Origin of the sequence: Kineosporia sp. NBRC 101677 (assembly GCF_030269265.1) — a bacterium.
GTDB lineage: Bacteria > Actinomycetota > Actinomycetes > Actinomycetales > Kineosporiaceae > Kineosporia > Kineosporia rhizophila.
Genome location: NZ_BSTA01000006.1, coordinates 221172 through 334795, shown reverse-complemented (window position 1 = coordinate 334795; position 113624 = coordinate 221172). Strand labels below are relative to the sequence as shown.

Annotated in this window: 104 protein-coding genes and 1 pseudogene (2 of these 105 cut by a window edge); 62 read left to right on the top strand and 43 right to left on the bottom strand. The window is 70.7% G+C overall.

Going from position 1 to position 113624, the window contains the following annotated elements:
- The 4 genes from QSK18_RS19605 to QSK18_RS19590 all read left to right on the top strand — a co-directional run.
- A protein-coding gene (locus QSK18_RS19605; protein ID WP_285621452.1) for a glycosyltransferase family 4 protein crosses the window boundary here: on the top strand, positions 1-640 show its 3' portion. Its footprint begins 515 nt before the window's first position; only the last 640 of its 1155 coding nucleotides appear in the window; its start codon lies off the left edge, out of view; its stop codon occupies positions 638-640.
- A complete protein-coding gene (locus QSK18_RS19600; RefSeq protein ID WP_285621451.1) occupies positions 627-2414 on the top strand; it encodes an ABC transporter ATP-binding protein in 1788 nt (595 codons plus the stop codon). Before QSK18_RS19605 ends, QSK18_RS19600 begins: the two co-directional genes overlap by 14 nt.
- Positions 2407-3576, top strand: a complete 1170-nt coding sequence (locus tag QSK18_RS19595; RefSeq protein WP_285621449.1) for a phosphotransferase — start codon at positions 2407-2409, stop codon at positions 3574-3576. Before QSK18_RS19600 ends, QSK18_RS19595 begins: the two co-directional genes overlap by 8 nt.
- A 119-nt stretch (positions 3577-3695) precedes the next feature.
- Positions 3696-4574 carry a hypothetical protein gene (locus QSK18_RS19590; RefSeq protein ID WP_285621446.1) on the top strand — a complete coding sequence of 293 codons (879 nt, stop codon included), beginning with the start codon at positions 3696-3698 and terminating at the stop codon, positions 4572-4574.
- On the opposite strand, the gene QSK18_RS19585 is transcribed toward QSK18_RS19590, so the two are convergent.
- The 3 genes from QSK18_RS19585 to QSK18_RS19575 are packed head-to-tail and all read right to left on the bottom strand — an operon-like array spanning position 4571 to position 7270.
- Entirely contained in the window at positions 4571-5224 is a 654-nt protein-coding gene (locus QSK18_RS19585) for a methionine ABC transporter permease (protein ID WP_285621443.1), read from the bottom strand. The genes QSK18_RS19590 and QSK18_RS19585 overlap by 4 nt on opposite strands.
- On the bottom strand, positions 5221-6240 hold the full coding sequence (locus tag QSK18_RS19580) for a methionine ABC transporter ATP-binding protein (protein ID WP_232809555.1): 1020 nt from the start codon (positions 6238-6240) through the stop codon (positions 5221-5223). The genes QSK18_RS19585 and QSK18_RS19580 overlap by 4 nt, the downstream gene beginning before the upstream one ends.
- 22 nt (positions 6241-6262) lie before the next feature.
- Positions 6263-7270 carry a MetQ/NlpA family ABC transporter substrate-binding protein gene (locus tag QSK18_RS19575; protein WP_285621439.1) on the bottom strand — a complete coding sequence of 336 codons (1008 nt, stop codon included), beginning with the start codon at positions 7268-7270 and terminating at the stop codon, positions 6263-6265.
- Positions 7271-7435: 165 nt separating this feature from the next.
- Here QSK18_RS19575 and QSK18_RS19570 point away from each other — a divergent pair, with 165 nt between their 5' ends.
- Positions 7436-8803 carry an LLM class flavin-dependent oxidoreductase gene (locus QSK18_RS19570; RefSeq protein WP_232809557.1) on the top strand — a complete coding sequence of 456 codons (1368 nt, stop codon included), beginning with the start codon at positions 7436-7438 and terminating at the stop codon, positions 8801-8803.
- A gap of 48 nt (positions 8804-8851) precedes the next feature.
- On the opposite strand, the gene QSK18_RS19565 is transcribed toward QSK18_RS19570, so the two are convergent.
- Genes QSK18_RS19565 through QSK18_RS19555 form a run of 3 tightly spaced genes read right to left on the bottom strand, consistent with a single transcriptional unit; the run spans position 8852 to position 11497 of the window.
- Positions 8852-9715, bottom strand: coding sequence for a sulfurtransferase (locus QSK18_RS19565; protein WP_285621435.1), 864 nt, complete (start codon positions 9713-9715; stop codon positions 8852-8854).
- A 49-nt stretch (positions 9716-9764) separates the two neighbouring features.
- On the bottom strand, positions 9765-10781 hold the full coding sequence (locus QSK18_RS19560; RefSeq protein ID WP_285621432.1) for an LLM class flavin-dependent oxidoreductase: 1017 nt from the start codon (positions 10779-10781) through the stop codon (positions 9765-9767).
- The gene (locus QSK18_RS19555; protein WP_285621429.1) at positions 10778-11497 is read right to left on the bottom strand and encodes a GntR family transcriptional regulator; all 720 of its coding nucleotides are present in this window, start codon (positions 11495-11497) and stop codon (positions 10778-10780) included. Before QSK18_RS19555 ends, QSK18_RS19560 begins: the two co-directional genes overlap by 4 nt.
- 272 nt (positions 11498-11769) lie before the next feature.
- Between QSK18_RS19555 and QSK18_RS19550 the strand changes: the two genes are divergently transcribed.
- From QSK18_RS19550 to QSK18_RS19530, 5 genes are read left to right on the top strand one after another with little or no spacing between them, the layout of a single operon-like run.
- Positions 11770-12402 carry a uridine kinase family protein gene (locus tag QSK18_RS19550; protein ID WP_285621421.1) on the top strand — a complete coding sequence of 211 codons (633 nt, stop codon included), beginning with the start codon at positions 11770-11772 and terminating at the stop codon, positions 12400-12402.
- 11 nt (positions 12403-12413) lie between these two features.
- Positions 12414-13475, top strand: coding sequence for an ABC transporter substrate-binding protein (locus QSK18_RS19545; protein ID WP_285621418.1), 1062 nt, complete (start codon positions 12414-12416; stop codon positions 13473-13475).
- Positions 13475-14407: an ABC transporter substrate-binding protein gene (locus QSK18_RS19540; protein ID WP_285621415.1), complete on the top strand. Its 933-nt coding sequence runs from the start codon at positions 13475-13477 to the stop codon at positions 14405-14407. Before QSK18_RS19545 ends, QSK18_RS19540 begins: the two co-directional genes overlap by 1 nt.
- Positions 14404-15192 (top strand): ABC transporter permease, encoded by a 789-nt coding sequence (locus QSK18_RS19535; RefSeq protein ID WP_285621413.1) that lies wholly within the window; start codon positions 14404-14406, stop codon positions 15190-15192. The genes QSK18_RS19540 and QSK18_RS19535 overlap by 4 nt, the downstream gene beginning before the upstream one ends.
- Complete coding sequence (locus tag QSK18_RS19530; protein ID WP_232809565.1) at positions 15189-15929, top strand: ABC transporter ATP-binding protein; 741 nt, start codon at positions 15189-15191, stop codon at positions 15927-15929. The genes QSK18_RS19535 and QSK18_RS19530 overlap by 4 nt, the downstream gene beginning before the upstream one ends.
- On the opposite strand, the gene QSK18_RS19525 is transcribed toward QSK18_RS19530, so the two are convergent.
- Both QSK18_RS19525 and QSK18_RS19520 read right to left on the bottom strand, forming a co-directional pair.
- A complete protein-coding gene (locus QSK18_RS19525) occupies positions 15910-16053 on the bottom strand; it encodes a hypothetical protein (protein WP_285621410.1) in 144 nt (47 codons plus the stop codon). The two genes, QSK18_RS19530 and QSK18_RS19525, sit on opposite strands and share 20 nt — an antisense overlap.
- Before the next feature lie 4 nt (positions 16054-16057).
- Complete coding sequence (locus QSK18_RS19520; protein WP_285621407.1) at positions 16058-17128, bottom strand: LLM class flavin-dependent oxidoreductase; 1071 nt, start codon at positions 17126-17128, stop codon at positions 16058-16060.
- A gap of 390 nt (positions 17129-17518) precedes the next feature.
- Here QSK18_RS19520 and QSK18_RS19515 point away from each other — a divergent pair, with 390 nt between their 5' ends.
- The 12 genes from QSK18_RS19515 to QSK18_RS19460 all read left to right on the top strand — a co-directional run bounded on the left by QSK18_RS19515 (position 17519) and on the right by QSK18_RS19460 (position 31330).
- The gene (locus QSK18_RS19515; protein WP_232809568.1) at positions 17519-18358 is read left to right on the top strand and encodes an LLM class flavin-dependent oxidoreductase; all 840 of its coding nucleotides are present in this window, start codon (positions 17519-17521) and stop codon (positions 18356-18358) included.
- A 5-nt stretch (positions 18359-18363) separates the two neighbouring features.
- Positions 18364-19251, top strand: coding sequence for an LLM class flavin-dependent oxidoreductase (locus tag QSK18_RS19510; protein WP_232809569.1), 888 nt, complete (start codon positions 18364-18366; stop codon positions 19249-19251).
- Positions 19248-20330, top strand: coding sequence for an LLM class flavin-dependent oxidoreductase (locus QSK18_RS19505; RefSeq protein WP_285621401.1), 1083 nt, complete (start codon positions 19248-19250; stop codon positions 20328-20330). The genes QSK18_RS19510 and QSK18_RS19505 overlap by 4 nt, the downstream gene beginning before the upstream one ends.
- Entirely contained in the window at positions 20327-21457 is a 1131-nt protein-coding gene (locus QSK18_RS19500) for an LLM class flavin-dependent oxidoreductase (protein ID WP_232809571.1), read from the top strand. Before QSK18_RS19505 ends, QSK18_RS19500 begins: the two co-directional genes overlap by 4 nt.
- 55 nt (positions 21458-21512) lie before the next feature.
- Positions 21513-23150: an ABC transporter substrate-binding protein gene (locus QSK18_RS19495; RefSeq protein ID WP_285621397.1), complete on the top strand. Its 1638-nt coding sequence runs from the start codon at positions 21513-21515 to the stop codon at positions 23148-23150.
- A complete protein-coding gene (locus QSK18_RS19490; protein ID WP_285621394.1) occupies positions 23147-24121 on the top strand; it encodes an ABC transporter permease in 975 nt (324 codons plus the stop codon). The genes QSK18_RS19495 and QSK18_RS19490 overlap by 4 nt, the downstream gene beginning before the upstream one ends.
- Positions 24118-25026, top strand: coding sequence for an ABC transporter permease (locus QSK18_RS19485; RefSeq protein WP_232809574.1), 909 nt, complete (start codon positions 24118-24120; stop codon positions 25024-25026). Before QSK18_RS19490 ends, QSK18_RS19485 begins: the two co-directional genes overlap by 4 nt.
- Positions 25020-26648 carry an ABC transporter ATP-binding protein gene (locus tag QSK18_RS19480; protein ID WP_352396588.1) on the top strand — a complete coding sequence of 543 codons (1629 nt, stop codon included), beginning with the start codon at positions 25020-25022 and terminating at the stop codon, positions 26646-26648. Before QSK18_RS19485 ends, QSK18_RS19480 begins: the two co-directional genes overlap by 7 nt.
- Positions 26645-27457, top strand: a complete 813-nt coding sequence (locus QSK18_RS19475) for a DUF1684 domain-containing protein (protein WP_285621389.1) — start codon at positions 26645-26647, stop codon at positions 27455-27457. Before QSK18_RS19480 ends, QSK18_RS19475 begins: the two co-directional genes overlap by 4 nt.
- A gap of 7 nt (positions 27458-27464) precedes the next feature.
- Positions 27465-28670, top strand: coding sequence for an LLM class flavin-dependent oxidoreductase (locus QSK18_RS19470; protein WP_285621386.1), 1206 nt, complete (start codon positions 27465-27467; stop codon positions 28668-28670).
- Positions 28671-28681: 11 nt separating this feature from the next.
- Positions 28682-30022, top strand: coding sequence for an NtaA/DmoA family FMN-dependent monooxygenase (locus tag QSK18_RS19465; RefSeq protein ID WP_285621380.1), 1341 nt, complete (start codon positions 28682-28684; stop codon positions 30020-30022).
- A 99-nt stretch (positions 30023-30121) separates the two neighbouring features.
- Positions 30122-31330: a glycosyltransferase gene (locus QSK18_RS19460; protein ID WP_285621375.1), complete on the top strand. Its 1209-nt coding sequence runs from the start codon at positions 30122-30124 to the stop codon at positions 31328-31330.
- 11 nt (positions 31331-31341) lie between these two features.
- On the opposite strand, the gene QSK18_RS19455 is transcribed toward QSK18_RS19460, so the two are convergent.
- Genes QSK18_RS19455 through QSK18_RS19445 form a run of 3 tightly spaced genes read right to left on the bottom strand, consistent with a single transcriptional unit; the run spans position 31342 to position 33410 of the window.
- On the bottom strand, positions 31342-31941 hold the full coding sequence (locus tag QSK18_RS19455; protein WP_285621370.1) for a DUF4291 domain-containing protein: 600 nt from the start codon (positions 31939-31941) through the stop codon (positions 31342-31344).
- A gap of 44 nt (positions 31942-31985) precedes the next feature.
- Positions 31986-32501: a cupin domain-containing protein gene (locus QSK18_RS19450; RefSeq protein WP_285621367.1), complete on the bottom strand. Its 516-nt coding sequence runs from the start codon at positions 32499-32501 to the stop codon at positions 31986-31988.
- Positions 32502-33410, bottom strand: a complete 909-nt coding sequence (locus tag QSK18_RS19445; RefSeq protein WP_232809582.1) for a LysR family transcriptional regulator — start codon at positions 33408-33410, stop codon at positions 32502-32504. It lies immediately after the preceding gene.
- A 262-nt stretch (positions 33411-33672) separates the two neighbouring features.
- Here QSK18_RS19445 and QSK18_RS19440 point away from each other — a divergent pair, with 262 nt between their 5' ends.
- From QSK18_RS19440 to QSK18_RS19405, 8 genes are all read left to right on the top strand, one after another.
- A complete protein-coding gene (locus QSK18_RS19440) occupies positions 33673-35040 on the top strand; it encodes an LLM class flavin-dependent oxidoreductase (protein WP_232809583.1) in 1368 nt (455 codons plus the stop codon).
- A gap of 64 nt (positions 35041-35104) precedes the next feature.
- A complete protein-coding gene (locus tag QSK18_RS19435) occupies positions 35105-36637 on the top strand; it encodes an ABC transporter substrate-binding protein (protein WP_285621362.1) in 1533 nt (510 codons plus the stop codon).
- A gap of 50 nt (positions 36638-36687) precedes the next feature.
- A complete protein-coding gene (locus QSK18_RS19430; protein ID WP_352396596.1) occupies positions 36688-37668 on the top strand; it encodes an ABC transporter permease in 981 nt (326 codons plus the stop codon).
- On the top strand, positions 37668-38501 hold the full coding sequence (locus tag QSK18_RS19425; protein WP_232809586.1) for an ABC transporter permease: 834 nt from the start codon (positions 37668-37670) through the stop codon (positions 38499-38501). The genes QSK18_RS19430 and QSK18_RS19425 overlap by 1 nt, the downstream gene beginning before the upstream one ends.
- Positions 38498-39307 carry an ABC transporter ATP-binding protein gene (locus QSK18_RS19420; RefSeq protein ID WP_232809587.1) on the top strand — a complete coding sequence of 270 codons (810 nt, stop codon included), beginning with the start codon at positions 38498-38500 and terminating at the stop codon, positions 39305-39307. The genes QSK18_RS19425 and QSK18_RS19420 overlap by 4 nt, the downstream gene beginning before the upstream one ends.
- Entirely contained in the window at positions 39300-40118 is an 819-nt protein-coding gene (locus QSK18_RS19415; protein ID WP_232809588.1) for an ABC transporter ATP-binding protein, read from the top strand. The genes QSK18_RS19420 and QSK18_RS19415 overlap by 8 nt, the downstream gene beginning before the upstream one ends.
- A 23-nt stretch (positions 40119-40141) precedes the next feature.
- On the top strand, positions 40142-41473 hold the full coding sequence (locus QSK18_RS19410; RefSeq protein WP_285621353.1) for an LLM class flavin-dependent oxidoreductase: 1332 nt from the start codon (positions 40142-40144) through the stop codon (positions 41471-41473).
- Positions 41470-43131: an FAD-dependent oxidoreductase gene (locus QSK18_RS19405; RefSeq protein ID WP_285621351.1), complete on the top strand. Its 1662-nt coding sequence runs from the start codon at positions 41470-41472 to the stop codon at positions 43129-43131. The genes QSK18_RS19410 and QSK18_RS19405 overlap by 4 nt, the downstream gene beginning before the upstream one ends.
- Here the strand turns inward: QSK18_RS19405 and QSK18_RS19400 are convergent.
- Entirely contained in the window at positions 43128-43661 is a 534-nt protein-coding gene (locus QSK18_RS19400; protein WP_285621349.1) for a DUF4395 domain-containing protein, read from the bottom strand. The two genes, QSK18_RS19405 and QSK18_RS19400, sit on opposite strands and share 4 nt — an antisense overlap.
- A gap of 104 nt (positions 43662-43765) precedes the next feature.
- Between QSK18_RS19400 and QSK18_RS19395 the strand changes: the two genes are divergently transcribed.
- Complete coding sequence (locus QSK18_RS19395) at positions 43766-44665, top strand: tetratricopeptide repeat protein (protein ID WP_285621347.1); 900 nt, start codon at positions 43766-43768, stop codon at positions 44663-44665.
- Between the two features lie 94 nt (positions 44666-44759).
- On the opposite strand, the gene QSK18_RS19390 is transcribed toward QSK18_RS19395, so the two are convergent.
- Genes QSK18_RS19390 through QSK18_RS19375 form a run of 4 tightly spaced genes read right to left on the bottom strand, consistent with a single transcriptional unit; the run spans position 44760 to position 48202 of the window.
- Positions 44760-45155 carry a universal stress protein gene (locus tag QSK18_RS19390; protein WP_285621345.1) on the bottom strand — a complete coding sequence of 132 codons (396 nt, stop codon included), beginning with the start codon at positions 45153-45155 and terminating at the stop codon, positions 44760-44762.
- The gene (locus QSK18_RS19385) at positions 45152-46675 is read right to left on the bottom strand and encodes a tripartite tricarboxylate transporter permease (RefSeq protein WP_232809594.1); all 1524 of its coding nucleotides are present in this window, start codon (positions 46673-46675) and stop codon (positions 45152-45154) included. Before QSK18_RS19385 ends, QSK18_RS19390 begins: the two co-directional genes overlap by 4 nt.
- 1 nt (position 46676) lies before the next feature.
- Positions 46677-47207: a tripartite tricarboxylate transporter TctB family protein gene (locus QSK18_RS19380; protein WP_232809595.1), complete on the bottom strand. Its 531-nt coding sequence runs from the start codon at positions 47205-47207 to the stop codon at positions 46677-46679.
- The gene (locus tag QSK18_RS19375) at positions 47204-48202 is read right to left on the bottom strand and encodes a Bug family tripartite tricarboxylate transporter substrate binding protein (protein ID WP_232809596.1); all 999 of its coding nucleotides are present in this window, start codon (positions 48200-48202) and stop codon (positions 47204-47206) included. The genes QSK18_RS19380 and QSK18_RS19375 overlap by 4 nt, the downstream gene beginning before the upstream one ends.
- A gap of 175 nt (positions 48203-48377) precedes the next feature.
- Here QSK18_RS19375 and QSK18_RS19370 point away from each other — a divergent pair, with 175 nt between their 5' ends.
- The 3 genes from QSK18_RS19370 (at position 48378) to QSK18_RS19360 (ending at position 52463) form a co-directional block, all read left to right on the top strand.
- On the top strand, positions 48378-50903 hold the full coding sequence (locus tag QSK18_RS19370) for a WD40 repeat domain-containing protein (RefSeq protein ID WP_285621339.1): 2526 nt from the start codon (positions 48378-48380) through the stop codon (positions 50901-50903).
- Positions 50904-51022: 119 nt separating this feature from the next.
- On the top strand, positions 51023-51988 hold the full coding sequence (locus QSK18_RS19365) for an aromatic-ring hydroxylase C-terminal domain-containing protein (RefSeq protein ID WP_232809598.1): 966 nt from the start codon (positions 51023-51025) through the stop codon (positions 51986-51988).
- Between the two features lie 25 nt (positions 51989-52013).
- Positions 52014-52463, top strand: a complete 450-nt coding sequence (locus QSK18_RS19360) for a hypothetical protein (RefSeq protein WP_232809599.1) — start codon at positions 52014-52016, stop codon at positions 52461-52463.
- Between the two features lies 1 nt (position 52464).
- Here the strand turns inward: QSK18_RS19360 and QSK18_RS19355 are convergent, their stop codons facing one another.
- Positions 52465-53676 (bottom strand): pyridoxal phosphate-dependent aminotransferase, encoded by a 1212-nt coding sequence (locus tag QSK18_RS19355; protein ID WP_232809600.1) that lies wholly within the window; start codon positions 53674-53676, stop codon positions 52465-52467.
- A gap of 220 nt (positions 53677-53896) precedes the next feature.
- Between QSK18_RS19355 and QSK18_RS19350 the strand changes: the two genes are divergently transcribed.
- Positions 53897-54214, top strand: coding sequence for a hypothetical protein (locus QSK18_RS19350; protein ID WP_232809601.1), 318 nt, complete (start codon positions 53897-53899; stop codon positions 54212-54214).
- A 269-nt stretch (positions 54215-54483) separates the two neighbouring features.
- On the opposite strand, the gene QSK18_RS19345 is transcribed toward QSK18_RS19350, so the two are convergent.
- Positions 54484-55908 (bottom strand): IclR family transcriptional regulator domain-containing protein, encoded by a 1425-nt coding sequence (locus QSK18_RS19345; protein WP_232809602.1) that lies wholly within the window; start codon positions 55906-55908, stop codon positions 54484-54486.
- Positions 55909-56078: 170 nt separating this feature from the next.
- Between QSK18_RS19345 and solA the strand changes: the two genes are divergently transcribed.
- Genes solA through QSK18_RS19330 form a run of 3 tightly spaced genes read left to right on the top strand, consistent with a single transcriptional unit; the run spans position 56079 to position 59355 of the window.
- Positions 56079-57209, top strand: coding sequence for an N-methyl-L-tryptophan oxidase (solA, locus tag QSK18_RS19340; protein WP_232809603.1), 1131 nt, complete (start codon positions 56079-56081; stop codon positions 57207-57209).
- The gene (locus QSK18_RS19335) at positions 57206-58681 is read left to right on the top strand and encodes an amidohydrolase (RefSeq protein WP_232809604.1); all 1476 of its coding nucleotides are present in this window, start codon (positions 57206-57208) and stop codon (positions 58679-58681) included. The genes solA and QSK18_RS19335 overlap by 4 nt, the downstream gene beginning before the upstream one ends.
- Positions 58681-59355, top strand: coding sequence for an FMN-binding negative transcriptional regulator (locus tag QSK18_RS19330; protein WP_232809605.1), 675 nt, complete (start codon positions 58681-58683; stop codon positions 59353-59355). The genes QSK18_RS19335 and QSK18_RS19330 overlap by 1 nt, the downstream gene beginning before the upstream one ends.
- Positions 59356-59397: 42 nt before the next feature.
- Here the strand turns inward: QSK18_RS19330 and ocd are convergent, their stop codons facing one another.
- A complete protein-coding gene (ocd, locus tag QSK18_RS19325; RefSeq protein WP_285621325.1) occupies positions 59398-60420 on the bottom strand; it encodes an ornithine cyclodeaminase in 1023 nt (340 codons plus the stop codon).
- Positions 60421-60545: 125 nt separating this feature from the next.
- Here ocd and QSK18_RS19320 point away from each other — a divergent pair, with 125 nt between their 5' ends.
- From QSK18_RS19320 to QSK18_RS19295, 6 genes and pseudogenes are all read left to right on the top strand, one after another.
- Positions 60546-60965 (top strand): Lrp/AsnC family transcriptional regulator, encoded by a 420-nt coding sequence (locus QSK18_RS19320; protein ID WP_285621322.1) that lies wholly within the window; start codon positions 60546-60548, stop codon positions 60963-60965.
- 160 nt (positions 60966-61125) lie between these two features.
- The gene (locus QSK18_RS19315; RefSeq protein ID WP_285621318.1) at positions 61126-62733 is read left to right on the top strand and encodes an ABC transporter substrate-binding protein; all 1608 of its coding nucleotides are present in this window, start codon (positions 61126-61128) and stop codon (positions 62731-62733) included.
- On the top strand, positions 62730-63731 hold the full coding sequence (locus tag QSK18_RS19310; RefSeq protein ID WP_285621315.1) for an ABC transporter permease: 1002 nt from the start codon (positions 62730-62732) through the stop codon (positions 63729-63731). The genes QSK18_RS19315 and QSK18_RS19310 overlap by 4 nt, the downstream gene beginning before the upstream one ends.
- A gap of 3 nt (positions 63732-63734) precedes the next feature.
- Positions 63735-65447: a dipeptide/oligopeptide/nickel ABC transporter permease/ATP-binding protein gene (locus QSK18_RS19305; protein ID WP_285621312.1), complete on the top strand. Its 1713-nt coding sequence runs from the start codon at positions 63735-63737 to the stop codon at positions 65445-65447.
- Positions 65444-66166 (top strand): annotated as a pseudogene (locus tag QSK18_RS19300) (ABC transporter ATP-binding protein); the annotation flags it as partial. The gene QSK18_RS19305 and the pseudogene QSK18_RS19300, both read left to right, overlap by 4 nt.
- A 35-nt stretch (positions 66167-66201) precedes the next feature.
- On the top strand, positions 66202-67071 hold the full coding sequence (locus tag QSK18_RS19295; RefSeq protein ID WP_285621309.1) for an alpha/beta fold hydrolase: 870 nt from the start codon (positions 66202-66204) through the stop codon (positions 67069-67071).
- Here QSK18_RS19295 and QSK18_RS19290 read toward each other — a convergent pair.
- Entirely contained in the window at positions 67048-68526 is a 1479-nt protein-coding gene (locus QSK18_RS19290) for a PucR family transcriptional regulator (RefSeq protein WP_285621306.1), read from the bottom strand. The two genes, QSK18_RS19295 and QSK18_RS19290, sit on opposite strands and share 24 nt — an antisense overlap.
- 74 nt (positions 68527-68600) lie before the next feature.
- Between QSK18_RS19290 and QSK18_RS19285 the strand changes: the two genes are divergently transcribed.
- Genes QSK18_RS19285 through QSK18_RS19275 form a run of 3 tightly spaced genes read left to right on the top strand, consistent with a single transcriptional unit; the run spans position 68601 to position 72390 of the window.
- A complete protein-coding gene (locus tag QSK18_RS19285) occupies positions 68601-69683 on the top strand; it encodes an S-methyl thiohydantoin desulfurase family protein (RefSeq protein WP_285621304.1) in 1083 nt (360 codons plus the stop codon).
- Positions 69680-71248: a hydantoinase/oxoprolinase N-terminal domain-containing protein gene (locus QSK18_RS19280; RefSeq protein WP_232809615.1), complete on the top strand. Its 1569-nt coding sequence runs from the start codon at positions 69680-69682 to the stop codon at positions 71246-71248. The genes QSK18_RS19285 and QSK18_RS19280 overlap by 4 nt, the downstream gene beginning before the upstream one ends.
- Positions 71245-72390, top strand: coding sequence for a M20 metallopeptidase family protein (locus QSK18_RS19275; RefSeq protein ID WP_285621301.1), 1146 nt, complete (start codon positions 71245-71247; stop codon positions 72388-72390). Before QSK18_RS19280 ends, QSK18_RS19275 begins: the two co-directional genes overlap by 4 nt.
- Here the strand turns inward: QSK18_RS19275 and QSK18_RS19270 are convergent, their stop codons facing one another.
- From QSK18_RS19270 to QSK18_RS19260, 3 genes are all read right to left on the bottom strand, one after another.
- Entirely contained in the window at positions 72391-72951 is a 561-nt protein-coding gene (locus QSK18_RS19270) for a Uma2 family endonuclease (RefSeq protein WP_285621298.1), read from the bottom strand.
- A gap of 7 nt (positions 72952-72958) precedes the next feature.
- Positions 72959-74053, bottom strand: coding sequence for a DUF3616 domain-containing protein (locus tag QSK18_RS19265; RefSeq protein WP_232809618.1), 1095 nt, complete (start codon positions 74051-74053; stop codon positions 72959-72961).
- 81 nt (positions 74054-74134) lie between these two features.
- Positions 74135-75121 (bottom strand): GlxA family transcriptional regulator, encoded by a 987-nt coding sequence (locus QSK18_RS19260; protein WP_285621294.1) that lies wholly within the window; start codon positions 75119-75121, stop codon positions 74135-74137.
- A 78-nt stretch (positions 75122-75199) separates the two neighbouring features.
- On the opposite strand from QSK18_RS19260, the gene QSK18_RS19255 reads away from it, so the two are divergent.
- Both QSK18_RS19255 and QSK18_RS19250 read left to right on the top strand, forming a co-directional pair.
- Entirely contained in the window at positions 75200-75547 is a 348-nt protein-coding gene (locus QSK18_RS19255; protein ID WP_232809620.1) for a cupin domain-containing protein, read from the top strand.
- A gap of 196 nt (positions 75548-75743) precedes the next feature.
- Positions 75744-77537, top strand: a complete 1794-nt coding sequence (locus QSK18_RS19250; protein ID WP_502894227.1) for a pectate lyase-like domain-containing protein — start codon at positions 75744-75746, stop codon at positions 77535-77537.
- A 49-nt stretch (positions 77538-77586) separates the two neighbouring features.
- Here QSK18_RS19250 and QSK18_RS19245 read toward each other — a convergent pair whose 3' ends face one another.
- Complete coding sequence (locus QSK18_RS19245) at positions 77587-78555, bottom strand: Lrp/AsnC family transcriptional regulator (protein WP_285621287.1); 969 nt, start codon at positions 78553-78555, stop codon at positions 77587-77589.
- A gap of 98 nt (positions 78556-78653) precedes the next feature.
- Between QSK18_RS19245 and QSK18_RS19240 the strand changes: the two genes are divergently transcribed.
- Positions 78654-79262, top strand: coding sequence for an NADPH-dependent FMN reductase (locus tag QSK18_RS19240; protein ID WP_285621284.1), 609 nt, complete (start codon positions 78654-78656; stop codon positions 79260-79262).
- 35 nt (positions 79263-79297) lie between these two features.
- Positions 79298-79669: an antibiotic biosynthesis monooxygenase family protein gene (locus QSK18_RS19235; protein WP_285621281.1), complete on the top strand. Its 372-nt coding sequence runs from the start codon at positions 79298-79300 to the stop codon at positions 79667-79669.
- A gap of 7 nt (positions 79670-79676) precedes the next feature.
- Here the strand turns inward: QSK18_RS19235 and QSK18_RS19230 are convergent, their stop codons facing one another.
- On the bottom strand, positions 79677-80441 hold the full coding sequence (locus QSK18_RS19230; RefSeq protein ID WP_285621278.1) for an NADase-type glycan-binding domain-containing protein: 765 nt from the start codon (positions 80439-80441) through the stop codon (positions 79677-79679).
- Positions 80438-82027, bottom strand: coding sequence for an AbeC-like domain-containing protein (locus QSK18_RS19225; protein ID WP_285621276.1), 1590 nt, complete (start codon positions 82025-82027; stop codon positions 80438-80440). Before QSK18_RS19225 ends, QSK18_RS19230 begins: the two co-directional genes overlap by 4 nt.
- Positions 82028-82217: 190 nt before the next feature.
- On the opposite strand from QSK18_RS19225, the gene QSK18_RS19220 reads away from it, so the two are divergent.
- Positions 82218-82985: a L,D-transpeptidase family protein gene (locus QSK18_RS19220; RefSeq protein ID WP_285621273.1), complete on the top strand. Its 768-nt coding sequence runs from the start codon at positions 82218-82220 to the stop codon at positions 82983-82985.
- 42 nt (positions 82986-83027) lie between these two features.
- Here QSK18_RS19220 and QSK18_RS19215 read toward each other — a convergent pair whose 3' ends face one another.
- From QSK18_RS19215 to QSK18_RS19195, 5 genes are read right to left on the bottom strand one after another with little or no spacing between them, the layout of a single operon-like run.
- Complete coding sequence (locus QSK18_RS19215; protein ID WP_285621271.1) at positions 83028-84698, bottom strand: ricin-type beta-trefoil lectin domain protein; 1671 nt, start codon at positions 84696-84698, stop codon at positions 83028-83030.
- A gap of 33 nt (positions 84699-84731) precedes the next feature.
- Positions 84732-86852: a glycoside hydrolase family 2 protein gene (locus tag QSK18_RS19210; protein ID WP_232809628.1), complete on the bottom strand. Its 2121-nt coding sequence runs from the start codon at positions 86850-86852 to the stop codon at positions 84732-84734.
- A 32-nt stretch (positions 86853-86884) separates the two neighbouring features.
- Complete coding sequence (locus QSK18_RS19205; RefSeq protein WP_232809629.1) at positions 86885-87742, bottom strand: carbohydrate ABC transporter permease; 858 nt, start codon at positions 87740-87742, stop codon at positions 86885-86887.
- 2 nt (positions 87743-87744) lie between these two features.
- Positions 87745-88674 (bottom strand): carbohydrate ABC transporter permease, encoded by a 930-nt coding sequence (locus tag QSK18_RS19200; RefSeq protein WP_285621250.1) that lies wholly within the window; start codon positions 88672-88674, stop codon positions 87745-87747.
- A gap of 6 nt (positions 88675-88680) precedes the next feature.
- A complete protein-coding gene (locus QSK18_RS19195; RefSeq protein WP_269809759.1) occupies positions 88681-90057 on the bottom strand; it encodes an ABC transporter substrate-binding protein in 1377 nt (458 codons plus the stop codon).
- Between the two features lie 119 nt (positions 90058-90176).
- Between QSK18_RS19195 and QSK18_RS19190 the strand changes: the two genes are divergently transcribed.
- The 4 genes from QSK18_RS19190 to QSK18_RS19175 all read left to right on the top strand — a co-directional run bounded on the left by QSK18_RS19190 (position 90177) and on the right by QSK18_RS19175 (position 94276).
- Positions 90177-91193 (top strand): LacI family DNA-binding transcriptional regulator, encoded by a 1017-nt coding sequence (locus tag QSK18_RS19190; RefSeq protein WP_232809632.1) that lies wholly within the window; start codon positions 90177-90179, stop codon positions 91191-91193.
- 79 nt (positions 91194-91272) lie between these two features.
- Positions 91273-92466 carry an SfnB family sulfur acquisition oxidoreductase gene (locus QSK18_RS19185; protein WP_232809633.1) on the top strand — a complete coding sequence of 398 codons (1194 nt, stop codon included), beginning with the start codon at positions 91273-91275 and terminating at the stop codon, positions 92464-92466.
- A gap of 9 nt (positions 92467-92475) precedes the next feature.
- On the top strand, positions 92476-93642 hold the full coding sequence (locus QSK18_RS19180) for an LLM class flavin-dependent oxidoreductase (protein ID WP_232809634.1): 1167 nt from the start codon (positions 92476-92478) through the stop codon (positions 93640-93642).
- Positions 93643-93694: 52 nt separating this feature from the next.
- Positions 93695-94276 carry a TIGR03086 family metal-binding protein gene (locus QSK18_RS19175; protein ID WP_285621244.1) on the top strand — a complete coding sequence of 194 codons (582 nt, stop codon included), beginning with the start codon at positions 93695-93697 and terminating at the stop codon, positions 94274-94276.
- A gap of 86 nt (positions 94277-94362) precedes the next feature.
- On the opposite strand, the gene QSK18_RS19170 is transcribed toward QSK18_RS19175, so the two are convergent.
- Together QSK18_RS19170 and QSK18_RS19165 are read right to left on the bottom strand one after the other, a co-directional pair.
- Positions 94363-94827, bottom strand: coding sequence for a hypothetical protein (locus tag QSK18_RS19170; protein WP_285621237.1), 465 nt, complete (start codon positions 94825-94827; stop codon positions 94363-94365).
- A 163-nt stretch (positions 94828-94990) separates the two neighbouring features.
- Positions 94991-95791 carry an SDR family NAD(P)-dependent oxidoreductase gene (locus tag QSK18_RS19165; protein WP_285621234.1) on the bottom strand — a complete coding sequence of 267 codons (801 nt, stop codon included), beginning with the start codon at positions 95789-95791 and terminating at the stop codon, positions 94991-94993.
- A gap of 128 nt (positions 95792-95919) precedes the next feature.
- Between QSK18_RS19165 and QSK18_RS19160 the strand changes: the two genes are divergently transcribed.
- Entirely contained in the window at positions 95920-96582 is a 663-nt protein-coding gene (locus QSK18_RS19160; RefSeq protein WP_285621228.1) for a TetR/AcrR family transcriptional regulator, read from the top strand.
- A 76-nt stretch (positions 96583-96658) separates the two neighbouring features.
- On the opposite strand, the gene QSK18_RS19155 is transcribed toward QSK18_RS19160, so the two are convergent.
- From QSK18_RS19155 to QSK18_RS19135, 5 genes are all read right to left on the bottom strand, one after another.
- The gene (locus QSK18_RS19155; protein ID WP_285621225.1) at positions 96659-98884 is read right to left on the bottom strand and encodes a M6 family metallopeptidase; all 2226 of its coding nucleotides are present in this window, start codon (positions 98882-98884) and stop codon (positions 96659-96661) included.
- 107 nt (positions 98885-98991) lie between these two features.
- A complete protein-coding gene (locus tag QSK18_RS19150) occupies positions 98992-100656 on the bottom strand; it encodes an MFS transporter (protein WP_285621222.1) in 1665 nt (554 codons plus the stop codon).
- A 5-nt stretch (positions 100657-100661) separates the two neighbouring features.
- Positions 100662-101378, bottom strand: coding sequence for an alpha/beta hydrolase (locus QSK18_RS19145; protein ID WP_232809641.1), 717 nt, complete (start codon positions 101376-101378; stop codon positions 100662-100664).
- 36 nt (positions 101379-101414) lie between these two features.
- Positions 101415-102236: an alpha/beta fold hydrolase gene (locus QSK18_RS19140; RefSeq protein WP_232809642.1), complete on the bottom strand. Its 822-nt coding sequence runs from the start codon at positions 102234-102236 to the stop codon at positions 101415-101417.
- 132 nt (positions 102237-102368) lie between these two features.
- Positions 102369-104243 carry a GAF domain-containing sensor histidine kinase gene (locus QSK18_RS19135; RefSeq protein ID WP_232809643.1) on the bottom strand — a complete coding sequence of 625 codons (1875 nt, stop codon included), beginning with the start codon at positions 104241-104243 and terminating at the stop codon, positions 102369-102371.
- A gap of 99 nt (positions 104244-104342) precedes the next feature.
- Here QSK18_RS19135 and QSK18_RS19130 point away from each other — a divergent pair, with 99 nt between their 5' ends.
- Positions 104343-104714 carry a response regulator gene (locus QSK18_RS19130; RefSeq protein ID WP_232809644.1) on the top strand — a complete coding sequence of 124 codons (372 nt, stop codon included), beginning with the start codon at positions 104343-104345 and terminating at the stop codon, positions 104712-104714.
- Positions 104715-104724: 10 nt separating this feature from the next.
- Here QSK18_RS19130 and QSK18_RS19125 read toward each other — a convergent pair whose 3' ends face one another.
- The 3 genes from QSK18_RS19125 to QSK18_RS19115 form a co-directional block, all read right to left on the bottom strand.
- A complete protein-coding gene (locus QSK18_RS19125) occupies positions 104725-105402 on the bottom strand; it encodes a response regulator (protein WP_232809645.1) in 678 nt (225 codons plus the stop codon).
- A gap of 90 nt (positions 105403-105492) precedes the next feature.
- Positions 105493-106359, bottom strand: coding sequence for a MerR family DNA-binding transcriptional regulator (locus tag QSK18_RS19120; protein ID WP_232809646.1), 867 nt, complete (start codon positions 106357-106359; stop codon positions 105493-105495).
- 33 nt (positions 106360-106392) lie between these two features.
- Positions 106393-107280: a helix-turn-helix transcriptional regulator gene (locus tag QSK18_RS19115; protein WP_232809647.1), complete on the bottom strand. Its 888-nt coding sequence runs from the start codon at positions 107278-107280 to the stop codon at positions 106393-106395.
- A 146-nt stretch (positions 107281-107426) separates the two neighbouring features.
- Here QSK18_RS19115 and QSK18_RS19110 point away from each other — a divergent pair, with 146 nt between their 5' ends.
- A complete protein-coding gene (locus QSK18_RS19110; RefSeq protein ID WP_232809648.1) occupies positions 107427-108452 on the top strand; it encodes a zinc-binding dehydrogenase in 1026 nt (341 codons plus the stop codon).
- A 438-nt stretch (positions 108453-108890) separates the two neighbouring features.
- Positions 108891-110663 carry a DUF5635 domain-containing protein gene (locus QSK18_RS19105; RefSeq protein ID WP_232809649.1) on the top strand — a complete coding sequence of 591 codons (1773 nt, stop codon included), beginning with the start codon at positions 108891-108893 and terminating at the stop codon, positions 110661-110663.
- A gap of 206 nt (positions 110664-110869) precedes the next feature.
- Here the strand turns inward: QSK18_RS19105 and QSK18_RS19100 are convergent, their stop codons facing one another.
- Positions 110870-111466, bottom strand: a complete 597-nt coding sequence (locus tag QSK18_RS19100; protein ID WP_232809650.1) for a hypothetical protein — start codon at positions 111464-111466, stop codon at positions 110870-110872.
- A 199-nt stretch (positions 111467-111665) separates the two neighbouring features.
- Positions 111666-112412, bottom strand: a complete 747-nt coding sequence (locus QSK18_RS19095; RefSeq protein ID WP_232809651.1) for a hypothetical protein — start codon at positions 112410-112412, stop codon at positions 111666-111668.
- Positions 112413-112558: 146 nt separating this feature from the next.
- On the opposite strand from QSK18_RS19095, the gene QSK18_RS19090 reads away from it, so the two are divergent.
- Both QSK18_RS19090 and QSK18_RS19085 read left to right on the top strand, forming a co-directional pair.
- Positions 112559-113587, top strand: a complete 1029-nt coding sequence (locus QSK18_RS19090) for an RNA polymerase subunit sigma-70 (RefSeq protein ID WP_232809652.1) — start codon at positions 112559-112561, stop codon at positions 113585-113587.
- Positions 113584-113624 carry the 5' end (the start) of a DUF6069 family protein gene (locus tag QSK18_RS19085; RefSeq protein ID WP_232809653.1) on the top strand. It continues 409 nt past the right edge of the window, so 41 of the gene's 450 nt are visible here — the first part of the coding sequence; the start codon lies at positions 113584-113586; its stop codon lies beyond the right edge, outside the window. Before QSK18_RS19090 ends, QSK18_RS19085 begins: the two co-directional genes overlap by 4 nt.

The window sequence follows — 113624 nt, the reverse complement described above, 5'->3', positions numbered from 1 at the left end:
TGCTCTGACCGACGATCCGGCGCGGGTGCACACCGTGCCCAACGGCGTGGACACCCGGCGTATCCACCCCGGCAGTCCCCGCGAATCCGAATCTTTCACCACCGGGTTCGTCGGAACCCTCAAGCCCTGGCACGGCGTGGACGTGCTGATCCAGGCCATGGCGCAGCTGGTGCAACGTAACCCGGCCCACCGCCTGCTGGTGGTGGGCGACGGGCCCCAGCACAAACGTCTTCAGGCTCTGACCGATCACCTCGGCATCACCGCCAACGTCGAGTTCACCGGCGCAGTGGCCGAGAGTGCCGTCCCGGAACTGTTGCAGCGCATGGACGTGGCATGTGCGCCCTACCCGGCCGGTGTGAACTTCTACTTCTCTCCGCTGAAGGTCTACGAATATCTCGCGGCCGGGCTTCCGGTGGTGGCCAGCCGGATCGGCAGCCTGCCGGAACTGCTGTCCGGTAGCGGAATTCTGGTGACGCCGGGGGAAGCCGACGACCTGGCCGAGGCCATCGACGGCCTTCGGGTGGATCCGCGCAGGCGGGCCGAGATGTCGCGGGTGGCGCGGGAGACTGCGCTGCAGCACGACTGGGCTGCGGTTGTGGACCGGATCGTCGGACTGGGCAGGGTCGATGTCCAAATCTGAGGGCACCTCCACCGGCCGGATCCTCCGGCACGTGCGACCGCATCTGGCTCCCGAGCGCCCGCTGATCGTCGGCGGTTTCGCGGCGCTGTTGTTCGAGGTGCTGATGCGTCTGCTCGAGCCGTGGCCGATGAAGTTCGTGATCGATTCGGTGGTGGCGGCCACCGGGGGCAGCGCCGGGCAGCAGCCGGGCGGGCTGGGGGTGGAGACCGTCATCCTGCTCTCGGCGCTCGCCCTCCTGGTGATCGTGGGTCTGCGGGCGCTGGGCGCGTATCTGACCACGTTGTGCTTCGCGCTGGTCGGCAGCCGCCTGCTGACCCGGCTGCGGGCACAGGCTTTCGGTCACCTGCAGCGGCTCTCGCTGTCGTTCCACGACTCTGCGCGTACCGGTGACCTGGTCACCCGGATCACCTCGGACGTGGGCCGGCTGCGCGAGGTGGCGGTGACCGCCGCCCTGCCGCTGATCGGGAACCTGGTCACCATGGCCGGGATGGTGCTGGTGGTGGCCTGGCTGGACTGGCAGCTGGCGCTGGTCATGCTCAGCGTGGTGCCGGTGTTCGCGCTGAGCGGGCGGTACAACAGCCGCCGGATCAAGGGGGTCTCGAAGAAGCAGCGGGCGGCCGAGGGGCAGCTGGCCAGTCTGGCCACCGAGAGCCTGGGGGCGATCCGGCTGGTGCACAGCTACTCGCTGGCCGAGCGGCTGCAGCGGTCCTTCGTCTCCTCGAACGTCAAGACCCTGAAAGACGGTGTGGAGGCCAAGAAGCTGTCGGCCGGGCTGGAGCGCACCACCGATGTGCTGGTCGGCATCGCCACCGCTCTGGTGCTCTACATCGGTGCCCGCCGGGTGCTCGACGGCGCCCTGACGATCGGCGAGCTGGTGGTCTTCCTGACCTACCTGAAGGCCGCCCTGAAGCCGATGCGTGACCTGGCCAAGTACACCGGCCGGATCGCCCAGGCCTCGGCCTCCGGCGAGCGCCTGGTCGACCTGCTGGAGGAGGTCCCGGAGGTGCGTGATCGCCCGGACGCCCGGCGGGCCCGGCCGTTCCGCGGTGACGTGCGCTTCGAGGAGGTGCTGCTGACCTACGGCGACGGGCGGCCGGTGCTGCGTCATCTGAACCTGCACGTGCCGGCCGGGCAGCGGATCGCGCTGGTCGGTCCTTCCGGTGCCGGGAAGTCGAGCATCACCAGCCTGCTGTCGAGGTTGCGTGACCCGGACGAGGGGCGCGTGCTGTTCGACGGCAACGACATCCGGGAGCTCACCCTGCAGTCGGTGCGTTCCCAGGTGGCCGTGGTGCTTCAGGAGGCAACGCTTTTCGCCACCACGATCCGGGAGAACATCGAGTACGGACGTCCGGGGGCCACCGACGAGGAGATCGAGCAGGCCGCCCGTACCGCCGGTGCCCACGACTTCGTGGCGGCGCTTCCCCAGGGCTACGACACCGTGGTCGGTGAGCGGGGCGCCACCTTGTCGGGCGGGCAGCGTCAGCGCATCTCGATCGCCCGGGCGGCTCTGCGCAATGCCCCGATCGTGGTGCTGGACGAGGCGATGAGCGGTCTGGACGAAGGCACCGAACTGGAGGTGGTGGCCGCCCTGAACCGCCTGACGGCGGGCCGCACCACCATCGTCATCACCCACGACCTGGCGGCCACGGCCGACTGCGACCGGGTGGTGTGGCTGCAGAACGGATCCGTTGTGGACGACGGCACGCCCGACGCGATCATCGACATCTATCGTGCGAGCCGGCGCTCCGGCCAGGAAGAGGACGTCGATGTCTGAGCTCGATCTCGCCCTCAGAGACCCGGAACTTCCCGAACTGGCTCTGCTGCTGGACGATACGGCGCTGTCGGCGTGGCTGGACTCGGCCGTCGGTGCGTCGGCGGTGCGGCGGAAATACCTGCGGTACAAGCCGGGCACGGCCATGGTGGTCACGGTCAGCGCCGGGAACGAAGAGCTGGTGGTGTGGCACTGGGCGGAGCCGGGGCGGCCGAAGCTGGAGAAGCTCTGCCGCAAGGCCCCCGAGGGCAGCATCCTGTACGTGGATCACGCACACCGGCTGGTGCTGAGCATGCCGGCCGCGGACCGTCATCTGCCCGGCCTGCGAGCGCTCGAGAGTGGCTGGTTGCCGGACTGGGTGGTGCTGAAGCCGGGGCCGGTGACGCTGAAGGCGCTGTCGTACAAGCCCCGGCGCCGGTGGGTGGGCTCGGTGGCCTGTGCGGGCGAGCCGATGGCGTTGCTCAGGGTCTACCCTCCGCCGGAACTGCCGCGGTTCGTGGCGGCGGCCCGGACGCTGGCCGGCACTGGTGCTCCGGTGCCAGTCCTGCGGGGTGTCGACGAAGCGTTGGGTGTGGCCGGGTTCGAGTGGGTGCCCGGAGCGCCGCTGTCTCTACCGGCTTCGGTCGGCGAATACCGTGCTTTGGGTGAGGCCTTGGCCGAGTTGCACGGTTCGGGGACCGGGGTCGGAGGTCTGTCGGTGGGGCAGCGGATCGAGGACTTGCGTGAGACGTTGCGGCTGGCGTCCTGGTTGATGCCGTCGCTGGCCGGGCGGCTGGACGCGGTGGGCCGGGTCAGCGTCAGGAGCCTGGCCGGGCGCAAGGGTTCGGCGACGCTGCACGGCGATCTGTCGGCCGACCAGATCGTGCTGGGGCCGGACGGTTCGCTGAATCTGATCGACCTGGACCGGGTTCGCACGGGTGATCCGGCCGAGGACTTCGGATGCCTGGGTGCCTCCGGCCTTCTGCAGGGGCTTTCGGGCTTCGAGGTGCTGGACGAGGTGGTGGCGGGTTACGGGTCGGCGGTGGATCCGTGGGCGGTGCAGGCCTGGACGCTCTATCACCTGCTGGTGCGCTCGACGGACGCCTTCCGCGCCTGCGAGCCAGACTGGCCCCAGAGGTTGACCCGGGCTGTGGAACTGGCCGAAGAGATGGGGCAGGGGCTGTGACTTCCGCCTTGGAGCAGGCAGTCAGAGAAGCGGAGGGCCTCGGACTGGAACTCCTGCGGGCCACGCCCCGACGGGACGGGCGACTGCTGCTCACCCTGCGCACGGACTCCGGCGTCGAGGTGGCCGGCCGCTGGACAGGGGAGAAGCTGCAGGTGTTTCCGTACGGGCAGGACGAGAGGCTGCCTGCTCTGGCGGCGCTGGTGCGGGACGGGGGAGAGGTGGTGGCACACCGGGCCGGGCGGCGAGCGGTGGTGCGGCATTCCGGGCGCTTCACCAAGGTTCTGCCGGTGGGCAAGGCTCGGGGTATCGCCGAGACGCTGACCCAGGTGGCGCAGTGGCCGGGCGTTGTCGTGCCGCCGGTCCTGGGTTGCACCGATCAGACCGTCACGCTCGGCGCGCTTCCGGGGGCCACCTTGCACGAGTGGCTGAAGGAGCCCCGGTCGACAGCGGAACTGGCTCAGGCCGGAGCGCGGGTGGGTCTGGCTGTTCGAAGTCTTCACCGCGGGTCGAGTGTCGGTGCTCTGCCGCACCACGATCTTGCGGCCGAACTGGACGTGACCCTGCGCTGGATCGAACTCGCCGAACGCCTCACCGGAACCGAACTGCCCCGCCCCGGGAACCCAGCTGTCGCGCCGAAGGTGACCGTCGGCGTCCCCTTGCACCGAGATCTGCATGACAAACAGATCGTGCTGCCACAAACGTCCTCTGATGTCGGGCTTCTCGATCTGGACCTGCTGGCTGGGGGAGAGGCTGCGCTCGATCTGGCCAACCTGCTCGTGCACCTGGAACTACGGGCGCGGCAGGGGCTTGCCTCGGCGGAGGCCGTGCCGGCGCTGAGCCAGGCTGTTCTCGAGGCGTACGCGCCGTCGGTGGAAACACTGTCCCGTATGGGCACTTATGCGCAGCTGACGCGGCTCCGGCTGGCGGCCGTCTATGCTTTCCGTCCGGCCGACCGGCCCGAAGCCGCGTCACTGCTGTTGAGTGACCCTCTGTTCTAGCGCCGCAGCGCCTTACGGGCCAGGAAGTTCCCGAGGAACTGTCCGGCCTGCACGATCAGGATCATCACGGCCACGCTGATGTACACGACCGGCCAGTCGTAACGCTGGGAGCCGTAGGTGATCGCGAAGTCACCGATGCCGCCACCGCCGAACAGTCCGGCCTGGGCCGACATGTCCACGATGGCCACGAAGATGAACGTGTAGCCCAGGATCAGCGGGCCCAGCGCCTCGGGCACCAGCACGGTCAGCAGGATGCTGATCGGCCGCGCCCCGGCGGCCCGGGCCGCCTCGATCACGCCCGGGTTCACCGTGAGCAGGTTCTGCTCCACGATCCGGCTGACCGCGAAGGCCGCCGACAGCGACAGCGCGAACGTGACCGCGTTGGTGCCGATCGTGGTGCCGATCGACGCCAGCATCAGCGGCTGGATCGCCACCAGGAAGATCACGAACGGGATCGGCCGCACGATGTTCACCGCGATGTTCAGCAGGATGAACACCGGGCGGTTGGCCATCAGGTTGCCCGGCCGGGTGGCGTAGAGCACCAGACCCAGCGCCAGACCGAGCAGACCACCGACGATCACCGAGATCGAGACGATGAAGAAGGTCTGGCCGATGGCGGTCTGGAAGACCTCCCAGTTGTACTCGCTCACGCGGCGGCCTCCTCGTGCTCGTCGATCACGAAGTCGTCGGCCTTCAGCGCGCTCAGGGCGGCGTCGACCGAGGCGTCGGCCCCGCTGAGCGCGAAGGTCAGGCTGCCCACCGGGCGCTCCTGCAGTTCGCTGATCCCGCCGAACACGATCTGCGCGCTGACGTCCCGTTCCAGGAACGCCGAGGACAGCGTGGTCTGGAAACCGGGCCGGTCCTGCACCCGGACGGTGACCAGCCGGCCCGGGTGCGAGGCCCGCAGCCGGCGCAGGGTGTCGGGCGAGGGCCGGTCGCGCAGCGTGCTGCTGACGAACCGCGCGGCCTCCGGCGTCTTCGGGTCGTTGAAGATGTCGTAGGCCGAGCCGCTCTCGATCACCAGGCCCCTGTCGATCACCGCCACCCGGTCGGCGATGCTGCGGATCACGTCCATCTCGTGGGTGATGATCACGATCGTGATCCCCAGCTCGCGGTTCACCTGGCGCAGCAGGTTCAGCACGTCCTGGGTGGTCTCCGGGTCCAGCGCGCTGGTGGCCTCGTCGGCCAGCAGCAGCGAGGGATCGGTGGCCAGGGCCCGGGCGATGCCGACGCGCTGCTGCTGCCCGCCGGACAGCTGCTCCGGGTGGTCGTGGGCGCGCGCCAGCAGGCCCACGAAGTCGAGCAGCTTGGCCACCTTGGCGTCGCGCTCGGCCTTGGGCACACCGGCCACCTTGAGCGGGTAGGCCACGTTGCCGGCCACCGTGCGCGAGCGGAACAGGTTGAACTGCTGGAAGATCATGCCGATGTCGCGGCGGACCTCCCGCAGTTCGCTCTCGCGCAGGCCGCTGACCGTGCGGCCACCCACCGTGAGCCGGCCCGAGGTGACCGGCTCCAGGCCGTTGATCAGCCGGACCAGGGTGCTCTTGCCCGCCCCGGACTGGCCGATGATGCCGAAGATCTCACCCTTGGCGACCTCGAGGTCGACCCCGCGCAGGACCTCCTGCGCGGGGTCCTGGCGACGCTTACCGGGGAAGGTCTTCGTCACACCCTCGAGGCGGACATGAACCTCACTTGGCGGCACGGGCCTGTTCCTCGACGGTCTTGAGCACTTCCTGGAGCTCGGCGGCCGGGGTGGTGCGGAACACCGCGGTGCCACCGTTGGACTCCTGCACGCCGGCCTCGACCGCCGGGTCGTGGTACAGCTCGGCGAGCTTCAGGTACGTCTCGTTGTCCTTGTCCTCGGCGCGGGCGGCGAAGATGTTGACGTAGGGGGCGGCCGCCTCGCTGGCCGGGTCGTCCTGGAACAGCGCCTCCTCGGTCTTCAGGCCCGCGTCGGTGGCGAAGTTCTTGTTCACGATCGCACCGGCCACCGAGCCGCTCTTGACCGCACCGGCGGTCTGCGAGGCGTCCAGCGGGGTGACCTTGACCTTGGTGCTCTCGATGTCCTCGACGCTGGAGAAGGCGCCGCCGCCGTCCTTGAGGGTGAGCAGGCCGGCCGCCTGCAGCACGAGCAGACCGCGCGCCTCGTTGATCGTGTCGTTGGGGATCGCGATCTCGGCGTCCTTCGGGATCTCCTCGACCGACTTGTACTCGCTGGAGTACAGCGGCAGCGGGTAGACCGCGGTGGCGCCGATCGGCTGGATCGTGTCGTTGCTGGAGACGTTGTAGTCGGCCAGGTACTGGATGTGCTGGAACTGGTTGAGGTCGACCTCGCCCTGCTTCAGGGCCGGGTTGGGCTGGCTGTAGTCGCCGAAGTTGACCAGCTCGACCGTGACGTTCAGTTCCTTCTTGACCAGGTCGGTGTACGTCTTCCAGTACGGCTGGGCGGCGTCGGCCACGCCGATCTTCACCGTCTGGGGGGCCGCCCCGCCCGCGGACGCCGAGGCCTCCTCGTCGTCACCGCCGGAGGTGACGGCATAGGTGATGCCGGCGATGGCGACGACCGCGGCCGCGGCACCGGCGATGATCGCGTTGCGACGGGTGTTGCCCTGCTTGGCGGGCAGCTGGGGTGCGCTGTTGGCGTCGCTGGAGTCGCTGGAGTCGCTGGAGTCGCTGGGGGGAGTGGGAGCGGACATGAACGGGTCCTCGCGGGTTTTCGACGGGTGGGCAGGGGGACGTCGGTCGGCCCTGACGGGCTTGTCTATAAAACTAGTATAAAAAGCGGCGGAGGGCACGCGTCCGAGACGAGCAACACGTTCCCGGGTGGACGAGCCGGCCCGGCGGCGAATTAGGCTGCCCGCATGAGCACCCCACGCATGCGCCTGAACGGCTTGCGGCAGAACACGGTTGGGCACACGGCGATGGGTCTGTGGCGGCACCCGGACTCCCGGGCCCACGAGTACCGCACGATCCGCCACTGGGTGGAGACCGCCCAGATCCTCGAACGCGGCGGTTTCGACTCGCTGTTCATCGCCGACGTCCTGGGGCCGTTGGAGGTCTATCAGGGCAAAGTGGACGCGGCCCTGCGGGACGGCGCCCAGACCCCCTCGGGCGACCCGCTGCTGCTGATCCCGGCGATGGCGGCCGCCACCCGCCGGATCGGCTTCGCCGTCACGGTGTCCACCACCTACGCCCAGCCCTACGCGCTGGCCCGCACGATGACCAGCCTGGACCACCTGACCGACGGCCGGATCGGCTGGAACGTGGTCACCTCGGCGCTCGACTCCGCGGCCCGCAACCTCGGCCTGGACCAGCAGATCCCGCACGACGAGCGGTATCTGATCGCCGACGAGTTCATGGACGTGGCCTACAAGCTGTGGGAGGGCAGCTGGGAGGACGGCGCGGTGGTGCACGACGTGGAGGCGGGCGTGTTCGCCGACCCGGCCAAGGTGCACGCCGTCGGGCACGAGGGCAGGTACTTCCGGGTGCCCGGGATCGCCCTGGCCGAGCCCTCGGTGCAGCGCACCCCGGTGATCTTCCAGGCCGGAAGCTCACCGGCCGGAAGTTCTTTCGCCGGCAAGCACGCCGAAGGTGTGTTCCTCAGCACCTACAAGGCCGAGATGGCCCGCGACCTGGCCCGGCGATTCCGGGCCGAGGCCGCCGCGCAGGGCCGCGACCCGCAGTCGCTGAAGATCTTCGCGATCGCCACCGTGGTCACCGGGGCCACCGACGAGGACGCCCGGGAGCGGCTGGCCGGCCTGCAGCGCTACGCCTCGCTGGAGGGCTCCCTGGCCCGCTGGAGCGCGCTGCTGCACATCGACCTGTCCGTCCTGGACCCGGACGTGCCGCTGGAGCACTCCGAGACCGAGGGGATCCGGGGCCTGGTCGACGTGTTCACCCGGATGGACCCGGACCGCACCTGGACACCCCGCTCTCTGGCCGAGTTCGTCGGGGTGGGCGGCGGCGGGCCGCTGTTCGTCGGCTCGCCCGGCTCGGTGGCCGACCAGATGGAGGCCTGGATGGAGACCGCCGGGATCGACGGCTTCAACCTGGCCGACCCGATCCCGCCGGCCGGGCACCGCGAGTTCGTCGACCTGGTGGTGCCGGAACTGCGCCGCCGGGGCCGGGTCTGGGACGAGTACGAGGGCGACACACTGCGCGAGTACTTCCGCGGCAAGGGACTGGCCCGGGTCGCCGACGACCACCCGGCCGCGGCCTACCGCCGCTGAGACCGGTCTGCTCACCGGGCCCCGTTCTGCGGGGCCCGGTGCAGTCGGTCAGCCGGTCTGCAGGGGCAGTTCGGGCCGGGCCGACCACTCGGCCAGGGAACCGTCGTAGAGCGGCACGTCGTGCCCGGCCAGGAACCAGCTGAACACGACGGTGGTGGCCGAGATCCCGCCGCCGCAGTAGGCGACGGACGTCTCGGCGTCGTACTGCTCCAGGGCCTGGGCGCGCTCGGAGGCCTCACGCCAGCGCAGGGTCTGCGGGTCGACCAGATCGGTCCAGGGCAGGTTCACGCTGTCCGGAATGCGCCCCGGGCGGCTGTAGGACGTGGTGCCTTCACCACGGAAGACCTGGGGCGACAGGGCATTCACCAGCTGTGCTCCCTGGCCGGCTTCGACCCGGGCCAGCACGTCCTCGAGGGTGACCACGAGCTCGGGCCGCGGGCGGGCGGTCAGCGTGGCGGCGGGCAGGTGCACCGGGCCGGATTCCAGCGGCAGCCCGGCCGCTTTCCAGCCGGGGAGCCCGCCGTCGAGCACCGAGACGCTGTCGTGCCCGAGATAGTGCAGCAGCCACCACAGGCGGGTGGCCCACATCGGTGAGTTGCGGGCGTAGACGACCACGTGCGTGTCGTCGCCGATGCCGCTGGCGCCCAGAGCGGTTGCCAGGTGGGTGGGTTCGGGCAGAACAAATGGACGGGGGGTGTCGGCTACCGACAGATTCCCACCGATGTCGGCGTACCCGGCTCCGGGGAGGTGTTCCTGCTCGTACTCGTCACGACCGGAGCGCACCTGGTACGGCCCGCCGCCGGGCGGCCGGTCGAGATAGGTGGTGGCGTCGAGGATGCGCAGGCGGGGGTCGCCGAGAACTGCGTGCACCTGGGGCGGCGACGCCAGCGGGGGCAGGAGGGGTTCGGGCACGTCGGCGGCCTTTCAGGTGTTCCGGTGTTCCGTTATTCCGGTGGAGGTTTCAGGCTGCGGACGGCGCGTGCGGGGTGCGCAGATCCAGCCGCGGCAGCAGGAGTTCGGTGAGCGACTCCACCTGGGCCGGCACGTCGGTGCTGAGCGGCTCGATGGCCAGGTGCGTGGCCCCGGCTTCGGCGAACCGCCCGGCCAGGTCGGCGGCCTGCTCGGGCGAGCCGATCGCGGCGATGTCGCCCAGGTCGTCGACGCTCACCCCGCGCGGGGCGCTCTGGAACCAGCGCTCGCGGGCGTCGGCCCGCACGGCCTGCTGGTCGAGACCGACGTTGGTGTTGAGGAAGACGCAGATCTCCAGCGGGCCGGTGGCCTCCGGGCGCAGCTGCGCCCGGAGTTCGTAGAGCCGATCCACCCGCCGGCGCAACTGTTCCGGCGTCACGTTGAACGTCATCCAGCCCTCGCCCAGGCGGGCCACCCGGCCGAGCAGCCGGTCGAGCGTGACCGGCCCGGCGGTGGGGGAGGGGTTGGCCGCCACCCAGATCGGCAGTGGCCGCTGCACGAAGCCGGGGCCCAGGTCGAGATCGTCGACCTGGGTGAAGGTGCCGTGGAAAGACGTGGCGCCGTTGCTGACCTCCCGCAGGAAGGCGACCGCCTCCTCGAACCGGGCCACCTTCTCGGGGTAGTCCAGGCCGAACGTGCGCAGTTCGTTCTCGACCGCCTTGCCGGTGCCGTTGCCCGGGCAGGCGGCCAGCAGCATCCGGCCCTGCGAGAGCGCGTCCAGGTCGGCCCACTGCCGGGCCACGGTGACCGGGTGCCGGAACCCCAGCGAGGCCATGCAGCCCACGCCCAGCCGGGCCCGCCGGGTGCGGGCGGCGAGCGCGGCCAGCAGCACGCCCGAGTCCAGGAAGGGCAGGGCCATGATCGAGTCGGCCACCCACAGGGTGTCCCACTCGGGGCGGGCGTCGGCGTACTCGGCCAGGCGCAGGATGACGTCGTGGCCGTAGTTGGTGGGGCGGTGACGCACGGGCAGGACGAGCCCGGCGCTGAGGCCGGAGATGTTGCTGGTCAACGGGTCTCACTTCCGAAGCGGTGCAGGCGTACCTCGCGGGCCCGGGTCAGGTGCTCGATCATCGCGGCCCGGGCGTCCTCCGGGCGCCGGTCGCGGATCGCGGCCAGGATGCGCTCGTGCTCGTCCCGGGTCTGTTCCAGGTCGGGTGCGGTCTCGCGGGTGCCGCGGTCGTAGATGCGCAGCTGGGCGGTGAGGCGCTGCAGCAGGGTCTCGATGGTGCGGTTGTGCGAGGCCCGCCAGATGGTGGCGTGCCAGGCGGAGTGGGTGCTGCGCTCGGCGTCGGCCGCCTCTTGTCCGGCCGGCTCGTGCGCCGCCAGTTCGGTGTGCGCGGCCAGCACGGCGGCGTGCAGGTGGTCGAGGCGGGCCAGGTCGAGCTCGCCCCGGCGCTCGGCCGCCCCCGCGGCGGCCTGCCCCTCGAGCACGATCCGGGCCTCGTACACCTCGAGCACGTCTTCCGGGGTGCCCGAGCGCACCCGGTAGCCCCGGCCGGCCTTCTCGACCAGGCCCTCGTGCTCGAGCCGGGCCAGCGCCTCCCGCACCGGGGTGCGCGAGACCTTGTAGCGCTCGGCCAGGGGCACCTCCTGCAGCAACGCGGTGGCCCCGAACTCCCCGGCCAGGATGTCCGACCGGACCTGTTCGAACAGCGTGCCCGGGGCCGGGGCGTGGCCCTCGTCGGCAGCCGGGGAGGCCTTGGCGGGGGCGGTTCGGGCGGGCATGAGGCGCACTCCTCGGCGGCTGGTCAGCAGGCGGGCCAGAGCGGGCGGACGGTCGGGAACGGGCCGAGCATACCTGTGTATACATGGGCATGCGAACTTGTTGACATTCTCGACAGGATTGATTCAGTATTCGGAGGCGGCATCCTCGGCGCGGAGGTCGTCGCAGGTCAGGAGCGGTCCTGACACCAGGGCTGCCGACTCGTCGCCGGGGGCACCCCGGATGTGCGACGGTCCGCCGTCGCCTACCCCCCCTCGTTCCCCAGGAGCTCTCCGTGCAGACCGATCTTCGTCAGGACGCCCTCGGGCTGCCCTCGCGGTCTGTTCTGCACACCCTGGCGCGGCTGGTCCGGCAGAGCCCGCCCTCGGCCGGCGGGACCCGCCTGGTCGCCGTCGACGGACGCTCCGGCTCCGGCAAGTCCACCCTGGCCACCGACCTGTCCGCGGAACTGTCCGCGCCCCTGGTCCGCCTCGACGACCTCTACGAGGGCTGGGACGGTCTGCCCGGGGTGGGTGATCTCCTGCGGGAGTGGATCGCCGAGCCCCTGGCGGCCGGCGGCCAGGCCCGCTGGCGCCCCTACCGCTGGGACACCGCCACCCGCGACGAATGGCGCACTGTGCCGACGTCCTCTGTTCTGGTTCTCGAAGGTTGTGGGGCCGGAAGTGCCGCCCTGCGCGACCACCTGGCCCTGCTCGTCTGGGTCGAGGCGAGCGCCGACGTGCGTCTGCGCCGTCTGCGCGGGCGCCCCGACTGGACCGGCTACCGATGTCACCAGGCCCGCTGGGCCGCGGCCGAGCAGGCCCTGCTGGACCGCGAGAACACGCCCGGCCACGCCGACGTCGTCGTCCACAACGACTCCACCCCCGCCACCCTCACCTTCCCGGCTCCCACGCCCCCTACTCTGTAACGGACCTCACGATGACCAGTTCTCTGACCAGGCTGACCCGACGCAGCCTTTTGGCTGCTACCTTCACCGCCACCGTGTTCGCGGCGTCGGCCTGCGGCGGTTCCTCCTCGGCCTCCTCCGAGGCCGGCGAAGGTGGGCTCACCGAGGTCACGGTGGCCCTCAGCTGGACGCCGAACACCGACTACACCGGCGTCTTCGCCGCCGACGAGCTGGGGTACTACAAGGACCAGGGCATCAAGCTCAAGGTCATTCCCTACTCCTCGACCGCGCCGGAGACCCTGGTGGCGCACGGGCAGGCCGACTTCGGCTTCTCGTACCAGGCCGGGGTGACCTACGCCCGGGCCGCCGGCCAGGACGTGGTGGCGGTGTACGCGCCGAACCGCAAGGGCACCTACGCCATCTCGGTGAGCGCCGACCGAGACGACATCCAGAGCCCGAAGGACCTGGACGGCAAGACCTACGCCGGGTTCGGCTCGCCGGACGAGGGCCCGCTGCTGAAGTACGTGATCCAGCACGACGGCGGCAAGGGCGACTTCAAGAGCATCGCCCTGGACACCTCGGCGTACCAGGCCGTCTACAGCAAGAAGGCCGACTTCACGATCCCGGTGGTGACCTGGGAGGGTGTCGAGGCCGAGCGCTCGGGCAAGCCGCTGAAGAACTTCGCCCCCACCGACTACGGCTTCCCCGACCAGTACTCGGTGCTGCTCGCCTCGGGCCAGAAGTACCTGGACGCCAACCCCGAGGTGGCCAAGAAGTTCCTGGCCGCCACGGCCAAGGGCTACAGCTACGCCGCGGACGAGCCGGACAAGGCCGCCGACCTGCTCGTGCAGGCGAACAAGGCGCAGCTGAGCGATGCGGAACTGGTGCGGGCCAGCCAGAACCTGCTGGCCTCCGAGGGGTACCTGAACACCGAAGCGGGCCACGTCGGGGTCCAGGACGAGGAGTTCTGGAAGAACTACGGCTCGTTCCTGTACGAGAACGGCCTGCTCACCGACTCCGACGGCAAGGCCCTCACCGCCGAGCCGGACTGGACCACCTACTACAGCAACGACTACCTGGCGAGCGGGAACTGATGAGCGCACGACTGCGTGTGGTGCTGGAATACCTGCACCCATGGACGAATTCGGCCGGCTTCTTCGTGGCCAGTCACCAGGGCTGGTTCGCCCAGGAGGGGCTGGACGTCGAACTGACGGTGGCCGACCCCTCGCGGGGTGACTCGCTGGCCTACCTCTCCCGCTACGAGGCCGATTTCGCGGTCTTCCCCAGCAACCGGCTGCTGGTGCGCCGGGCCGCGCACGAGCCGCTGAAGGCGGTCGCGGCGATCAACCACCGCGGGATGGAGACCATCCTCACCACCACCGCGACCGGTATCACCCGGCCGCGTGAGCTGGAGGGGCGCCGGCTGGCCCTGAACCCGACGCCCCGGGGCCTGGCCATGGTGCGTCACCTGGTCGAGGCCGACGGTGGTGACTTCGACCGCGTGGTCGTGGTGAACAGCGGCGCCCGGGAACTGCTGGCCGACGACGTGGCGGCCGGCGAGGTGGACGCCACCTTCGGCAACTACTGGGCCTGGGACGCGCTGCTCGGCCGGCTTCCCTTGGAGGACCGGGTGATCTGGCCGGTCGACGACATCGGGGCCCCGCCGTACCACAGCTACCTGCTCGGCACCCAGGAGTCGACCCTGCAGCGCAACCCGGTGCTGGTGCGCTCGCTGCTGGCCATCGTCGAGCGCGGCTACCTGGCCGCCCGCGACGAACCGGGCCTGGCCCTGGAGGCTTTCGAGCGGTACGTGCCGTACTTCCCGCGCGAGACCCTGCGCGCCTCGCTGGAGCTCATCACGCCCACGTGGTTCCACGAGGGCCGCTGGGGGCAGGTGCGCGCCGAGCTGGTCCAGCCGTATGCCCAGTGGCTGGCCGACTACGGCGTCCTGCCCAGCGCCGCGGGCTGGGAGGACTCGTTCACCGACGAGTTCCTGCCCAGCCAGGTGGGAATCGCAGCGGCATGACCGGCTTGCGGGTTCCCCGGGCGGGCGTGGTCGTGCCGCCGGTACTGCTGGTGCTGTTGCTCCTGGCCGTCTGGGAGGTCTACGCGGCCACCGCCGGGCCCGGCCCGGACGTGCTGCCCACCCCCTCGCGGGTGGTCGAGCAGGGCTGGGCCGACCGGGAGAACCTGCTGGCCAACACCTGGCCCACGCTGCGCGCCACGGTGATCGGGCTGCTGCTGTCGATCCTGGTCGGGTTCGCCTTCGCGGTGCTGGTCGATCTGTCCAGCCTGGCCCGGAGGGCGGTGCTGCCGGTGCTCGTGGTCAGCCAGACCCTGCCCCTGGTGGCGCTGGCGCCGCTGGTGATCGTCTGGTTCGGGTTCGGCCAGTTCCCCAAGATCCTGCTCATCGTGTTCGTCAACTTCTTCGCCACCACACTGAGTTTCGTGGAGGGGTTCCGCTCGGCCGACCCGGACAGCGTGGCCCTGCTGCGCTCGATGGGGGCCGGGCGGTGGCGGGTGTTCCGCACCGTGCGGCTGCCCTCGGCCCTGCCCTACTTCATGGCCGGTCTGCGGATCGCGATCACCTACTCGGTGGTCTCGGCGATCTTCGCCGAGTACGCCGGGGCGGAGGCCGGGCTCGGCGTGTACATGCAGTTCGCCAAGAACACCTTCCGCACCGACCTGGTGCTGGCCGCGGTCGGGGTCACCGCCGCGGTGACCCTGCTGCTGTTCGGCCTCAGCTACCTGATCGAGCGGCTCGCCCTGCCCTGGGCCCATCTCGTCCGTGCCGGGGAGGCGCAGTCATGAACGCTCTGAGCATCAGCGGCCTCGACGTCACCCTCGGCGGTCTGCCGGTGGTCCGCGGCCTGGAACTGCACGCCGAGCCGGGGGAGTTCGTCTCCATCCTGGGGCCCAGCGGCAGCGGCAAGAGCACCACGTTCGGGGTGCTCACCGGCGCCCTGAAGCCGGACGCCGGCGACGTCCGGATCGAGGGGAACGAGCTGAACGGCAAGGCGTCCCGGGTGGCGTTCATGCCGCAGAAGGACGCGCTGCTGCCCTGGCGCACGGTGATGAACAACCTCACCCTCGGCCTGGAGGTGCGCGGCAGCAAGCGCGGCCCGGCCCGCGAGAAGGTCAGGCCACTGCTGGAGCCGTTCGGGCTGAAGGGGTTCGAGGACAAGTACCCGGCCCAGCTGTCCGGGGGCATGCGGCAGCGGGCCGCGCTGCTGCGCACGGTCGCCCAGGAGCAGCCGGTGCTGCTGCTGGACGAGCCGTTCGGGGCGCTGGACGCGCTGACCCGTTCGGAGATGCAGCGCTGGCTGGAGCAGATGTGGGAGCAGTACCGGTGGACGGTGCTGCTGATCACCCACGACGTGCGGGAGGCGCTGTACCTCTCCGACCGGGTGTACGTGTTCAGCCCGCGCCCGGCCCGGGTGGCGGCCGAGATCGTGGTCGACTTCCCCCGGCCGCGGACCCCCGAGCTGCTGGCCGATCCGGAGTTCGCCGCGCTGGAGGCCCAGCTGCTCAAGCAGCTGATCGGCTGAGCACGGCGACCTGCTCGCGGTGGCGGGTGGGCCGCTCTCCGCCCGCCGCCTCCAGCGAGTCCAGCGCCGCGCGGCCGGCCCGGCCTCCGGCGCCGGTGACCACGAGAGGACTGTCCTGGGACATTCGATCAGCTCCTGACTTCCGTGGTGTGCAGTTCGGTGGTGAGCAGGGGGAGGAGTTGATCGCCGAGGCGGGCCACCTCTTCCCGGTACGGGGTGTCGGACAGGATGAAGTGGGTGATGCCCAGCTCCCGGTAGCGGTGCAGGGCCTGGGCCACCTCGGTGGCCGAGCCGACCAGCCAGGTGCTGGCCGCGCCGCCGGCCCCGGCCGGGCCGGGGGCGGTGTACAGGCAGGAGTCGAGCACCTCGCCGCGCTCGGCCAGGTCGTACAGCCGGCGCTGGCCCACCGCGTGCTCGCGGTTGCCCTGCCACCAGGGCTCGGGCTCCTTGCCGCGCAGGGCGGCGACCCGGGCCTCGGCGTCGGCCCAGGCCTGCTCGCTGGTGTCGCGGACCAGCGTGGTGATGCGCAGCCCGAACTCCAGCGGAGCATGGCGGCGCCCGGCGCTGAGGCGGCGCAGGCGGTCGATGCGCTCGGCCAGGGCCTCCAGGGGCTCACCCCAGAACAACTGGACGTCGGCCTCGGCGGCCGCGACGCGTTCGGCGGCCTCGGAGGCGCCGCCGAAGTACAGCCGGGGTGCGGTCTGCGGGCGGAGGGCGAGGGACGACCTCGTGACCTGGTAGAAGCGGCCCTCGTGGGTCACCTCCGGCTCGTTCCACAGGCGGCGGACCACCTGCATGAACTCGGCGGTGCGGGCGTAGCGCTCGGGCGAGGCGGTGACGGCGTCGCCGTAGGCGGCCGGCTCGTCCAGCCCACTGACGATGTTGACCAGCAGCCGTCCGTTGCTGAGGCGGTCGAGAGTGGCTGCGGCCGAGGCGAAGTGGGCGGGGTCCCAGTAGCCGGGCCGGACCGCCACCAGGGGCCGGAACGTGGTGGTGCGGGCGGCCAGCGCGGTGGCCACGGTGAACGTGTCGGGCCGGCCCCAGCTGGTGCCCAGCAGGGCGCCGGACCAGCCGTGCCGCTCGGTGAGGCGGGCCAGGTCGGTGGAGTACTCCAGCGAGCCCCAGCCGTCGCCGGTGTCGTCGCCGCGGTGGCCGGGCTCCACCGTGTTCGGGATGTACCAAAGCAGTTCCGGGCCCATCGGTCTCCGATCCGTGCGAGCTGTCCGGCAGTACCGTTGAACCTACATTGTCTACAGAAATGATTGACAATGCGTGTCACGGAACGGACACTTGTGGTCATGAACCGCGGGCCGCTGTTGACGAAGGTGCGCTGGGTAGACCTGCTGAGGGTCTCCAGCGCCCGGTGTCGACCGTGCGTCCCGTCCCGTTGATCGTCTGAAATCTTCGGCCGGGCAGGGGAACAGCGCAGGCCGGTTCTTCGGCGGAGTGCCCCGGAACCGTCAGGCGTAACCCCGCCCGGCGTCTTCTTCACCCATCTTCACGCGCCTTTCACCAGGGGTGCGGTGGCCGGCGCGCCCTGATCGGTGGCCGGCCGTCCCATCTCCGCTCGTCCCACGAGGAGCCCGGGCATGACCGTGCACATTCCCTTCTTTTTGACCCTTCCCAGCAGCGCCCAGGACGAGCCCGGCCGGGCCGTCGCCCTGGCCCGCCAGGCCGAGTCCAGCGGCCTGCAGGCCGTCCTGGTCGACGGTCAGGATGCCGAGCCCACCACGCTGCTGGCCCGGCTCGCCGCCGTCACCGAGCGCATCGGGCTGATCGGCACCCTCTCGGCCGGCTACCACGACCCTCTCGAACTGGCCCGCCGCCTGGGAGATCTCGACTACCTCAGCGGAGGCCGGATCGGCTGGCGCGTCGCCGACGACACCGGTGCCGCGAACGGCCGCAACTTCGGCCTGCGCGAACTGCTCACCGCCGGGCAGCAGGCCCGTCGCCAGGCCTCTCTGGTGGAGTCGGTGGTGGCCCGCTGGGACGAACGCACGGAACTGCGCTCGCCGCAGGGCCGCCCGGTCCTGGTCGGTGGCGCCGACGTGGTCAGCGCCGACGTGGTGCTGCTGTCCGAGTCCGACGGGCGCCTGCCCGCCTCCCGCGGTGAGATCCGCTCCCGCACGGCCTTCCTCGGCCGCGGGCCGGACTCGGTGCTGGTGCTGGCGGAGGTCGTCACCGGTACCGGGGCCGGGCCCGACGCCGACCGGATCGAGGCCCTGGTGAAATCCGAGGACGTGGACGGCGTCAGCGTCGTCCCCCTCGACGCCGAGGCCTTCTTCGAGCAGCTCGTGCCCGAGCTGCGCGGCCGCGGCCTGATCGGCGCGCAGGCACCGTACGGGACGCTGCGGGGAAGTCTGGGCCTGGACGCCCCGGCCCCGGTCGTCCCGGCCGGGTTCGGGTTGTCGCTCGTCGGAAGCCGGTGAACGCGATGAGTCTCGTCGTCGTCCTCGACCTGGCCGTCGGTGACGGTCTCACCCTGCACCAGGCCGCCGAGGTGGCCGACGCCGCCCGCGACGCCGGGGTCTCGGCGATCCGGGTCAGTGACGGCCCGCCCGGGGAGCTGGCCCTGCTCGACGCCGGAGCGGTGGCCTCGTTCCTGGCCGCCCGCCATCCGGACCTGAACTGGATCGTGGACGCCCCGACCACCCACAACGCGCCCTACAACCTGGCCCGGCGGAGCATCGCCCTGAACCGGGCCACCGGCGGGCGGGCCGGCCTGGCGCTGCGGGCCGGAGACGGTGACGACGTCACCGAGACCCTGGCCGAGGACCTGCCCCGCCCCGGGCTGCCGGTGGACGTGGGCGGAGCCGCCCGGCCCCACCGCTGGACGGAGTACGCGCAGATCCTGGCCGGCCTGTGGGGGAGCGAGCCGGTCGACCACGACGGGCGCTTCTACCGGGTCGCCGCCGACCCGGTCGGAGAGGGGCGCCCGGTGCTGGTGGCCGACGCCCGCGACCACGTGAACTGGGTGGAGGCGGCCCGGCTGGCCGACGTGTTCGTGGTGCCCCGGATCGAGCTGGTCGACGGCGGCAACACCCGCCTGACCGACGCGGTGTGGCACTCCGGGCGCCGCCGCGACCAGATCACCCTGCTGGCCCGGGCCGGGATCGTGCGGGAGAACGGCCGCTCCACGGCGGCCGAACTGGGCCGCTGGGCCACCGCCCACGCCCTCGACGGCCTGGAACTGGCCACCACCGGTGGCCGCGACGAGCTGCTGGGAGTGCTGCGCTCGGTGGTGCCCCGGCTGGAACCGGTCACCGGCGCCACCCTGCGCGCGGCCCTCGGCCTGCCCGAAGGGGTCGTGGTGCCGGCGTGAAGTTCCTGCTCAGCACCCTGATCGTGCACGCCCCCGACCCGGTCACCGGGGTCCAGAAATCCACCTTCGACCGGTTCCGGGAGGTGATCGACAAGGCGCTGCTGGCCGAGGAACTCGGGTTCGACGGCTACGGCGTGGGCGAACGCCACGAGCGTCCGTTCATCTCCTCCTCCCCGACCGTGGTGCTCAGCCACCTGGCCGCACTGACCCGGCGGATCCGGCTGTTCACCACGGTGACCACGCTCAGCCTGCTCGACCCGGTGCGCGCCTACGAGGACTACGCCACGCTGGACCACCTCTCGCAGGGCCGGCTGGAGCTGATCATCGGCAAGGGCAACGGGGCCGCCCAGCGCGAGCTGTTCCAGGTGACCCCGGAGGACCAGTGGGAGCGCAACGCCGAGTCCTACGAGGTGTTCCGGCGGCTGTGGCGCCAGGACAAGGTCACCTACGACACCCGGTTCCGCCCACCTCTGCAGGAGGCCGAGGTCTGGCCCCGGCCCCTGCAGCAGCCGGTGCGGGTCTGGCACGGCAGCGCCACCAGCCGTGAATCGGTCGACCTGGCCGCGCGTTACGGCGATCCGCTGTTCTCCGCCAACGTCACCAACCCGATCGGGCCCTACGCCGAACTGATCGCCTACTACCGCGAGCGCTGGGCGCACTACGGGCACGACCCGGCCCGGGCGGCGGTGGGCTCGGGCACCGCCGGATATCACGCGGCCCACCGCTCGCAGGACGCGGTGGCCGCCTACGCCCCGGTCTTCGCCGGCTACCTGCAACTGCAGGAGAAGCTCGGCGTCGCACCGGTGTTCCCCACCCTCGAGGACTTCGTGGAGCGCAGCTCGGCCCTGGTCGGCAGCCCCCAGCAGGTGATCGAGAAGGTGCACCGCTACCACGAGCAGTTCGGCCACAGCGTGATCAACCTGTCCGCCGACGCCAACGGCCTGCCCGGCCACCAGCACCGGGCCGGCCTGGAGCTGTTCCAGGCCGAGATCGCCCCGGCCCTGCGCCACACCCTGCCCGACCCGCCCTGGGAGTGGGCCCCCGCCCGCCCCGCGGCAGAACAGGAGCTCGTCCCATGACCACCACCCCGCTGGGCATCCTCGACCTGGTCCCGATCTCCACCGGATCGACCGCGGCCAGGGCGATCCGCAACAGCACCGACCTGGCGCAGCGGGCCGAGCAGCTGGGTTACGCCCGCTTCTGGTTCGCCGAGCACCACCTCAACCCGGGCGTGGCCGGCACCTCGCCGGCCGTCCTGCTGGCCCTGGTCGCCGGGGCCACCTCGAGCATCCGGCTGGGCTCGGGCGCGGTGCAGATGGGCCACCGCACAGCCCTTTCCGTGGTGGAGGACTTCGGCCTGCTGGACGCGGTGCACCCGGGGCGTTTCGATCTCGGGCTGGGACGCAGCGGCGGGGCGCCGCGGGCGCCTCGCCAGGTGACCGACAAGACCCCGGTGGTGGACGGGAAGACCGCGAACGGCCTGGTGATCCCGCCGCCGTTCGACTTCCGGCCGCTGCTCGGCTCGCCGCGCTTCCTGCTGCAGAAGCAGTTGCTGGCCCAGCCGGGGGCGCACCCGCAGGACTACGACGAGCTCGTCGGCGACGTGCTGGCCCTGATCGAGGGCACCTACACCTCGGCCGAGGGCGAGCCGGGTCATGTGATCCCCGGTGAGGGCGCCGACCTGCAGCTGTGGGTGCTGGGCAGCAGCGGCGGCGAGAGCGCCGAGGTAGCCGGCGAGCGGGGCCTGCGCTTCGGGGCCAACTACCACGTGGCCCCCTCCAGCGTGCTCGAGGCGGTGGACGCCTACCGGGCGGCGTTCAAGCCCTCCACCGGCGTCTCCGGGCTGGACCGGCCCTACGTGACGGTCTCGGCCGACGTGGTGGTGGCCCCGCAGGAGGAGCAGGCCCGGGAACTGGCAGCCGGCTACGGCGCCTGGGTGCGCAGCATCCGCACGGCCGAGGGCGCCATCCAGTTCCCCACCCCCGAGGAGGCGGCCCAGCACGTCTGGAGCGACGCCGACCGGGCCCTGGTGCAGGACCGCCTCGACACCCAGTTCGTCGGCACCCCCGGCCAGGTCGCCGACCAGCTGGAGCGGCTGCGCGACGCCACCGGGGCGGACGAGCTGCTGATCACCACCATCACCCACGACCACGCCGACCGGGTGCGTTCCTACGAGCTGCTGGCCCAGGAGTGGCAGCGCCGCTGAGGCCGCCCGGCCCACCGACACAACTCGCAACTCATGGACGAGGAGTACCCCTTTCGTGGGAAGAACCCTGAAGCACGCCCTTGACCGGCGGGTCGTGACCGCCGGTCTGACCGTCTCCCTGCTGGCCCTGGCCGGTTGTGGTTCCGGCTCCGACGCCTCGGCCGAGGCGGCCGGGGGCGAGCCGGTCTCCGGCGGGACGCTGACCTTCGCCGTCGGCTCCGACACCGGCTGCGCCGACCCCCAGCAGGTGGCCAGCAACGACTCGATCTACTCGGTGCGCCAGCTGGTCGACTCCCTCACCGACCAGGACCCGGAGACCGGCGAGATCGTGCCCTGGCTGGCCGAGAGCTGGGAGATCAGCGACGACGCCCGCAGTTTCACCTTCCACCTGCGCGACGGGGTGACCTTCAGCGACGGCAGCGAGCTGACCGCCGAGGTGGTCAAGGCCAACTTCGACGCCGTCCCCGACCTGGGGCCGCTGGCCAACCTGGCCACCGGCTACCTCACCGGGGTGGAGAAGGTCACCGCCGAGGACCCGCAGACCCTGAACGTCACCTTCGCCCAGCCGAACGCCCAGTTCCTGCAGGCCACCTCGACCCACTCGCTCGGCGTGGTGTCCCTGGCCAGCACCGAGCTGAGCCCGCAGGAACGCTGCACCCAGGGCATCGTCGGCTCCGGGCCGTTCACCCTGGCCGAGTACGCCCCCAACCAGTCGGCCACCCTGCGCAAGCGCACCGGCTACGACTGGGGCTCCTCGCTGTGGAAGAAGAAGGGCGAGGCATACCTGGACGAGGTGGTGTTCAAGGTGCTGCCCGAGTCGGGGGTGCGCACCGGCAGCCTGCAGTCCGGGCAGGTCGACGCGATCGGCAACGTGGGCCGGGCCGACGAGGCGGCGCTCGAGGCCTCCGGGGCCACCCTGCAGGCCCGGGCCAACCCGGGGGCGGTCTTCAACCTCGGGGTGAACAACTCCCGGCCGGCCCTGTCCGACGAGAAGGTGCGCCAGGCCCTGCGTCAGGCGATCGACCGGCAGCAGGTCGCCGACACGGTGTTCAACACCGGCACCGAGCCGGCCACCAGCATCCTGGCCCGCACCACCCCCGGCTACACCGACCTGTCCGCCGAACTGGGCCACGACCCGGAGAAGGCCAAGACGCTGCTGGAGGAGGCCGGCTGGAAGGCCGGGGCCGACGGCATCCGCGAGAAGGCCGGACAGAAGCTCAGCCTCACCGTGGCCTGGTTCGCCAACTCGCCCACCAACCAGCCCGCCCTGGAACTGATCCAGCAGCAGCTGCGCGAGGTCGGCGTGGCGGTCGAGCTGAAGCAGTACGAGATCGCCCAGGGCGCCGAGGTGCAGCAGTCCGGCAACTTCGACCTGATGTGGGGCAACCTGACCCGCGCCGACCCGGACATCCTGCGCTCGCTGTACTCCACCGGGCTGGCCAACACCTACCGGATCCCGGCCACCGGTCTCGACGACACGCTGACCGACCAGGCCGGCACCGTGGACGAGGCCGCGCGCAAGGAACTGGTCGCCGGCGCGCAGGAGGCGATCGTGCAGAACGCGTTCGTCATCCCGGTGGTGGAGCTGCAGACCAAGCTCGGGATCGCGGCCGGTGTGCACGACCTGAACTTCGAGGCCTCCAGCCGGATCCAGCTGCACGACACCTGGCTGAGCGGGGGCGGGCAGGGATGAGCCGTTACGTACTCCGCCGGCTGGCACAGGCGGTCGGGGTGCTCTGGGCGGCCTACACCCTGTCGTTCTTCATCCTGGTGCTGCTGCCCGGTGACCCGGTCTCGGCGATGGCCGGGGCGGGCCTGGACTCCGCCCCGGTCGACCCGGCCCGGCTCGAGGCGCTGCGCGCCGAGTACGGGTTCGACCAGCCGGTGCCGGTGCAGTACGCCGAGCACCTGGGCCGGGCGCTGACCGGTGACCTGGGCGACTCGGTGGCCACCGGGCACCCGGTCACCGAGATGATCCTCGACGCCCTGCCCCAGACCCTGCTGCTCACCCTCAGCGCCCTGGCCCTGGCCGTGGTGTTCGGCGGCGGCCTGGCCCTGGCGGCCACCTACAGCTCCCGGCGGGGGGTGCGGCAGTTCCTGCTGTCGCTGCCCCCGCTGGGGGTCTCGGTACCGACCTTCTGGATCGGGCTGATGCTGGTGCAGTTCTTCTCGTTCCGGAACGCCTGGTTCCCGGCCTTCGGCAACGACGGCCTGCGCGGGCTGATCCTGCCCGCCATCACGCTGGCCGTGCCCACCGGGGCGCAGATCGCCCTGGTGCTGGCCAAGAGCCTGAGCACCACGCTGGACGAGCCGTACATCGAGACGGCCCGGGCCAAGGGCGCCGGGCGGGTGCACGTGCACCTGCGGCACGCCCTGCGCAACGCCTCGCTGCCGGCCCTGACCGTGGCCGGGCTGCTGGTCGGCGCGCTGATGGCCAACGCGGTGGTGGTGGAGACGGTGTTCTCCCGCAACGGCCTGGGCCGGGTCACCCAGGCCGCGGTCTCCGCCCAGGACATCCCCGTGGTGCAGGGCGTGGTGGTCTACGGGGCGCTGGTCTTCGTGGTGGTGAACCTGCTGGTCGACCTGGTCTACCCGGTGCTCGACCCGCGCATCGTGCTGGCCGGGCCCGCCACCCCCGGCGCCCCGAGGACGGTGACGGCATGACCGGCCAGATCCTCACCGAACCCCTCGGCACCACCACGGCACCCTCGGCCGAACCCGCCCCGGCCCGTCCCCTGGGAAGCCGCTCCCGACGCACCCTGACGTTCCTCGCCCGCAGGCCCGCACTCGTCCTTTCTCTGGTCGTGGTGGTTCTGGTGACCGTGGCCGCCTTCGCGCCGGGGGTGTTCACCGACACCGACCCCACCCGCGGCGTCCCCGAGGAGAACTTCCAGGCACCCGGCGCCGCGCACTGGTTCGGCACCGACAGCCTGGGCCGGGACCTGTTCGCCCGGATGGTGCACGGGGCGCAGCTGTCGCTGCGGGCCACCCTGATCGCGGTGCTGTTCGCCTTCGTGGTGGGCGGTCTGCTCGGCCTGGTGGCGGGTTTCGTCGGCCGCTGGGTGGACGACGTGATCATGCGGTTCGTGGACGTGGTGCTGTCCATCCCCACCCTGTTCCTGTCCCTGGCCGTGGTCACCGCCCTGGGCTACGGCACCACGAAGGTCGCGGTGGCGGTGGGGGTGGCCAACGTGGCCGGCTTCGCCCGGGTGATGCGGGCCGAGGTGCTGAAAGTACGCACCGCACTGTACGTCGAGGCCTCCCGCGGAGTCGGCGCCCGCTGGCCCACCGTCCTCGGGCGGCACGTGCTGCCCAACAGCCTGGGCCCGGTGCTGGTGCTCGCCACCCTCGAGTTCGGCACCTCGATCCTGGCCGTGTCCAGCCTGAGCTTCCTCGGCTACGGCGCCCCACCACCGGCCCCGGAGTGGGGGACGCTGATCTCCGACGGCCGCAACTACCTGGCCAACGCCTGGTGGCTGACCACCCTGCCCGGCCTGACCATCGCCGCCACGGTGTTGGCCACCAACCGGATCGCCCGCGCTCTCGAGACCGAGGTGAAGCAGTGGTGAGCCAACCGCTCCTGAGTATTCGCGACCTCGCGGTCTCCTACCGCACACGTTCCGGATCGGTGCCCGCGGTGCGGGGCATCGACCTGGAGGTGCACCCGGGCGAAACCGTTGCCGTGGTGGGTGAGTCGGGGTCGGGCAAGAGCACCACCGCCCACGCCGTCGTGCGGCTGCTGTCGGCCAACGCCCAGATCGACCACGGGGTGGTCGAGTTCGACGGGCAGGAACTGCAGAACGCTCCCGAGCGTGTGCTGCGCAGCGTGCGTGGAGCCGGGATCGGCCTGGTGCCGCAGGATCCGGCGGTCTCGCTGAATCCGGTCAAGCGTGTGGGTGAACAGGTCGCCGAGGTGCTGCGCCTGCACTCGGTGACCACCCGCAAGCAGGCCGCCGGGCGGGCGGTCGAGATCCTGGCCAAGGCCGGGCTTCCGGACCCGGCCACCCGGGCCCGGCAGTACCCGCACGAGCTGTCCGGCGGTATGCGGCAACGGGTGCTGATCGCCATCGCCATCGCGGCCGGCCCCCGGCTGATCATCGCCGACGAGCCGACCAGCGCCCTGGACGTGACCGTGCAGAAGGTGATCCTGGACCACCTGCAGCACCTGGTGGCCGAGTCGGGGGCGGCGGTGCTGCTGGTCACCCACGACCTGGCGGTGGCGGCGGACCGGGCCGACCGCATCGTGGTGATGTCGCAGGGACAGGTCGTCGAGACCGGCCCCACTGCAATGGTGATGGGCAACCCGCAGCACGAGTACACCCAGCGCCTGCTGAACAGTGCCCCCAGCCTGCGCCCGCCCCACCGGGCCGAACCCCGCGCCGGCGGCGGGCGCCTGCTCGAGGTCGAGAGCCTGGCCAAGGAGTTCCCGCTACCCCGAACCGCGGACGGCCCGAAGTCGGTGAAAGCCGTTGACGGCGTGAGCTTCTTCGTCGATCATGGCGAAACCCTGGCTCTGGTCGGGGAGTCCGGCTCGGGCAAGTCGACCACCGGGCGGCTGGCCCTGCGGCTGAGCGACCCGACCGCCGGGACCATCCGGTTCGACGGCGCCGACATCACCCACGCGGGAAAGAGCGTCACCCGGCAACTGCGGCGCCGGGCCCAGCTGGTGTACCAGAACCCCTACGCCTCGCTGGATCCCCGCTTCACCGTGGCCGAGATCATCGAGGAACCGCTGCGGGTGTTCAAGGTGGGCGACCGGGCCTCCCGCCGCGCCCGGGCCGGCGACCTGCTGGACCGGGTCGCCCTGCCGGGTTCCGTGCTCGAACGCCGCCCGGCGGAACTGTCCGGTGGGCAGCGGCAGCGGGTGGCGATCGCCCGGGCCCTGGCGCTCTCACCCGACCTGGTGGTCTGCGACGAGCCGGTCTCCGCCCTCGACGTCTCGGTGCAGGCACAGGTGCTCGACCTGCTGGTGCAGCTGCAGGCCGACACCGGGGTGGCCTACCTGTTCATCTCGCACGACCTGGCCGTGGTGCGGCAGCTGGCCCACCGGGTGGCGGTCATGCGCAACGGTCGCATCGTCGAGACCGCGCCCACAGAAGAACTTTTCACCCGTCCACAGCACGAGTACACCCGAGAGCTCCTGGCCGCGATCCCGGGCCGGGAGAACCAGATCCAAGGAGTGCAGGCATGAGTGCCCCCACCGTCGACGACCTCACTCACGAATGGCAGGAATGGCGCCGGGGCCGGGAGGCGTCGCTGTCGGACCCGCACGGCTTCCTGGCCGTCACCAGCCTGAACTGGCTGACCGAGGAACCGCAGCGGTTCCCGGACGCCCCGGGGGAGTGGTCGACCGGTCCCGAAGGCCCCACCGTGGTCCTCGGCCCCGACGAGAAGATCCTGGTGGACGGGGTGACCCGGATCGGGCGTCACGCGTTCGGGGTGATCCCCGAGCGCGACGGCATCGACGTGGTCTGGGGCGAGGCGGTGATCGAGGTGGCCCGGCGTGGCGGCTTCGACATCGTGCGGCCCCGCCACCCCGACAGCGCCCGGCTGCAGGCCTACACCAGCACCCCGGCCTACGAGCCGCAGCCGCGCTGGGTTCTCGAGGCCCGCTACCGGCCCTTCGACCAGCCTCGCCCGGTCAAGGTCGACGCCGCGGTGGAGGGGCTCGAGCACATCTACCAGGCGCCGGGTGAACTCAGCTTCGAGATCGACGGTCAGCCGCTGACTCTGACCGCCTTCGAGGGACGCACCCCGGGCAGTCTCCTGGTGCTGTTCACCGACGCCACCTCCGGCGTGACCACCTACGCAGCCAACCGCTCGCTCCCGGTGCCGGTGCCCGACGAAGACGGCCACGTCGTCCTTGATTTCAACCGGGCCGCCAACCTGCCCTGCGCCTACACCCCTCTCGCCACCTGCCCGCTGCCACCGCCGGAGAACCGCCTGCCGGTGGCGGTCGAGGCCGGCGAGAAGACCCCCCACCAGAACAACGAGATTTAGGACGAGGATGAGCGCCAACGATCATCTGCACCTCGGCATCGCCCTCGACGGTGCCGGCTGGCACCCCGCCGCCTGGCGGCAGCCGGACGCCCGCCCCGCAGAACTGCTTTCACCGGGCTACTGGACCGGCCTGGTGCAGGAGGCCGAGGCCGGCCTGCTCGACCTGGTCACCATCGAGGACGCACTGAACCTGCAGTCCGACGAGCTGTTCGCCCAGGACGAGCGCACCGACCGGGTGCGCGGCCGGCTCGACGCGGTGCTGATCGCCGCCCGGGTGGCCCCGGTGACCAGCCACATCGGGCTGATCCCGACCGCCGTCACCACCCACACCGAACCGTTCCACCTCTCCAAGGCCGTTGCCACGGTCGACTTCGCGGCGCTGGGCCGGGCCGGGGTGCGGGTGCAGCTGGCGCCCCGCCAGGACGCGGCCCGCCACTTCGGCCGCCGCGAGGTGCCCGCCATCGATGTCGCCCGGATCAACGAACCCGACCAGCAGCAGCTGCTGGCCGACGGTTTCGACGAGGCGGCCGACTACGTCGAGGTGCTGCGCCGGCTGTGGGACAGCTGGGAGGACGACGCCGAGATCCGGGACGTGGCCAGCGGCCGGTTCCTGGACCGGGAGAAGGTGCACTACATCGACTTCGAGGGCCGCTGGTTCTCGGTCAAGGGCCCCTCGATCACCCCGCGCCCGCCGCAGGGCCAGCCGGTGGTCGCCGCCCTCGGGCACTCCGACATCCCCTACCGCCTGATCGGGCGCGCCGCCGACCTGGGCTTCGTCACCCCGCACGACGCCGAGCAGGCCGCCACCCAGGTGCGCCAGATCGACGAGCACCGCCTCGCCGCCGGCCGCGCGGACGAGACCGTGCACGTGTGGGCCGATCTGGTGGTGGTGCTGGACGAGACCGAACAGGCCGCCCGCGACCGGCTGAACCACCTGAACGAGCTGACCGGGGCCGAGTACACCAGCGATGCGCTGATCTTCGCCGGTACGCCGGGCCAGCTGGCCGACCTGCTCACCGAGTGGAGCACGGCCGGGCTGACCGGCTACCGGCTGCGCCCGGCCACCCTGCCCTACGACCTGACCCAGATCACCCGCGGCCTGGTGCCGGAACTGCAGCGACGCGGCCGGTTCCGCACCGCCTACCCGGAGAAGGCCACGCTCCGGAGCCTGCTGGGGCTGCCCCGGCCGGCCAACCGTTACGCGACTGCCTGAGAGGCTCGGAGATGACCAAGCAGATTCACCTGGCGGCGCACTTCCCGGGCGTCAACAACACCACGGTCTGGAGCGACCCGGCGGCCGGCAGCCACATCGAGTTCGAGTCGTTCCGGCGTTTCGCGCAGATCGCCGAGCGCGGCAAGTTCGACTTCCTGTTCCTGGCCGAGGGCCTACGTCTGCGTGAGCAGAAGGGCCAGATCTACGACCTGGACGTGGTCGGGCGCCCGGACACCTTCACCGTGCTGGCCGCCCTGGCCGCGGTCACCGACCGGATCGGCCTGACCGGCACGATCAACTCGACCTTCAACGAGCCCTACGAGGTGGCCCGGCAGTTCGCCAGCCTCGACCACCTCTCCGCCGGGCGCGCCGCCTGGAACGTGGTGACCAGCTGGGACCGGTTCACCGGCGAGAACTTCCGGCGCGGGGGCTACCTGGCCCAGGAGGACCGCTACGAGCGGGCCCGGGCGTTCCTGCAGACCACCACCGAACTGTTCGACTCCTGGAACGGCGTCGAGGTCGTGGCCGACCAGGAGAACGGCCGGTTCCTGGACTCCGCCGCCCCGGGCCGGTTCCGGCACCAGGACCGGTTCTTCGACATCGAGGGCCAGTTCAACGTGCCGACCAGCCCGCAGGGCCGGCCGGTGGTCTTCCAGGCCGGTGACTCCGACGAGGGCCGCAACTTCGCCGCCGCCCAGGCCGACGCCATCTTCTCGCGCTACTCCCAGTTCGACGAGGGCAAGGCGTTCTACACCGACGTGAAGGGCCGGCTGCCCGGATTCGGCCGGGCGCCCGAAGACCTGCTGATCCTGCCGGCCGCCAGTTTCGTGCTGGGCGACACCGACGCCGAGGCCCAGGAGATCGCCCACCAGGTGCGCCGCCTGCAGGTCTCCCCGCAGACCGCGATCAACTTCATCGAACAGCTCTGGAACACCGACCTTTCCGACTTCGACGTGGACGGCCCGCTGCCGTCGTTCGACCCGGTCGTGGAGGGGGACTCGATCGCCAAGGGCCGCGCGAGCGTGCGTCAGCTGGCGAAGGACCCGGTGGCCCTGGCCAACGAGTGGCGGGCCCGGGCCGAGGCGGAGAAGCTCTCGGCCCGCGACCTGGTGATCGAGGTGACCGGACGGCAGACGTTCATCGGCTCACCGGCCACCGTGGCCGAGACGATCAACCGGTTCGTGCAGGAGGACGTCTCCGACGGCTTCATCCTGGTGCCGCACATCACCCCGGACGGCCTGGCCCCGTTCGTGGACACGGTGGTGCCGCTGCTGCAGGAGCGGGGGGTGTTCCGGACGGACTACGAAGGCACGACGCTGCGGGATCATCTCGGTCTGAAGTACCCCGCCTAGTTCGGCCTAGTTCAGGTTATAGCGCAGTGGGGGCCTTGCGGCAAGGCCCCCGTCACCCCTCAGAATCGCTCGCGGTCAGCGATTTCTGGGGGTTCCGCTATGCGAGTGGTGATGTCGACCTACGGGTCGCGAGGAGACGTCGAGCCGATGGCCGCGCTCGGCGTGACGTTGCAGCAGCTGGGCGTCGAGGCGGTGGTCTGTGCGCCGCCCGAGCCCGAGTTCGAGGCGTTGCTGGAACGTTCGGGCGTGGCCATGGTGCCGGCCGGAATGTCGGTGAAGGAGCTGATTGCCCACGCCCGGGCGAACCCGCACGTAACGTTGCCGGAGCGGGCGCGGACGGTGACCGCGGCGCAGTACGAGGTGGTGCTCGAGGCGGCGCAGAAGGCCGACGTGATCATCGGCAGCGGTCTGATGCCCGCTGCGGCCGGAGCCCGCACCGCCGCCGACCAGCTCGGACTGCCCTTTCACCTGGTGGCGTTCCAGTCGGTGACGATGCCCTCGCCCCACCAGCCGCCGATCGCCTACCCCGGTCGTCCGCTGCCACCGGACGTCACGGACAACCGCGAGCTGTGGAAGCTCGACGTCGAGAACATGAATGCCATCTTCGGCGGGGCGGTGAACGACCACCGGGCCACCGTCGGGCTACCCCCGGTGCCGGATATTCGCGCCCATGTCCTGAACAAACGTCCATGGTTGGCGGTCGACCCCACCTTGGCTCCCTGGCAGCCTTCGGACCTGGTCGACGTGCTGCAGACCGGCGCCTGGATCCTGCCCGACACAAGACCTCTCGCGCCTGAGGTGGAGGCGTTCCTGGCGGCGGGAGATGCGCCGGTGTACGTGGGATTCGGCAGCATGGCCATGGGCAATGCGTCCGCGGAGGTCGCGACGGCTGCGGTGGAGGCGGCCCGCGCCCTGGGCCGCCGCATCATCCTGGCCCAGGGGTGGGCCGGGCTGTCGGCCATCGACTCCCAGGACGACTGTTTCGTGGTCGGGGATGTGAACCAGCAAAGTCTGTTCCCCCGCTGCGCCGCCGTGGTGCATCACGGCGGCGCGGGCACCACGACCGCCGCCGCCCGCGCCGGCGTACCCCAGGTGATCGTGCCACAGGTCGTGGACCAGCCCTTCTTCGCCCGCCGCGTCTCAGAACTGGGCATCGGCGTGGCGCACGAAGGCAGTGTTCCCACGGCGCACTCACTGACCGAGGCGCTCCGGAAAGCCTTACCCCTGGCGGCTGCGGCCCAGGAAGTGGCCGGGCAGATCAGGACCGATGGGACGCTCGTGGCGGCTCGGGCGCTGGGAGCGGCTTGACCGCGGTGCACTCAGACGGTCGCGTCGATCGCCTCGGCGACGTCGGGTGGGAGTGGGTAGGGGGTTTCGGGCGGGAGCAGGGCCTGGGCGGTTTCGAGTTCGCCGGCCGAGACGTGGGCGTGGATCTGGTGGGCCAGGCCGGTGACGTCGTGCAGACCCACGATCCACTCGTCCACGTACTGGTCTACCGCATCCCGGGAGAGCCCCAGTTGCAGGGAGCGGAACGGCAGGGGCTGCATCTGCAGTGAGCGTTCCGGGTCCCACTGGTAGCGAACTGGCGAGGCCTTCAGGGCCCTGGCCCAGGTGGCACGGTCGGGGTGGCGGGCGCGGTCGAAACTGCTGGCGCACGAGCGGGTCAGGGCCGCTTCGAAGCCGGTGCGGGTGAGCTCGACCGCGAGCACCCGTTCCTGGCCGGGTTTGGTGGCCCAGCCGGAGCGGTACATCATCCACCGGAACGAGGGTTTGATCCAGGTCATCCGCTCGCGTCTGAACGGGGTGACGAACCGGCCCGCGGCGAGGGCCGGTTCGGCGATCCCGGGGGAGTAGGCCTGGTAGACGGTGATGGTGGACTCGGTCCAGGTCGCCCGGACCTGGTGATGTGGCGTTTCCATGAGAAGGCCATGATCGTGCGGGCGGCGGGTGGACGGCCACCGGTTTAGAGACTCACCTCGGACCAGTCGAGGCCGTTCAGGTTGACCACCACCGCCTCCTGGGTGGTGCGGGCGATCACCACCAGCGCCTCCTCTCCAGGGTCGGGGTTCTCCTCGCGGTGCGGCACCCAGGGCGGTACGAACACGTAGTCGCCGGGGGAGGTCTCGATCCGGCGCTCCACCGGTTCGGGACCGTCGAGGTCGGCGAACACGAACACCGGGTGCCCGGAGACCACGTAGATCGCGGTCTCGGAGGCGCCGTGGTGGTGGTTGCCGGAGTTGGTCAGGGCGGGCACGTGGGTCTGGCCCATCCACAGGTTCTGGGCGCCGACCGTCTTGCCGCTGACCGCCTCCAGCCGCTTCATGCCCGAGGTCTGGGTGGTCTGCCCGACCAGGTTCGCCGGGGCGATCTGGTGCAGGCGGGTGTGGAACGGGTCGATCCCGGGCGGCAGCAGCACGCCGCTGGGGGTGCGGACCGGTTCGTCGCCCTGCGAGGCGGCGGGCAGGTGGACGGCGGGCATTCAGGCTCCCTGGGCGTACTCGACTGGGGCGTATTCGGGGTAGGGCGCGGGGGTGAGCGCGGGCCGGGCGAGCAGCCGGCGCAGCGCATCGACGGCCGGGGCGACGGTGTGCGGGGACAGGCCCCGCCGGGCCCAGACGGCCAGTGGCAGGGGCTTGGGGGCGGGCAGGTCGTGACGAGGGGCCAGACCCTCGGGGGTCTGGCCCAGGGTGGCCATCAGCGCCACGCCCAGACCGGCCCCGACGGCCGCCTGGACCCCGGCCAGCTGGATCGCCTCGGCGTTAACCATAGCCGGGATCGCGTTTTCCGCAAGGGTTTCCAGAGCCCGCGAACGCAGGGCGCAGGGCTGGTCGAAGGCCACCACCGGGATCGGCGCGTTACCCGGCGGGCGCTGCCAGGTGGGCGCCGCGTACCAGGTCAGAGCCAGATTGCCGACCGGCGTGGCGCGCAGGTCGTCGGCCGGGCCGAGCAGCAGCGCCAGGTCGACCCGGCCCTCGGCCAGGCCCTCGCGCAGCTTGGTGCCGCGGTCGAGGCGGAAGCGGATGCGCAGGTCCGGCAGGGTGGTCGCGAGCTGCGCGGAGAGGTAGGGCAGCAGCTGCGCGGCGGCGTGCTCGGTGGAGCCGATCACCACCGACTCGGTGCTGTGCCGGCCGAAGCTGCGCAGCGTCTCGTCGTGCAGGGCCAGCAGGCGGCGGGCCTGGACCAGCAGTCTCTCCCCGTCGCCGGTGAGTCGCGAGCCCCGGCCGTGCCGCTCGATCAGGACCCGGCCGGTCGCGCTCTCCAGCTTGCGCACGTGCTGGCTGACCGCGGCCTGGCTGAGGTGCAGGGAGGTGGCGGCGCGCTGGAAACCGCCGGTGTCCGCGACGGCCACGAAACTGCGGAGCGGGGCGATGTCCAGGATCTGACTCATGTCTATCAGAATACTAGAGAATGATCGGAAATCGTGATGGGTGTTCATCACAAAGCGTCAGACCCCGACACCTGGACAGAAAAACCCCTGGCCACGCATGCTCGAGGACATGACCCGGACGGCCCTCGCGAACCCCGCCAACTGTCGCTGACCACCCGTTGACAGCCGCGCCGCGCACCTGACGGCGCCGCGTCGTCCCTCGTTCCCGCTGTTCTCCCGTTCTCGATGTTTCTCGTCGTCATGCCGTCAGAAGGGCTCCGCCATGCCTGAAACACCCCGTCGCACCCTCAAGCTCGGGGCGATCCTGCTCGGCGTCGGTGGTCCCGGCCAGCACCGCACCTGGCTCGATCCGGAGATCCCGGCCGATGCCAGCGTCGACGTGAACTGGTACATCGACCGGGCCAAGGAGGCCGAGGCGGCCCGCTTCGACCACGTGTTCATCGTGGACAGCCAGTTCATCACCCCCGACTCGCCGAACCACTACCTCAGCCGGCTCGAGCCGCTCACCCTGCTCTCGGCGATCGCCGTGCACACCCGGCACATCGGCCTGGTCGGCACCCTCACCACCTCGTACAACGAGCCGTTCAACGTGGCCCGCCGGCTGGCCTCGCTGGACCACATCAGCGGCGGCCGGGCCGGCTGGAACGTGGTCACCAGCGGCGACGCCGGCACGGCGGGCAACTACAGCCGCGACCAGCACTTCGACTACGCCACCCGGTACGGCCGGGCGCTGGAGCACGTGCGGGTGGCCCAGGGGCTGTGGGACTCCTACGAGGCCGACGCCCTGCCCCGCGACCGCGAGCGCCAGGTGTTCCTGGACCGCTCGAAACTGCACGCCCTGAACCACGTCGGGGAGCACTTCTCGGTGGTCGGGCCGCTGAACATCGAGCGCACCCCGCAGGGGCAGCCGGTGATCTTCCAGGCCGGCGACTCCGAGGAGGGCCGCGACCTGGGCGCCGAGATCGCCGACGCGATCTTCACCCACGCCCCGAGCCTGGAGCAGGCGGTGGCCTTCCGCACCGAGATCCGCGAGCGGGCCGCGGCCAAGGGCCGCAACCCCGAGCACGTGCTGATCGTGCCGGGCATCTTCCCGGTGATCGCCGACACCGACGCGGAGGCGCAGGCCCGGCAGGACGCCCAGCTGGGGGCCAAGAGCTTCGAGAAGGCCCTGGCCGAACTGGGCCGGCCCTTCGGCTGGCACGACTTCAGCCAGTACGACCTGGACGCGCCGTTCCCGTCGGTGGCGGCGGCGGGGGAGCGCAGCTTCCGCACCCAGGCCGAGGCGATCACCCGGCTCGCCCAGACCAACCAATGGACGCTTCGGCAGGTTGTGGAGCACCAGCTGGCTTCCGGGCGCTCACCTTTCGTCGGCTCGCCGCTCACCGTGGCCGATGAGATCCAGCGCTGGTTCGAGGCCGGGGGCTTCGACGGCATCAACATCAGCGTCAACTCCCCGCGCGAGTTCGCCCGCTTCACCGAGCAGGTCCTGCCGATCCTGCGCGAGCGCGGCGTGGTCCGCAGCGAGTACGAGTCCACCACCCTGCGCGGCAACCTCGGCCTCCCGGTCCCGGAGAACCGCCACACCGCAGCCCGGTCCACCACGTCCGAAGCTCCCCTGCTCGTCCCCTGACTCCTCCTGACTCCCTCTCACTCCCTCTGACTTCCCCTGCCCGAACCCGAACCGAGGAACAGCCATGAACCCCAGTCCTGATCTACGTCGTCGGTCCTTCCTGAGCGGTCTGCTGGCCGCTCCCGTGCTCGGCGCGGTGCTGGCGGCCTGCGGCGGTGACTCCGGTTCCGGCGGGGCGGCCGGCGCGGCCACCCTGAAGTGGGCCAGCAGCTACTTCCCGACCCACTGGGACCCGGTGGTCGGCGGCTCCGGCGCCCAGTTCCGTCACCTCTCCCTGGTCTACGCCTCGCTCACCCGGGTGGACGAGAAGGGTGAGGCGGTGCCCGACCTGGCCGAGAGCTGGGAGTACAACGACCAGGGCGACCAGGTCACCTTCCACCTGCGGGCCGGGCTGAAGTTCAGCGACGGCACCCCGGTCAACGCGGACGCGGTCAAGCAGGCGATCGAGCGGGCCAAGACCCAGGAGGACTCGGCCCTGTTCGGTGACCTCACCTCGATCGACAAGGTGACCACCGAGGGCGAGCTGGACGCGGTGGTGCACCTGACCCAGGTCGACTACCAGATCCCGCTGCTGTTCGGCGAGCGGGTGCTGCAGGTGGCCAGCCCCAAGGCCGCCGCCGACCCCAAGACGCTGGACCAGAACCCGGTCGGGCACGGGCCTTTCGTGGTCTCCCAGATCATCCCCGGCACCAAGGCGGTGCTGGAGAAGAACCCGGACTACTGGGACGCCGAGAACATCCACATCGACAAGGTCGAGCTGGTCTCCGCCCCCGACCCCTCCACCGTGGTCTCGGGCCTGCAGACCGGCGTGTACAACTTCTCCGACCTGGCCCCCAGCCAGGCCGAGGCGGCCGAGGACGCCGGCCTGGACGTGTTCGTGCAGCCCGGCTACAACGCCTCGAACCTGAGCCTGAACGTGAACAAGAAGCCGTTCGACGACCCGAAGGTGGTCGAGGCCGTGCGCCACGGCATCAACCGGCAGGAGTTCGTGGACAAGCTGACCTTCGGCTACGGCACCCCGGCCACCCAGCCGTTCCCGAAGGAGTACATCGCCTACGACCCGCAGTCGGCCGACCTGTGGCCCTACGACGTGGACAAGGCCAAGGCGGCGCTGGCGCAGTCGAAGTACTCCGGCGACGACCTGAGCATCGACCTGGTGATCCCGGACGAGGACCCGGCCGCCGAGATTGTGCAGGCGCAGCTGGCCGCGATCGGCATCACGGTGAACATCAAGATCGACAAGAACTGGGCCACCCCGTTCTTCGCCAAGGACCTGGTGGCCTCGCTCTACGGCACCACCGGGCGGGACTCGCCGCTGCAGACCCTGACCGCGCACTTCGGCCCCAACGGCCCGCTGAACCTCAGCACCCCCTACGAGCCGGAAGGTTTCGAGAAGGCGGTGGCCGCGGTCCGGGAAACCCCGCTTGAGGACGCCGGTTACGCCTCGGTCCTGCAGGCCGCCACTCGCGAGGGTCTGGTCAGTGAGGCCCTGGTCTTCACCTACTCACAGCCGAACGTGTACGTGAAGGACCCGGCGATCTCCGCGCTGCCGAAGAACCCGGGGCACATCAACTGGACCGGTGTGAAGATCTCGTGACCGTTCTGGAGAACCGGTTGCTGGTGCTGCCCGCCCGCCGCTCGAGCGACCTGGCCGTACGGGCCGGCCGGGTGCTCGGGCGGATCCTGCTCACCCTGGTGCAGTCGGTGGCGATCTTCGTGCCGGTGTTCCTGGTGGCCACCTTCGTCACCTTCGCGCTGCGGGCGATCAGCGGTCTCAGCCCGGCCCGGCTCTCACTGGGGGAGCAGGCCACCCCGGAGGCGATCGCCCGGATCGAGGCGCAGTGGGGTCTGGACCAGCCGTTCCTCAGCCAGTACTGGACCTGGCTGACCGACATGCTGCGCGGCGACCTGGGCAACAGCTGGTCCAACGGGGCGAGCGTGGCCGAGCTGATCGGGCTCGGCCTGGGCATCAGCCTCTCGGTGGCCGCGCTCGCCCTGACCATCGGCATCGTCCTGGGCTTCGCCTTCGGGGCCCTGGCGGCGCTGCGCCCGCGCACCTGGATCGACCGGACGATCACCGCGGTGATGACGGTGTTCTCGGTGATGCCGGCCTTCGTGGTGGGCATCGTCCTGGTCACCGTGTTCGCCGTCGGCCTCGGCTGGTTCCCGGCCTCGGGCTACGTGCCGCTGGAAGTCGGCGCCTGGCCGTGGTTCTCGCACATCCTGCTGCCCGCCCTGGCGCTCAGCCTGGACGTGGTCGCCGACGTGGCCCGGCAGCTGCGCTCCGGGCTGATCGCCGCCTATCGCGAGAACTACGTCACCGGGGCCCTGGTGCGCGGGCTCAGCCCGCGCCGGATCTTCCTGCGGCACGTGTTGCGCAACGGCATCGGCCCGACCCTGGCGGTGCTCGGGCTGAAGTTCCCGGCCCTGATCGGCGGTGCGGTGGTCACCGAGTGGATCTTCGGGCTGCAGGGTTTCGGCCGCTTCGCCAACGACTCCGCCCAGGCCGGTGACGTGCCCGCGGTGCAGGGCGTGCTGGTCGTCTCGATCGTCCTGGTCGTGGTGTTCAACCTGGTCGTCAACATCGTCCTGGGCCGGCTCACCCCGGCCTCCCAGCGGGGGGTGTGATGCTGCAACGCATCTGGGCGCTGCCCACCGGCAAGATCGCCTTCGCCATCCTCGGCCTGGTCGCCTTCCTGGCCGTGTTCGGCCCGCTGGTCGCCCCGCAGGACCCGCTGGCCGGCAGCCCGCAGGCCCTGGCCGGGCCGTCCTGGCAGCACTGGCTGGGCACCGACTACCTGGGCCGCGACGTGCTCAGCCGGCTGCTCGACGGCTCGCGCACCAGCATCGTCGGCTCGCTGCAGGTGGCGCTGATGGCGATGGCCGTGGGGGTGCTGCCGGGCATCCTGTCGGTCTACCTCGGCCGGGTGTTCGAGTGGACGGCCCTGCGCCTGGTGGACACGCTGATCTCGCTGCCCTTCCTGGTCTTCGCGGTGGCAGTGACCGCCCTGCTGGGCAACGGCATCACCCAGGCCATGCTCACCGTGGGCGTCCTGGTCTCGCCGCTGTTCTTCCGGGTCTCCCGGGCGGCCACCCTTGCGGTGGCCCGCTCGCAGTACGTGGAGGCCGCGCTGATCTGCGGCTCCTCGTTCGGGCAGGTGCTGCGCCGGCACGTCTGGGTCAAGGTGCTGCCGCCGATCGGGATCGCGCTGGCCCAGACCATCGGCGTCGGCTTCGTGGTGGTCTCCAGCCTGACCTTCCTCGGGGTCGGGGTGCAGCCCCCGGCTCCCACCTGGGGCGGTCTGCTGGCCTCGGACCTGGGCTACCTGGATTACCAGCCCTGGGCCCCGGTGGTCCCGGCGCTGCTGATCATGGGCACCGTCTGGGGCTGCAACCTGCTGGCGGACGCCCTGCGGGACGTTTCCGGTACGCCGCGCCGGGTCGTGGAGGTGGCTCGATGAGCGATTCGGTGCTTTCCCTGCAGGACGTACGGATCAGTACCGAGGACCGGGAACTCGTGCACGGGGTCTCCTTCGACCTGCCGGCCGGCGGGGTGGTCGGCATCGTCGGGGAGTCCGGCAGTGGCAAGACCCTGACCTGCCGCTCGGCCCTGGGCATCCTGCCCGAGGGACTGCACGTCTCGGGCGGCTCGGTCACCATCGACGGCTCGGACATCGCGGGCCTGACCACCCGGCAGTGGACGGCGCTGCGGGGCTCGACGATCAGCGCGGTCTTCCAGGACCCGGCCTCGTACCTGAACCCCTCACTGACCGTCGGCTCGCAGATCGCCGAGGTGCTGCGGGTCAAGGCCGGGCTGCGCCGGCGCCAGGCCCGGGAACGGGCCCTGGAGCTGCTCTCGGCCGTGCACCTGCGCGACCCGCACCGGGTCTACGACCAGTACGCGTTCGAACTGTCCGGCGGCATGCAGCAGCGGGTGCTGATCGCGGCCGCCATCTCGCTGGAGCCCAAGGTGCTGATCGCCGACGAGGCCACCACCGCCCTCGACGTCACCGTGCAGGCCGAGATCCTCGACCTGCTCTCGGACCTGCGCGAGAGCATCGGCCTGGGGCTGGTCCTGGTCTCCCACGACCTGGCCGTGGTCGCCCAGCTGTGCCAGGAGGTGCTGGTGATGCGCTCCGGCTCGGTGGTCGAGCAGGGCCCCACCGCGCAGGTGCTGCACGACCCGCAGCACGAGTACACCCAACTGCTGATCCGCGAGCACGAGCAGTACGGGCTCGACCGGTTCCTGGAGGCTGTCGATGGCTGAACCCGTCCTGGAAGTGACCGATCTCGAGGTGCACTACGGCCTCCGGGCCAAGCGTCACCGGGCCCTGACCGGGGTCTCGCTGTCGGTGCGGGCCGGGGAGGCGGTCGGCCTGATCGGCGAGACCGGCTCGGGCAAGTCCACCCTGGCCCGTTCGGTCCTCGGCCTGGTCTCGCCCAGCGCCGGCCGGATCCGGGTGGGCGGCCAGGACGTCACCGGCTACTCGCAGCGGCAGTGGCGGGCCTTCCGCCGGCGCGGGGTGGTGCAGTACGTGTTCCAGGACCCGCTGCGCAGCCTCGACCCCGATCTCACCGTCCAGGAGTCGCTGCTGGAACCGCTGCTGGTGCGCGGCGACTCGCGCGCCGAGGCCCTGGGCCTGGTCCGGACCCAGCTGGAGCGGGTCAACCTGGAGGCGGAACTGCTGCCCCGCCTGCCCGCCGAGCTCTCCGGCGGTCAGCGTCAGCGGGTGGCCGTGGCCCGGGCCCTGGTGGTCCAGCCGCAGCTGATCATCCTGGACGAGCCGGTCTCGGCGCTCGACGCGGCCAACCGGGTGCAGGTGCTGCAGATCATCAAGGATCTGCGCGACGCCGGCACCGCGCTGGTGTTCATCTCCCACGACCTGGGCTCGGTGGCCGGGGTCGCCGACCGGGTGGCCGTGCTCTACCAGGGCGAACTGGTCGAGGCCGGGCCGACCCGCACGGTGCTGAGGGAACCGCAGCACGCCTACACCCGCCTGCTGCTCGGTTCCGTGCCCACCCTGCGCTCGGCCCCGGCCTCGCGCGAAGAACGCCGGGCCCTGCGGGCCCAGCTGTAGACCACCCCTCGAGAGGAGTTGCCATGACCCGCAAGCTGCATCTCGCGGTCTCCGCCTACGGGGTGGGCGGCCCCGGCCAGCACGGCCTGTGGAAGGACCCCCGGGTCCCGAAGAACGCCAGCATCGACATCCAGTACTACATCCGCCAGGCCCAGATCGCCGAACAGGCCCTGTTCGACGCGTTCTTCGTGGTCGACAGCCAGTTCATCACCGCCGACTACCCCTCGCACTACCTCAACCGGCTGGAGCCGCTGACCCTGCTCTCGGCGGTGGCCACCCACACCAGCCGGATCGGCCTGGTCGCCACCGCCAGTTCCACCTACAACTCGCCGTTCAACCTGGCCCGGCGCTTCGCCTCGCTGGACCAGATCAGCGGCGGGCGGGCGGCCTGGAACGTGGTCACCAGCTTCGACACCGGCACCTCGCGCAACTACGGCCTGGACGAGCACCTCGACTACGCCACCCGTTACGGCCGGGCGCTCGAGGCGGTGCAGGTGGTCCGCGGGCTGTGGGACTCCTACGAGGACGACGCCTTTCCCGCCGACCTCGACGCGAACGTGTTCCTCGACCCGGCCAAGCTGCACGCCCTGAACCACGTCGGCGAGCACTTCAAAGTGGCCGGTCCGCTGAACATCTCGCGTTCCCCGCAGGGCCAGCCGGTGATCTTCCAGGCCGGGGTCTCCGAGGAGGGCCGTAACCTGGCCGCGCAGGTGGCCGAGGGCATCTACGCCCCGGGTGGCTCGCAGGCCGAGGCCCAGGCCTACTTCCGCGACATCAAGCGCCGGGCCGAGGCGGTGGGCCGCGACCCGCAGCACGTGCTGATCTTCACCGGAGCCACCCCGGTGGTCGCCGGCACCGACGAGGAGGCGCACCGGCGATCGCGTGAGATCTTCGAGGAGGACAACGACTTCGACCGCAAGCTCGGCTTCCTCGGGCGCAGCTTCGGAGCGTACGACTTCAGCCGGCACGACCTCGACGCACCCTTCCCCGACGTGGCGCACCTGGCCGAGAAGGGCGGCCGCACCGCCGGTCAGGCGATCGTCGACCGGGCCGCGGCCGAGAACCTGACCCTGCGGCAGGTGGTGGACACGCTCACCGAGTACAAGCCTTCCCCGTTCACCGGCGCTCCCGACACCGTGGCCGACGCGATCGAGGAGTGGTTCGTCACCGGTGCGGCCGACGGTCTGAACCTGCGCTTCCGTGCGCTGGAGGATCTGGAGCGGTTCGCCGGGGACGTGGTGCCGGTGCTGCAGAAGCGCGGACTGTTCCGGACCGAGTACGAGGCGGACACCCTGCGCGGCAATCTCGGCCTTCCGATCCCGGAAAACCTTTACACAGCGAAGGTTGCCCAGTGAGCCGCACCTTGACCGGAGGCCGCGACGTCCACGTCGTGCCCTTCCCGCAGGACACGCCACCGGTCGCAGTTGACGTCCTGGTCGTCGGTGCCGGGCCGGTCGGCCTCTCCGCTGCGGTCGAACTGCGCGGCCGCGGCCTGAACGTGGCCGTGGTGGACAAAGCCACCGAAGCGACGCTGGTACGGGCCGGCGCGATGGGCCATACCCCGCGCGTGGTCGAGCATTTCCGTCGCTGGGGTCTGCTGCAGCGGATTCGCGACGAGTGGACGTTCCCTCCGGAGTGGAACCGTGGTATCCGGCTGATCACCTCACTGGCCGGTCACGACCTGGGGCCGGATCCGGTGTACTCGCGCACCGCCCAACGCAAACCGAGTGTGGAAGAGGCCCTCCGACGTCCTCAATCGGCTCTGCAAAAGGTCTTCCTGGACCGCCTGCGCGAGCTGGACGTGCCGGTCTCCGGGGGCTGGGAACTACGGGCACTACAAGAAACTGAGGACGGGGTGCTCGCCTCCGTGGTCCGCGACGGTGAGGAGCGGGTCGTCGAGGCGCGGTTCATCATCGGCGCCGACGGAAACCGCAGCACCGTGCGCACTCTGGCCGGCATCGAACGAGACGGTGAACGGGCCACCGAGAAGCGCTACCGGCTGATCGTGCGCACCGGCGACATCGCCGACAAGGTCGGACCGGCGCCCAGTGGCGTGAACATCGTCTTCAACGAGAAGTCCTCGGGATTCCTGGCGGCCGTCAGCCACCACGACTGGCGGGTGTACGCCGGTCCCTTCCCCCTCGACCACGAACCCACCGAGAGCGAACTGATCGAGACCGCGCAGGCGTCCTTCGGTTTCGATCTGGACCTGGAACTGGTCTCGGCAACGGTCTACTACGACGCCAGCCGGATCGCCCAGACCTTCCGGCGTGGGCGAATCCTGCTGGCCGGAGACGCGGCGCACGTGCGCACCCCGGGCGGCAACCTCGGCGAGGGCTTCGGCGACGTGGTCAACCTGGGCTGGAAACTGGCTGCGGTCCTGCAGAACCAGGCTTCGGACGGCCTGCTCGACTCCTACGACGAGGAGCGCCGCCGGCACAACTGGCGCATCGCCGACCACGCCCTGGAACGCTCACGCCGCAGCCGTGCCACCCTGGCCGAGTTGCGGGCCGAGGGCATTCCGGCCGACGACGACGTGAGCGAGTGGGCGGGGGAGCGACGCGAGAAGATCCGGGCCCGGCTGGCCGCGGAGTCGGTGGTCGCCCCGGGTGTCACCTTCGACGAGCGCTACGACCAGTCCCGCTCCATCTGGTACGAGGCGAAACCCGACGAGCCGGAATGGGATCCGGCGGTCTACCGGGACGACCCGAGGCCCGGCCACCGGGCGCCGAACGGTCTGGTCGACACCTACGGCAGTACGCTCTACGACCGGATCGGTGCCGGGTTCGCCCTGGTATCGCTGGGCGACAACCGTTCGCTGGAGACCTCGTTCAGTGAGGCCGCGGAACGCCGTGGGCTGGGCTTCACGGTGATCCACCTGAAAGACGTTCCGGCGGGCCAGCTCTACCAGGACGCGCCGTACTTCCTGATCCGCCCCGACCAGCACGTGGCCTGGCGCGGTGAGGAACTACCCCCGGGCGGGGCGGAGGCGGTGTTCGAGCGGGTGCTCTAGGGGCGGCGGCTGATGTCGGCGCAGGCCTCGCAGACCGTATCCGGGATCAGGCCGGCCCGCATCAGCAGGGCGAAGATCCGGCAGCCGACGCAGAACCCGAGCGCCGACTCCAGGCCGGCGAAGAGCACCATCATCGCCAGCAGGATCTGCGCGGGCCCGGCCTGCCCCACTGCGGTGAGGACGACCGCGGCGCTGGTGACGACCGCCCCGATCGCCTGGGCGAAGCGCTTGGGCGGCCCGGGCGTGGGGCGCGCCGGGCCCAGCCGCGGCGCGATCACCCGGGTGGCCAGCTGTCCGAGCGGGCTGAACGTGGGGCCGGCCGCCACCCGGGCGATGAATCCGTAGGCCAGCAGCACGCTCAGCCACAGCCAGCCGTCGTCGACCAGCAGGCTCAGTAGCAGCGTCAGTGCGGACAACGCCACCACCCCGGCCGCCACCGCCCGGGCGGCCAGCTCGTTGACCGGGTTGGGAAAGCTGAACAAACCGGGCTTGGGAACGGAGACCAACTGGGCCGTACTGATCTGCTCCATCGTGCGTTCCGTTCCGTCAGACGTCGTTCGCTCGGCCCCCATCACATCATGCCTATGTTTCCGGTAGAGAAGAAGACCTCCGGTGGGTGCGGGATGCTGAGGGGGTGAGCGAACCCCCGGCCCGGTCGAAAGATGTGGATGACCTGTACGACAGGGCCTGCGACCTTGCGGAGTCCGGCCAGCATTCCGACGCCGAACCACTGTTCCGCCGGGCTGCCGAGTTGGGGCATCCCCACGCCTGGCTCGCGCTGGGAAACAGTCTGGGCAGCCTGGAGCGCCATGCGGAAGCTGTCGACGCCTATCGTGCGGCCGCCCAGCAGGGCGACCCCGATGCCTACCTGAACCTGGGCATCCACCACGAAGAGCTGCAGGACTGGGCCTCGGCGGAGGAGGCCTACCGCCAGGCCGAGATCGCGGGCGACGCCCGGGCGATGAGAGCGCTGGGTGACCTGCGGCGCTGGCACGGCGACCCGGCCGCCGCCAAGGACCTCCTGCGCCAGGCTGCCGGTGAGGGGGATGCGTACTCGGCCGGCTACCTGGGAGTCTGGCTCTACGAGGACGATCCCACGGCCGACGTGGAGGCACTCCTGCGTCAGGGCGCGGAGGTGGACGATGACGCACGGTCGGACCTGGCCTGGATCCTGCGAGCCGGCGGTGATCTCGACCAGGCCGAGAGCCTGCTGCGCCGGGGTGTGGACGCCGGGCATGCCGACTCCAGCATCAAGCTGGCGTTGCTGCTCGAGGAAGACCGTCACGATCTGGTCGGCGCCGAGGACCTCCTGCGCCAGGCAGCCGCAGCCGGTGAGTTGTTCGCCTGGAACAATCTCGGCACCCTGCTGTGGGAACAGCGGCGATTTCTGGAAGCTCAGGCAGCTTTTCAGCGAGGCGCTGCCGGTGCAGACGCTCTGGCCGGGCGTAATCTGCGGCACCTTTACGCGACCCACCGACGTCAGCTCAACCGGGCTCACCGCAAGCTCAGGCGAGCCGCATCCGGACAGCGCTGAGCCAGGACAAGGTCTGGCCGCCGAGGTGTACACCGTGTACCAGGTGTACACCTCGGCGCAGGGAGACGGTCGCCTGCCCCGGATCCGCTCCGCCCTAGGCCGCTGGGGCCTTCACGGCGAGCACCTGGCAGTCGGCGTCGAGCAGGATCCGCTGGGCGTCGCTGCCGAGCAGGAACTTGCCCACAGCGGAGCGGTGCCGGATGCCGATGACGATCACGGACGCCCGGTGGCGGCCGGCGGCGGCCAGCACGGCACCGGGGATGTCGGGGTCGACCGGGCGTTCCACGCTCAGGCGCACGCCGGCCGTGGAGGCCCGTTCCTGCAGCGCGTCGAGGGCCTCGGCGCTGGCGAAGTGCGGGTCGACCAGGGCGTCGCCCTTGGTGGCGTTCACCAGCACGATGTCGCTGCCGCGGAAGACGGCCTGCTCCAGGGCGGCGGTGAAGGCGGCCTCGGCGGCGGGGTTGGGGACGTGGGCCAGGACTACGGTCACTGGTTCTGCTCCTCTTTCGGCTGGGTTGTCTCGGTGGTGGCCGGCCTGCGGACCAGACGCAGGGTCAGGGGGATCAGGACCACCAGGGCACAGATGACCAGGACGGTGGCGGAGAACGCGGTGGACCAGAGGGTGCTGACGTCGCCCTCGCTGATCGCCAGGGCCCGGCGCAGCTGCTGCTCGGCGATCGGGCCGAGGATCAGGCCGACCACGGCGGGAGCGACCGGCCAGCCGTAGCGCCGCATCACGAAACCCAGGGCGCCGATGGCGAACAGCAGGGCGACGTCGATGGCGGAGAGGTTGATCGTGTACGAGCCGAGGGCGGCGAACATCAGGATGCCCGCGTACAGGTAGGGGCGGGGGATGCGCAGCAGGCGCGTCCACAGGCCCACCAGGGGCAGGTTCAGCGCCAGCAGCAGCACGTTGCCGATGTAGAGGCTGGCCAGCAGGGCCCAGACCAGGTCGCCGTTGGTCTCGAACAGGGCCGGCCCGGGCTGCAGCCCGTACTGCTGGAAGGCGGCCAGGAGGACGGCGGCGGTCGCCGAGGTGGGGAGCCCGAGGGTGAGCAGGGGTACCAGAACACCGGCGGCGGCGGCGTTGTTGGCGGCCTCCGGCCCGGCCACGCCCTCGATCGCGCCCTTGCCGAACTCCTCGGGGTGCTTGGACAGGCGCTTCTCGGCGGCGTAGGACAGGAACGTGGGGATCTCGGCGCCGCCGGCCGGGAGGGTGCCGAAGGGGAAGCCGAGGGCGGTGCCGCGCAGCCAGGGTTTCCACGAGCGGCTCAGGTCCTGCCGGGTCATCCAGGGGCCGGAGACGTTGAGCAGCTGGGCCGGGGTGTGCCGCAGCCGGGAGGCCACCCACAGCGCCTCGCCCACCGCGAACAGGCCGACCGCCACCACGACCACGTCGACCCCGTCGGCCAGCTGCGGGATGCCGAGGGTGAGCCGGGACTGCCCGGTGAGCGCGTCGATGCCGACCAGGCCCAGGGTGAGACCGATCAGCAGGCTGGCCAGACCCCGCACCAGGCTGGCCCCGAGCACCGCCGAGACGGTCAGGAAGGCCAGGATCATCAGGGCGAAGTAGTCCTGCGGGCCGAGTTTCACGGCCAGGTCGGCGATCTGCGGGGCGATCAGGGTGAGCAGGATCGTGGCCAGGGTGCCGGCCACGAACGAGCCGATCGCGGCGGTGGCCAGGGCGGCCGCCCCGCGTCCGGCCTTGGCCATCCGGTTGCCCTCGAGGGCGGTGACGATGGACGAGGCCTCGCCCGGGGTGTTCAGCAGGATGGAGGTGGTGGAGCCGCCGTACATGCCGCCGTAGTAGATGCCCGCGAACATGATGAACGCGCCGGTCGGGTCGAGGGTGAAGGTGATCGGCAGCAGCAGCGCCACGGTCATCGCCGGGCCGATGCCCGGCAGCACCCCCACGGCGGTGCCGATCAGCACCCCGGCCAGCGCGTACAGCAGGTAGGTGGGGGTCAGCGCGTCCTGGAAGCCCTGCAGCAGCAGGTCGAAACTGCCCATCTCAGATCACCGCCTGGAGGATGCCGTTGGGCAGGTACACGCCGAGCAGGCGGGTGAACACGATGAAGGTGACGAACGGGGCCAGCAGGCTGACCGCGACCAGCGAGCGCGGGTTGCGGGCGCCCAGCGTCCAGGCCGTGCCGGCGAACAGGCCGATGGTCGAGAGCAGGTAGCCGACCGGTTCGAGGACCAGGACGTAGACGAGCATCAGTCCGGCCAGGGCGCCCAGGGTGGGCCAGCTGGTGCGGGCCTCGCTGTCCACGTCCTCGCCCTGCTCGGGCTCGGCCCGGTCGCCGCGCCAGACCGCCACCGCCAGCCACAGACCCACCACGATCAGGCCGCCGCCGACCACGTAGGGGAAGAACCGCGGGCCGATCGCGCCCTCGGTGGGCGGGGTACGCAGCCCGTGCCCGTCGATGATCATGTAGATGCCGACCAGGACGAGCAGAACGGCAGGGACGATCTCGGTCAGGCCGCGGTCCGTGTGGTCGGTCCCGTCGGTGTGGTCGGGTGTCTGCGGCGTGGAGGTCACTGGACCAGTCCGATCTTCGTCAGGGTCTCGCGGATCTCGGCCGACTGCTCCCGGAAGAACGGCTCGACCTCCGCGCCGACCAGGAAGGTGTCCTCCCAGCCGTTGGACTCCAGGGCCTCCTTCCACTGCGGGGTGCCGTGCACCTCGGTGAGGAACTGCTGGATGTCCTCGACCTGCTCGTCGGAGGTGCCGGGCGGGGCGAGAACCCCACGCCAGTTGGCCAGTTCGACGTCCACGTCCTGTTCCTGGAAGGTCGGCGCGTCCAGGGAGTCGAGTCGCTCGGGGGCGCTGACCGCCAGGACCCGCAGGTCTCCGGACTCGATCTGGCCGCCCCACTCCTGCACGTTCGAGATCCCGGCCGCGACCTTGCCTCCGAGGATGGCGGCCAGGGCCTCGCCGCCACCGGAGTAGGGGATGTAGTTGACCTCCCGCGGGTCCACGCCGACCGCCTCGGCGTACAGCCCGGCGGTGACCTGGTCGGTGCCGCCGGCCGATCCGCCGGCGATCGCGTGGCCCCCGGGATCGGACTTGAACGCCTCGGTGAAGTCGGCGAGGGTCTGGAACTTCGAGTCCTTGGGCACCACCAGCACGTGGTACTCGCCGGTGAGCCGGGCCACCGGCACCGCGTCGTCGATGGTGATCTGCGACTGGTTCACCGCGATCGCGCCGACCAGGGTGGCACCCATCACCAGCAGTTGCTTGGGGTCGTCGTCGGCCACGAACCGGGCCAGGCCGATCGTGCCGCCGGCCCCCTCCACGTTGATCACCTGGGTGTTCTTCACCAGGTCGGAGTCCTCGATGGCGGTCTGCAGCGACCGGGCGGTGCCGTCCCAGCCGCCGCCCGGCGCGGCCGGGGCGATGATCTGCAGACGCCCGGTGGACGGGAACCCGGAGGCGCTGTTGGTGGGGGCCTCCTGCCCGCAGGCGGTCAGGGTGGTCAGGGCCACCGCGCCCAGCCCGGCGACAACGATGGCACCGAGATGTCGTAGCGACACGCGAGCTCCTCTCCATCGGTGAGCTGCGGCACAAACTACGCACATCGGATCACCGGCACTAGCGTCCCGGGGCGACGAGTTCCGGCCCGGCTGTCGCTCCCGGACAACGCCCGTGGTCACCGGAGCCGACCGGTTGCTCCGGATTTGCACTGTTCCCCCCGAGCAGGAGGGGCCGATGACGGAAGAGGTGGATCGCCCGGGGAGGGCCGACGGAGCGCAGGCGGATCTGCGCTGGGTCCTGGAACGCCTGGACGAGCTCGGTCCAGAGGGGGTGATCCAGGGCTTGATCGTGGTGGCCGCCGAGAATCAGGCCCCGGCGTGGGGCAGCGTGAGTGGCGGCCGGGCCGAGCGGCTGGCCGGGGTGCTGCGCCGTCACGCGCACGCCCTGGAGCCCACCGATCCGCCCCAGGCGCTGCCGTCCCTGCTGCTGAATCGGCTGGCCGTCGAGCCGGAGTGGGCCGAATCGGCTCGGAATCTCCAGGAAGCGCTGAGTGGCAGCCGCTTTCGTTACGCATGGCGTCCCCCGGTAGAAGCGGACCCGGCGCTCATCGCCACCCTGCGCGGCCACGTCGGACCAGTCCTGGCCGTCTGTGCCAGCGCTGACGGCTCCTGGCTGGCCACCGCGGGAAGCGACCACACGGTGCGGCTCTGGGACGCCGGCACCTTCCGGCTGCGCGCGGTACTGGAGGGACACCAGGGCCCCGTCACTGCGGTGGCGGCGGCTGCGGACGGCTCCTGGATCGCCAGCGGCAGCACCGACCGCAGCGTCCGCATCTGGGACGCCACCACCTTCCAGGTCCGCACGACCCTGCCCGGGCACCGTCGCCCGATCACCGCCTTGGCGGCCGCTCCCGACGGCACCTGGATCGCCACCGGCAGCACCGGCGACGAGGTGCGCGTCCACGACACCCGATCCGGCCGCACCCGTGCCGTCCTGCGCGGCCAGAAAGGTCCGGTGACGGCCCTGGCCGTCACCGAAGACGGTTCGCGCCTTCTGGCCGGTGGGCACCGACAGGTCCTGAGTGCATGGACGTTCGACGGCCACGAGTTCACGGCCACCGCCCTGCCGCACCAGAAATCGGTCGTGGACCGGACGACGCTGGCCATCAGTGCGGACGGCCGCCAGTTCGCGACCGCGTTCGACTACACCGGGCCCGGAACGGGCTGCCCGGGTGCGGCCACGACCGAGTACTTCCCCCAGGAGGCCTGGGCGGGCAACTACATGGACGGCAGCGTCCGAGACACCACGGCGATGGCCTTCAGCCCGGACGGGTCCCTGTTCGCCGCGGCGGGGGACACCGGTATCTGCTGGTACGACGGGCTCTTCGTGGACGAGCGCCGTCCGGGAAACAGGTATCTGTCATCGGGCCGGCAGTACGCGCCGTTCACTGCAGTGGCCTTCAGCCCGGACGGGGCCTGGCTGGCCGGGTGTCCCTCTGACGGGACGGTGCGGATCTGGGCGATGTCCGGGCTCGTGCACCGACCGGAGCAGAAGGCCTCCGCCGCGCACCAACCGGACACAGCTCTGCCGATCGCGGTCAGCCCCGACCACCGCTGGGTCCTGACCCTGAGCGCCCGGACGGCCTACCGTGGGCAGCCCGACGATCGCGGTCGGGCCGAGATCTGGGACGCGGCCGAGCGCTCGGTGGTCGGCGTAGTGTCCGATGTCTGGCTGGAGCCACGTCTGTCCGCGAGCATCCGGGCCGAGATGGGGGCGCAGGGGGACTGGGCCATCGCGCTCGACCGTGCCCCGGTCCGGCTCTGGGCCGAGTCTCCGACCAAGGGGGAGAGCGAGCCCTCTGCGCGCTGGCACGACGTTGCATATCGCGGATCCCATGTCTGGGAGAGGACCTCGATCTCACGAACCGTCCTCGACCCCTGGGCCGTCCTGGCCGCCAGCCCGGAAGGTTCCTGGGTTGCGATCGCCGGCACTCACGGCGCCCACCTGATTCTCCGGTCGAGCATCACCGGAATGGGTGGACCCCACGGTCTGCCGGGCTCCCAGTTGCCGGACCCGGACGAACGACGCTGGACCGCTCGCCTTCCCCGGCGCCGGGCCAAGCGTGAGCCCGGCCGCCGGCTCGCCGCCGGCGCCGCCGGGCCGGACGGTTCCTGGCTGGCCGTCGGGGGAGAGTCGGGTGCGGTGCTGCTCTGGGACATGCGCCCGGTCCAGGCCGGTCGGCATGTCGACGCCTACGACCTGCAACCGCCCCGGCTCCTGCGTCGCCACACCGGCCCCGTCGCCGCCCTCCAAGCCGGCCCCGACGGCACCTGGCTGGCCAGCGGTGGCCAGGACCGACGCGTCCTGATCTGGGAAATGCCCGCCGGAACGGTGCTCTGCGAGCTGTTGGGCCACGAAACCGGGGTCTGCGTGCTGGCCCCGCATCCGGCGGGCCGACTGCTCCTGAGCGGTGGCCGCGAGAACCACGCCCAGATCTGGGACGTGAGTACCGGCGTCCGCACCCGCACCCTGAACTGGACGGGCGGCCTGCTCACCGCGGCCGCCTTCAGCCCGGACGGGCGTTGGCTGGCCACCGGGTGCGAGGACGGGACGATCCGGTTGTGGAGCGCGCTGGAGTGGCACTCCGTCACGATGATGCGGATCGACGACGAGGTCCTGCGGATCACCTGGGACCCGGCTTCGCGGCAGATCGCGGCCAGCGATCGGCACGGCGTGCATCTGCTCACGTATGTGACCTAGATGATCATCTGCGTGATCTCGGGGCCCACGCGCCCGGGATCCCTGCCAGGGGCTGACCGCTGGTCGCACGACACTGGGTGCCGCTGATGGGGGGCCACGGGCAGGCGTAGCGTCACTGCATGACCGTGCGCGCCTGGCCGGTGAAGCTGCCCGTCCTGGTCGTGGGCACGGGGATGGCCGGCCGGACCGCGGCGGCGCTGATCGCCCGCTGGGGTCTGGACGTGCGCCTGTTCGAGGCGAGCAGCACCCGTGATCCGGGCCGTTCCGCCGCCGAGCAGCCTTCTGAGGACGTGCTGGACATCTGGGAGACGATCGGGATCAGCCGCCGCTCCGTCGAGGCCGGGGGTCGGATCGACGATCTGCTGGACCAGGCTCTTGCCGGTCTTGGGGTGTTCACCTTCTGGGGGTACGAACTGGCCGGCCTGTCCCTGCAGGACGACCTGCTGCGTACCAGCTTTCGCTGTCGGGGCGGTGAAGTGAGTTTCGCGGGATCGCATCTGGTCCTGAGCGAAGCGGGCGCCGGCCCCGTGCTGGCGCGGGTGCTCACCCTCTCTGCCGGAGATGGGCTGGAAGCCGGTGTTCTGGATGCCGAGAATCTGTCTTGGAAGGTGTTTTTCGATGCCAATGGCTGGGGTGGTCCAGCGCTCCTGGGCAGCTACTACACCGAGCGCGCGACCCCGCCCCGCTGGTACGGCGACTCTGTGCTCACCACACCCGACCCCACTCGTCCTTCAATTGGTGCCCCAACCCCGGGCGCACTGATACCCGACATTGCGGTCGGACTGCCCGGGCGGCCCCGGGTGCGACGGCTGCGGGAGGTGGTGCGGGGTGGCTTCACGGTGCTGGTCGCCGACGGTAGGTACAGCGAAAAGCTTTACCGGGCGGCCGTATCGGTCTCCACCGCCCCGATCGACCTGGTGCCGCTCGACGGTGTCCATGGTGGTGACCGCGTCGTTCGGGCTCTGGGGATGCGGGCGGGGGAGGCCTGGCTGATCCGCCCGGACGCCTGTGTGGCGGCGGTGGTGGCGCAGGACGATCCCGCGGCGCTGACCCGGGCTCTGTTGCGGGCCCTCGGCCATCCCTAGCCCCGGCCGCTAGTAGATTGCCGCCATGCAATCTCCGGGTGTTCTTGAGTGGATCGGGCTGGCTCTGCAGTTCGTCGGTCTGGTGCTGGTGCTGCCCGGAGCCTTCCTGCTGTACCGCAACACGGTCGCCGACGGCCGGCGTCGCCGCGCCGAGGGCGTGGGTGGCTATCACCCGGGCGACAGCGCCCGCTTGGCCCGCCTGGTGCGCGCCGAGGAGCAGGACTGCGGCATGCCCGACACCGACCGCGTTCGGCTGAGCTCGCTGGCCCGCACCCTGCAGGCCCGCCGCCCCCTGGCCCTCCTGCTGGCCGCGGGCCCGCTGACCGCCTGGGGCCGGGTGCTGCTCGACGCCAATGCCGTGGTGATCGGCCTGGCCGTGCTGATGTCGCTGGTGCTGGTGGCCGTGGTGCAGATCGAGCGCCAGGCCCGGGACGGGAAGGCCTTCCGGCAGCGCTTCCCCGTCCCCGTGGCCTGATCTAGCTCACCCGGCGGCGGTCGAGGAACTCCCCGATCCGGCCGATCGCGTCCTTCAGCACCTCTGCGTGCGGCAGGGTGACGATGCGGAAGTGGTCGGGCGCCGACCAGTTGAAGCCCCGCCCGTGCACCACCATCACCTTCTGCTCCCGCAGCAGGTCGAGCACGAACGCCTCGTCGTCCTCGATCGGGAAGGCCTTACGGTCCAGCCGGGGGAAGCAGTAGAGCGCGCCGGTGGGCTTCACACAGCTGACGCCGTCGATCTGGTTGAGCATCTCCCAGGTCACGTCGCGCTGCTCGAGCAGCCGGCCGCCGGGCAGCAGCAGGTCGTTCAGGCTGTCCGAGCCGAGCGCGGTGGCGATCACGTGCTGCGAGGGCACGTTGGCGCACAGCCGCAGGTTGGCCATGATCTGCAGGCCCTCGAGGTAGTCGGCGGCCTGGTGCCGGGGCCCGGACACGACCATCCAGCCGGCCCGGAACCCGGCCACCCGGTAGGCCTTCGACAGGCCGTTGAAGGTCAGGCAGAACACGTCCGGGGCGAGCGCCGCGGTGGCCACGTGCTCGGCGTCGTCGTAGAGGATCTGGTCGTAGATCTCGTCGCTGAGCAGCATCAGGTCGTGACGCCGGGCGATCTCGACCAGCCCTTCGAGGATCTCGCGCGGGTAGACCGCACCGGTCGGGTTGTTCGGGTTGATGATCACCAGGCCCACCGTGCGGTCGGTGATCTTCGCCTCCACGTCGGCCAGGTCGGGCAGCCATCCGGAGGTCTCGTCGCACACGTAGTGCACCGCCCGGCCGCCGGCCAGCGTGGTGGTAGCCGTCCAGAGCGGGTAGTCGGGGCTGGGCACCAGCAGTTCGTCACCGTCGTTGAGCAGGGCCTGCAGCGCCATGCTGATCAGCTCGGAGACCCCGTTGCCGAGCCACACGTCCTCGATGTCGAACTCGGTGACGCCCTTGGCGCGGTGGTACTGCACCACCGCCCGCCGGGCCGGGACGATGCCCTTGGCGTCGCTGTAGCCGTGCGCGCCGGGCAGCTGCAGGATCATGTCGCGCAGGATGTCCTCGGGCGCCTCGAAACCGAACGGCGCCGGGTTGCCGATGTTCAGCCGCAGGATCTGGTGCCCCTGGGCCTCCAGTCGCATGGCCTCGGCGAGCACCGGCCCGCGGACGTCGTAGGCAACGTGGTTGAGCTTGCGCGACTGTCGGATCTCCACGCGCGTCAGAGTAGCCCTCGGCCCTGGCCCCACCGGAGTCCGGTGACGCTCGCCGACCAGTGGCGTGGCAGCCGTGACGTATGGGGCGGACCACACATCTGTCCTCGCTCTGGACAAAAACCACGCCGGCTTGTCAGGTAGAAAGGGAACAGGTGCCCAACGGGGAGGGTGCGATGAGAACCGTGCTGAAGCGGCGGAACTGCCTGAGACGGCCCGTGCCGTGCTGAGCCTGGACATCCCGGTGGTGACGGTCCACGGCGAGGCGTCCCGGGTGGTGGTGCGGCTGCAGGAACCCGATGCGGTGGAGTTCTGGTACGCCGAGATCCGGCACGGGGTGGTCCCGATCCCCTGGCTGAACGCCTGGGTCACCCAGCTCACACCACGGATGCCCGGTCGTTTCGGCGGGGTTGTACTCTCGGCCGGGCCCTCGGGCGAGGTGCTGCTGTCCATCCCGCCGGAGATCATCGACCACGCGGTGGCGACCGCCGACCTCGCCGCCCTGCGGTCCGCCGGTCGGCGACGGGCCCGGCCGACCTAGGAATTCTTGGGAGGTTACTACCGGTGGATGGTTGGTGAGGGTGTTGCCTCCAGCCCGCGCGAGCACCCACCATCCACTCAGGTCCCAGGCTTCCCCGGCGGAAAGGAGATGAAGACAGCGACTCCCGGTCAGACCGTAAAGTCGCGGTCGCAAAAGTTTACGGATCGTCGCGCTCTGCAGCACATGAAACTCCCTATCCCGCCGGGGCAGTGTGTCCGGTCTCAACCTGGGGCATGGTCTGGATCTGAGCAGCCCGAAACGGTCCACGGTCAGGAGCAGACGTTTTCCGAGGCCGGTCGGTGCCGCAACAGGTCCGAGATCTGGGCAGCGAGTTCTCGCACGGCCGCCTCCAGCCGGGGGCCGTCGGTGGCGAAGTACTCGACGGTGCCGACCAGGCAGGCCGCGGCCACCACGGCTCCGCTGGAGTCGTGCACGGGGGCGGTGACCGACTGCATGCCGGTGTCGTCGAAGGGTTCCATGGAGATCGCCCCCTCCTGCACGACCTGGCGCACGCGGCGCAGGAACCGGTCGAGCTCCAGGCGGGTGTAGCGGGGTGGGAAGAGCTCGGCGATCTCCGGCAGGTCCAGGTCCATCACGAGCACCGGCCCGCCGTCGGAGCCGATGATCGGGTGGGCCCGGCCGAGCCACGGCGACATCCGCAGGCCCGCGCCGGGCGAGGAGAGGTGCTCGACCAGCGTGAGACTGCGCATGCCGCGCAGAACGGTGAGGAACACACAGGTCTGGGTGAGTTCGGCGGTGCGTTCGGCCAGCGGGGAGGCGTGCCGCACCAGGGTCGGCGCCACGATGCTGCGGTGCCAGGCGTGCACCGCCCAGCTGAGCCGGTAGCGGGCGGGTCTGCTGTCCTGGTCGACCGGGACGACCAGGCCGGTCCGGGTGCAGGAGTCGAGCAGGCGCTGGGTGCGGTCGGCGCGCAGACCGACGGCGCGGGCGGTGCCGGTTGCGGTGTCGGGCGCGGTGGCCAGGTGCTTCAGGATCAGCAGGGATGCCTCCAGTGCAGTGGTTCTCGGGCCGGTTGACGGGGTTTCGGTGATCTCGGACGCCCAGTGGTGGGCGATGGCCGGCTCGATGCTGCGGCGCGCGATCTGGACCGCGCGCCGGGCGCTGGAACCGTGCTGCGGCAGGCGATTGACCGGCATCCGTACGGCCACCACGGCCACGCTCTCGCCGGCCGGGCCCAGCACCGGTGCCGCGATCTCCGCACACCGGCCGATCGTCGACTCGAAGGTCTCTTCCGCCTGGTCCGCGCGCTCGGCCCGGATCATCGCGCTGTGCTCGTCCTCGACCAGGTCGCCCGGATCGGCCGGGGCGTGCAGTGTCCACAACGACTCGACCATGGCGGTGATCTGCAGGCCGGGCCCGGAGCGGGCGGCCAGACAGACGGTTTCGCCGGTCTGATGGGCGGCCAGGGTGAGCGCGTATCGCAGCGCGTGGGCGTAGGGGGCGGCGGCGCGGCCGGAGAGCCGGACGGCTTCGGGACCCAGGAGGTAGGTGCCGTAGGCCTCGCCGGCCTCCAGCAGGCCCAGTCCTTGTAGCTCCGAACACAGCCGGGAGGTCTGGCTGAGTGAGGCGCCCAGGTCGCGGGCGATCGAGCCGACCGGTACGGCGATGGTGGGATCGCCTCGCCCGGCGATCATTTGAACGATTGTTAACGCGGTCGACACGCGAGCGGTCATTGCCTCCCCCTTCACAGAACCGGCAATCTCCCTGGCTGAAGATTGCGTCCCATACCTACCACGAGCGCTGCGTCCGAGAACCCTGCTATAGCGTCCGCCAGATACTCGGCTGTCGAGAGTTGCTTGCTCATAGCCGTTCTCGTCAGGTCCGGAACTGGAGGAGGGACTTCATGGAGACGTTCGACGTGGCCGTGGTCGGCCTCGGGGCGCTGGGCAGTGCCGCCGCCTACCACCTGAGCCGGAAGAACGCCCGCGTGGTGGCTTTCGAGCAGTTCGAGCTCGGGCACGTGCGCGGCGCCTCGCACGACACCTCCCGCATCATCCGCACGTCGTACGGCTCGGAGCCCTACGTGCGGCTCGCGCAGTCGGCCTACCGGGACTGGGCGGACTTCGAACAGGCCTCGGGTGAGCGCCTGGTCACGGTCACCGGGGGTGTGGTGTTCATCCCCAAGGCCGGCCCCTACTCGGCGGCCGACTTCGCCACCAGCCTGACCGCGGCGCAGGTGCCCTACGAGCTGCTCACCCCCGAGCAGGTGGCGCGGCGCTGGCCCCAGTTCCGGCTCACCGACGACGTGGAGACGGTCTACACGGCCGACACCGGCATCGTGCACGCCTCCCGCTCGGTCGCCGCGTTCCAGATGCAGGCCCGGATGCACGGGGCGCAGCTGCGCGACCGCACGCCGGTGCTGCGGCTGACGCCCACCGAGGGCGGCGTGATCGTGCACACGCAGGGCGGGGACGTGCTGGCCGGCAAGGTGGTGCTGGCGGCCGACGCCTGGACCAACACGCTGCTGGAGCCGCTGGGTGCGCAGATACCGTTGATCACCATGCAGGAGCAGGTCACCTACTTCCGGCCCGGTGATCCGGAGCAGTTCGACCGGGAGCGGTTCCCGGTGTGGATCTGGGAGGACGACGAGTGTTTCTACGGCTTCCCGACCTACGGTGAACCGACCGTGAAGGCCGCCCGCGACCTGTCCAACAACCTGATGAGCCCGGCCGAGCGCACCTTCGCCCCCTCGCCGGCCCTGCTCGAGGAGCTGGGCGGGTTCATGGGGCGCACGATCCCCGGCAGCGGAGAAGTACTGCGCACGGTCACCTGCCAGTACGCGATCACCCCCGACCGCAATTTCGTGATCAGCCCGCTGGAGCGCCATCCCGACGTGCTGGTGGCCCTCGGGGCCGGTCACGCGTTCAAGTTCGCCCCGGCGATCGGGCGGGTCCTGGCCGAGCTCGCGCTCGAGGGCAGTACCAGTGACGACATCTCGGCCTTCGAGGCCCCGACGACAGTGGGTGCGGCATGAGTGAAGTGCAGTTGCGGAACGCTCGTCTGCTGAAGAGCGAAGAGATTGTGGACGTGGTGGTCGCCGGCGATCGGGTCGCCCGGATCACCCCGGCCGGCACCGAGCCGCAGTCCGGTGCCGCGGTGGACCTCGACGGACGGGTCCTGGTGCCCGGCTTGTGGGACGAGCACCTGCACTTCACCCAGTGGACGATCCAGCAGTCGCGGCTCGACCTGACCCGCACCACCAGTGCGGTCGACGTGCTCGAGGCGGTCCGGCGGGCGCTGCCCGACGTCACCGGAGAGTTCCTGTCGGGGTACGGCTTCCGCGACGGCAACTGGCCGGAGCCGCCCTCGCTGGTCGGGCTGGACGCGGTCACCGGGGCGGTGCCGGTCGTGCTGATCAGCGGGGACCTGCACTGCGCGTGGATGAACTCGGCGGCCGCGGCCCGGCTGGGCGCGCAGCCGGACGGGTTCGGCCTGGTGCGCGAGACGGCCTGGTTCGAGGCCGGGCGTCACCTGATCGAGGCCGCCCCGCCCACGCTCGCCCAGTACGCGGCGGCGGCGCAGGCGGCGGCCCGGCGCGGGGTGGTCGGCGTGGTGGAGTTCGAGAACGAGGACAACGTCACCGACTGGCCGGCCCGGGTCGCGCAGGGCGTGGACAGCCTGCGGGTCGAGGTGTCGGTCTGGCCGGAGCGGCTGGAGGCGGCGATCGCGGGCGGCCACCGCACCGGCGACGTGCTGGACGAGCGCGGCCTGATCACGATGGGCCCGCTCAAGGTGGTGGTGGACGGCTCGCTGAACACCCGCACGGCGCTGTGCTGGGACCCGTACCCCGGCCTGGAGCACGACCTCGTGCACGGCTGCGGGGTGGCCGCCGTGACCCCGGACGAGCTGCGCGAGCTGCTGCGGCGCGCGGGGGCCAACGGCGTCGGGGCCGCCGTGCACGCGATCGGCGACCGGGCCAACTCCGAGGTCATCGGGATCTTCGAGGAGCTGGGCCTGCCCGGCAGCATCGAGCACGCCCAGCTCGTCGACGAGGCGGACTTCGCCCGCTTCGCGCGGCTCGGCCTGGTGGCCAGCATCCAGCCCGAGCACGCCATGGACGACCGGGACGTGGCCGACCGGCACTGGGCCGGGCGTACCGGCCGGGCGTTCGCCTACGGTTCGCTGCACCGGGCCGGCGCCACGCTGCGCTTCGGTTCCGACGCCCCGGTGGCCCCGCTCGACCCGTGGCAGGCGGTGGCGGCGGCCACCTCGCGCAGCCGCGACGAGCGTGAGCCCTGGCACCCGGAGCAGCGGGTGCCGCTGGACGTGGCCCTGGCCTCGAGCATGCGCGGACGTCTGCGCCCGCAGGTCGGGGACGTGGCCGACCTGGCCGTGCTGGAGGCCGACCCGTTCGTGGTCACGGCCAAGGAACTGCGGGCCCTGCCGGTGGCGGCGACGCTGGTGGGCGGCCGGTTCACCCACGACACCCTGACCGGGAGCGCGTGATGCGTCATGCTCCCCACTACGCGGTGCCCGAGGTGGAGGAGGTGCGCCGGATGATCGCCGCCCACCCGTGGGCCACACTGATCAGCCACACCTCCACCGGCCTCGTGGTCTCGCACTACCCGGTCCTGCTCGAGGGGGAGCCCAGCCCAGAACACCCGGAACACCCGGAGCACCTGGTGCTGCTCGGGCACGTCGGCCGCCCCGACGAGCAGCTGCACGAGCTGGGCCGGCACGAGGTCGTGATGGTGTTCTACGGGCCCAGCGGCTACGTCTCGCCGAGCTGGTACGACCTGCCGATCGGGGTGCCGACCTGGAACTTCGAGGTGGTGCACGCCTACGGGGTGCCGCAGATCCTGTCCGACGCCGAGAACCTGCGCGAGCTGGAGCGTCTGGTCGACCACTTCGAGGACCCGCTGCCCAACCCCTTCCGGATGCGCGCCACGCTGGCCAACGAGGCCTACGCCGAGCGGATCGTGCGGGGCACGGTGGGCTTCCGGATGCGGGTGACCCGGTTCGAGGCGAAGAACAAGATGAGTCAGGACAAACCCGCGCCCGTGCGGGAGCGGATCGTCGCGGCCCTGCGGGCGTCCGGCCCCTACCACAACCCGGAACTGGCCGACCGGGTGGACAGTTCGAGGGCTGGGGTTGGCAGGGTCCACGAGGGCACCGGCTGAAGGTGGGCCGCCTGCCGGCCGGACCGGCAGGCGGGTCGTCGCTCAGGCCGGGACCGGGCTGCCGAGCATGCCGAACAGGTCCTTGGGGTCGTCCGGGCCGGCGATCAGGTCGATCCGCTCGGCGAAACAGGTGCCGGTGAGCGCCTCCCGCACGTAGGTCAGGGCGGTGAAGTCCTCGATCGCGAACCCGACCGAGTCGAACACCGTGGTGCGCTCCGGGCCGACCCGGCCCGGGCTCTGCCCGGCGATCACCCGCCACAGCTCGGTGACCGGGAAATCGGCTGGCTGCAGCTGGATCTCACCCTCGATCCGGGTCTGCTCGGGGTACTCGACGAAGACGTCGGCTCCGGCCACGATCCGCGGGTCGAGCTCGGTCTTGCCCGGGCAGTCGCCGCCCACGGCGTTGATGTGCACGCCGGGGTGGATGTCGGCCAGGTCGAGCACGGCGGCGTTGGCCTTGTCCGCGGTGCAGGTGGTGACGATCTGCGCGCCGCGTACGGCCTGGGCGGGGGAGTCGGTGACCTCCACCTCGAAGCCCTGGGGGGTGAGGTTGCGCACCAGCTTGGCGCAGGCCTGCGGGTCGACGTCGAACACCCGCAGCCGGCGCACCCCCAGCTGCGAGCGCACGCCCAGGGCCTGGAACTCGGCCTGTGAACCGGCCCCGATCATGGCCATCACCTCGGCCTGGCGCGGGGCCAGCCAGCGGGCCGCCAGGGCCGAGGTGGCGGCGGTGCGCAGGGCGGTCAGCAGGGTCATCTCGCTGATGAAGGTGGGGTAACCGGTGAACACGTCGGCCAGCACCCCGAACGCGCTGACCGTCTGCAGGCCGTGCCGGGGATTGCCCGGGTGCCCGTTGACGTACTTGAACGCGTACTGCTCGCCGTCGGTGGTCGGCATCAGCTCGATCACCCCGACGTCCGAGTGCGAGGCCAGGCGCGGGGTCTTCTCGAACTGCGGCCAGCGCCGGAAGTCGCGTTCCAGGGCGTCGGTCATACCGGCGATGACGGCCTCCGGGCCGGTGGCCGCGACCCACTGGGCCATGTTGCTCACGCTCACGAAATGCATGCCTCAACGGTAGTTTTCGCCGCTGCAGGCGGACAATCGACGAACCGGGCGATCTGCCCGGCCCGACCGCGCAGATCGCCGGGTGTCACCGGGCAGATCGCCACCGACCTCAGGAGGTACCCCCAGTGGACGACCTGGACCGCCGCCTCGTCGCCGCCCTGCGGGCCGACGCCCGTGAGCCGGCCGCCTCGCTGGCCCGCCGCCTGGGAGTCACCCGCGGCACCGTCACCCAGCGCATCGAACGTCTCCAGAACAGCGGCGTGATCCTGGGTTTCACCGCCCGCGTGCGCGACGAGACGGTGGGGGACGTGCGGGCGGTCTCGTTCATCGAGATCGAGGGCCGGGCCACCGCCCAGGTGATCGAGGGGCTGCGTGGGCTGCCGCAGATCGTGTCGCTGCACACCACCAACGGCGCCTGGGACCTGGTCGCCGACATCCGCGCCACCTCGCTGTCGGAGTTCGACGCGGTGCTGGGGCGGATCCGCTCGGTGGACGGTGTGCTGAACTCCGAGACCAGCCTTCTGCTGTCCTCCCTGCTCCTGTGAACGCCGTTTTCGTGCCGTCAACACAATGCCGCCCGATTCTTTGCTTTCCCGGCACATTGTCCGGTGAATCAGCGCTTCCTAGCCTCGACACATGGACCCGGCGGGTCCCTCCCCACACAGCAGGTCGAGTCCCATCGCTACGAGTCGGAGGACGACTGCAATGACCAGGAAACACTCCCCGGCCGGGGCGGTGGCTGCCACCTCCGCGATCGCCGCGCTCACGCTCACCGCGTGCGGCGGCGGCAGCGGCGGCGGCACCGAGGCGGCGTCCACCACCTACGTCTCCGGCGGCACGTTCAACGTGGCCCTGAACGACGACCCGGGCAGCCTCTCCCCGCTGAACGGGGTCTCGCTGGTGCAGCGGGCCCTGGTGCCCTACGCCTACGACTCGCTGGTGCACACCACCGCCCAGGGCGAGTTCCAGCCCTGGCTGGCCGAGAGCTGGAAGGAGACGCCGACCTCCATCACCTACACCCTCAAGGAGGGCGTCACCTGCTCCGACGGCAGCGCCTTCAGCGCCGCCACGGCCGCCGCGAACATCAACTACCAGGCCGACGAGAAGAACGGCACGTTCTGGCACGGCTCCAACATCACTGCCGACATGTCCGCCGAGGCCGACGGCAACCAGCTGACCATCACCAGCAAGACCACCAACCCGTTCCTGCTCTCGTCCACCGGCGCGGTCGAGATGGTCTGCCAGAAGGGCCTGGACGACCCGGACACGCTGAAGGACGCCACCGACGGCACCGGCCTGTTCCAGCTCACCAAGGCCCAGGCCGGCAGCGAGTACACCTACACCAAGCGCGACGACTACACCTGGGGCCCGCAGGGCGTCACCAGCGACACCGAGGGCCTGCCCGACACCGTGGTGGGCAAGGTGGTCACCGACGAGTCCACCGCCGCGAACCTGCTGCTGTCCGGTGGCCTGAACGCGGCCGGCATCGCCGGTTCCGACCGCGACCGGCTCGAGGCGGCCGGGCACAGCAACAAGGGCGTGCCCAACCCGATCGGCGAGATGCTGTTCAACGAGCGCCCCGATCGGCCCACCGCCGACGAGAAGGTACGCCAGGCCCTCACTCTCGCGCTGAACCGGGAGGCCGTCGGCGACATCGTCACCAACGGCCACCGCACCGAGATGACCTCCCTGGTGGTGCAGACGCCCCTGCTGTGCGTGGCCGGTGGGCCGAAGTGGACGCTGCCCGCCAGCGACCCGCAGAAGGCCGGCACGCTGCTCGACGAGGCCGGTTACGCCGTCGGTGCCGACGGTGTGCGGGCCAAGGACGGCAAGCCGCTGAGCATCCGGTTCCTCTACGACGCGGGCACCCCCAGTCACGCGGCCGCGGCCGAGGAGGTGCAGGCCGAGTGGAAGGAGATCGGCGTGCAGACCGAGCTGGTCGCCGAGGACCCCACCGGCTGGTCCACCGACCTGTACCAGACCTACGACTGGGAAACCGGTTTCATCCAGCTCGCCCCCGGTACCCCGTTCGTCCTGAGTCTGTTCTTCTACGGCGCCACCTCGGAGGAGGGCGGCTACAACTTCATGGGGGTGAAGAACCCGGAGTACAACGCGCTGGCCGAGAAGGCCTTCACCGCCGAGGACTCGCAGACCGCCTGCGGCATCTGGCAGGACGCCGAGGCCGAGCTGGTGAACCGCGCCGACGTGTACCCGCTGGCGCAGACCGAGTCGCCGATCTTCTTCGCCGGCGCCACCGCCGAGGTCGCCGGTTCGGTGCTGCCCACCAGCATCCGGATGCTGGGCCGAGAATGACCACAGCCCCGGTCCTGCCGGACGCCGCGCCCCCGTCCCGCTCCGTGGCGGGGGCGCCGCGGCTGGTCTTCCTGCTGCGGCGCCTGACCCGCGCCGCCGTCTCCCTCGCCGTGGTGCTGGTGGCGGTGTTCTTCATGGTCCAGTTCGTGCCCGGCGACCCGGTGCGCGCCGCCCTGGGCCCGACCGCGCCGGTGGCCACGGTGAACGCGCTGCGCGAGCAACTGGGCGTCGACCGCCCGCTGGGCACCCAGTTCGCCGACTACCTGGGCGGGCTGCTGCGCGGCGACCTGGGGCTCTCGGTCACCTCGCAGCGCCCGGTCACCGAGATGCTCGGCGAGCGGCTGCCGACCACCCTGACCCTGGCCGTCGTCGCCTTCCTGGTGGCCGTGGTGGGCGCGTTCCCCCTCGGGGTGGCCACCGCCGTCTCGGCCCGCTCGGGTCGCCACCGCATCCTCGACCTGGGCGTCTCCGGCCTGCTCGGCGTCCTCGTGGCGATCCCCAACTTCCTGCTGGCGGTGCTGCTGGTGGCCACCCTGAGCATCGGCCTGGGGATGTTCCCGCCGGCCGGGTGGGGCAGCCCCGCCGAGGCCGTGCTGCCGGTGGTCGCGCTGGCTGCCGGCCCGCTGGCCTACCTGGCCCGGATCGTCCACGTGGAGATGCTGCGGGTCCTCGAGACGCCGTACCTGACCACCGCCCGCAGCAAACGGCTGCCCGGCCGCCTGCTCTACCTGCGCCACGCCCTGCCCAACATCGTCGCGGCCGCGCTGACCGCCGGTGGCGTCGTGCTGGTCGGGCTGGTGGCCGGCACGGTGCTGGTCGAGACCGTGTTCACCGTGCCCGGCATCGGGTCGATGATCGTCTCCTCGATCACCGCCAAGGACTACCCCCTGATCCAGGGCGTCGTGCTGGTGTACGCCCTGCTCGTGCTGGGGGCCAACCTGGTCATCGACCTGGCCCTGGCGATCCTCGATCCGCGCTCGGCGATGGCGGAGGCCTGATCCATGAAACGTCCTTCTCCGCAGGGCATCGCGATCACTCTCGGGCTGCTGGTCCTGCTCGCCGCGGCGCTGCTGGGCCCGGTGCTGTTCGCCGACGCGGCCACCGAGCGCAACATCGCCGACCGGCAGGCCCCGGCCGGCCCGGAGCACTGGTTCGGCACCGACGACCTGGGCCGGGACCTGTTCGCCCGGGTGGTCGTGGCCACCCGTCTGTCGATGCTGCTGACCCTGGGGGCCGTGGGCATCTCGGTGGTCGGCGGGGTGCTGCTGGGGGTGACCGCGGCCGTGCTGCCGCGCCTGCCCCGGCGCCTGCTCACCGGCCTCATCGACATCCTGCTGTCGTTCCCCTGGCTGCTGCTGGCGCTGTTCTTCTCGGTGATCTGGGGAGCGACCTCCACCGGGGCGATGCTGGCCATCGGCTTCGCCGGCATCCCGGTGTTCGCCCGCCTGGTCTCCACCCTGGCCGCATCGGTGGCCAACACCGACTACGTGCGCGCGGCCGGGCTTCTGGGCAGCAACCCGGTGCGCACCGCAGCCCGGCACGTGCTTCCCAACATCCTGCCGCCCCTGGTGGTGAACGTGGCCGCCCACGCCTCGGTCACGCTGCTGTCGTTCGCCGCACTCAGCTTCCTGGGGCTGGGCGTGCAGGCGCCGGAGTACGACTGGGGCCGGCTGCTGAACGCAGGCGCCAAGGACATCTACCGCGAGCCGATGGCCGCCATCGGGCCCGGCATCGCGATCGTCCTCACCGGCGTGCTGTTCTCGCTGCTGGGCGAACTGCTCAGCCAGGAACGCAGACACAGCGTGCGTGCCGTCCGCTCCCGCAGCGCGGCCCCGGCGCCGGAGGCCGACGAGGCCGTCGTCGAGGTCAAGGACCTGCGCGTCTCGTTCCGGGCCGACGACGGCTCGTTCGTGGAGCGGGTGCACGGCATCGACCTGACCATCGCCCCCGGCGAGGTCGTCGGCGTGGTGGGCGAGTCCGGCTCGGGCAAGTCGGTGACCGCGATGGCGATCGCCGGGCTGCTCGGGCCGCAGGCCCGGGTGGAGTGTGAGCGGCTGCTGTTCCGGGGCATCGACATGACCGCCCGGCCCACCGCCGCGCAGCGCCGGCAGCTCGGCCTGGAGCAGGCGATGATCTTCCAGGACCCGCTCTCCTCGCTGAACCCGGCCCTTTCCGTGGGGCGCCAGCTCACCGAGGTCAGCCAGGTGCACGCCGGGGTGGGCCGGGCCGCGGCCGCCGCCAAGGCGCTGCGGGCCCTGCAGCTGGTGCGCATCCCCGATCCGGCCCAGCGCATCCGGCAGCTGCCGCACGAGTTCTCCGGCGGCATGCGCCAGCGGGTGATGATCGCGATGGGCCTGATGGGCTCGCCGCGGCTGATCGTCGCCGACGAGCCGACCACCGCCCTCGACGTCACCGTGCAGCGTCAGGTGCTGCGGGCCCTGCAGGACGCCCGGGAGCAGACCGGTGCGGCCATCCTGCTCATCTCGCACGACATCGCGCTGGTGAGCGGATTCTGCGACCGCATCGTGGTGATGCGGGACGGGGTGGTGGTGGAGCGGCTGGCCGCCGCCGACCTGAGCCGGGCCCAGCACCCCTACACGCGGGGGCTGATCGCCTGTGTGCCCGACATGAACACCGACCGCTCGAAACCGCTGCCGGTGATCGGGGTGGCCGCCGACGAGGCGGCTCCGGCCGAGCAGGAGGTGACGGTATGAGCGAACTGGTCTTCGACCGGGTCAGCGTGCGGTTCGGCGGGCACCGGGCGGTGGACGACGCTTCCCTGGTGGTCCGGCCGGGCACCACGCTCGGGCTGGTGGGCGAGTCCGGGTCGGGCAAGTCCACCCTGGCCCGGGTGGCCGTGGGCCTGGAACGGGCAGCCACCGGCACCGTCCGCCTCGACGGGGCCGAGCTCACCCGGCAGACGCGCCGCCGGGTGCAGCTGGTCTTCCAGGACCCGCTGGCCGCGCTCGACCCCCGGATGCCGGTGGGCACCTCGGTGGCCGAAGGGCTGCTGGCCACCGGGCGGCGCTGGAGCGGCGCCGAGCGTCAGGCCCGGGTCCGTCAGCTGCTCGAACTGGTGCACATCGATCCGGAGCGGGCCCGCGAGCGGCCCGACCGGTTCTCCGGCGGCCAGCGGCAGCGCATCACCATCGCCCGGGCCCTGGCCGCCGAGCCCGCGGTGCTGATCGCCGACGAGATCACCTCGGCGCTGGACGTGAGCGTGCAGGGCGTGGTGCTGAACCTGCTGCGCGAACTGCGTGCCGAACTGGACCTGACCATGCTGTTCATCTCGCACAACCTGGCCGTGGTGCGCTACGTCAGCGACGACGTGGCGGTGATGCGCAACGGCCGGATCGTCGAGAACGGGCCCACCGAGACGGTTCTGCAGGACCCGGCCGACCCGTACACCCGTGAGCTGTTGCGTTCCATCCCCGTCATCGGCCAGCCCCTCGATCTCAAGGACGCCTGATGCCCCTGTTCACTACCCCCGCCGGGGTGGAGGTCTACTACGAGACCGACGGCGACCCCGCGCACCGGGCGCTGGTGCTGTTGCACGGTGGCGGGGCCCAGCTGATCGGCTGGGCCGACGAGTTCGTGGCGCTGCTGGTGAAGGCCGGCTTCTTCGTGGTGCGCCCGGACAACCGCGACGTGGGACTGTCGCAGCAGACCGGCGGCCCGGACGAGCTGAGCGCCGGCTACGACCTGAACGACATGGCCGACGACGTGATCGCCCTGCTGGATCACCTGGGCATCGAGCGGGCCCACCTGACCGGCATGTCGATGGGCGGATTCATCGCCCAGCTGGTCGCGATCCACCGGCCCGAGCGGGTGGCCAGCCTGGGGCTGATGTCGACCTCGCCCTCCAGCGCGCCCGAGTTCCTGGTCGGGGAGCACGGGGACGGGCAGCCGGTGACGGCCGCGCCCGAACTGCTCGACCACGACGCCTACGTCACCATGTTCGTGGGCGGCCAGAAGCACTACCAGTCGCCCGGATTCCCGTTCGGCGCCGAGGAGTCGGCCGCCCTGGGCAGCCACTACTACCGGCGCATCTACCGGCCCGACGGGCTGGTGCGGCAGTGGAACGCGATGCTGCGCGGCCCGCTGGAACGGCGTGAGCAGTTGCGCGGCCTGAACATCCCGGCGGTGGTGATCCACGGCATGCGCGACCAGGTCCTGCACCACAGCGCGGCCACGGCCTTCGCCGAGCTGTTGCCGCAGGCCGAGATTCACCTGTACGCGCAGATGGGCCACGACATACCCCGGCAGCTGTGGCCCGAGTTCGTCGCCGTGCTGTCGCGCACGGCCGACATCGGTTCAGCGCCGGCCGGCGCCCAGTAGCCGCACCCGGCAGGCCAGTTCGAGAGCGAAGCGGGTGTCCGGGTCGTCCAGGTCGAGCTTCAGTTCCTCTCGCACCCGCTTGAGCCGGTAGCCCACGGCGTTGGGGTGCAGGTTCAGCTCCCGCCCGGCGTGGGCCAGCGAGTTGCGGTGCGAGAGGTAGGAAAGCAGCGTCACCACCGAGGTGTGCGCCCGCTCGGGGCCCAGCGCGTCGAGCGGGTGCAGGATGTCGGCCAGCAGGCTGCGGCTGGTGGGTGAGGCGTACAGGTCCAGCAGGACCCGGCGCAGCCCGGTGACGTCGGTGAGCTCCACGCTGCCCAGACGTCCGGCCGCGACGGCCGACTCGGCGGCGATGCGGGCCTCGGCGGCCGAGGAGCGCAGACCGCCCGCGCCCAGCTGCGGGGTGCCCAGGCCGAGCGTGTAGGCCCACTCGGGACCGGCCAGGTTCTGCGCGTGGGCCTGCACCCGCTCGGCCACCTCGCGCAGCCGGCGCTGGTGGTCGCCGGCGCCGTGTTCCTCGGTGCAGACCAGGATCAGGTCGTCCTGCACGAAGGCCACGTGCCACATCTCCGGGCGTTCCTCGGCCAGTTGCAGGGCGAAGAGCTCCACGGCCGGCTGCACACTGCGCGGTGCCCGTGCCTCGGGTGTGAGCAGGCTGGTGGGCCGCAGCCAGCCGGCCGCGTGGGACAGCTGCAGGGGCAGGCCGAGCCGGGCCGCGCGGCCGACGAAGCCCTCCACCCGCGAGGACTCGGCCAGGATCAGCTCGACGATCAGGTCGGCCCGCGACTGGGTGGGCGCGAACCGGTCGCTGATCCGGCGCTGCGCCGCCCGGGACATCAGCGACGCGATCACCGGGCGGGCCACCGCCACCGCCGGGTCGAGCTCCGAGCCGGCCAGCCGGCCGATCGGCACCTCGCCCACGCACACCGCGTCGGTCGCCGACCACCGCACGTCCGGATCCTCGACCAGCACCAGGTCGGCACCCAGGGCGTGGTTGGCCGCGGCCAGGATGCTCTCCGGCGAGCCTTCGGCCGCCGCCTCGGAGGCCTTGGCGATGCCGTGCGAGGCCCGCATGATCGCCTCCGAGGCGCCCGCCGACAGCAGCCGGTCGACCGTCATCGCCAGCTCGGCGGGGCGCACCTTCGGGGCCGCGAAAACCGTTACGCCACCGCGTTCGGCCAGGATTCGCGCGGTCGAGGGCAGCGACAGGCCGGTGGTGAACACCAGACCCGCCACCTCGCGCGCACTGGCCTGGCGCAGGGCCACGTCGAGGCGGTAGGGCGGCGGGGGAGTGTCGCCCGGGACGATCACCAGGGAACCGGCCGGCACGCTGCCCAGCCGCTCCAGCGTGGCCACCTCCACCCGCGCCACCACCCGGCCGCCGGCCGGACCGGCGCTGAGCGTCAGGCCGAGACGTTCGGCCTGCGCGGCGAGATCGGCGATCGTCACTTGTGCCATCGCCACAGTATGACCAGATTCTCTGGAGTGCCGGACCATAGGGCAGCGGTGCCAGTCTTCCTATCGTGATGCCCATGCCCCCTACATCCCCAGCATTCGTCGCGGCCCCGGACGTCGCGGCCCTGGCCGCCGGTGCGGCGATCTTCGGCACCGGCGGCGGCGGGGCCGTGCACACCGCCCAGGTGGTGGCCGAGCAGGCGCTGCTCGAGAACGGCCCGGTGCCCCTGGTGACGGTCGACGACCTCGGCCCGGACGACCTGGTGATGCTGATGTCCGGCATCGGCGCCCCCACCGTCGGGATCGAGATGCTCTCCTCCCGCCACCAGATCGACCTGCTCGTGCGGGAGGCCCAGACCGCCGCCGGGCGCCCGATCACCACCCTGATGGCGGCCGAGATCGGCGGCAGCAACGGTGTCGGCCCGGTCGGCTGGGCCTCCCGCCTGGGCCTGAAACTGCTCGACGCCGACGGCATGGGCCGGGCCTTCCCGAGCGCCGCCATGGTCTCGATGAACGTGGCCGGACTGCCCTGCGACTTCGCGATCCTCAGCGACGTGGTCGGCAACGTCTCGGTGATCAAGACCATCGACCTGCACTGGCTGGAGCGTCACGCCCGGGCCCTGACCGTGGCCAGCGGCTCCATCTGCCTGGGCGCGCACTACCCGTTGACCGCCGAGACCGCCCGCGGGGCCGTGGTCGAGGGCACGGTGAGCGCCGCGATCCGGGTCGGGCACGCCCTGCTGTCCTCCTCCGACCCGGTCGCCGCGGTGGCCGCCGAGCTGGGCGGATCGATCCTGCTCACCGGCAAGATCGCCGACCTGGACCGGCGCACCGAGGACGGATTCGCCCGCGGCTCGGTCACGATCGCCGGGACCGGCGCCGACCGCGGCCGCCTGCAGCGCCTGGAACTGCAGAACGAGAACCTGGTCGTCCTGGAGGACGGCGAGGTCCTGGTCAGCGTGCCGGACAACGTCACCGTGATCGACGCCGAGACCGGCCAGGCGATCACCACCGAGATGCTGCGCTACGGCCAGCGGGTGGCGGTGCTGGCCTGGGCCTGCGACCCGATCTGGCGCACCCCGCGCGGCCTGGAACTGGCCGGGCCGGGGGCCTTCGGCTACGACCTGACCTATGTGCCCTTCAAGGAGGCCACCCGATGAACCGCGACCTTTCCCTGGGCGTCGACGTGGGCGGCACGAACACCGACGCCGTCGTCATCGACGGCGCCGGCCAGGTACTCGCCTCGACGAAACGGGCCACCAGTGACGACGTCACCGGTGGCATCCGGGCCGCCATCGCGGCGGTGCTGGCCCAGCTGGGCGAGGAGCGCTCCCGGGTGTCGCGGGTGATGCTCGGCACCACGCACGCCACCAACGCCATCGTCGCCCGCCGGCACCTGGACCGGGTGGCCGCGATCCGGCTCGGGGCCCCGGCCGCCACCGAGTACCCGCCCCTGCTGGGCTGGCCGCAGGGCCTGGCCGACCTGGTCCTGGCCGGCTCGGCCATGGTCGGCGGCGGCCACATGGTCGACGGCACCCCGATCGCCCCGCTCGACCGCGACGGCATCCGCCGATTCCTCGACCGGACCGAGGGTTTCGACGCGGTCGCGGTCACCGGCATCTTCAGCCCCTCCTCACCCGAGCAGGAACTCACGGTCGCCGAACTGGTGCGCGAGCACCGGGGCCCGGGCACCCGGGTGTTCCTGAGCCAGGACATCGGCCCGACCGGCCTGCTGGAGCGGGAGAACGCCACGGTGCTGAACGCGGCGCTGTACAGCGTGGCCCGCTCGGTCACCGAGGCCCTGGTCACCGTGGTGGCCGAGGAGGGGATCGACGCGGTCACCTTCTTCGCCCAGAACGACGGCACCCTGATGTCGCTGGACTACGCCGCCCAGTACCCGGTGCTGACCATCGGCTCCGGCCCGGCCAACTCGATCCGCGGGGCCGCGCACCTGTCCGGCGCCGAGCACGCCATCGTGGTGGATGTCGGCGGCACCACCTCCGACCTGGGCGTGGTGGTCAACGGATTCCCGCGCGAGTCCACCCTGCCGCGCGAGATCGGCGGAGTGCGGACCAACTTCCGGATGCCTGACATCCTCAGCCTCGGAATCGGCGGCGGCACCACCGTCGACCCGCAGACCGGCGCCGTCGGTCCCGGCTCGGTGGGCCACCGGATCACCACCGAGGCCCTGCTGTTCGGCGGCACCACCCCCACTCTCACCGACGCGGCCGCCCTGGCCGGCGCCGTGATCGACGGCCGCTCGCTGCCGGCCCAGTCCCGCGCCACCAGCAATCTGCTCAAGACCGCGCTCGAAGAGGCCCGCCAACAACTTGAGGACGCCGTTGAGCGGCTTTCGCTCGGCCGGGCCGACCTGCCCCTCGTAGTGGTGGGCGGAGGCGGATTCCTGGTTCCCGACGACCTTCCCGGCGCCGGGCCGGTACTGCGGCCCGGACACGGTGACGTGGCCAACGCCGTCGGCGCGGCGATCTCGCTCGCCGGTGGCCGCGCCGACCAGATCAGCAGCCTGGAAGACCGGGAGGCCGCCGTGGCCCAGGCCTGTGAGGCCGCCGTGGCCAAGGCGATCCACGCCGGAGCGGACCCGCTCCAGGTCAGCGTGGTGGACATCCTCGAGACCCCGGTGACCTACACCGACCGCCCCACCGTGAAGGTGTCGGTCAAGGCGGCCGGGCCCCTGGCCCGCCTGGGTGAGAAGGCCGGCGCATGAACGACCTCGTGCACCTGCGTCGCACCCTGCACCAGCAGCCCGAGGTCGGCCTGGACCTGCCCCGCACCCAGGCCACGATCATCGCCGCCCTGCAGGGGCTGGACCTGGAGATCAGCACCGGAGAAGGACTCAGCTCGGTGACGGCCGTGCTGCGCGGCGGAAGCCCGGGCCCGGTGGTGCTTCTGCGCTCGGACATGGACGCCCTGCCGGTGGTCGAGGCCACCGGCCTGGACTTCGCCTCGACCAACGGGGCGATGCACGCCTGCGGCCACGACCTGCACATGGCCGGGCTCGTCGGAGCCGCCCGGATGCTCGCTGCCCGACGTGAAGAACTGCCCGGCACAGTCGTGTTCATGTTCCAGCCCGGCGAGGAGGGCTTCGCCGGAGGCCGCCTGATGCTGGAGGAAGGCGTGCTCGAGGCCGCCGGAGAACGACCGGTGGCGGCCTACGCCGTGCATGTGGACTGCGTGACGCCGGGAGGTCAGGCCGTCACCCGGCCGGGGCCGATGATGGCCAGCGCCAGTGCTCTCAAGGTGCGCGTGGCCGGAACCGGTGGCCACGCCGCCTTCCCGCACCACGCCGTCGATCCGGTGCCGGTGGCAGCCGAGATCGTCCTGGCTGTGCAGTCATTCGCTGCGCGGAGGCTGCCGGTGAGCGATCCCGCCGTGCTGTCGGTCACCCGCCTGCGGTCCGATTCGGTAGCGAGCAACGTCCTGGCCGGCTCGGTCGAACTGGAGGTGAACATCCGTGCGCTTTCGCGTGAGACCCTCACCAGCGTCCGTAAGCAGTTGCCCCTCTTGCTCACCGCGATCGGTGAGGCCCACGGATGCACCGTGGAGACGGAGTTCATCGAATCCTACCCGGTGACCGTCAATGACCCGGACGAAACCGCCCACGTGCTGGCCGTTCTGGACGAAATCTACGGCGACCAGGTAGTGCGCCTGCCGTTCCCGGGTATGGCCTCGGAAGACTTCGCCTACGTGCTGGAGCAGGTTCCGGGCACCCTGGTCTTCCTCGGCGTGGGCCCGGCAGACGGCGCCAGTGGGCCGATGCACTCCGACACAGCCACTTTCGACGACTCACGGCTGGAGGAACACGCGGCGCTGCTGGTGGAGTTGGCCTGGCGCCGTCTCACGCGTTGACTACTGGGTGGAGGCGTCGACGTCCACGTCGGCCCAGACCTGGGTCCAGTCGATGCTGAGTCCATCCATGATGCGGCGGGCCCCTTCGCTGACCCTGGCCTCGGTCCAGCCGTTCTCGGTGCGCCGGTGAACCGTGACATGGCGCTGCCGGTGGTCCACGAACAGGATCGTCTCGCAGGAGGGCAGGCCCTGGTAGGCGTAGAGACGTTCGGTGACGTCAAGAGGATCGTTGCTGGGGGACAGGACCTCCACCACCACCCGGGCGTCGTCCTCGAAGAGGCGATCGGCGGCGTCACCGCAGCGGATGAGCAGGTCCGGGTAGTAGCCGGTGTCCCGGCTGGTGCGGATCTTCCGGTTCTGGACGAAGACCCGGCCGGGGGTGCCCCGCAGATGCGGGCGAACCTGGTCGTAGAGGGCCTGCACGGTCAGGTCGTGCCGCTCACTGGCCCCGGCCATGGGGCGCACGCGTCCCCTGAGGAGCTCGTGACGTCGCCCTTCGTACACCTCTTCGAAGCGGACATACTCGTCCCAGGTCAGTAGGACGGGCCTGTCCTCAGACACGACGAAGTCAGCCCTTCAGTGCCACCACGTCGGCGAGCACCCCGCCCGCGGTCATCCGCTCGGGGGCGGGGGAGTCGTAGACCACCAGCAGGTGGTCCTCGTCGAGCAGGGTGATGCCCTCGGCGTGGTCGGCGCCGTTGCCGTGCGGCAGCGACATCAGCGTCTCCAGTTCGTGGCCGCGCACCACGTCGGCGGCCTCCACCACCATCCCGTTGCGCCAGCGGATCACCCGGATCGGGCCCGAGATGCTCATGCTCGGGCCGGCCAGGATCAGCAGGTCGTCGCCGTGCGGGCAGAGGTCGCGGATGCCCAGGCCGCCCAGGTCGAGGAAGTGCGTACGGTAGCGCTCACGCCCGCCCAGGGGAGCCAGGACGAGGCGGTGCTCGTCCTTGGGGTCGGTGACGGGGCGGATCTCCAGGAGGGTGGCCCAGCCGCGTAGCACCGGCCCGCGCATACCCAGGTACAGCCGGTCACGGTGGGCAGCGATGCCCTCGATGTCTACGCCGTTGTCCTTGCCGGGGATGCTCAGGAACGGCACCAGGTGCGGATCGTGCTCCTGCGCCAGCATCTCGGTGACTGAGTCGCCCCGTCCGCCCAGCACCGCCGATGTCAGGCGCCGGTCGCCGTCGATCACCGTACGGGCGAGCGCCGGCCCACCGTCGGCGTCGGTGGTGACCGCCAGCCGCATCAGCGTGTAGCGGTTCTCCTCGCGCAGCACCTTGGCCAGCCGCTTACGGGCCTTCGCGTCGGGGTGCACGTCTTTGATCCGGCGCCGCTTCAGACTGTGCGAACCAACGGCCCACAGCCAGTCGCCGCTTCGGGCCAGACCTTCGATGTCGGCCTCGTCCTCGGCGCCGGCCGGCAGGGGGACCAGATCGGCCAGGCGCACGGTGCGGTGCTCGTCGTAACGCTCCGGTCCGGTACCGGCGGGAATGGCGGTGAGCCGTTCCAGGGTGGCGGTCTCGTCTCCCGCCACCCACAGATGGCTACCGTCGGTGCGGATGCCGGAGAGGTTGACGTGCGTGGTGGCGGCCTGCGCCGCGGAGTCGAACACCAGCTCGACCTGACGTTCGGGCAGCCGCCATTCGTCCATGCCGCTCATCCTGGCACGCTGAGCCACGCTCCGTCCCAGGATGTGACGCACTGACCAGGGGCCGGAACGGCTCCCCGTCACCCGGACGGGTCAGCCCACGGCTGCGAAGCGCCGGCGGTAGTCCGACGGACTCACGCCCAAGTGCTTACGGAACAAACTCCGCAGATGCGCAGCCGAACCGATCCCGGATCGGTGCGCAACCACGTCCATAGTTAATGCCCCCTGCTCGATCAGGCGACAGGCCAGCGCGACCCGCTGCGCCGTGAGCCAGCCCAGCGGGGTAGTGCCGATCTCGTCCCGGAACCGGCGGTGCAGCGTACCTACGCTCATCCGGCCCTCCCGGGCCAGATCCTCGACGCTGAGTTTGAGGTGCAGCCGTTCCAGAGCCCAATTGAGGACGCTCGCGAGCGGGCTTTCGGTAGCGGCGGGCAGGGGCTGCTCGACGAACTGCCGCTGCCCGCCGTCGCGAAATGCGGCGAACACCAGCCGCCGGCCCACGTGGTTGGCCACTTCGGTGCCGTAGTCGCGCCGCACGATGTGCAGGGAAAGGTCCAGCGCGGCGGCGCTACCGGCCGAGGTGAGCACGTCGCCGTCGTCGATGAAGAGCACGTCGGGCTCAAGCTGCACGTTAGGGAAGCGGGCCCGGAACTCGTCGGCCAGCTGCCAGTGCACCGCGGCGCGACGCCCCTCCAGCACACCCGCCTCGGCCAGCGTGAACGCGCCGGTGCAGAGCCCGACCAGGTGGGCGCCGCGCTCGTGGGCCCGCCGGACGGCGGCCAGCACCGCGGGGCGGGAGGGGATGTCGACGTCGGGGCGGTTCGGCACGATGACCAGGTCAGCGTGCTCGACGTCGGCCAGGCGCCCGTCGGCCTGGACCCGGAACAGGCCGTCGCGCATGGTCACCGACCGGCCGGGGGTGACGATCGACAGGTCGTACAGGTTGTGCCCGATCTCCGGGCGCACCCGCTGCCCGAAGATCTCGCAGGCGCAACCCACCTCGAACGGGTTGGAATGCTCGTCGACGATCAGCGCGACCTTCGGCGGGTTCTGGGGGGTGGCGCAGGATCCTTGCGGCATGCGTCATTTCTACCGCTGTTCGCCCCGGTCCGCCGATGCCACGATCGGTGCCTCGACACCAGGTGACGGAGGACGGCAATGATCGAAAAGGTTTCGCTGACCGGGGTTGCGCACGAACTCGAGGAGTTCTGGTCGCAGCGGGTGGTCGGCGCGGGCAACGGCAACCTGTTCAAGGTGGCCAAGGGCACCGGCTCGACGAACTGGCACAGCCACCACGACCAGGACGAGACGTTCGTGATGCTCGAGGGCACCCTCATCGTGCAGTTGCGCGACGGCGACGTGGAACTCGGGCCGGGAGACCTGCTGGTGATCCCGCGAGGGGTGGAGCACTGCCCGAAAGCCGAGGGAGAGGCCCGGTTCCTGCTGGTCGGGCCGGAGATCACCTCGAACGCGGCCGGTGGCAGGCCGGACTGGAGCCGGCGCTGATCCCGGACATCATATTTGTCTCGCGTGGGGCTCATCGTTTCGTCAAGTGGGACTTTCGGCCTTGACCGACCATCCGCAATGCGGCAATTCTCCCGAGTGAGCCTCCCTGAACGGCTCGTGTCACGCTCACTGAGGAGTACCTGTGTCCCCCCTTTCCCGTTCGATCCGACCGCGCGGCCGTAGGTCCGTGGCGGTCCTGAGCGGCTCGGTCCTGGCCCTGCTGGCCGGCGCCCTGGCCTTCAGTCCGGTGGGCCCGGCCAGCGCCGCCGACCCGGAACCGGTCGCGGCCGAGGACGTGCCGACTTCCGACACCCCTGACTTCGGCCCGAACGTGAAGATCTTCGATCCGTCCACCCCGGCGGGCACCGTGCAGGCGGCCTTCGACGAGGCCTTCGACGCGCACAATGTGAGCCCCACCGCGCAGTTCGGTGAGCAGCGCTACGCCTTCCTGTTCAAACCCGGTACCTACGGGCGGGTCTGGGCCAACCTCGGCTTCTACACCTCGGTGGCCGGCCTGGGGCAGAACCCCGACGACGTGACCATCGAGGGTGCGGTCAACGTGGACTCGGGCTGGAACTACGGCGACACCGCCAACGCCACCCAGAACTTCTGGCGCAGCGTCGAAAACCTCTCGATCAAGCCGGAGAACGGCACCAACCGCTGGGCGGTCTCGCAGGCCGCGCCCATGCGCCGGGTGCACGTCAAGGGCGACCTGACGCTCGCCCCGTCGAACCAGGACAACGGGCAGGGTTACTCCAGCGGCGGTTACCTGGCCGACAGCAAGGTCGACGGCAAGGTCTCTTCCGGCTCGCAGCAGCAGTGGTACACCCGCGACAGCTCGATCGGCAGCTGGGAGGGCGGCGTCTGGAACATGGTCTTCTCCGGCGTGGAGGGGGCACCGGCCAACGCCTTCCCCAACCCGCCGCACACCACGCTCGACACCACCCCGGTCACCCGCGAGAAGCCGTACCTCTACCTCGACGATGCCGGCAAGTACCAGGTGTTCGTGCCCTCGCTGCAGCAGGACTCGTCGGGCACCAGCTGGCCCGGCACCGCGGGTGAGTCGATCCCGATGAGCAAATTCTACGTGGCTAAGCCGGAAGACAGCGCGGCCCGGATCAACTCGGCGCTGGAGCAGGGCCTGAACCTGTTCTTCACCCCGGGCCGCTACGAGATCGACGAGACGATCAAGGTGACGAACCCGGACACGGTGATCACCGGTATCGGCTTCCCGACCCTGGTCCCGACCGGTGGTGTCACCGGCCTGAGCGTGGCCGACGTCGCGGGGGTGAAGGTCAGCGGCCTGACGTTCGACGCCGGCACGGCCAACAGCGAGACCCTGATGACGGTGGGCACGCCGGGCGAGCACCAGGACCACGCCGGGAACCCGACCAGCATCCAGGACGTCTTCTTCCGGATCGGCAGCGACGTCCAGGGCAAGGCCACCACGACGCTCGAGGTCAACAGCGACGACACGATCATCGATCACATCTGGGCCTGGCGCGCCGACCACGGTGGCGCGCCCACCGGGTGGGACGTGAACACCGGCGACACCGGGCTGATCGTGAACGGTGACGACGTGCTGGCCACCGGCCTGTTCGTCGAGCACTACCAGAAGTACGAGGTGATCTGGAACGGCAACCGCGGCCGGACCATCTTCTTCCAGAACGAGAAGCCGTACGACGTGCCCGACCAGGCCGCCTGGATGAACGGCACGCAGAACGGTTACGCCGCCTACAAGGTCGGCGACGACGTCACCGAACACGAGGTGTGGGGCGGTGGCTCGTACGCGTTCTTCAACGTCAACCCGGACGTGAAGCTGGACCACAGCTTCGAGGTGCCGGAGCGGGACGGAGTGAAGCTGCACAGCATCCTCACCGTCTCGCTCGGCGACAAGGGCACGATCAGCAACGTGGTCAACAACACCGGCGGGGCGGTGCCCAACCCGGCCGGCAACACCACACCGCGCAACGTCGTCTCGTATCCGTGAGACGCAGTGCGGGGATCCGGATCGGCTTCCGGATCCCCGCACGGCCCGGTCAGCGGGCGGGCCACTCCAGGCGCCCGTCGATCACCCGGGTGTCGGCCTGCTTCAGCCGGGTGAGCACGGGCAGGATCTCGACGTGGATGATGCCGGGCAGGCGGCCCACGTCGTCGGTCACGAACCGGAACAGCTGATCGGTGTCGCGGCAGGTCACCGCGGCCGCGATGTTGGCCGGGCCGGTGATCGCAGCCACCCAGCTGGTCCACGGGCGGCCGGCCAGCGCCTCGCCGACCTTGCGGATGTGGCGCGGCGCCACCTGTAACAGCAGCGTCGCCGAGGCGCGGAAGCCGAAACGTTCGAGCAGCACGTCGACATCGACGTTCACGGCGCCGGAGTCGAGCAGCGCCTGAAGGTGGGTGGCAACCCGGGAGGTGGGCCAGTTCAGCTCCCGAGCGAGCTGGGAGATGCTGGCCCGGCCATCAATACGCAGCGCCCCGAGCAGTGGCCGGTCTTCGTCGGCGACGGTCGCCGGCGCCTGCCCGCCGGTCGGCAAGCTGGTGGGCCCGGAACTCAGGGGCTGGTCGAAGCCGGACCATTCGGCTGGGCCGCCCGAGTAGGAGTGCAACACCGAGTAGGCCGAGAACGACAGCAGGCTCGCGCTGTTCGACAGGCGGGGCAGCACCCCGGTGCCGCACGCGGCGTCGGCCGGCAGGGTGGTCGTGCACATCAATTCCGAGCCGCCGGAGTGAGCGGCAACCCAGGCCACATCGGGCCGGGCGGCCAGAGCGGCGCCCAGCCGGCTCGAGGTGTCGGGGCGGCACTGCATCCGCAGCAGCCACAGGGCCCGCCCGGTGCCCAGGGCCGATTCGTTGACGAAGACCCGCAGGGCCCCGGCCTCGCGCATGGCCCGGTAGCGACGGGCTGCGGTCTGCTCAGAGACGCCGGCCGCTTCAGCGATCCGCCGCATCGGAGCTCGGCCGTCCAGTATCAGGCACTGGAGGATCTGCTGATCGAGGACGTCCACCGTGGCAGTTTAGGTGCCCATATTGACGGCGATGGAAGTTCGTGGCCGGATCGGGCGAACATCTGGATGCCGAGGTGGGCCCGGCCGACACTGACCGTATGGCAGTCCTGACCACCTACTCCAGCTCACTCCGACCCCGGCCCCGCCTGCAGGTGCTGATCGCCAGCACCCGCCCGGGACGGGCCGGAGAGCCCACCGGGCGCTGGATCGCGCAGATCGCAGTCGAGCACGGCGGGTTCGACGTGGAAGTCGTCGACCTGGCCGAGGTCGGGCTGCCGATGTTCGCCGAGCCCGAGCACCCCAGCCGTTCCGACTACCAGCTGGCCTCCACCCGCGCCTTCAGCGCCACCGTCCAGCGGGCTGATGCCTTCGCCTTCGTCATGCCCGAGTACAACCACGGCTACAACGCGGCCCTGAAGAACGCCCTCGACCACCTCTTCCACGAGTGGCGGGACAAGCCGGTGGCCCTGGTCAGCTACGGCGGGGTGGCCGGCGGCGCCAGGGCCGCCATGGCCCTGGAACCGGTCCTGATCGCCCTGGGGATGCGGGTGACCGGCTTCGTGCCCATCCCGTTCATCGAGACGCTCATCCACCAGGACGGTGAACACCCCTCGTTCCGCCCCACCGAAGCAGTGGAGCGCAGCGCCCGCAAGGCCCTCGACGGCCTGGCCACGACGGTGCTGCCGCGGATCCCGTCGGCCCGCTAGACCCGCATCTCCTACGACGCGAAGAAGCAACGATCATGCCCCAGTTCGAAGAACTCGCCCGCAACGTCACCCTGGCCGAACAGCTCGAGGAGGGTGGTGGCCCGGTCGTCCTGGTCAATGTACTGCGGGTCGACGAGGCCGACGTCGACCAGCTGCTCCTGGCCTGGTCCACCGATGCCGCCGCGCTCAAGCGCCGGCCCGGTTTCATCTCCACCCAGCTGTACCGAGGCATCGCCGGCAGCAGCACCTTCCTCAACCACGCCGTCTGGGAATCCGTCGAGGCCTACAAGACCTCCCGGCTCGACTCCGACGTCCGGGCCGCCGCCCGCGACCTCTACCCGGCCAGCCTGGTCGCGAGCCCGCACCTGTTCCGGGCCGAGGCCGTACCCGGCCTCTGCGTGGCCTGAAGCAGCTCTACTGCGCGCCCAGAAACAGTTCGGTGATGGCGGTGTGGTCGTCGTTGAACTTGCCCGGGGTGGTGGTCTGGTTGATCCGCAACCGGATGGTCTGCGTCTGCACCGGGTCGATCTGCTTGTACTGGATCTCGCGCTCGCCGTCGTCCAGGTCCTGGTTGACGCTCGGGCCGCCGTCGAACAGCCAGGTCACCGAGCGGATGCGGCGGGCCGAGGTGTAGCGGTCGTCGCCGGAGGTGGCGTCGATCTTGGTGTAGCCGTTGGTCAGGCCGACCGTGCGGATCTCGGTGCTGGTCGGCAGGGTGATGGTGATCTCCTCGCCGGAGTAGTAACCGGTTGCCCGCCAGGCCGTTTCGAGGTCGTCGTCGACCAGGTTCGCGGTGCTGTAGGTGATGGTCTGGCCAGCCCCGTCGACGCCCGGGTCGCCGGTGCGGTCGGCCACGATCGTGGCGTTCTTGGCCAGGTTCTCGCCGGTCGGGGCGGCCGAGGCGGTGGGGGCGTTCGGGTCGGGCAGGTCGGAGGGGCGCCACCTGGAGTTGTTGCCGTCGTCGCCGGTGGGGGCGAGCACGTTGAGGGCGACGAAGGCCAGCAGCAGCACGGCGATGACTGATGCCCCCCTCAGCAGCCACGGACGCTCGGAGTCACCGGTGGTGTGTTTGCCCGGCGCCGCGACGTGGGGGGTCGCGGCGGTGGGGAAGTGCAGCCCGCAGCGGGGGCATTCGGGGTCGGCGGGCAGGTAGGGGGCGCCGCAGCGGCTGCAGCTCACTGGGCCGGCCCGTCGAGCTGGTTACGGGTGCGCCGGCGGAACTCCTCGGCGCTGAATCCGGAACGTTCCATCGACTCGGCCACCGTGTCGACCACCTGCTGCTCGATGAGCCGGATCTGGCGTTGCGTGGCCATGCCCGCCAGGAGGTCGGGGGACTCCTGGTCGGTGCCGAGTTCACGCACGCCGGCCCGGGCCCCGCGGCCGGTGGTCGCGGCGGAGCCGAGCTGGCGCATCCGGCTGCGCAGGTCCCACGAGACGTGGTCCTGGCCGATCAGGGCCAGGAACAGGCGCAGGGGAGCGCGCAGCAGGAGCCCCGGCACCTCGGGCAGTGCGCTGACTGCGGTACGCAGTACGACGCCGAGGTCGGAGGGGGTGTACTGGTCGACCTCGCGGTAGCTGGGTCGTACCGGGGGCAGGGAGCAGCCGATCACGTCGAGGTGCAGGGTCTGCGCCTCGACCAGGCAGCGCACGAACACCCAGATCTCGGAGTCGCCGTGGCCGGGCGCCATCCGCACGCTCAGGTACCGGTGCACGCCCGCGCTGTCGGCCTCGGCCAGCAGTTCCATCTGCTCGGGCGTGAGCCGGTGCTGCAGCAGACCGGTGGCGGCGTCGGTGCGCGGGTCGTCGGCCCGCGCCGCGGCCGGTGTGACCAGCCGGTCCTGGACCGAGACCTCGTTCTGCGGGCCGGTGTCGTGCAGCCGGGCCAGGTCGCGGGAGAGCGCATCGCGCAACGAATCGGTGGTCAGCTCGGGTTCGCCGCTGCCCGGGTCGCTGCCGGAACCGATCAGGGGGACGGCCTGGGTCCAGGAGCGCTGGACGGTACCGGCCCCCACGAACGGACGCTCGGAGGCGTCGGGTGGGTAGTAGGTGACGTTGCCGCTCTGCGCCTCGGCGATGTACCGCAGCCGGGCCTGGTGCTTCTTGGGGCCGGTGGGGCTGGTGGAGGGCACGAACCGGCGCGGCATCAGGCGGTCGAGAATGATCTGGCGGTTGGCCAGTCGCTCGACGACCACCGCGGTCCAGGCCGAGCCCAGCACCACCAGCAGGACGCCGAGCGTCTGCACCAGGACCGACCCGAAGGAGTCGGTCTCCTCGTAGCCGGTCGAGCCGTCGATCGAGGAGAACAGGTTCGAGTGCGACTCCAGGAAGAGCAGCGCGACCAGCAGGCTGATCAGGGCCGCACCGACGTGGGCCACGGCGGTGCCGAAGCGCAGCCGGGCCACCGCCTTCAGCGCGCGCCAGAGCAGCAGGGCGGTGACCACCAGGGCGAGCACGGCCAGCAGGATTTTGGCCTGGATGACCAGGAAGACCACCAGGACGGCGGTGAGGACGGCGTCGCGGACGATCTGGTGTCGCCGGGCGTTGAGGGCGTGGCGGACCACGGGCACCGCGTCGGTGCTGAACGCAGGAGCCACGGCGCGGTCGCGGCGGCCCAGGAACTCGTCGAGCACGGCGTTGCGGAAGTCGGCGTCGAGGTAGGTGCCGGCGCTGAGGTAGCGGGTGGAGCCGCTGCGCTGCAGACGGCGCTGTGCCGACGTCGGTGGCAGGTCCAGTGGCCTGTCGGACGTGTCTGCCGCCCCGCTCACTCCAGTAGCCCCCGATGCTCCTTTAACAGCCAAACGGAGCATACCAAGCCGACCCACCCGTCCTTCGGGTGATCGCACCGGACCACGCGCACCGAAAGGGCCATAAGCCGCAATCGGTTCTAATCTGGTAGTCACCGGGTTTGGACCGTCCAGGGCCCGGTCTTGTCGTGATCTACGACGGGAGCTGGCTGTGAAGTCGAAAAACGTTGCTCGTCGGGCCGTCGCACGTCTCCTCGGCGCGGCCGTCCTCTCCGCCGCCCTCATCGGCGTCGCCCCCGCAGGCGCCCAAGCGGCCACCCCCACCCAGGCCGCCCTTTCCACGCAGGCGCTGCAAACGTCCTCTGTTGTTGCCGTTGCCCAGCCCACGCTGAAACGCGGCGACTCCGGACCGGCCGTGCGCACCCTGCAGAAGAAGCTGAACGCGCTGGGCTACTGGACAGGTGGCACGGCTGACGGGCAGTTCGGCGGCAACACCGAGCAGGCCGTGCTCGCCCTGAAGAAGGTCGCGCGCCTACCCCGCGACGGAATCGCCGGGCCCAAGGTCTGGCGCGCCCTGGCCGACGGGGTGCGCCCCAAGGCCCGCAGTTCGCGGGGGCACGTGATCGAGGTGGACAAGAAACGCCAGGTTCTGAAGATCGTCGACGACGGCCGGGTCCGGTTCACGCTGAATACCTCCACCGGAAGTGGCCAGCAGTACAGCAGCCAGGGCACGACCCGCGTGGCCAGCACCCCCAGTGGGCGTTACCGGGTGTACCGCCAGATCGACGGCGTCCGTCATGCCCCGCTGGGAGTGCTGTACCGACCGAAGTACTTCAACGGCGGGATCGCCGTGCACGGCGCCGACAGCGTGCCGGCCTACCCCGCCTCGCACGGCTGCGTGCGGGTGAGCAACGCGGCTGCCGACTGGATCTGGAACACCGGCAAGATGCCGATCGGAACGCGGGTGCGGGTGTACTGACGGCCGTGCCCTCCGAGGAGCCGGAGGGCACGGCCACCTAGGTCAGGGCGTGGTCCAGGACTGCGAGGCCAGGCCGTTGCAGTCGTAGATCTGCAGCTTGGTGCCGTTGGCGGTGTTGCCCTGGGGGATGTCCAGGCAGCGTCCGGACTGGGGGTTACGCAGGGCGTTGGCGGTGTGCTTCTGCCACTGCTGGGCGCCGGAGCCGTTGCACTCCCAGATCTGGACCTTGGTGAAGTTGGCGGTGCCCTGGGCGTCCACGTCCAGGCACTTGCCGAAGGCTCGGATCGAGCCGTCGCTCTCCATCGACCAGCGCTGCCCGGTGGCCGTGCCGCAGGTGTAGAGCTGCGCGGCGCGGCCGTTGTCGGCGGTGTTGGTGTCTACGTCCAGGCACTTACCGTCGGTGGTGCGGATCGTGCCGGTGGGCCCGGGGATCCGGCCGGTGCCGAAGCGCACCTCGCACTGGTTGTTCTGCCCGCGCCAGGTAGCGGCGAAGTGGGTGTAGGTCGTCCCGTCCTCACGGGGGATGGCGGGGGTGGAGTAGCCCGGGCAGGAGGGGACGCCGGTGGCGTAGCCCCCGGTGGGGTTGACGGTGACGGGGGTGGCGGCCTCGGTCCAGGCGCCGGCGCCGAGGTTGCGGTTGACGAACAGCACCGTGCCCGACTCGGCCAGTACGGCCTTGTTGCCCGTAGGCCCGGCCACCACGCGCTGGCCGGACAGCAGCAGGGTGCCGTTCGGGCCACCGCCGGAGGTCCAGGAGATGTAGGGCGTGTGCAGCAGTTCCCGGTCGTCCGAGGTGCGCACCAGGGTGCCCGCGCTGCCGGGGGCACCCCAGTTCAGCCCGTCCGCGCTGGTCTTCACGTAGACCTCGCAGGCGTGGTCGGCGTTGGTGGCGTCGCGGCACATCTCGTAGGACATGATGAAGTCGCCGTTGGGGAGCTCGGCGAACGTCTGCATGCCGGGCCGGGCGAGGTTGTCACCGGGGAAGCTGACGTCGGCGGTGAACGCCGAGCCCCAGCTCGCCCCGCCGTTGGTGGAGGTGTAGTGCCCGATCACCTGGTTGTTGGTGGGGGAGCCGGCCGGGCGCTCGTCGGAGATGAAGCAGACCAGCGAGTTGTTGTCGGCCACCAGGAAGGCCGGTTCCCAGATTCCGTGGCCCCAGCTGTTGGGCTGGCCGCTGGTCTGCGTGCAGTTGGACAGGTAGCTCCAGCTGGCGCCGCCGTTGGTGCTGCGGAAGACCTCGACCTTCTGCTGCGTGTAGTTGCCCACCTGCCAGGCCGTTCCGGCGGCCAGGATGTCGCCGGCGTTCAGCCCGGTGATGTTACGGGGCACCTCGAACAGGGTGGGGGCCTCGATGTCCCAGCCTGGGGTGTTGGAGGTGACGGTGGAGATCTGGCTCCAGGAGCTGCCGCCGTTGGTGCTGCGGTAGATCGGCAGATCGCCCCGGCTGTTGTGCCCGCCCCGGGCGAAGGTGGCCAGCATGGTCTGGTTGGCCGAGCCGTCGTGGTTGAGGCGGATGGCCCGGGGGTAGCCGGCGGTGCCATTGGGGTAGGTGGACAGGTTCGGGGAGTAGAGCACCTGCCCGGGGATGGCCGCGGCGGCGGGGGTTGCTGCGAGTACCCCTAATGCCGCGGTCAGCAGAAGCAGGGGAGCGGCCAGGGCCGCGAGCGATCGTTTCCAGTGACGCCAGTGCAGCGACCGTCCTTGGTAGCGCATGGTTTCGTCCTCCGGTTTGTTGAACTTACGGAATTACTCGGTTGGTGCGGCCGGTGGGGTGACGCGGGCGCCGCGCCGGTTGGGAGCCTCGATCGGCCCGGCGTCCACGAATGTCTTGGCCCGTACCAGGCCCTCGTCGTCCAAGAGCCAGATCCACAAGCGTTTGGACGAGGTGGGCCTGGGAGGCGCGATCACGAGAGTTGCGCTGTCGGAGAGTTGGAAGGGGTGGGCGGTGACCGGTGCGCTGGTGGTGTCGGGGGTGGGCAGGGGGAGGTCTGCCGGGTGCCCGGCCGGGGCCCAGCCGGCCTGGAGGCGGCCGGTCAGAGCGGATCCGCCGTGGTGCGAGACGTGCACGTCCAACTTGAGTTCCGCCTCGGGCACCGGGATGTCGGCGCCGGCGGCGGCCGGGACCAGGTCGACCACCAGCACGGTGTCGGTGTTGACGTCTCGGGGGTCCAGACCGCCCAGGTCCTTGCCGGTGCGGTGGTAGTCGAGCAGCCCGGCCATCTCGTGCTCGATGTCGGTCAGTTCGGTGTACACGTAGCCGGCGAACCGGTCGTGCCGGCGCAGTTCCTGGGTCTGCCAGCGCAGGTGCCAGGCCCGCTCCAGACTGGTGAAGCCCGCCCCGTACTCGCTGTTCAGGATCGGGACGCCCTGACGGGGGTGAGAGTCGTTGGCGTACAGCGACTTGTCCACCACGAAGTCGGCGCCCAGCCGCACCGGGAAGTCCTCGCGAGTGCCGGAGGCCAGGTCGGCGAGGTTGCGTGCCCAGGCGGCCGGGTCCTCGTCGTAGTAGTGCCAGTCGAGCAGGTCGGTGATCACGTGGGCCCAGCCGGAGTTGTCCACGATCGGGCGGGACTCGTCCAGGCCCCTGAGCTTCTCGTAGGCGGTGCGGGCGGCCCGGGCCCGTTCCGGACTGCCTGGGATGTCCCAGTCCAGGCCCCATTCCTCGTTGTACAGGCCCCAGATGACGATGCACGGGTGGTTCCCGTCGCGCCAGACCATCTCTGGCAACTGGTCCTCGAACGCCTGGGCTGCTGCCGGGCTGAAGCGGCTGGCGGCCGGGGGTTCGGCCCAGACCAGCACGCCCAGCTGGTCGGCGTGGTGCAGCCAGCGCGGGTCTTCCAGCTTGATGTGCTTGCGCACCAGGTTGTAGCCGTTGTCGCGGGCGATCTGCAGGTCGTGCCGCAGGGCCTGGTCGTCGGGGGCGGTCAGGCCGGTGCCGGGCCAGTAGCCCTGGTCGAGCACTCCGCGCAGGTAGAGCCGGGAACCGTTGAGCCACAGCTCTTCCCCGCGTACCTCGATGCGCCGCAGGCCACCGGTGAGCGTGACCACGTCTGGCGATCCGGCCGCGTCGGTGACCAGCTCGATCCGGTAGAGGTGGGGATCGTCCGGTGACCACAGGCGGGGGTGAGTGATCAGCAGCCGCCCACTGAAGCGTCCATTGTTGTCGGTGGTCAGCTCAACGCTCTCACGCAGCCGCGAACCGGCCACCACCCGGGCGGTGACCCGGGTTCCGGCCGGGTGATCACCGGCCAGTTCGCCGCTGAGACCGAAACCGTCGAGCTGGTCGCCGTCCAGGGCGGCGTGAGCCAGATACGTACGGCCGCGCACCTCCAGCCAGACGCTCTGCCAGATGCCGGAGGTGGGGGTGAAGCAGACCCCGTCGTAGTCGGTGCGGGGAATGGAACGCTGCTTGCCGTGCGGGATCTGGCGCTTGTCGGCCGGGGCGTGGACGCGAACCTCCAGCCGGGCCTCACCGCCGGCCGGTACGAGGTCGGTCACGTCGACCTCGAACGGCGTGTACCCACCGACGTGATGGGCGATCTGGACGCCGTCGAGCAGCACGTGGGCCTCGTGGTGCACGGCGCCGAAGCACAGAACGACCCGGTTCCCGGCCCAGGCGGCGGGTACTGAGATGGAACGACGGTAGGCGGCCCGTTCCAGCCAGGTGCGGCCCACACCGGAGGCGCTGGTCTCCCAGGCGAACGGCACCGTCACCGGGACCACAGCGTCCTCGGTCGCCAGCTCCCACAAGCCGTTCAACGACGTCCATTGCTGGGACCGGTCGAAATCGGGTCGTGGGTATTCGGGGCGGGGAAGCGCCGGGGTGGTTGCGATGCCGTCGAACTCGACGTCGGGCAGGGAGGTCATGACACGGCCTCTCGAGGGGGTGGATGGGAAAGTCAGCCTTTGACGCTGCCGGCCAGGATGCCGTTGACGAAATGCCGCTGCAGGGCGATGAAGATGACCACCAGGGGCAGCATGGCGATCGAGGCGGCGGCCAGCAGTTCGCCGGTGACGGTGGCGTAGTCGGCGCCGATCCGGTTGCCGGTGATGTTCTGCGCCAGTGTGGAGAGCACCACCTGGAGCGTGGCCATGCGCTCGCTGTTGGCCACCACGACCGGCCAGACGAAGTCGTTGTAGATGTTCATCACGGTGAGCACCCCCAGGCCGGCCAGCGCCGGGCGGATCAGCGGCATCACCACCCGGGTGAAGATGCCCAGCTCGCCGCAGCCGTCGATGCGGGCGGCGTCGAGCAGCTCGTCCGGGATGTCGGCGATCACCTGGCGCATCCAGAAGATGGCGAAGGCGTCGACCGCGCCGGGCAGGATCAGCGCCTGGTAGGTGTTGACCCAGCCCAGTTCCTTCATCTGCAGCAGCAGCGGGATGATCAGGACGATGGTGGGCAGCATCAGGGTCACCAGGACCGCGCCGAACAGCAGGTTCTTGCCCACGAAGCGGTACTTGGCGAAGCCGAAGGCGGCCAGCGGGGCCAGCAGCAGGGTCAGGGTGCCCTTGCTGAGCAGCACCACCGCGGTGTTGGCGAAACCGCTGAGCAGCGGCACGTCGTCGAACATCCGGCGGAAGTTGTCCAGGGTCAGGGCCGACAGGTCCAGGCCGAGCGGGTCGGCCACGATCTGCGCGGGAGGCTTGAACGCCGAGACCACGGCCCACAGCACCGGGGCCAGCGAGAGCACCAGCACGATGCCGAGAAAGGTGTGGGCGCCGACGGCGGCGGCTCGTTCACGGGTGTGTTTCATGATCAGTCCTCGGTGCGCAGCAGTCGCACGAACAGCAGGGACAGCGCCATCACCACGACGACCAGCAGGAAGGAGTTGGCGGCGCCGGTGCCGAGGTCGGCCTGGTTGATGTGCTTGTACAGCTCGAAACCGGACGTGGTGGTGGAGTTGTACGGCCCGCCGTCGGTGACCACGAACGGTTCGGCGAACATCTGGAACACGGCCAGGGTCTGCATGATCGCGGCGAACGCCAGGGTGCGGCGGATCAGCGGAACGGTGATCGACCACAGCCGGCGCACGGTGCCGGCGCCGTCGAGTTCGGCGGCCTCGTACAGCGAGTGGTCCAGGCTCTGCAGCCCGGACAGCAGGATCACCACGATGAAACCGGTGGTCTTCCAGATGAACAGCAGGGCCAGCGTGGGCTTGGCCCAGGTGGTGGTGGTCAGCCAGCCCACGTCGGGCAGGCCGGCCAGCGACAGGATCCGGTTGATCGCGCCGTAGTTCTGGTCGAACAGCACCACCCAGATCTGCGCCACCGCCACCAGCGGGGTCACGAACGGGACCAGGAACGAGACCCGGTACAGGCCGCGCAGGCGCAGTTTCGCGTTGTTCAGGCAGACCGCGACCAGCAGGGCCAGGGCGATCTGGGCGGGCACGACGAGCAGCCACAGCACGGCCGAGTTGCCCAGTGAGGCCCAGAACGCCTCGCTGCCCAGCAGATAGGTGTAGTTGCCCCAGCCGACCCACTGCGCCGAGCCCGAACCCCGCCAGTCGGTGAAGCTCAGGCGCAGCGTGAAGAGCATCGGGTACGCGCTGAAGGCGGCGAACAGGGCGATGAACGGCGCGACGAAGACGTAGGGGGCCAGACGGCGGCGCAGCCGGGCCGTGCCGCCCCGGGGCACCGGTGGTGGCGGTTGCGCCGGGGCGGCGCGGGTGAGTGGGGCCAGTGACACGGGATCTCAGCTCCGGTCCACGAGATTCTTCTGGATGTTCTGGGCGGCCTGCTTCACGACCTGCTCGGGCGAGAGGTCGCCGTCGAGCATGCGCTGCACGTCGTTGCCCAGGTAGTCGACGGCACCGGCCCACCACGCGGGAATCGGTGCCCCGGCCGGGATCTGGGCGCCGGCCTCGGTCGCGGTGGCCCACAGGTCCTGGTCGCCCAGGGCCTCGACCGGCTCGAACAGCGGCTTGGCCGGGTCGGCGGCGGGCCGGTAGCTGGGGATGGAGGTGTTCAGGCCCTGCGGGTAGACCTCGCTGGGGCCCCAGACCGCGCTGTAGCCGGCCTCGTCGAACATCAGGAACTCGTAGAACAGCCAGGCCAGCCCGGAGTTCTGGCCGGCCTTGGGCAGCACGAACGACGAGCCGCCCATCGCGCCGCTGCGAGCGCCCCCGGCCTCCCAGGCGGGCAGCGGCATGGCCCGCCAGTCGCCGGAGGTCTTGGGCAGCTGCTGCTGCGGGGCGAAGGAGAACCAGATCGCCCACGGGTAGAACACCTGGTCGCCGGACTCCAGGGCGCCCACGTCGCCGGGGGTGAGGTACTCGGCGCGGGTGCCCAGCTTCTCCTTGCTGACGGTGTCGAGCCAGGTCAGGATCTGCCGGTACTCGGGGGAGTCGAGCCGGAGCTTGCCGTCGGGGCCGGCCAGTGAGGTGCCGAGCTGGTTGGCGTACATCTCCAGCTGCAGCTGGCCGAGGAAGGCGCTCTGCTCCAGGTGGATCGGCCCGGAGCCGGGCCTGAACTCCTGGTAGGTGCGGGCGGCGGCGAGCAGGTCGTCGTACGTCTCGATCGACTCCGGGTCGATTCCGGCCGCGGCGAGCGCCTTCTCGTTGTAGAAGAGCAGGCCCGGGTCGAGGTCGAACGGCACCCCGTAGATGCCGCCGTCCAGGGAGTTGACCGCCACCTTCTGCGCGGCGATGTCCTGGGTGTAGGGCTGCAGCAGGTCTTTCAGGTCCCAGAGGTAGTCGGCGAAGCCGCCCACCTTGGCGTCGTCGAGGAACACCCCGTCGGGCACGTCGGTGCCGGTGATCAGGGTGTTCTGCAGCTTGGCGTCGATGTCGACGGCCTCGTGCCGGACAGTGACGTTCGGGTACTTGGCGTTGAACATGGCGATGGCGGCCTCGAAGACCTTGAACAGGTCGCCCGAGCGGTCCCAGATCACGATCTCGCCGGAGGGGTCGCCGGTGGGGGCCTTGAGCCGCTCGCCGCCGGTTGCGGTCTCGCCGGGGGACTCCTCGGTGATGGACGGCCCGCAGGCGGCCAGGGTGCCGGCCAGGGCGGCCACCAGCAGCCCGTTCATCTGCCGCCGGGTCAGGCCGCCGGGGCGGGGTACTGCGGACATGAGCACTCCCTTGTGCATGACGTTCGTGGTTTGCCTACGTGTGCAAAGTAGGGGGTGTTTGCACACGTAGGCAAGACCTAGACTGGAGGCCGGTGGAAGCGGACTCGAGGAGGATGCCGGTGGCGGCGACGTTGCGGGACGTGGCCCGGCACGCGCAGGTCTCCCTGCGCACCGTCAACAACGTCGTCAGCGGGTACCAGCACGTCAGCGAGGCGATGCGCAGCAAGGTGATGGCCGCGATGGAGGAGCTGGACTACCGGCCCAACCCGATCGCCCGCACCCTGCGCACCGGCCGCACCGGCGTCCTCGCCCTGGTGGTCCCCGAGATCGACGTGCCGTTCTTCGCCGAGCTGGCCCGTGAGGTCATCCACGCTGCGGCCGGCATCGGCTACCGGGTGATCGTCGACCAGACCGGGCACGACCACGAGCGCGAACGGCAGCTGCTCACCGGGGCCGACCGCACCATGCTCTTCGACGGCCTGCTGTTCAGCCCGCTGGTCACCCCGGCCGAGCTGCAGGAGATGCAGGAGGCCCCGAGCGTGCCGCTGGTGCTGCTGGGCGAGCACGACTTCGACGGCCGCTACGACCATGTGGCGATCGACAACGAGCAGGCCGCGCACGACGCGGTCAGCCACCTGATCTCGGTGGGGCGCAGGCGGATCGCGGCGATCGGCACCCAGCCGCACGAGGAGTACGCCACCCCGCAGCAGCGCACCGCGGGCTTCCGGCGGGCACTGGGCGAGGCGGGCCTGCCGCTGCAGCCGGAATACGTGCGCGCGGCCCCGCACTATCGGCGGGCGGCCGGTTACGAGGCGGCGTGCGACCTGCTGGCCCTGCCCCAGCCGCCCGACGCCATCTTCTGTTACGCGGATCTGCTGGCCATGGGCGCGATCCGGGCGGTGTTCGACGCCGGGCTGAGCGTGCCCGAAGACGTGGCCGTGGTGGGCATCGACGACATCGAGGAGGGGCGCTACTCCCGGCCCACCCTCAGCACGGTCTCGCTCGACACCCCGCACATCGCCCGCCAGGCCGTGCAGCGACTGGCCGCCCGGATCGACGATCCGGCCCAGCCCGCAGTGCAGATCACCGCCCCGCACCGGGTTCTGCCGCGCGAGAGCACCCGGCCGGCCGGGTAACCGGGCCCCCGTCGCCCTTCCTCACCAGATCAGTTAGGTTAACGGTCTGGTCGGTGTCACGGAGGACTTCGGAGGCGACATGGAACCCGCACGGCTGAGCGAGGGCGAGGCCCTCGGCGTGCTCGACGGCCTGCTGCCGGAGCTGGCCGAGGAGGCCTCGCGGCGCGATTCCGAGCGGGTGCTGCCGCACGCGGAGATCAGGAAGCTTTCGGACGCCGGGCTGTTCGCCTTGTCGGTGCCCGACCGGTTCGGGGGAGCGGACGTCTCGGTCGAGACCCTGACCGAGGTGTTCCGGCGGCTGTCCGCCGTCGATCCCAGCATCGGGCAGATCCCGCAGAGTCACTACGTCTTCCTCGAGGCACTGCGCCTACAGGGGACGCCCGCGCAACAGGCTCGCTTCTTCGGCGAGGTCGTGCGCGGGGCCCGGTACGCGAACGCCCAGACCGAGCGGGGCGGGCGTACGATCACCGAAGACGCCACCACGCTCACCCCCGACGGGCCGGGGCAGTACCGGCTGCAGGGGCAGAAGTTCTACGCCACCGGTTCGCTCTTCGCCGACCGGCTGCTGGTGCGGGCCGTCCTGCCGGAAAGGCCGGAGGGGCCGGTGGCCAAGGCCATCGCCTTCGTGCCGGCCGACGCACCCGGGGTCACGATCGAGGACGACTGGAACGCGATGGGCCAGCGCACCACCGGCAGCGGCACCGTGCGCCTGGAGAACGTGCTGGTCCCTGAGGACGACGTGGTCCCGTTCACCCCCATCTTCGATCAGCCCACCTACTACGGAGCTTTCGCCCAGCTGCTGCACGCCGCGATCGACGCCGGGGTGGCCCGGGGAGCGTTGAACGAGGCCAAACAGCAGGTGGCCAAGGCCCGCCCGTGGTTCGAGGCGGGCGGCGAGCGCGCGGTCGACGACCCGCTGCTGGTGCAGACGGCCGGGGAGGCCGAGATCACCGTGCGCGGCGCGGAGGCCCTGCTGAAGCAGGCCGCCGAACTGGTGGGCGTGGCCCGCAGTGCTCCGGACGCCGCCAACACGGCCGAGGCCTCGGTGGCCACCGCCGTGGCGAAGGTGACGGCCGCGCGGGCGGCGGTGGAGGCGTCTTCGGTCCTGTTCGAACTGGGCGGCACCCGCTCGGCGCTGAACTCGCTGAACCTGAGCCGGTTCTGGCGGGACGGCCGCACCCACAGTCTGCACGACCCGGTGCGCTGGAAGGTTCAGCACATCGGCCGCTGGCTACTGGACGACGTCGCGCCGCCCCGGCACGGCCAGATCTGAGGACAGTTCATGTCACTGAAGTTTCACTGGTTCCTGCCCACCTACGGCGACTCGCGGTTCATCGTCGGCGGCGGGCACGGCCTGCCCGCGGGCACGGCCTCGGGTGACCGGCGGGCCAGCATCGGCTACCTCAGCTCGATCACCCGGGCCGCCGAGGAGTTCGGCTTCACCGGCGCGCTCACCCCGGCCGGGGCCTGGTGCGAGGACGCCTGGCTGACCACCGCGATGCTGAGCCGGGAATCGGAACGGCTGAAGTTCCTGATCGCCTTCCGGCCCGGCCTGATCAGCCCCACCCTGGCCGCCCAGATGTCCGCCACCTTCGAGGCGCACGCCCCGGGCCGGCTGCTGCTGAACGTGGTCACCGGGGGAGAGGCGCACGAACAGCGGGCCTACGGCGACTTCCTGTCCAAAGAAGAGCGGTACGAGCGGTGTGACGAGTTCCTCACCATCATCCGCGGACTCTGGCGCGGTGAGAAGGTCACCCACACCGGCAAACACATCCAGGTCGAGCAGGCCACCATCCCGTCGGTGCCCGCGGTGACCCCGGCCCTGTACTTCGGGGGCTCCTCGCCGGCCGCCGGACCGGTCGCCGCCGAGCACGCCGACGTCTACCTGACCTGGGGCGAGCCGCCCGCGAAGGTGGCCGAGAAGATCGCCTGGATCCGCAAACTCGCCGCCGAACGCGGCCGGGAGATCAAGTTCGGCATCCGGCTGCACGTGATCACCCGCGACGACGCCGACGAGGCCTGGGCCCGCGCCCGTCAGCTGACCGACGCGCTGGGCGAGGACGTGGTGGCGGCCGCGCAGAAGGGCCTGGCCCGCAGCGAGTCCACCGGCCAGGCGCGGATGCTCGAGCTGCACGAGGCCGCCCGGCGTAACGGCGGCTGGCGCGACCCGCACGCGCTGGAGGTGGCTCCCAACCTGTGGGCAGGCGTCGGCCTGGTGCGGGGTGGGGCCGGGACGGCGCTGGTCGGCAGCCACGCCGAGGTCGCCGACCGGATCGCCGAGTACGCCGAGCTGGGCATCGACGAGTTCGTGCTCTCCGGCTACCCGCACCTGGAGGAGCTGTACTGGTTCGGTGAGGGCGTGCTGCCCGAGCTCACCCGGCGCGGGCTCTTCCAGACCCCCACCGCCCAGGCCACCGGGCACGTACCGTTCCTGCCCGCCCAGCCCTGAGACCGATACGGCGACCGATGCGCGCGGGCAGGTTCTGCCGGACGATCGCGGCATGATCTTCGCCGTGCTGGAGGACCTGGCCCGTGTCACCGCGGACACCGCCGACGAGCAGCTGAAACTGCCCACCCCGAGCGGCGACTTCACCGTGGCCGACGTCAGACGGCACCTGACCGGCGGACTCACCTACTTCGAGGCCGCTTTCCGGGATCCGGACGCCGACGACCGGGGGGAGGACCCGCACGCCTACACCGGGCCCGACAACCTGCCGGCGGTGATCCCGCAACTGTCCGTCACCCTGCGCTCCGCGCTGGAGAACGGGATGGGCGGGCGCGAGGTGAAGGTGCTGGAACTGGGCGGCGTCTTCCCGGGTGCCATGGTCGTGGACCTGCTGCTGATCGAGGCCTTCACCCACGGCTGGGACCTGGCCCGGGCCCTCGATCGGCCCTGGGAGCCCGACCCTGCGATCAGCGAGCACACGCTCGCGGTGTTCCAGAACGTGATCCGCCCGGAGTTCCGCGGTCCGGGAATGGCCTTCGCGGAGGAGTTCCCGGTCGGCCCGCAGGCCTCTGCGGTGGAGCGGGCGGTGGCGTTCGCGGGTCGTGACCCGTACTGGGAACCACGGGTTCAGGGCTGACGGCAACTGGCTCCCGAGTCACCGTGATGGTGACTGGGAGCCAGTTGTCGTCAGACCAGGTCAGATCAGGTCAGATCCAGGTCGGATCAGTCGACCCACCACTTGCCGCACTTGGTCACGCCGCTCATCTCGGCGCAGGCGCGGGCGGCGTAGTTGGAGTTGTAGACCGAGTCGGTGCGATTCGGCCACGAGCCGCACATCTTCCAGCCGTCCCGCTTGGCCTCGGCGTCCGACTTGATGCCCTTGAAGTTCGGGAACGAGCGGAAGCTACGGTCCACCCACACCCGGTCGCCCGACTGCCGGCCGGACTTGATCTCGGCCCGGCTGAAACGGTCGAAGAGACGCTCGTTCTGCAGTTCCACCACGCGACCCGCATAGGTGAAAGAGGCCCCGGAGTCGACCCGGCGGAACTGCCCGGCGACGGTGTGCTCGTCGCAGTCCGACTGCGCGGCCTGCGCCGACGTGGTGCCGAAGGCCATCAGCGCAGTGGCCGCCAGCACGATGGCCAGCGCGGACAGAGCCAGCCTGCGAATACCCAGAATGTTCTTCATGTTTCCCCTCCAGAACGCCCGACCGCACCCAGACCAGGGATGGGTGTCCGGTGACGGGCCAACGATCCGGTTCCCCCCGGATCTGGTCGGGAACGTTACCAGCGGGTTTCGGCACCGGAAAGGCTTACGCCCGACCGTGCCCAGATGGTAAGGGGGCTGTGGTTCAGGCCCTGGCTGCGGTGAGTAGTTTCTCGGTGACTTGAGCAAGGCGTGCGCGGTATTCGGGGGTGAGGGCCTCGGGAATGCTGGGCTGGGCCTCGTTCTCGCTGTGGAAGTACTTCCCGCTGACCCCGGCCAGGGCCGGGTCGTCGACCAGGCGGCGGGTGGCGTGCAGCCCTTTCTCCAGTGACTCCTGGGCGTCCACCCCGGACGCCTCCACCATGCGGGTGGGCATGAAAGTGGCCGGGTGCAGGCTGTTCACGGTGATCCCGGTGCCGTCCAGCTTCTCGGCCAGGCTCGCGCTCCAGCTGATCAGGGCGAGCTTGGACCGACTGTAGGCGCTCGGCTCGGTGAAATCCTTCTCGTGGTCGGGGTCTTCGAAGTCGAAGGCGGCCTGGCCCACGGAGGCGACGTTGACGATGCGTGAGGGAGCCGCCGCCCGCAGGAGCGGCAGCAGTTCCCGGGTCAGGAGCACCGGGGCCAGGTAGTTCACCGCCAGTCGCAACTCCAGGCCGTCCTTGGACAGCTGGCGGTCGGTGCCGGTGACGTGGAAGCCGATGCCGGCGTTGTTGACCAGCACGTCGAGCCGGTCATGACGTTTGGCGACCTCGGCGGCCAGGTCTCTGGTCGCGGCCAGGGACGTCAGGTCGGCCTGATAGGTCTCGCCGCCGGTGGCGGAGGCGACCTCGCCCAGCCGGTCGTGGTCGCGGCCGTGCAGGAGGAGCTGGTGCCCAGCACCGGCCAGGTCCTCGGCCAGGGCCCGGCCCAGCCCGCTGGTTGCTCCGGTGATCAGGATCGTGGCCATCTTCGGCTGCCTTCCGTCGGCTTCGGGGTGGTGGCCACGACGCTATCAACACCTGTTGAGAAAACTCAACAGGTGTTTAGACGGGGTCGGCCCTAGGATCGAGGTAATGAGCAGGGAAAGGAATCACCGTGGCCGCACGCGCTGACGAGGCCGGAGGGGGCCGGGCCTGGTCGCGTCCGGCCAGCCGGGGTGACCTGCGGCTGGAGGCCCTCCTGCGGGCGGCCGAGGAACTGCTCGAGGAGAAGCCGTTCTCCGAGGTCTCGGTGGGGGAGATCGCCGGCCGTGCGGGCATCTCCCGCCCCACCTTCTACTTCTACTTCGACACCAAGCACGCCCTGCTGGCCGCCGTGCTGGAGCGGGTCACGCAGGACAAGCTGCAGCTCGCGCTGCGCGGCCTGGCGCCCGAGGCCCCGGACGACGACCCGGCGCGCACGTTCCGCGAGAGCTACCACGAGATCCTGCGACTGTGGCGGGAGCACGCCGCGGTGGTTCTGGCCGCGTCCGACGCGATGCGCTCGGACCCGGTGCTGGAGCGGGTCTACGCCGACATGAACGAGGCCTTCGTGGTCTCGGCCACCGCCTGGATCGAACGCGAGCGGGCCACCGGCCGGGCCCCGGCCGGGGTGGACGCCCGCACGCTGGCCACCACCCTGGTCTGGATGAGCGAGCGCAACCTGTACTCGATCCTGCTCGGGCCCCAGGACGAGGCGCAGGAGGAACTGCGGATCGAGGCGCTCGCGCAGGTCTGGATCCGCAGTACCTACGGCGCCGACACGCCCCTCGTGCCCTGACGGTGCCCTGAAACCGTCCTGAAACGTAGTGGTGCCCGCCGTCAAGGACGGCGGGCACCACTACCGGATCGAAGGGTCAGCTCTGGCCACCGCCGGGCTGGACCACCCCGTTCACCGTGAGCTTGTAGGGCGCGTACTGCTGGCCCTGCTCGGTCGGCTCGTCGTAGGCCACCACGGCCACCACCTGCTCGGCCTTACGCAGTTCGCGTACCTCCGGGCTGCGGCGGCCCAGGTCGATGCCGGACTGCCCGTCGAAGGTGATCTGGGCGGCCCGTTCCTTACGGGCGTCCAGGCCGATCAGCCGCACGTTCCAGTTGGCCACCGCCACCGGGGCGATCTCGGTGGGGGAGTCGAACGGCTCCAGGCTGGAACCGTCGCTGAGCTTCGTGCTTCCCACGGTCAGGTCGTCGATGAGCAGGCCGCCCTCGTTGACCCCAGCGTCGCTGACGTAGCGGATGCTGACCAGGATCTCCTGGCCGGCATAGGCCGACAGGTCGTACTCGTGGGCCTCGAAACCGCTCGTGGTGCCGTTGAGGGCGGGGCCGAACGGGCCGTCGACCGTCTTGTCACCGGGAAGCGGTGTGCTGTAGGTCTTCCCGCCGTCGGTCGAGACGCTCACGTAGGCGTAGTCGTAACCGGCCTCGGCCCCGTACTTGGCCAGGAAGCGCAGCTTCGGATCGGTGGTGGGCACACTCGCCTCGGTGACCAGGGCGGCGTCGGTGTTGTTCTGGTTGCCGGAGAACAGCACCGGGTTGCCCGGCCGGTCCGGATCGTTGCTGACCACCGTCCAGGCCAGCGGCAGCGGCGGCAGGGTCTTGGCGCCGGCGAAGGTCAGCGTGTCGATGTCCTTGCCGCGGATCGGCTTTCCGTCCTTCATGACCGGCACGTAGTCGGCCCCGTTGGGGGCCGCGCCCGGGTCGAGGTACGACTGCGGGTTCGCCAGGTTGATCGAGGAGTTCAGGCTCTTGCTGGTCACCGCGCTCTTGTCGGCCCCGGTCAGCTTCGACTTCTTGGACGAGTCGAGGAAGGCGTCGAGCACGTTCGAGGACTGGAAGTCGTGCAGCACGTCGTACACGTCCTGCTTGACGCCCTCGTTCTTGAGCTGGGCCGCGACCCCGGCCAGGCCCTGGTGCTCGCCGTCGCGGTGCAGGCCGGAGATGAAGTCCTGGCCGTAGCGGTCGTAGAGGAACAGCAGGAACGCGTACGCGTGGCCGTAGTCGGCCAGCACCGCGTTCGGGTTGTCGCTGTCCTCACCCCACAGGGTCAGGGAGTTCTGCGCGCCGCCGCTGTCGCGCGGGTTGCGGTTGTACGGCGTCTCCACCGTGGAGTAGCCCTGGTAGGAGATCAGGTGGTTGTCGAAGCCGGGCTCGAAAACGGTTGCGGTGGTGTTCGAGTAGCCGACCAGCGAGATGGCGAAGTCCGACAGGCCCTCGTTGACCCACGTCGACTCGCTCAGGTCGGTGTAGTACTGCAGCAGGTGCTGCCACTCGTGCGCGAAAACGCCTTCGTACAACCACGGACGAGCGGGGCGGCTCGTGCACAGGTCGCTGGTGGCCGCGTCGGCCGGGTTCGCGGTGGTGCGATGCGCCCAGTCGAACGCATCGATCGTCATCACGTTCCGGTCGAAGAGCTCGTTCAGGGACGCGGAGAAGAAACCGGCGGTGTAGGTGGGTACCGCGGGGAAGTCGAAGAAGTTCTCGTCGCGCACGTTGTCGACCAGCGTGACGGTCTTCCCACCTCCGCCGCCGTACTCGCCGCCGTTGCCGTTCGCGTCCGGGCCCAGCAGGGCGTTGCTGCCGTCGCGGTCGGGCGGGGTGCTGAAGGCCGCGGTCTCCTTCGGGTACATGTTGGTGTCGAACTGGGTGATCAGCCCGGCCACCTGCGCGTCGGTGACCGTGGTGCTGCCCGGCACGGCGTTGCGGCAGTCGCCCTGAGGGAAGGCGATGTCGTTGGCGACCCACACCTCGATGTGATCGCCCACCCCGCGCAGGGTGTAGTCCTTGCGGTAGTAGACGCCGTTCTTGTCGTCCAGGGCCAGCCACTGCCGCACCGTGCCCACCCCGGGGGTGGTACCGGCCTGCGCCTTCGACTGGGCTTTCCGCTGCGTCCGGGGGCGGTCCGGTACCTCGACCTTCTCACCCTCGACCAGTTGCGGGTCGCGGACGCCCATGGTGATGTCCGAGGCGATCCCGGCCCGCTCGGGTTCGGGGGCGGCGGAGCTGGGGGCCGCGGACGGCACCAGAGCGGCGAGCGGGACAGCGAGGGCGAGGGCGACAGGCGCAGCCAGTCGTTTCCGGACCATCTGATCTCCTCGGAGGTTTGGGTGCGACCTCCGAAAGAGTGGGCCGTTCGGTCCGGCCGGGGTCCGGCTTTGGATCAAACTCAGTCGTTCAGATGACCGGGTCGGTGTTACTGCTGGGCCGGTTCTGGCTGTAGGGCCGTTTCGCCGGACTTGCGCTGGGCGTGGCCGGGTTTGAGCAGGACGAGCTGGTGTTCCGCGTGGGTGGCGCCGGTCTCGGTGTGCACGAGGGCCGAGACGATCGCTTCGTGGTCCGACTCGGTCCAGCGGTCCCGGTGCTGGCGCTGGAACTCGTCCCACGACGGCACGGTGAACCGCTCGAGGATCAGCTGCGGGTCCGAACCGTCCTGGTACAGCCCCCAGGAGTAGCCGCCGGTGCGGCGCCGGGCCCGTCCCACGGCCCGCATCGACCGCTCGAACGCATCGAGTTCCCCGGTCCGGACCCGGTAGGTCTTGACGATCGTCACCGGCCCGTCGGCCGGCTCGGGATCGAAGACGACGGTGGGAGTGGGCCAGGCCGTCGAGACCCCGCGGGCCAGGCTGCCGGTGGCGGCCAGGAGCGGCAGGAACCGGACGCTCGCGGCCACCAGGGCGAGCAGTGTCGCCGAGACGAGCAGGGCCGGGGTCAGGCCGAGGTGTGAGGCGGCCAGGCCCCAGACGAACGAGCCCAGGGCCTGGGTGCCCATGAACACCAGAAGGTAGACCGACATGCCGCGGGCGCGCACCCAGTGGGCCAGGGAGAGCTGCACCGAGGCGTTGAGGGTGGTGAGTGTTCCGATCCAGGCTGCTCCGGAGATCAGGAGCAGGGGCAGGACCGCCCAGACCGGCAGGACGGCCACCGCCACGACCCCCAGGGCGTAGGCCAGGGCCGACAGCACGAGAATGCCGTTGCGGGAGAACTTCTTGGCCAGGACCGGGTTGAGGGCGACGCCGGCCACCGCCCCGATCCCCACGATGCCCAGCACCAGGCCGTATCCCGAGGCGCCGTAGTGCAGGTGCTGGGAGGAGGCCAGCGGCAGCAGGGCCCACAGGGCTGAGGCGGGGAAGGCGAAAAGGGCCGAGCGCAGCATGATCCGGCGCACGATCGGCGCCGACTGCACGTAGTGCACGCCGGTGACGATGGAGCGTCCGAGGGGTTCCCGGTCGCCGGAGCGGTCTCCGGCGTCGCGGTCCCACCAGGCCAGGGCGCCGATGATCACCGCGAAGCTGAGCGTGTTCACGGCGAAGACGGCCGCCGGGCCGGCCGCCGCGACGAGTACGCCACCGGCGGCCGGGCCCACGGCCCGGGCGGCGTTGACGGTCACGCTGCCCAGGGCCGAGGCGGCCGGAATCTGTTCCTTGGGTACCAGTTCCGGCTGGATCGCCTGCCAGGCCGGGGAGGTCAGGGCCGAGCCGCAGCCGAGCAGGAACGTCATGGCCAGCAAGAGGCCGGGGGTGAGGGTGTCGGTGAACGCCAGGGCGGTCGTCACCCCGGCGGCGACGGCGGTGTACGTGCTGACCGCGATCAGCAACCGCCGCCGGTCGAGCAGGTCGGCCAAGGCCCCCGCGAACAGCGACAGGAACAGCACCGGGAGCAGGCTCGCCGTCTGCACCAGGGCGACGACGGTGGCACTGCTGCGGTGTTCCACCAGGAACCACTGGGCCCCGACGGTCTGCATCCACAGCCCGATGTTCGAGATCAGCTGGGCCACGAACAGCGTGCGGTACACGCGGTTGCGCAGCGGCGCCCAGGCACTGGGCCGGTGTTGCGGGGGCATGGGCCGGTTGCTCGACATGGTTCTCAGCTCAGCGCTTTGACGGCTTCTTCGACGACGGCCACGACCTCGGCCGGCTTGGCCAGCATCACCAGGTGGGGCGCGTCGATCTCGACCACGGTGCGCAGGCCGGCCCGCTGGTAGCCGAAGCGCTCGACGTCCGGGTTGATGGTCTTGTCGGCGCTGCTGACGATGCCCCAGCCCGGCTTGGTCTTCCAGGCCGCGACCGGCGCCGGCTCACCGAACGCGGCGGCGGCCAGCGGGCGCTGCGAGACGGCCAGGACCTCGGCGGTCTCCAGCGGGACACCGGCGGCGAAGACGGCCGGGAACGCCTTGGGCTCGACCGAGACGTCGGTGCCGGGCTCGGCGCCCTCGATCGGGTACGGCGCGTAGACCAGGTGGGCGGCCAGGTCCGAGTCGGGGAAGCGGCCCTGCAGTTCGCCCAGGCTCTCGCCCACTTCGAGGGCGTAGCCGGAGACGTAGACCAGGCCGACGACGTTCTCGGCCACGCCGGCCACCGTGATCACGGCACCGCCGTAGGAGTGGCCGACCAGCAGCACGGGGCCCTCGATCTGCTCGACGAACGAGCGGATGTAGGCCGCGTCGCCGGTCAGGCTGCGGTTGGGCACCGGCGGGGCGAAAACGGTGTGCCCGGCGTCGAGCAGCCGGCGGGTGACCGGGGCCCAGCTGGCCGCGTCGGCGAAGGCGCCGTGGACCAGGACGATGGTCGGGGAGGACGACATGTGCGGTGCTCCTGTTCCAGGTGTTCGGGTGGCTGCTTATTCGGCGATGAAGGCGAGGATGTCCGCGGTGAGGGACTTCTGGTACGCGCCGAAGATGCCGTGCGGGGCGCCCGGGTAGGTCACCAGGCGGCCGTCCTTGACCAGGTCGATGGTCTTCTCGGCGGCGGCCTTGATCGGCACGATCTGGTCGTCGTCGCCGTGCGCGATCATGATCGGGACGGTCAGGGCCTTCAGGTCCTCGGTGAAGTCGGTCTCCGAGAACGCCTTCACGCAGTCGTAGGCGGCGGCCAGGTTGACCAGCATGCCCTGGCGCCAGAAGTCGTCCTTGGCGCCCTGGGAGACGTTCGCGCCGGGGCGGTTGGCGCCGAAGAACGGCTCGGCGAGGTCCTTGTAGAACTGCGAGCGGTCGTTGAGCACGCCGTCGCGGATGTCGTTGAGGGCCTCGATCGGGGTGCCGTAGGGGTTGGTCTCCGACTTCAGCATGATCGGCGGGACGGCGCCGGCGGTGACCACCTTCACCACCCGGCCGGCCGCGTGCTGGGCGGCGTAGCGCACCACTTCGCCACCACCGGTGGAGTGACCCACGACGACCAGGTCGCGCAGGTCGAGCGCCTCGACCAGCTGGGCCAGGTCACTGGCGTAGGTGTCCATGTCGTTGCCGGTGTACGTCTTGGAGGAGCGCCCGTGGCCGCGGCGGTCGTGGGCGATGGCCCGGTAGCCGGCGTCGGCGAACACCTTCAGTTCCTTCTGCCAGGCGTCGGACGACAGCGGCCAGCCGTGGCTGAACAGGACCGGCTGACCCTCACCGTGCTCGGTGTAGTAGATCTCGGTGCCGTCGGTGGTGGTGATGTACGACATGGTGTCTCCCGCTGTGTGGTGTTTGCGTGAGATCAACTCTGGTCTGTCGCACGGGTGGTGTCGTCGCTGCTAGCGGCCATTGCCGGGGGATCGGTGGCGGGGGTGGCCACTACCGGGTAGCGGGGTGGTCGCTCAGGCCCGGGGGCGGTAGGGGATCCGGATCGTGATGCTGGTGCCGGCCCCCGGCGGGCTCACGATCGCCAGGGTTCCCCCGGCCACGTCGATGCGGTCGTGCAGGCCGATCAGCCCGGAACCGGTGCCGGTGCGGGCACCCCCGACCCCGTCGTCGGTGACCACCAGGTCCAGGACGCTCCCGTCGGTGCGGGCCGAGATCGTGACCTCGGACGCCTGCGCGTACTTGGCGGTGTTGGTCAGGGCCTCGGCCGCGGCGAAGTACGCGGCGACCTCGACCGCGTCGGGCAGCCGGGTGGGGATGGCGATCGACAGCGAGACCGGCACGGGGGAGCGCCGGGCCAGGGTCTTCAGGGCGGCCGCCAGACCGCCGCGGGACAGGATGGCGGGGTGGATGCCGCGAGAGAGCTCCTGCAGGTCGGTGTGGATCTGCGACAGCGTCTCCACGCAGTGGTCGAGTCTGCCTCTCAGCTGCGGGAACTCGGCGGGCACGGCGGCCTGGGTGGCCCGTAGCTCCAGGCCGAGCGAGACGATGCGCTGCTGGGCGCCGTCGTGCAGGTCGCGCTCGATGGTGCGCCGGGCCTGGTCGGCGGCGGCCACGACGCGGGCGCGGGAGCGGGTGAGCTGGGCCCGGGTCTCGCTGTTGTACACGGCCGTGGCGATCAGGTCGGCGAAGTCGGTCATCCGGGCCTGGATGTCCGGTGCGGGCGGGTGCTCGCCGATGCCGACCACCACCGCTCCCCAGGTGCGGCCGTCCACGGTGATCGGCACCCCGATGCCCCGGACGAAGGCCCGCCGGCGCAGGCGCCCGGCCACCGGCCCGGTCGCCTCGGCGTAGTCCACGGCGACCGGTTCACCGGTCTCGAACACGATCGTGCAGACGTTGTGGCCACCGACCCGGAAGCGCTCGCCGATCACGAGACGGCTCTCGTCACCGTCCTCGTCCTCGGCGGCCAGCACCTCGTACTGGACGCTTCGCGCTCCGTCCTCACCGGCGTCCTCAGGCTTTTCGGGGTTCTCGAAGCGGACCACCGAGACGTGCTCGGCGTCGAGGCTGCGAGCCAGCTCGGAGGCGGCGACGCCGTGCACCTCGTCGGGCTCGGCCCGCGAGGCGACCAGCGTGGCGGTCCGGCGCAGGGCAGCCTGCTGGCGGGCCAGGTCGGCGGTCTGCCGGTGCAGGGTCTCCCGGTCGCGGGCCGCGGCCAGGAGCGCCTCCAGAGCCGGCACCACCCGCCGCACCCGCCGGGCATCGCCGGGCGCGAGCTGGCCGGGCACCATCAGCGAGCCCACCGGTGTGGCGCCGTCGTGCAACAGGATGCGTTGCTGACCTGGTGTGGGCTCCTGCTCGGGCGCACCCAGAACGGCGCTTCCCGGCGGTAGTTCCAGCACCTCGGCCAGCCGGGTGCTCGCGGTGTCGAGCATCTGCGCCGGGTTCACCTCGCGCAGCATGGTCCGCGCCAGTTCGGCTAGCAGGTCGGCCTCTCTGCGGCGCTGCTCCGACTCGGCCGCGCGCAGCCGGGACTGGCCCACCAGCACGTTGGTCAGCAGCGCGAGCACGGTGAACACGATGACGGCCGGCACCAGCGAGTCGCTGTTCTCCAGCACGTGGACGTAGGCGTAGGCGGCGGCGCTCGCGGCCGACGTGGCCAGGGCGAGGCCGAACTCCCAGCTCGCCGAGATCACCAGGACACCGAAGAGGAACAGGGCCCCGAAGGCGCTGTCCGGGGCGATCTGGGTGAGCAGATGCACCAGGAACACCTCGGCCGCGATCAGCCCGGCCGCGACCACCACCCCCAGACCCAGCGGTGGGGGCGTGGGACGCAGCACTTTCAGCAGCAGGCGCTCACGGCGGGTGGGGGCATCGTGCTCGGTCACGTCGCACAGGCTCACGAACGCCCACCCCGGACGGGCAAAGGTGCCGCTAGCGGGAATGTGCCCACCGCAGTGCTCTGCCACGCTGGTCGAATGAGGTACATGGACCACCGCTGTCTGATCGTGGACGACAGCCCGACGTACTGCGCAGCGGTACGCGACATGCTGGAGGCCGCGGGGATGACCGTGGTGGCCACCGCCGCGACGCTGGCCGAGGCCGTCGAGGCGGCGAACACCCACCGGCCCGACCTCGCCCTGGTCGACATCGACCTGGGCGCCGAGAGCGGGTTCGACGTGGTCGAGGCCCTGCAGAAGGTCGAGGTGCCCACGCCGGCCGTGATCCTGGTCTCGACCCACGACCCGGACGACTTCGCCGAGATGATCGCGGACAGCTCGGCCATCGGTTTTCTCCAGAAGTTCGGGCTCTCGGCCGAGCTCATCGCCCAGATGGTGGCCGGGCACCCGCGGAACTGAGACGCCACGCTCAGGAGATGGTGTCGAGGTAGAGGATCACGGCCCGCACCCGCCGGTGGTCGTCCGCGGTGTCGGCCAGGCCGAGCTTGGACAGGATGCTCTTCACGTGCTTCTCGACGGTGCCCTCGGTGATCCACATGCGCCGGGCGATCCCGCCGTTCGACAGCCCCTCGGCCATCAGCACGAGCACCTCCCGCTCGCGGTTGCTCAGCGCGGCCAGCGGGTCGTCCCGGCGCCGGGCCGAGACCAGCTCCTGGATCAGCGCCGGGTCGATCACGGAGGCACCGTCGGCGATCCGCCGGGCGGTGTCGATGAAGTCGGCCACGTCGGTGACCCGGCTCTTGAGCAGGTAGCCGATGCCGCGCCCACCGTCGAGCAGTTCCAGGGCGTGCTCCACCTCCACGTGCGCGGAGAGCAGCAGCATGGCCACGTCGGGGAACTCGCGCCGGATCTTCAGGGCCGCGTCCAGGCCCTCCGCAGTGTGCGTCGGGGGCATCCGGATGTCGATGACCGCCAGCTGCGGCGGCTGCTCACGGATGGCCGAGACGAGCTCCTCGGCATCGCCCGCCTGCGCCACCACCTCGAACCCGGAGCGGGACAGCAGACTGGCCACACCCTCCCGCAGCAGCACGTCGTCATCAGCGACAATCACTCGCAGTGACGCATCGACGGTGCCGGGGGAGGTCATGCGAGGACGTTAGGGACTCTGGCTGCCGGTGAACAAGTGTCCTGATGAGCGGTGCTCGTCACGAGTGTCTGCGCCGGCGGGAAGGGCAGCTCAGTCGAGGCGGACGTCGAACACGGTGAGGTGTTCGTTCTCGGCCCGTTCCACCGGGCGGGCCTGCCGTCCGATCGGCGTGGCCCGGTGCTGCTGCAGATAGTTCTCGAAGGCCAGGTGTTGCTTGTAGTCAAGGGCAGCCTCCTGCACGGGGGAGAACGGGCCTGGCTCGACCGGGCTGAAGGTGACCTCGAGCCGGCGCGGCAAGGTGCCGGAAAGCACAGTCAGGTGCTGACCACATCGATGGTGGACGTCCTGAGTCAGTTCGTCGGCCTCGCCCGCTTCCAGCGGGCGGGCCACCGCGCGGGTGATCACCATCTCCAGGGTCCGGGCGTCAGCGGTCGGTGTTTCCGGCACCGCCGTCCAGGAGATGCCCGAAGGGCCGAGTCCACCGGCAGTCAGAGCCTCCCGGAAAGCGCCGGAGACCAGCGGCAGGTCGGCGGAGAGCACAGCGAACGCCCCGATCTGCTCCGCGGCCTCGGTGGGGATCCCGATCCGCCACAACAGACCGACCCACGCAGTCTCCGGGGCCGGGACCACGTGCGTCCGCAATTGGGCCGGTTCGAAACGGGAGACCTCTTCGGCCACGTCGAGATAGAAGTCCTCGGTGAGCCGGCGCAGCTCCAGCTGCTCACGCCGCGCCCGGAAGTCGAAAGGCTCCTTCAGATCACTGAGCGGCACCGACGCCCGCCGCAGCAGATCCAGCCGCTGGGCCGGCCCGAGCTGGGCCCGGTCGTAGTAGCGGTAGCCGGTGCTGGGCTCGACGAAGGAAGGCAACAGGATGCCGCGCTGGTGGTACAGCCTCAGCGCCTTGGGGCTCAGGCCGGTGAGGGCGGCGAACTCGCCCGCTGTGAATTCCCGGGTCATGGGTTCAGCGTGAAGGTGGCCCCAGGGGACAGGTCAACCCGCCGATGGCTGAGGTGCCGTCCTCGAGGAGGCCGACAGGGCGCCGAGTAGCTGCAGGCCCTCCGCTGCGGGGGTGCCGGGTTCGGCGTAGTACATGAGCCAGAGCACCCCCTGGCCGTCGGCGACGTCGAGGTATTCGTAGTTCAGGTCGAGATCGCCGACCTGAGGGTGGTGGAACAGCTTCTGGCCGTTGCTGAGAGGGCGCACGTCGTGGCCGGCCCAGCGCACACGGAAGTACTCGTTGCGGGTGGACAGTTCGCCCACGAGGTTGGACAGGCTCTTGTCGTAGGGGTTGCGGCCGGCTGCTGCCCTCAGGATCGCCACCACCGGCTCGGCGACGCTCTCCCAGTCGCGATGCAGGGTGCGGGCTGCCGGGTCCAGGAAGATGAAGCGGGGCAGGTTCCGGATCTCTCCCGGGGGCAGCGGGTTCCTGAACATGGGTGAGTACAGTTCCTCGCCCAGCGCATTGGCGCCCAGCACGTCGCCCTTCTCGCTGACCATGATCACTGCAGCGCCGGTGACGGTGTCGACCAGCGTCTGCAGGCCCGGCCGAGCCTGTGGGACATCCTTGCGGGGGCGGGTGCGACGGGGAGCTGGGCCGAGGGCCCGCACCAGGTCGAAGAGGTGGGCCCGTTCGGTGTCGCTCAACTGCAGGGCCTGGGCCACACCGTGCAGGACCTCGTCGGACGCTCCCCGGGCCCGGCCCTGCTCCAGCCGCGTGTAGTACTCGACGCTGACCCCCGCCAGGTGCGCCACCTCCTCGCGCCGCAGGCCGGCGACCCGGCGACGTCGGCCCTGCGGCTGCGCGATCCCGGCCTGTTCCGGCCTCAGCCGGGCGCGGCGCGTGGCCAGGAACTGCGTCAGGTCGCGGCGGGAGTCCATGGCTCAAAGCATGGCAGCGTCCGCCCGCGTAACCAGGCCCTGCGAGGACCACCCCGGGCAGGGCCTGGTTGCCGTTGCCGGCGGCGCCTTGAATCGAGGTCGTCCCGGGCCGAACCCCGGGCCGGGAGCGATCAGAAGGAAACATCATGCGTGCAGCCCTGTTGTTCGGCGCCGGCGACGTCCGCGTCGAGAACATTCCCGACCCCACTCTCCAGCGCCCCACCGACGCGATCGTGCGGGTCGTGCTCTCCTGCATCTGCGGGAGCGACCTGCACGACTACCGAGGCCTGCCTGCCCAGCAGCAGGGCCTGCAGATGGGCCACGAGATGCTGGGGCTGGTGGAGGAGACCGGTTCCGCGGTCACCGGTCTGAAGAGGGGCGACCTGGTCGTCGCATCGTGGACCGCGCAGGACAACACGTGTGAGTTCTGCCGGGCCGGCAACCAGGTCAACTGCGTGCACGGGGAGATGCTCTCGGCGGCGCAGGCCGAACTCGTCCGGATTCCGCAGGCTTCCGGCACGCTCAGGCCGTTGCCGGTGACGTCCGAAGCCGAAGCCCCGCTTCTGCGGTCGTTGCTGACCCTGGCCGATGTGTACGGCACCGGCCATCACGCCGCCAAGCGGGCCGGTGTGGGCGCGGGAGACACCGTCACCGTCATCGGCGACGGGGCAGTGGGCCTGCTGGCGGTGCTGGCGGCCCGTCGGCTCGGCGCGGAACAGATCGTTCTGATGGGCCGGCACCGGGCCCGTACCGACCTGGGCCGCGAGTTCGGCGCCACCGACGTGGTCGCCGAACGCGGTGAGGAGGGTGTCGCCGCAGTGCGCGACCTGACCGCCGGTGGGTCGGCGAAGGTCATCGAGGCGGTGGGACACCGGCCCGCCTACGACCAGGCCGTGGGCGTGGTCCGGCCCGGCGGCGTGATCAGCCGGGTCGGTGTGCCGCAGTACGAGGAAGCCCCGATCGGCGTGAGCAGCCTGTTCTTCCGCGGCATCACGCTGACCGGCGGCCCCGCTCCGGTGCGCTCCTACATGGATGAGCTGCTGCCCGGCATCCTCGACGGAACCGTCAATCCAGGCAGGGTTTTCGACAGCAGTATCGGCCTCACGGATGTGCCCAAGGGATACGCGGCCATGGATGCTCGGGAGTCGCTGAAGGTTCTCGTCGAACTCTGAACGGTCTCAGCCGGCTACGTGGTACAGCCGCTGGTTGCAGAACTCTTCGAAGCCTCCCCCGGCGCGCTCGCCGAACAGATCAGAGACCTTTTGGGCGATCGCGGCCCGTTCGGTGAGGCTGACCGGCCTGGCCAACCGGCGTCGCTGGCTGGCCGCGGTCGAGGCTCAGGAGGCCGATGCCCAGCCTCACGGCTCGACCGCGCCACCGGCCGGGTCCCGACTCAGGATGCAGCTGCGCTCATTGCTGGAGGTCGGTTGATGGTCTTCTGCGTGCTGTCATGGAAGCCCAGCGGGTGACTCCGAGCGACCAGACATGGACCTTGCCGCTTCGGCCTGACGCCGAGGGGCACGATTGACCAAGCCGAAGACTGCGCGTGGCGTTGACTTGGGGTTTACTATTCAGAAAACCCCAAGTCCACAACCGGCGAGGAGCATGACTTGGCTGTTCAGCCTGGCGGAGAGGTCTGGGAAGACCGGCGCAAGCTCGCGGCAGCGGTGGACAAGGCACTGGCGCTGCTGCTCACGGGGGCGACCGCTGACGCAGCCGAAGTCGAAGGTGTTGACTTCAAGGAAGAGGCCGGGCGCCGCGCCCGCGGTGGGGTGATCCTGCCCGGTCAGCCCCGGAGTGACGCAGTTGCTTCGCAACTGGCCGACGAGGCGGCCTGCCTGGCGAACACGCCAGGTGGCGGAGCACTGATCGTCGGAGTCGCGGACGACGGGCGGGCGATCGGGGCAGCTTCGGAACGGGACTGGCTTCGGCACCGGATCCACGAACGGGTCGACCTGGCACCGGCGATCGAGGAGCGCTTCCTGCCGGACGGCACCCGCCTCCTGGTCATCATGGTGGCCGAATCGCGCGAACCCGTGGAGAACACCAAGGATCAACTGCGGTGGAGAGTGGGTGCCGGCTGCGCCCCGATCGACCGGTCGGAGTGGTGGGCAGAACGTCTGAGGCGGCAGGGCAGTGATCCTCTGGCTGCCGAGACGTCCAAGACCCTGGCCGACATCACTCCGGGAGCCATGTCGGCCGCGAAGCGTCTGCTGCGCGGGACCGCCAAGAGCGACCTGAACGATCACAGCGATCGCGAGTACCTCTCGCGCCTCGGCGTTCTACTCCCCAGCGGCCGGCTGACCGCGGCCGGGGTGCACATGTTCTGCCCCGCCCCGAGAACGGTCCTCGAACTGGCCGTCCTCGACGTGGTCGGCGGGGACGTGATCTCCGGGCCCCCGGACCTGTCCGGGCTGAGCCTGGTCGAGCAGCTCGGCGAGATCGAGGCCCGCCTGGACGTTCTCGACAGCTCCGTCGTCCTGCAGTCAGGTCTGCAACTGGAACCGGTGCGCCGGATTCCTTGGCCGGCCGTGCGCGAAGCGCTGCTCAACGCGATCGTCCACCGCGACTGGCTGCCCCTCGAACCCGTACACCTGACCTGGGTTGCGGCCGACGCCAGCCTCGACGTGGTTTCCCCAGGGGGATTCGCGGGCGGGGTGACGAGCGAATCCGTTCTATCAGCAAGATATTCACGCAATCCTGCACTGGCGGACCTGGCCCGGGCCATGGGGTTGGTGGAACGCCAGGGGATCGGCGTGGACCGGATGTACCGGGAGATGGTCTCTCTCGGCCATCGTCCACCGACCATCCGGCAAGAGCCAGGTCCACAGGTGCGTACGCGTCTGGTGGGCGGCCAGCCGTTGCCGGCCGTGATCGCCTCGATCGGGGCGGTCACACCCACCGAGCGCCAGCGGGACCTTCGGGTTGCCCTGGGCCTGTACGTGATGTTGCGTGACGGATTCCTGACCGCTGCCGCGTTCGCGGCGCTGCTGCAGGTTCCCCTGGACGAGGCGGAGCAGACGCTGGACGTCCTCGCGACCTGCAGCGTGGACGACGAGCCGCTGATCCGTTCCACCTCTGCAGGTCCCTGGCTCCCGGCTCCCGGCATCATCCGGCGGGCCACGGCAGATGCCCGGTCGCTGGAGCAGGCTCAGCGACGGGGCCTGATGGGCTGGTACCGGCCGGGTCAGCGGGCGGCAGAGCACCTGGTGCGCACGTATGTAGCTGCCGCGGGGAGAATTTCGAGCGGTGAGCTGGCCGGGATTACCGGGCTCACCACTCAGGGGGCGCTGAACATGCTCACCCGGATGGAGAACGAGGGGATCGTGAGACGAGGCGCAGCGCAGGGGCGGCGGGCGCACTTCATCGCTGCTGACCTCTGACCGAGTCCAGCCTGGACGGTGCCAGAAGGCCGGACCGGGAAACCTGCTCGGCCACATCCAGATAGAAGTCCGGGCTCGACGAAGGCAGGCAGCAGGATGCGAGTTCGCGTTACAGCTTCAGGGCCTTCGGGCTCAGGCCAGTGAGATTCGCGAACTCGCCCGCCGTGAAGTCTCGGGTCCTGGGGCCAGGTCAACCGGCCCGAACCTCACGAATGCAGGTCGCTCGCGGTGAGCGGCAGATCGTTCCTGCCGGGCAGTCGAACCGCTTCCCCCGGTGGCCCGTCAGGCCCGGCATCGGGGGCCTGGCCGCGGATCCACTGCTGCTCGAACGGCAGTAGACGAGACCAGTTCCGTCGGATGAGGGCGACCAGGGCGTCCCGACGCTCAGCGTGACCGGCTGCGTGAATCACGAGATAGGACAGTGGCATCGCGGGCGGGATGGGACGTCGTCGGCTCTTGGGCTTTGCCAGCCACTGTTCGTACCAGACGCACACATCGTCCCAAATACGGTCATCCGCTACTTCCAGCAATGCGTCGGCCGCGTACTCTCGCACGGCACCGCGATTGTCGGTGAAGGCTCGCCAGAGAACCTGGCTGGATCCGGCCCCGCATCGACGGCCCAGGGACACCAGGGCTGCACACCTCAGATGCTCGGTGCCGGGCCCGGTCCGCGTCAGAAACGCTTCGAGGGCAGGAATTCCTGTGGTGCCGTGTGAATGACCAAGTTGCGCAGCCACGGACACAAGGCCGTGGAGCGATTTGGACGCGTGACCGTCCAGTACCTCAGCGTCGGTTGCCTGCATCGTGCTTCTTCGACGGGATTCGATTCGATCGGACACGAACTTTACTGGGTGAAGGCGTAGGTGCGGATCGGGTCGAGGTGCAGCTCGTAAGGTCGCATACAGTCCGCGCAGAGGCCAAGTGGCGTCCGAGTTCAAGACGGCCGGCCTGATCGGCTGGTGGAGGTCGGCGCCCCGCCGCCGGCCTCCGGAGGCGGGCGGATCAGCCCACGTGCAGCGGTTCGCTGTAGGAAACGCCGCTCACCACGTCGCCGCGGTACTTCACCCGGTAGTCACCGGGTTCCGAGGAGGTGGGGCCCCAAGGGCCGTAGCCGCCAACGCGCTCGCGCACGGTCGTCCACTCGTTCGTGCCATCTGCCCGGAACTGCAGGTCGAACAGGGACCAGGCCTCGATGTTCCGCCACGACCGGGTCTCCCAGTCGGCTCGCTGCACGGTGGCGCTGAAACCCTCGTCGTTCTGGGTGAACTCGGTGATCCGGGTGGCCCGCAGGACGGTCAGCGTGGTGTCGTGGGTGAAGGTGGTCTCGGCCGCGTCCTTGAAGTCGTCCTTGTCGGCGTCGACGAAAGCCGTGTAGCCGGCCGGCATGGTCTGCCCGGCCAGGACGTTGCCGGCGGCCGGGACGATGTCGAACGGGTAGTCGCCGTCGCTGTGCCAGGCCTTGGGGTGGCCGTTGAGGAAGGTGGTCACGAAGTAGCCGGGCGACTGGACGGCGGAGGGCACGCCTGCGGGCCACTCGGCCCGGTAGGTGAACTCGACGGAGGAGCCTTCGGGGCAGTTCGTGGTGGGGCTGAGGTCGAACTCGTTCTTCTCCAGTCCCACCACGACCGTGGTGGGCGCGCCGGTGATGGAGCAGGTCTCGGCGGCGTTGGCCGGAGCCGCGGCGAGGCCGGTGACGGTGGCGGCGGTGAACACGGTGGCCAGGGCTGCCGAGGTTCTGATGCTTCGCATGGTGGAAAGTTGTAGCTCGCCAGAGGCGCCTTGCGCAGGCTTTTGTCCGAAAAGAACCTATTTGCCGAGGTGGACCCGGTGATGACTTCTGGCGTCCGTACCCGTCACACCTACATCGGAAGCCAACGAGGCGGAAGGATGACGCGATGGGTGTGGACACCAGGTCGGGGGCGCTGGACATGGAGAACCTGGGCGCGATGGACGAGCCGGCCTTCTCCGGGCTGGCGCAGCGTCACCGGCGCGAACTGCACGTGCACTGCTACCGGATACTCGGGTCGTTCGAGGACGCCGAGGACACGGTGCAGGAGACGTTCTTGCGGGCCTGGCGGCGCCGGGAGACCTTCGAGGGGCGCTCGACGTTCCGGGCGTGGCTGTACCGGATCGCCACCAATGCCTGCCTGGACCTGCTGGCCCGGCGCCGTCCGGAGCCCGCCACCGGCGGCGAGGTGCTCTGGTTGCAGCCCTACCCGGACCAGCTTCTGGACGATGTGCGCGCCGAGGAGGCCGACGAACCGGAGAGCGTGGTGGTTGCGCGGGAGACGATCGAGCTGGCCTACCTGGTCGCCGTCCAGCACCTGGCCCCACGCCCGCGGGCGGTACTGATCCTGCGTGACGTGCTCGGCTGGCCCGCGAAGGAGGTTGCCGATCTGCTGGGGGACTCGGTCAACTCCGTCAACAGCGCACTGCAGCGCGCCCGTGCCGGTATGCGTGAGCACCTGCCCGCCGAGCGGCAGGACTGGGCCGGAGGTGAGCCGGATGCCGGAACGCGTGAGTTGGTGCGTCGTTTCACAGACGCCAGCGTGTCCAAGGACGTCGGTGCGATCGCGGCGATGCTGCGTGAGGACGTCCGTTTCTCCATGCCGCCCACGCCGGGTGTGTATGTGGGGCGGGACGTGGTGATCGGCAACTGGGTGGAGGAGGGGTTCGAAAGTATGGGCCGCCTGCGCACAGTGCCCACGTTCGTCAACCGTCAGCCCGCCGTCGCCGCCTACCTCTGGCAGCCCCGGCAGAACGCCTACCTGCCGCTGACCATTGACGTCCTGCGCATCTCGGGTGGTGCGATCAGCGAGATCTTCACCTTCCACAACGACCAGTTCCCCCGGCTCGGGCTGCCGGATCGCCTGCCCGCCGACGGCACGGAACAGCTCGTCCCGGGTGACGGAGGAACGAAATGATCGGCATGGTGGCCGGTTCCGCGTCGACCACCAGGGG

Bases quoted from the DNA above. Each gene is read 5' to 3' on its own strand.
- QSK18_RS19600 (WP_285621451.1), top strand. From the start codon at position 627: ATGTCCAAATCTGAGGGCACCTCCACCGGCCGGATCCTCCGGCACGTG.
- QSK18_RS19595 (WP_285621449.1), top strand. From the start codon at position 2,407: ATGTCTGAGCTCGATCTCGCCCTCAGAGACCCGGAACTTCCCGAACTG.
- QSK18_RS19575 (WP_285621439.1), bottom strand. From the start codon at position 7,270: ATGTCCGCTCCCACTCCCCCCAGCGACTCCAGCGACTCCAGCGACTCC.
- QSK18_RS19570 (WP_232809557.1), top strand. From the start codon at position 7,436: ATGAGCACCCCACGCATGCGCCTGAACGGCTTGCGGCAGAACACGGTT.
- QSK18_RS19555 (WP_285621429.1), bottom strand. From the start codon at position 11,497: ATGCCCGCCCGAACCGCCCCCGCCAAGGCCTCCCCGGCTGCCGACGAG.
- QSK18_RS19545 (WP_285621418.1), top strand. From the start codon at position 12,414: ATGACCAGTTCTCTGACCAGGCTGACCCGACGCAGCCTTTTGGCTGCT.
- QSK18_RS19540 (WP_285621415.1), top strand. From the start codon at position 13,475: ATGAGCGCACGACTGCGTGTGGTGCTGGAATACCTGCACCCATGGACG.
- QSK18_RS19535 (WP_285621413.1), top strand. From the start codon at position 14,404: ATGACCGGCTTGCGGGTTCCCCGGGCGGGCGTGGTCGTGCCGCCGGTA.
- QSK18_RS19530 (WP_232809565.1), top strand. From the start codon at position 15,189: ATGAACGCTCTGAGCATCAGCGGCCTCGACGTCACCCTCGGCGGTCTG.
- QSK18_RS19525 (WP_285621410.1), bottom strand. From the start codon at position 16,053: ATGTCCCAGGACAGTCCTCTCGTGGTCACCGGCGCCGGAGGCCGGGCC.
- QSK18_RS19520 (WP_285621407.1), bottom strand. From the start codon at position 17,128: ATGGGCCCGGAACTGCTTTGGTACATCCCGAACACGGTGGAGCCCGGC.
- QSK18_RS19515 (WP_232809568.1), top strand. From the start codon at position 17,519: ATGACCGTGCACATTCCCTTCTTTTTGACCCTTCCCAGCAGCGCCCAG.
- QSK18_RS19510 (WP_232809569.1), top strand. From the start codon at position 18,364: ATGAGTCTCGTCGTCGTCCTCGACCTGGCCGTCGGTGACGGTCTCACC.
- QSK18_RS19500 (WP_232809571.1), top strand. From the start codon at position 20,327: ATGACCACCACCCCGCTGGGCATCCTCGACCTGGTCCCGATCTCCACC.
- QSK18_RS19490 (WP_285621394.1), top strand. From the start codon at position 23,147: ATGAGCCGTTACGTACTCCGCCGGCTGGCACAGGCGGTCGGGGTGCTC.
- QSK18_RS19485 (WP_232809574.1), top strand. From the start codon at position 24,118: ATGACCGGCCAGATCCTCACCGAACCCCTCGGCACCACCACGGCACCC.
- QSK18_RS19475 (WP_285621389.1), top strand. From the start codon at position 26,645: ATGAGTGCCCCCACCGTCGACGACCTCACTCACGAATGGCAGGAATGG.
- QSK18_RS19470 (WP_285621386.1), top strand. From the start codon at position 27,465: ATGAGCGCCAACGATCATCTGCACCTCGGCATCGCCCTCGACGGTGCC.
- QSK18_RS19465 (WP_285621380.1), top strand. From the start codon at position 28,682: ATGACCAAGCAGATTCACCTGGCGGCGCACTTCCCGGGCGTCAACAAC.
- QSK18_RS19460 (WP_285621375.1), top strand. From the start codon at position 30,122: ATGCGAGTGGTGATGTCGACCTACGGGTCGCGAGGAGACGTCGAGCCG.
- QSK18_RS19455 (WP_285621370.1), bottom strand. From the start codon at position 31,941: ATGGAAACGCCACATCACCAGGTCCGGGCGACCTGGACCGAGTCCACC.
- QSK18_RS19450 (WP_285621367.1), bottom strand. From the start codon at position 32,501: ATGCCCGCCGTCCACCTGCCCGCCGCCTCGCAGGGCGACGAACCGGTC.
- QSK18_RS19445 (WP_232809582.1), bottom strand. From the start codon at position 33,410: ATGAGTCAGATCCTGGACATCGCCCCGCTCCGCAGTTTCGTGGCCGTC.
- QSK18_RS19440 (WP_232809583.1), top strand. From the start codon at position 33,673: ATGCCTGAAACACCCCGTCGCACCCTCAAGCTCGGGGCGATCCTGCTC.
- QSK18_RS19435 (WP_285621362.1), top strand. From the start codon at position 35,105: ATGAACCCCAGTCCTGATCTACGTCGTCGGTCCTTCCTGAGCGGTCTG.
- QSK18_RS19425 (WP_232809586.1), top strand. From the start codon at position 37,668: ATGCTGCAACGCATCTGGGCGCTGCCCACCGGCAAGATCGCCTTCGCC.
- QSK18_RS19420 (WP_232809587.1), top strand. From the start codon at position 38,498: ATGAGCGATTCGGTGCTTTCCCTGCAGGACGTACGGATCAGTACCGAG.
- QSK18_RS19415 (WP_232809588.1), top strand. From the start codon at position 39,300: ATGGCTGAACCCGTCCTGGAAGTGACCGATCTCGAGGTGCACTACGGC.
- QSK18_RS19410 (WP_285621353.1), top strand. From the start codon at position 40,142: ATGACCCGCAAGCTGCATCTCGCGGTCTCCGCCTACGGGGTGGGCGGC.
- QSK18_RS19400 (WP_285621349.1), bottom strand. From the start codon at position 43,661: ATGGAGCAGATCAGTACGGCCCAGTTGGTCTCCGTTCCCAAGCCCGGT.
- QSK18_RS19385 (WP_232809594.1), bottom strand. From the start codon at position 46,675: ATGGGCAGTTTCGACCTGCTGCTGCAGGGCTTCCAGGACGCGCTGACC.
- QSK18_RS19370 (WP_285621339.1), top strand. From the start codon at position 48,378: ATGACGGAAGAGGTGGATCGCCCGGGGAGGGCCGACGGAGCGCAGGCG.
- QSK18_RS19365 (WP_232809598.1), top strand. From the start codon at position 51,023: ATGACCGTGCGCGCCTGGCCGGTGAAGCTGCCCGTCCTGGTCGTGGGC.
- QSK18_RS19360 (WP_232809599.1), top strand. From the start codon at position 52,014: ATGCAATCTCCGGGTGTTCTTGAGTGGATCGGGCTGGCTCTGCAGTTC.
- QSK18_RS19345 (WP_232809602.1), bottom strand. From the start codon at position 55,908: ATGACCGCTCGCGTGTCGACCGCGTTAACAATCGTTCAAATGATCGCC.
- solA (WP_232809603.1), top strand. From the start codon at position 56,079: ATGGAGACGTTCGACGTGGCCGTGGTCGGCCTCGGGGCGCTGGGCAGT.
- QSK18_RS19335 (WP_232809604.1), top strand. From the start codon at position 57,206: ATGAGTGAAGTGCAGTTGCGGAACGCTCGTCTGCTGAAGAGCGAAGAG.
- QSK18_RS19330 (WP_232809605.1), top strand. From the start codon at position 58,681: ATGCGTCATGCTCCCCACTACGCGGTGCCCGAGGTGGAGGAGGTGCGC.
- ocd (WP_285621325.1), bottom strand. From the start codon at position 60,420: ATGCATTTCGTGAGCGTGAGCAACATGGCCCAGTGGGTCGCGGCCACC.
- QSK18_RS19315 (WP_285621318.1), top strand. From the start codon at position 61,126: ATGACCAGGAAACACTCCCCGGCCGGGGCGGTGGCTGCCACCTCCGCG.
- QSK18_RS19310 (WP_285621315.1), top strand. From the start codon at position 62,730: ATGACCACAGCCCCGGTCCTGCCGGACGCCGCGCCCCCGTCCCGCTCC.
- QSK18_RS19305 (WP_285621312.1), top strand. From the start codon at position 63,735: ATGAAACGTCCTTCTCCGCAGGGCATCGCGATCACTCTCGGGCTGCTG.
- QSK18_RS19295 (WP_285621309.1), top strand. From the start codon at position 66,202: ATGCCCCTGTTCACTACCCCCGCCGGGGTGGAGGTCTACTACGAGACC.
- QSK18_RS19290 (WP_285621306.1), bottom strand. From the start codon at position 68,526: ATGGCACAAGTGACGATCGCCGATCTCGCCGCGCAGGCCGAACGTCTC.
- QSK18_RS19285 (WP_285621304.1), top strand. From the start codon at position 68,601: ATGCCCCCTACATCCCCAGCATTCGTCGCGGCCCCGGACGTCGCGGCC.
- QSK18_RS19280 (WP_232809615.1), top strand. From the start codon at position 69,680: ATGAACCGCGACCTTTCCCTGGGCGTCGACGTGGGCGGCACGAACACC.
- QSK18_RS19275 (WP_285621301.1), top strand. From the start codon at position 71,245: ATGAACGACCTCGTGCACCTGCGTCGCACCCTGCACCAGCAGCCCGAG.
- QSK18_RS19265 (WP_232809618.1), bottom strand. From the start codon at position 74,053: ATGAGCGGCATGGACGAATGGCGGCTGCCCGAACGTCAGGTCGAGCTG.
- QSK18_RS19260 (WP_285621294.1), bottom strand. From the start codon at position 75,121: ATGCCGCAAGGATCCTGCGCCACCCCCCAGAACCCGCCGAAGGTCGCG.
- QSK18_RS19255 (WP_232809620.1), top strand. From the start codon at position 75,200: ATGATCGAAAAGGTTTCGCTGACCGGGGTTGCGCACGAACTCGAGGAG.
- QSK18_RS19240 (WP_285621284.1), top strand. From the start codon at position 78,654: ATGGCAGTCCTGACCACCTACTCCAGCTCACTCCGACCCCGGCCCCGC.
- QSK18_RS19235 (WP_285621281.1), top strand. From the start codon at position 79,298: ATGCCCCAGTTCGAAGAACTCGCCCGCAACGTCACCCTGGCCGAACAG.
- QSK18_RS19215 (WP_285621271.1), bottom strand. From the start codon at position 84,698: ATGCGCTACCAAGGACGGTCGCTGCACTGGCGTCACTGGAAACGATCG.
- QSK18_RS19210 (WP_232809628.1), bottom strand. From the start codon at position 86,852: ATGACCTCCCTGCCCGACGTCGAGTTCGACGGCATCGCAACCACCCCG.
- QSK18_RS19205 (WP_232809629.1), bottom strand. From the start codon at position 87,742: ATGAAACACACCCGTGAACGAGCCGCCGCCGTCGGCGCCCACACCTTT.
- QSK18_RS19195 (WP_269809759.1), bottom strand. From the start codon at position 90,057: ATGTCCGCAGTACCCCGCCCCGGCGGCCTGACCCGGCGGCAGATGAAC.
- QSK18_RS19185 (WP_232809633.1), top strand. From the start codon at position 91,273: ATGGAACCCGCACGGCTGAGCGAGGGCGAGGCCCTCGGCGTGCTCGAC.
- QSK18_RS19180 (WP_232809634.1), top strand. From the start codon at position 92,476: ATGTCACTGAAGTTTCACTGGTTCCTGCCCACCTACGGCGACTCGCGG.
- QSK18_RS19175 (WP_285621244.1), top strand. From the start codon at position 93,695: ATGATCTTCGCCGTGCTGGAGGACCTGGCCCGTGTCACCGCGGACACC.
- QSK18_RS19170 (WP_285621237.1), bottom strand. From the start codon at position 94,827: ATGAAGAACATTCTGGGTATTCGCAGGCTGGCTCTGTCCGCGCTGGCC.
- QSK18_RS19165 (WP_285621234.1), bottom strand. From the start codon at position 95,791: ATGGCCACGATCCTGATCACCGGAGCAACCAGCGGGCTGGGCCGGGCC.
- QSK18_RS19155 (WP_285621225.1), bottom strand. From the start codon at position 98,884: ATGGTCCGGAAACGACTGGCTGCGCCTGTCGCCCTCGCCCTCGCTGTC.
- QSK18_RS19150 (WP_285621222.1), bottom strand. From the start codon at position 100,656: ATGTCGAGCAACCGGCCCATGCCCCCGCAACACCGGCCCAGTGCCTGG.
- QSK18_RS19145 (WP_232809641.1), bottom strand. From the start codon at position 101,378: ATGTCGTCCTCCCCGACCATCGTCCTGGTCCACGGCGCCTTCGCCGAC.
- QSK18_RS19140 (WP_232809642.1), bottom strand. From the start codon at position 102,236: ATGTCGTACATCACCACCACCGACGGCACCGAGATCTACTACACCGAG.
- QSK18_RS19130 (WP_232809644.1), top strand. From the start codon at position 104,343: ATGGACCACCGCTGTCTGATCGTGGACGACAGCCCGACGTACTGCGCA.
- QSK18_RS19125 (WP_232809645.1), bottom strand. From the start codon at position 105,402: ATGACCTCCCCCGGCACCGTCGATGCGTCACTGCGAGTGATTGTCGCT.
- QSK18_RS19120 (WP_232809646.1), bottom strand. From the start codon at position 106,359: ATGACCCGGGAATTCACAGCGGGCGAGTTCGCCGCCCTCACCGGCCTG.
- QSK18_RS19115 (WP_232809647.1), bottom strand. From the start codon at position 107,280: ATGGACTCCCGCCGCGACCTGACGCAGTTCCTGGCCACGCGCCGCGCC.
- QSK18_RS19110 (WP_232809648.1), top strand. From the start codon at position 107,427: ATGCGTGCAGCCCTGTTGTTCGGCGCCGGCGACGTCCGCGTCGAGAAC.
- QSK18_RS19100 (WP_232809650.1), bottom strand. From the start codon at position 111,466: ATGCAGGCAACCGACGCTGAGGTACTGGACGGTCACGCGTCCAAATCG.
- QSK18_RS19095 (WP_232809651.1), bottom strand. From the start codon at position 112,412: ATGCGAAGCATCAGAACCTCGGCAGCCCTGGCCACCGTGTTCACCGCC.
- QSK18_RS19090 (WP_232809652.1), top strand. From the start codon at position 112,559: ATGGGTGTGGACACCAGGTCGGGGGCGCTGGACATGGAGAACCTGGGC.